At 51.6% G+C, this 115,343-nt stretch carries 99 protein-coding genes, 9 tRNA genes and 1 pseudogene (2 of these 109 only partly in view); 39 read left to right on the forward strand and 70 right to left on the reverse strand.

Features of this window, described 5'->3' with window-relative positions; translation table 11 throughout:
• The 11 genes from pgaB to sdhC all read right to left on the reverse strand — a co-directional run.
• Positions 1–570, reverse strand: the 5' end (the start) of a protein-coding gene (gene pgaB, locus BEN74_RS06780) for a poly-beta-1,6-N-acetyl-D-glucosamine N-deacetylase PgaB (RefSeq protein ID WP_068907439.1). Its footprint begins 1,290 nt before the window's first position; 570 of the gene's 1,860 nt are visible here — the first part of the coding sequence; it begins with the start codon at positions 568–570; its stop codon lies beyond the left edge, outside the window.
• On the reverse strand, positions 570–3,029 hold the full coding sequence (gene pgaA / locus BEN74_RS06785; protein WP_068907436.1) for a poly-beta-1,6 N-acetyl-D-glucosamine export porin PgaA: 2,460 nt from the start codon (positions 3,027–3,029) through the stop codon (positions 570–572). The genes pgaB and pgaA overlap by 1 nt, the downstream gene beginning before the upstream one ends.
• Before the next feature lie 209 nt (positions 3,030–3,238).
• On the reverse strand, positions 3,239–4,129 hold the full coding sequence (gene sucD, locus BEN74_RS06790) for a succinate--CoA ligase subunit alpha (RefSeq protein ID WP_068907434.1): 891 nt from the start codon (positions 4,127–4,129) through the stop codon (positions 3,239–3,241).
• A 13-nt stretch (positions 4,130–4,142) separates the two neighbouring features.
• Entirely contained in the window at positions 4,143–5,309 is a 1,167-nt protein-coding gene (gene sucC, locus BEN74_RS06795) for an ADP-forming succinate--CoA ligase subunit beta (RefSeq protein WP_068907432.1), read from the reverse strand.
• A gap of 170 nt (positions 5,310–5,479) precedes the next feature.
• On the reverse strand, positions 5,480–6,913 hold the full coding sequence (lpdA, locus tag BEN74_RS06800; RefSeq protein WP_068907430.1) for a dihydrolipoyl dehydrogenase: 1,434 nt from the start codon (positions 6,911–6,913) through the stop codon (positions 5,480–5,482).
• A gap of 59 nt (positions 6,914–6,972) precedes the next feature.
• Complete coding sequence (gene odhB / locus BEN74_RS06805; protein WP_068907428.1) at positions 6,973–8,169, reverse strand: 2-oxoglutarate dehydrogenase complex dihydrolipoyllysine-residue succinyltransferase; 1,197 nt, start codon at positions 8,167–8,169, stop codon at positions 6,973–6,975.
• A 16-nt stretch (positions 8,170–8,185) separates the two neighbouring features.
• Complete coding sequence (locus BEN74_RS06810) at positions 8,186–11,008, reverse strand: 2-oxoglutarate dehydrogenase E1 component (protein ID WP_068907426.1); 2,823 nt, start codon at positions 11,006–11,008, stop codon at positions 8,186–8,188.
• 794 nt (positions 11,009–11,802) lie between these two features.
• Positions 11,803–12,513 (reverse strand): succinate dehydrogenase iron-sulfur subunit, encoded by a 711-nt coding sequence (locus BEN74_RS06820; RefSeq protein WP_068907421.1) that lies wholly within the window; start codon positions 12,511–12,513, stop codon positions 11,803–11,805.
• Positions 12,514–12,527: 14 nt separating this feature from the next.
• On the reverse strand, positions 12,528–14,426 hold the full coding sequence (gene sdhA / locus BEN74_RS06825) for a succinate dehydrogenase flavoprotein subunit (RefSeq protein ID WP_068907419.1): 1,899 nt from the start codon (positions 14,424–14,426) through the stop codon (positions 12,528–12,530).
• 12 nt (positions 14,427–14,438) lie between these two features.
• On the reverse strand, positions 14,439–14,804 hold the full coding sequence (sdhD, locus tag BEN74_RS06830) for a succinate dehydrogenase, hydrophobic membrane anchor protein (protein ID WP_068907417.1): 366 nt from the start codon (positions 14,802–14,804) through the stop codon (positions 14,439–14,441).
• Positions 14,804–15,202 carry a succinate dehydrogenase, cytochrome b556 subunit gene (sdhC, locus tag BEN74_RS06835; protein ID WP_068907414.1) on the reverse strand — a complete coding sequence of 133 codons (399 nt, stop codon included), beginning with the start codon at positions 15,200–15,202 and terminating at the stop codon, positions 14,804–14,806. The genes sdhD and sdhC overlap by 1 nt, the downstream gene beginning before the upstream one ends.
• A 1,021-nt stretch (positions 15,203–16,223) precedes the next feature.
• Between sdhC and gltA the strand changes: the two genes are divergently transcribed.
• Positions 16,224–17,501 (forward strand): citrate synthase, encoded by a 1,278-nt coding sequence (gene gltA / locus BEN74_RS06840; RefSeq protein ID WP_068907412.1) that lies wholly within the window; start codon positions 16,224–16,226, stop codon positions 17,499–17,501.
• Between the two features lie 160 nt (positions 17,502–17,661).
• Here the strand turns inward: gltA and BEN74_RS06845 are convergent, their stop codons facing one another.
• Complete coding sequence (locus BEN74_RS06845) at positions 17,662–18,618, reverse strand: metal-dependent hydrolase (RefSeq protein ID WP_068907410.1); 957 nt, start codon at positions 18,616–18,618, stop codon at positions 17,662–17,664.
• 337 nt (positions 18,619–18,955) lie between these two features.
• On the opposite strand from BEN74_RS06845, the gene BEN74_RS06850 reads away from it, so the two are divergent.
• Positions 18,956–19,468, forward strand: a complete 513-nt coding sequence (locus BEN74_RS06850) for a hypothetical protein (RefSeq protein ID WP_068907407.1) — start codon at positions 18,956–18,958, stop codon at positions 19,466–19,468.
• A 335-nt stretch (positions 19,469–19,803) separates the two neighbouring features.
• Complete coding sequence (locus tag BEN74_RS06855) at positions 19,804–21,429, forward strand: NAD+ synthase (RefSeq protein ID WP_068907405.1); 1,626 nt, start codon at positions 19,804–19,806, stop codon at positions 21,427–21,429.
• A 230-nt stretch (positions 21,430–21,659) separates the two neighbouring features.
• On the opposite strand, the gene BEN74_RS06860 is transcribed toward BEN74_RS06855, so the two are convergent.
• Together BEN74_RS06860 and BEN74_RS06865 are read right to left on the reverse strand one after the other, a co-directional pair.
• Positions 21,660–21,736, reverse strand: a tRNA-Met gene (locus BEN74_RS06860).
• An 86-nt stretch (positions 21,737–21,822) separates the two neighbouring features.
• Complete coding sequence (locus BEN74_RS06865; RefSeq protein WP_162898154.1) at positions 21,823–22,110, reverse strand: hypothetical protein; 288 nt, start codon at positions 22,108–22,110, stop codon at positions 21,823–21,825.
• Between the two features lie 188 nt (positions 22,111–22,298).
• Between BEN74_RS06865 and BEN74_RS06870 the strand changes: the two genes are divergently transcribed.
• Positions 22,299–22,739 carry a universal stress protein gene (locus tag BEN74_RS06870; protein ID WP_068907400.1) on the forward strand — a complete coding sequence of 147 codons (441 nt, stop codon included), beginning with the start codon at positions 22,299–22,301 and terminating at the stop codon, positions 22,737–22,739.
• Positions 22,740–22,783: 44 nt separating this feature from the next.
• Here the strand turns inward: BEN74_RS06870 and BEN74_RS06875 are convergent, their stop codons facing one another.
• A complete protein-coding gene (locus tag BEN74_RS06875) occupies positions 22,784–23,101 on the reverse strand; it encodes an MGMT family protein (RefSeq protein WP_068907468.1) in 318 nt (105 codons plus the stop codon).
• A 115-nt stretch (positions 23,102–23,216) separates the two neighbouring features.
• On the reverse strand, positions 23,217–24,716 hold the full coding sequence (locus BEN74_RS06880) for a cation:proton antiporter (protein WP_068907397.1): 1,500 nt from the start codon (positions 24,714–24,716) through the stop codon (positions 23,217–23,219).
• 228 nt (positions 24,717–24,944) lie between these two features.
• On the opposite strand from BEN74_RS06880, the gene BEN74_RS06885 reads away from it, so the two are divergent.
• Positions 24,945–25,499 (forward strand): hypothetical protein, encoded by a 555-nt coding sequence (locus BEN74_RS06885; protein WP_068907395.1) that lies wholly within the window; start codon positions 24,945–24,947, stop codon positions 25,497–25,499.
• A gap of 67 nt (positions 25,500–25,566) precedes the next feature.
• Here BEN74_RS06885 and BEN74_RS06890 read toward each other — a convergent pair whose 3' ends face one another.
• Entirely contained in the window at positions 25,567–26,472 is a 906-nt protein-coding gene (locus BEN74_RS06890) for a neutral zinc metallopeptidase (RefSeq protein ID WP_068907392.1), read from the reverse strand.
• Positions 26,473–26,527: 55 nt separating this feature from the next.
• Positions 26,528–27,448: a DUF808 domain-containing protein gene (locus BEN74_RS06895; protein WP_068907390.1), complete on the reverse strand. Its 921-nt coding sequence runs from the start codon at positions 27,446–27,448 to the stop codon at positions 26,528–26,530.
• 190 nt (positions 27,449–27,638) lie between these two features.
• On the opposite strand from BEN74_RS06895, the gene trpS reads away from it, so the two are divergent.
• Entirely contained in the window at positions 27,639–28,652 is a 1,014-nt protein-coding gene (trpS, locus tag BEN74_RS06900) for a tryptophan--tRNA ligase (RefSeq protein WP_068907388.1), read from the forward strand.
• A gap of 187 nt (positions 28,653–28,839) precedes the next feature.
• Positions 28,840–29,265 (forward strand): VOC family protein, encoded by a 426-nt coding sequence (locus tag BEN74_RS06905; protein ID WP_068907386.1) that lies wholly within the window; start codon positions 28,840–28,842, stop codon positions 29,263–29,265.
• A gap of 573 nt (positions 29,266–29,838) precedes the next feature.
• On the opposite strand, the gene lysS is transcribed toward BEN74_RS06905, so the two are convergent.
• Together lysS and BEN74_RS19380 are read right to left on the reverse strand one after the other, a co-directional pair.
• On the reverse strand, positions 29,839–31,368 hold the full coding sequence (gene lysS, locus BEN74_RS06910) for a lysine--tRNA ligase (protein ID WP_068907466.1): 1,530 nt from the start codon (positions 31,366–31,368) through the stop codon (positions 29,839–29,841).
• A 17-nt stretch (positions 31,369–31,385) separates the two neighbouring features.
• Positions 31,386–31,604: a hypothetical protein gene (locus tag BEN74_RS19380; RefSeq protein ID WP_162898155.1), complete on the reverse strand. Its 219-nt coding sequence runs from the start codon at positions 31,602–31,604 to the stop codon at positions 31,386–31,388.
• Positions 31,605–31,825: 221 nt separating this feature from the next.
• On the opposite strand from BEN74_RS19380, the gene BEN74_RS06915 reads away from it, so the two are divergent.
• Positions 31,826–32,332: a YqiA/YcfP family alpha/beta fold hydrolase gene (locus BEN74_RS06915; RefSeq protein ID WP_068907384.1), complete on the forward strand. Its 507-nt coding sequence runs from the start codon at positions 31,826–31,828 to the stop codon at positions 32,330–32,332.
• Between the two features lie 70 nt (positions 32,333–32,402).
• On the opposite strand, the gene BEN74_RS06920 is transcribed toward BEN74_RS06915, so the two are convergent.
• Positions 32,403–32,945, reverse strand: coding sequence for an adenine phosphoribosyltransferase (locus BEN74_RS06920; RefSeq protein ID WP_068907382.1), 543 nt, complete (start codon positions 32,943–32,945; stop codon positions 32,403–32,405).
• A gap of 498 nt (positions 32,946–33,443) precedes the next feature.
• Between BEN74_RS06920 and rubA the strand changes: the two genes are divergently transcribed.
• The 6 genes from rubA to BEN74_RS06945 all read left to right on the forward strand — a co-directional run bounded on the left by rubA (position 33,444) and on the right by BEN74_RS06945 (position 37,949).
• Entirely contained in the window at positions 33,444–33,608 is a 165-nt protein-coding gene (rubA, locus tag BEN74_RS06925) for a rubredoxin RubA (RefSeq protein ID WP_005008208.1), read from the forward strand.
• Between the two features lie 76 nt (positions 33,609–33,684).
• Entirely contained in the window at positions 33,685–34,866 is a 1,182-nt protein-coding gene (locus tag BEN74_RS06930; RefSeq protein WP_068907380.1) for an NAD(P)/FAD-dependent oxidoreductase, read from the forward strand.
• Positions 34,867–34,922: 56 nt separating this feature from the next.
• Positions 34,923–35,861 carry an esterase EstB gene (gene estB, locus BEN74_RS06935; protein ID WP_068907378.1) on the forward strand — a complete coding sequence of 313 codons (939 nt, stop codon included), beginning with the start codon at positions 34,923–34,925 and terminating at the stop codon, positions 35,859–35,861.
• 13 nt (positions 35,862–35,874) lie between these two features.
• The gene (gene oxyR, locus BEN74_RS06940; protein ID WP_068907376.1) at positions 35,875–36,780 is read left to right on the forward strand and encodes a LysR family transcriptional regulator OxyR; all 906 of its coding nucleotides are present in this window, start codon (positions 35,875–35,877) and stop codon (positions 36,778–36,780) included.
• Between the two features lie 38 nt (positions 36,781–36,818).
• Positions 36,819–37,163 carry a hypothetical protein gene (locus tag BEN74_RS19385; protein WP_162898156.1) on the forward strand — a complete coding sequence of 115 codons (345 nt, stop codon included), beginning with the start codon at positions 36,819–36,821 and terminating at the stop codon, positions 37,161–37,163.
• A 165-nt stretch (positions 37,164–37,328) separates the two neighbouring features.
• Positions 37,329–37,949: a LuxR C-terminal-related transcriptional regulator gene (locus tag BEN74_RS06945; RefSeq protein ID WP_068907374.1), complete on the forward strand. Its 621-nt coding sequence runs from the start codon at positions 37,329–37,331 to the stop codon at positions 37,947–37,949.
• A 63-nt stretch (positions 37,950–38,012) separates the two neighbouring features.
• Here the strand turns inward: BEN74_RS06945 and ppk1 are convergent, their stop codons facing one another.
• On the reverse strand, positions 38,013–40,094 hold the full coding sequence (ppk1, locus tag BEN74_RS06950; RefSeq protein ID WP_068907372.1) for a polyphosphate kinase 1: 2,082 nt from the start codon (positions 40,092–40,094) through the stop codon (positions 38,013–38,015).
• A gap of 119 nt (positions 40,095–40,213) precedes the next feature.
• Positions 40,214–40,888 (reverse strand): monofunctional biosynthetic peptidoglycan transglycosylase, encoded by a 675-nt coding sequence (mtgA, locus tag BEN74_RS06955; protein WP_068907370.1) that lies wholly within the window; start codon positions 40,886–40,888, stop codon positions 40,214–40,216.
• 78 nt (positions 40,889–40,966) lie between these two features.
• Between mtgA and BEN74_RS06960 the strand changes: the two genes are divergently transcribed.
• Positions 40,967–41,782 (forward strand): rhomboid family intramembrane serine protease, encoded by an 816-nt coding sequence (locus BEN74_RS06960; RefSeq protein WP_068907367.1) that lies wholly within the window; start codon positions 40,967–40,969, stop codon positions 41,780–41,782.
• A gap of 25 nt (positions 41,783–41,807) precedes the next feature.
• On the opposite strand, the gene BEN74_RS06965 is transcribed toward BEN74_RS06960, so the two are convergent.
• Together BEN74_RS06965 and BEN74_RS06970 are read right to left on the reverse strand one after the other, a co-directional pair.
• A complete protein-coding gene (locus BEN74_RS06965; RefSeq protein ID WP_068907364.1) occupies positions 41,808–44,294 on the reverse strand; it encodes an ABC transporter permease in 2,487 nt (828 codons plus the stop codon).
• Position 44,295: 1 nt separating this feature from the next.
• Complete coding sequence (locus BEN74_RS06970; RefSeq protein WP_068907362.1) at positions 44,296–45,021, reverse strand: ABC transporter ATP-binding protein; 726 nt, start codon at positions 45,019–45,021, stop codon at positions 44,296–44,298.
• Between the two features lie 35 nt (positions 45,022–45,056).
• Here BEN74_RS06970 and BEN74_RS06975 point away from each other — a divergent pair, with 35 nt between their 5' ends.
• Positions 45,057–45,686 carry an arylesterase gene (locus BEN74_RS06975; RefSeq protein ID WP_068907464.1) on the forward strand — a complete coding sequence of 210 codons (630 nt, stop codon included), beginning with the start codon at positions 45,057–45,059 and terminating at the stop codon, positions 45,684–45,686.
• Between the two features lie 70 nt (positions 45,687–45,756).
• On the opposite strand, the gene BEN74_RS06980 is transcribed toward BEN74_RS06975, so the two are convergent.
• The gene (locus tag BEN74_RS06980) at positions 45,757–46,371 is read right to left on the reverse strand and encodes a carbonic anhydrase (protein ID WP_068907360.1); all 615 of its coding nucleotides are present in this window, start codon (positions 46,369–46,371) and stop codon (positions 45,757–45,759) included.
• Positions 46,372–46,776: 405 nt separating this feature from the next.
• On the opposite strand from BEN74_RS06980, the gene BEN74_RS06990 reads away from it, so the two are divergent.
• Together BEN74_RS06990 and BEN74_RS06995 are read left to right on the forward strand one after the other, a co-directional pair.
• Complete coding sequence (locus BEN74_RS06990) at positions 46,777–47,817, forward strand: alpha/beta fold hydrolase (protein WP_068907355.1); 1,041 nt, start codon at positions 46,777–46,779, stop codon at positions 47,815–47,817.
• A 39-nt stretch (positions 47,818–47,856) separates the two neighbouring features.
• Complete coding sequence (locus tag BEN74_RS06995; protein ID WP_068907352.1) at positions 47,857–48,858, forward strand: hypothetical protein; 1,002 nt, start codon at positions 47,857–47,859, stop codon at positions 48,856–48,858.
• 130 nt (positions 48,859–48,988) lie between these two features.
• Here BEN74_RS06995 and BEN74_RS07000 read toward each other — a convergent pair whose 3' ends face one another.
• On the reverse strand, positions 48,989–51,049 hold the full coding sequence (locus BEN74_RS07000; protein WP_068907350.1) for a TonB-dependent receptor domain-containing protein: 2,061 nt from the start codon (positions 51,047–51,049) through the stop codon (positions 48,989–48,991).
• A 168-nt stretch (positions 51,050–51,217) separates the two neighbouring features.
• Complete coding sequence (gene nfuA, locus BEN74_RS07005) at positions 51,218–51,856, reverse strand: Fe-S biogenesis protein NfuA (RefSeq protein WP_068907348.1); 639 nt, start codon at positions 51,854–51,856, stop codon at positions 51,218–51,220.
• Between the two features lie 158 nt (positions 51,857–52,014).
• Here nfuA and BEN74_RS07010 point away from each other — a divergent pair, with 158 nt between their 5' ends.
• On the forward strand, positions 52,015–52,632 hold the full coding sequence (locus tag BEN74_RS07010) for a rhomboid family intramembrane serine protease (protein ID WP_068907462.1): 618 nt from the start codon (positions 52,015–52,017) through the stop codon (positions 52,630–52,632).
• A gap of 78 nt (positions 52,633–52,710) precedes the next feature.
• On the opposite strand, the gene BEN74_RS07015 is transcribed toward BEN74_RS07010, so the two are convergent.
• Complete coding sequence (locus BEN74_RS07015) at positions 52,711–53,004, reverse strand: hypothetical protein (protein ID WP_068907346.1); 294 nt, start codon at positions 53,002–53,004, stop codon at positions 52,711–52,713.
• Between the two features lie 224 nt (positions 53,005–53,228).
• Here BEN74_RS07015 and BEN74_RS19390 point away from each other — a divergent pair, with 224 nt between their 5' ends.
• Together BEN74_RS19390 and BEN74_RS07020 are read left to right on the forward strand one after the other, a co-directional pair.
• Entirely contained in the window at positions 53,229–53,396 is a 168-nt protein-coding gene (locus tag BEN74_RS19390) for a hypothetical protein (RefSeq protein ID WP_086374317.1), read from the forward strand.
• A 184-nt stretch (positions 53,397–53,580) separates the two neighbouring features.
• On the forward strand, positions 53,581–55,131 hold the full coding sequence (locus BEN74_RS07020; protein WP_068907343.1) for a hypothetical protein: 1,551 nt from the start codon (positions 53,581–53,583) through the stop codon (positions 55,129–55,131).
• A 97-nt stretch (positions 55,132–55,228) separates the two neighbouring features.
• On the opposite strand, the gene BEN74_RS07025 is transcribed toward BEN74_RS07020, so the two are convergent.
• Positions 55,229–56,851, reverse strand: coding sequence for an inorganic phosphate transporter (locus BEN74_RS07025; protein ID WP_068907341.1), 1,623 nt, complete (start codon positions 56,849–56,851; stop codon positions 55,229–55,231).
• Between the two features lie 465 nt (positions 56,852–57,316).
• Between BEN74_RS07025 and metH the strand changes: the two genes are divergently transcribed.
• Positions 57,317–61,006: a methionine synthase gene (gene metH, locus BEN74_RS07030; RefSeq protein WP_068907339.1), complete on the forward strand. Its 3,690-nt coding sequence runs from the start codon at positions 57,317–57,319 to the stop codon at positions 61,004–61,006.
• A 200-nt stretch (positions 61,007–61,206) separates the two neighbouring features.
• On the forward strand, positions 61,207–62,211 hold the full coding sequence (locus tag BEN74_RS07035; protein WP_068907337.1) for a DUF2971 domain-containing protein: 1,005 nt from the start codon (positions 61,207–61,209) through the stop codon (positions 62,209–62,211).
• A gap of 101 nt (positions 62,212–62,312) precedes the next feature.
• Here the strand turns inward: BEN74_RS07035 and BEN74_RS07040 are convergent, their stop codons facing one another.
• Together BEN74_RS07040 and def are read right to left on the reverse strand one after the other, a co-directional pair.
• Complete coding sequence (locus tag BEN74_RS07040) at positions 62,313–62,681, reverse strand: endonuclease domain-containing protein (protein ID WP_068907460.1); 369 nt, start codon at positions 62,679–62,681, stop codon at positions 62,313–62,315.
• A gap of 13 nt (positions 62,682–62,694) precedes the next feature.
• A pseudogene (gene def, locus BEN74_RS07045) lies at positions 62,695–63,180 on the reverse strand (peptide deformylase).
• 130 nt (positions 63,181–63,310) lie between these two features.
• Here def and BEN74_RS07050 point away from each other — a divergent pair.
• Positions 63,311–63,514, forward strand: a complete 204-nt coding sequence (locus BEN74_RS07050; protein WP_068907335.1) for an amino acid transport protein — start codon at positions 63,311–63,313, stop codon at positions 63,512–63,514.
• Positions 63,515–63,693: 179 nt separating this feature from the next.
• On the opposite strand, the gene BEN74_RS07055 is transcribed toward BEN74_RS07050, so the two are convergent.
• Both BEN74_RS07055 and BEN74_RS07060 read right to left on the reverse strand, forming a co-directional pair.
• On the reverse strand, positions 63,694–64,191 hold the full coding sequence (locus BEN74_RS07055) for a DUF2505 family protein (protein WP_068907332.1): 498 nt from the start codon (positions 64,189–64,191) through the stop codon (positions 63,694–63,696).
• Between the two features lie 209 nt (positions 64,192–64,400).
• Positions 64,401–64,709, reverse strand: a complete 309-nt coding sequence (locus BEN74_RS07060; protein WP_068907330.1) for a hypothetical protein — start codon at positions 64,707–64,709, stop codon at positions 64,401–64,403.
• Between the two features lie 191 nt (positions 64,710–64,900).
• On the opposite strand from BEN74_RS07060, the gene BEN74_RS07065 reads away from it, so the two are divergent.
• From BEN74_RS07065 to BEN74_RS07075, 3 genes are read left to right on the forward strand one after another with little or no spacing between them, the layout of a single operon-like run.
• Positions 64,901–65,683: a crotonase/enoyl-CoA hydratase family protein gene (locus tag BEN74_RS07065; RefSeq protein ID WP_068907328.1), complete on the forward strand. Its 783-nt coding sequence runs from the start codon at positions 64,901–64,903 to the stop codon at positions 65,681–65,683.
• A gap of 38 nt (positions 65,684–65,721) precedes the next feature.
• A complete protein-coding gene (locus BEN74_RS07070) occupies positions 65,722–66,645 on the forward strand; it encodes an alpha/beta fold hydrolase (RefSeq protein ID WP_068907325.1) in 924 nt (307 codons plus the stop codon).
• Positions 66,632–67,210, forward strand: coding sequence for a TetR/AcrR family transcriptional regulator (locus tag BEN74_RS07075; protein WP_068907323.1), 579 nt, complete (start codon positions 66,632–66,634; stop codon positions 67,208–67,210). Before BEN74_RS07070 ends, BEN74_RS07075 begins: the two co-directional genes overlap by 14 nt.
• Here the strand turns inward: BEN74_RS07075 and BEN74_RS07080 are convergent.
• The 6 genes from BEN74_RS07080 to BEN74_RS07105 all read right to left on the reverse strand — a co-directional run bounded on the left by BEN74_RS07080 (position 67,192) and on the right by BEN74_RS07105 (position 72,565).
• Positions 67,192–67,662, reverse strand: a complete 471-nt coding sequence (locus BEN74_RS07080) for a hypothetical protein (protein WP_068907321.1) — start codon at positions 67,660–67,662, stop codon at positions 67,192–67,194. The genes BEN74_RS07075 and BEN74_RS07080 overlap by 19 nt on opposite strands.
• Before the next feature lie 131 nt (positions 67,663–67,793).
• Positions 67,794–69,653 (reverse strand): GGDEF domain-containing protein, encoded by a 1,860-nt coding sequence (locus BEN74_RS07085; RefSeq protein WP_068907318.1) that lies wholly within the window; start codon positions 69,651–69,653, stop codon positions 67,794–67,796.
• 129 nt (positions 69,654–69,782) lie between these two features.
• On the reverse strand, positions 69,783–70,121 hold the full coding sequence (locus tag BEN74_RS07090) for an FKBP-type peptidyl-prolyl cis-trans isomerase (RefSeq protein WP_068907315.1): 339 nt from the start codon (positions 70,119–70,121) through the stop codon (positions 69,783–69,785).
• A 95-nt stretch (positions 70,122–70,216) separates the two neighbouring features.
• Positions 70,217–70,840 carry an MgtC/SapB family protein gene (locus BEN74_RS07095; RefSeq protein ID WP_068907313.1) on the reverse strand — a complete coding sequence of 208 codons (624 nt, stop codon included), beginning with the start codon at positions 70,838–70,840 and terminating at the stop codon, positions 70,217–70,219.
• A gap of 120 nt (positions 70,841–70,960) precedes the next feature.
• Positions 70,961–71,491, reverse strand: a complete 531-nt coding sequence (locus BEN74_RS07100) for a YaeQ family protein (RefSeq protein WP_068907458.1) — start codon at positions 71,489–71,491, stop codon at positions 70,961–70,963.
• A 66-nt stretch (positions 71,492–71,557) separates the two neighbouring features.
• Positions 71,558–72,565 (reverse strand): CobW family GTP-binding protein, encoded by a 1,008-nt coding sequence (locus BEN74_RS07105; protein WP_068907456.1) that lies wholly within the window; start codon positions 72,563–72,565, stop codon positions 71,558–71,560.
• A gap of 395 nt (positions 72,566–72,960) precedes the next feature.
• Between BEN74_RS07105 and BEN74_RS07115 the strand changes: the two genes are divergently transcribed.
• Positions 72,961–73,302, forward strand: a complete 342-nt coding sequence (locus tag BEN74_RS07115; protein WP_068907309.1) for a hypothetical protein — start codon at positions 72,961–72,963, stop codon at positions 73,300–73,302.
• Positions 73,303–73,435: 133 nt separating this feature from the next.
• Here the strand turns inward: BEN74_RS07115 and BEN74_RS07120 are convergent, their stop codons facing one another.
• From BEN74_RS07120 to BEN74_RS07155, 7 genes are all read right to left on the reverse strand, one after another.
• On the reverse strand, positions 73,436–73,957 hold the full coding sequence (locus tag BEN74_RS07120) for an acyl-CoA thioesterase (protein WP_068907307.1): 522 nt from the start codon (positions 73,955–73,957) through the stop codon (positions 73,436–73,438).
• A 276-nt stretch (positions 73,958–74,233) separates the two neighbouring features.
• Entirely contained in the window at positions 74,234–74,428 is a 195-nt protein-coding gene (locus BEN74_RS07125; RefSeq protein WP_068907304.1) for a hypothetical protein, read from the reverse strand.
• A 191-nt stretch (positions 74,429–74,619) separates the two neighbouring features.
• The gene (locus BEN74_RS07130; RefSeq protein ID WP_086374318.1) at positions 74,620–75,615 is read right to left on the reverse strand and encodes a patatin-like phospholipase family protein; all 996 of its coding nucleotides are present in this window, start codon (positions 75,613–75,615) and stop codon (positions 74,620–74,622) included.
• Between the two features lie 280 nt (positions 75,616–75,895).
• Entirely contained in the window at positions 75,896–77,371 is a 1,476-nt protein-coding gene (locus BEN74_RS07135) for an alanine/glycine:cation symporter family protein (RefSeq protein ID WP_068907302.1), read from the reverse strand.
• A gap of 74 nt (positions 77,372–77,445) precedes the next feature.
• Positions 77,446–78,687: a sodium/glutamate symporter gene (gltS, locus tag BEN74_RS07140; RefSeq protein WP_068907299.1), complete on the reverse strand. Its 1,242-nt coding sequence runs from the start codon at positions 78,685–78,687 to the stop codon at positions 77,446–77,448.
• 485 nt (positions 78,688–79,172) lie between these two features.
• Complete coding sequence (locus BEN74_RS07145; protein ID WP_068907297.1) at positions 79,173–80,477, reverse strand: DcaP family trimeric outer membrane transporter; 1,305 nt, start codon at positions 80,475–80,477, stop codon at positions 79,173–79,175.
• Positions 80,478–81,175: 698 nt separating this feature from the next.
• A complete protein-coding gene (locus tag BEN74_RS07155) occupies positions 81,176–82,378 on the reverse strand; it encodes a multidrug effflux MFS transporter (RefSeq protein ID WP_068907293.1) in 1,203 nt (400 codons plus the stop codon).
• A gap of 140 nt (positions 82,379–82,518) precedes the next feature.
• On the opposite strand from BEN74_RS07155, the gene yccS reads away from it, so the two are divergent.
• From yccS to BEN74_RS07175, 4 genes are all read left to right on the forward strand, one after another.
• The gene (gene yccS / locus BEN74_RS07160) at positions 82,519–84,693 is read left to right on the forward strand and encodes a YccS family putative transporter (RefSeq protein WP_068907291.1); all 2,175 of its coding nucleotides are present in this window, start codon (positions 82,519–82,521) and stop codon (positions 84,691–84,693) included.
• Between the two features lie 85 nt (positions 84,694–84,778).
• Positions 84,779–85,339, forward strand: coding sequence for a YcxB family protein (locus BEN74_RS07165; protein WP_068907451.1), 561 nt, complete (start codon positions 84,779–84,781; stop codon positions 85,337–85,339).
• Between the two features lie 339 nt (positions 85,340–85,678).
• A complete protein-coding gene (locus tag BEN74_RS07170) occupies positions 85,679–88,297 on the forward strand; it encodes a PepSY domain-containing protein (RefSeq protein ID WP_068907289.1) in 2,619 nt (872 codons plus the stop codon).
• Positions 88,298–88,411: 114 nt separating this feature from the next.
• The gene (locus tag BEN74_RS07175; protein WP_068907286.1) at positions 88,412–89,182 is read left to right on the forward strand and encodes a YdcF family protein; all 771 of its coding nucleotides are present in this window, start codon (positions 88,412–88,414) and stop codon (positions 89,180–89,182) included.
• A gap of 24 nt (positions 89,183–89,206) precedes the next feature.
• On the opposite strand, the gene BEN74_RS07180 is transcribed toward BEN74_RS07175, so the two are convergent.
• The 11 genes from BEN74_RS07180 to BEN74_RS07235 all read right to left on the reverse strand — a co-directional run bounded on the left by BEN74_RS07180 (position 89,207) and on the right by BEN74_RS07235 (position 91,955).
• Entirely contained in the window at positions 89,207–89,668 is a 462-nt protein-coding gene (locus tag BEN74_RS07180; protein ID WP_068907284.1) for a DUF2750 domain-containing protein, read from the reverse strand.
• A gap of 89 nt (positions 89,669–89,757) precedes the next feature.
• Positions 89,758–89,833 (reverse strand) — tRNA-Val (locus tag BEN74_RS07185).
• Between the two features lie 109 nt (positions 89,834–89,942).
• A tRNA-Asp gene (locus BEN74_RS07190) sits at positions 89,943–90,019 on the reverse strand.
• A gap of 45 nt (positions 90,020–90,064) precedes the next feature.
• Positions 90,065–90,140 (reverse strand) — tRNA-Val (locus tag BEN74_RS07195).
• A 28-nt stretch (positions 90,141–90,168) separates the two neighbouring features.
• A tRNA-Asp gene (locus tag BEN74_RS07205) sits at positions 90,169–90,245 on the reverse strand.
• A gap of 13 nt (positions 90,246–90,258) precedes the next feature.
• Positions 90,259–90,334: transfer RNA gene (locus tag BEN74_RS07210), tRNA-Val, on the reverse strand.
• Positions 90,335–90,355: 21 nt separating this feature from the next.
• Positions 90,356–90,432, reverse strand: a tRNA-Asp gene (locus BEN74_RS07215).
• Positions 90,433–90,479: 47 nt separating this feature from the next.
• Positions 90,480–90,556, reverse strand: a tRNA-Asp gene (locus tag BEN74_RS07220).
• Between the two features lie 28 nt (positions 90,557–90,584).
• Positions 90,585–90,660 (reverse strand) — tRNA-Val (locus BEN74_RS07225).
• Positions 90,661–91,047: 387 nt separating this feature from the next.
• The gene (gene elsL, locus BEN74_RS07230; RefSeq protein WP_068907281.1) at positions 91,048–91,539 is read right to left on the reverse strand and encodes a cell wall-recycling L,D-carboxypeptidase ElsL; all 492 of its coding nucleotides are present in this window, start codon (positions 91,537–91,539) and stop codon (positions 91,048–91,050) included.
• A complete protein-coding gene (locus BEN74_RS07235) occupies positions 91,536–91,955 on the reverse strand; it encodes a YbaN family protein (RefSeq protein ID WP_068907279.1) in 420 nt (139 codons plus the stop codon). The genes elsL and BEN74_RS07235 overlap by 4 nt, the downstream gene beginning before the upstream one ends.
• A gap of 86 nt (positions 91,956–92,041) precedes the next feature.
• On the opposite strand from BEN74_RS07235, the gene BEN74_RS07240 reads away from it, so the two are divergent.
• From BEN74_RS07240 to dapE, 3 genes are all read left to right on the forward strand, one after another.
• Positions 92,042–92,908: a DUF1853 family protein gene (locus BEN74_RS07240; protein WP_068907276.1), complete on the forward strand. Its 867-nt coding sequence runs from the start codon at positions 92,042–92,044 to the stop codon at positions 92,906–92,908.
• A gap of 94 nt (positions 92,909–93,002) precedes the next feature.
• Positions 93,003–93,143, forward strand: coding sequence for an entericidin A/B family lipoprotein (locus tag BEN74_RS07245; protein ID WP_068907274.1), 141 nt, complete (start codon positions 93,003–93,005; stop codon positions 93,141–93,143).
• Positions 93,144–93,258: 115 nt separating this feature from the next.
• A complete protein-coding gene (dapE, locus tag BEN74_RS07250) occupies positions 93,259–94,395 on the forward strand; it encodes a succinyl-diaminopimelate desuccinylase (RefSeq protein ID WP_068907272.1) in 1,137 nt (378 codons plus the stop codon).
• A gap of 66 nt (positions 94,396–94,461) precedes the next feature.
• On the opposite strand, the gene BEN74_RS07255 is transcribed toward dapE, so the two are convergent.
• The 6 genes from BEN74_RS07255 to pilG form a co-directional block, all read right to left on the reverse strand.
• On the reverse strand, positions 94,462–94,908 hold the full coding sequence (locus BEN74_RS07255; protein WP_068907270.1) for a hypothetical protein: 447 nt from the start codon (positions 94,906–94,908) through the stop codon (positions 94,462–94,464).
• 3 nt (positions 94,909–94,911) lie between these two features.
• On the reverse strand, positions 94,912–99,267 hold the full coding sequence (locus BEN74_RS07260) for an Hpt domain-containing protein (RefSeq protein WP_068907268.1): 4,356 nt from the start codon (positions 99,265–99,267) through the stop codon (positions 94,912–94,914).
• Positions 99,268–99,439: 172 nt separating this feature from the next.
• The gene (locus tag BEN74_RS07265; RefSeq protein ID WP_068907266.1) at positions 99,440–101,512 is read right to left on the reverse strand and encodes a methyl-accepting chemotaxis protein; all 2,073 of its coding nucleotides are present in this window, start codon (positions 101,510–101,512) and stop codon (positions 99,440–99,442) included.
• A 42-nt stretch (positions 101,513–101,554) separates the two neighbouring features.
• Positions 101,555–102,091, reverse strand: coding sequence for a chemotaxis protein CheW (locus BEN74_RS07270; RefSeq protein ID WP_068907264.1), 537 nt, complete (start codon positions 102,089–102,091; stop codon positions 101,555–101,557).
• Positions 102,092–102,097: 6 nt separating this feature from the next.
• Entirely contained in the window at positions 102,098–102,466 is a 369-nt protein-coding gene (locus BEN74_RS07275) for a response regulator (RefSeq protein ID WP_068907262.1), read from the reverse strand.
• Positions 102,467–102,492: 26 nt separating this feature from the next.
• Positions 102,493–102,876, reverse strand: a complete 384-nt coding sequence (gene pilG / locus BEN74_RS07280; protein WP_068907259.1) for a twitching motility response regulator PilG — start codon at positions 102,874–102,876, stop codon at positions 102,493–102,495.
• 279 nt (positions 102,877–103,155) lie between these two features.
• On the opposite strand from pilG, the gene BEN74_RS07285 reads away from it, so the two are divergent.
• The 3 genes from BEN74_RS07285 (at position 103,156) to BEN74_RS07295 (ending at position 106,643) form a co-directional block, all read left to right on the forward strand.
• Positions 103,156–103,803: a hypothetical protein gene (locus BEN74_RS07285; protein ID WP_068907256.1), complete on the forward strand. Its 648-nt coding sequence runs from the start codon at positions 103,156–103,158 to the stop codon at positions 103,801–103,803.
• Positions 103,804–104,089: 286 nt separating this feature from the next.
• Positions 104,090–104,791 carry an IS1 family transposase gene (locus tag BEN74_RS07290; protein WP_005005861.1) on the forward strand — a complete coding sequence of 234 codons (702 nt, stop codon included), beginning with the start codon at positions 104,090–104,092 and terminating at the stop codon, positions 104,789–104,791.
• Positions 104,792–104,927: 136 nt separating this feature from the next.
• Positions 104,928–106,643 (forward strand): proline--tRNA ligase, encoded by a 1,716-nt coding sequence (locus BEN74_RS07295; RefSeq protein WP_068910942.1) that lies wholly within the window; start codon positions 104,928–104,930, stop codon positions 106,641–106,643.
• 56 nt (positions 106,644–106,699) lie between these two features.
• On the opposite strand, the gene BEN74_RS07300 is transcribed toward BEN74_RS07295, so the two are convergent.
• The 6 genes from BEN74_RS07300 to BEN74_RS07325 form a co-directional block, all read right to left on the reverse strand.
• On the reverse strand, positions 106,700–108,082 hold the full coding sequence (locus BEN74_RS07300) for a hypothetical protein (protein ID WP_068910941.1): 1,383 nt from the start codon (positions 108,080–108,082) through the stop codon (positions 106,700–106,702).
• A gap of 24 nt (positions 108,083–108,106) precedes the next feature.
• On the reverse strand, positions 108,107–110,377 hold the full coding sequence (locus BEN74_RS07305; RefSeq protein WP_068910940.1) for a DUF6160 family protein: 2,271 nt from the start codon (positions 110,375–110,377) through the stop codon (positions 108,107–108,109).
• A gap of 27 nt (positions 110,378–110,404) precedes the next feature.
• Positions 110,405–111,106 (reverse strand): hypothetical protein, encoded by a 702-nt coding sequence (locus BEN74_RS07310; protein WP_068910939.1) that lies wholly within the window; start codon positions 111,104–111,106, stop codon positions 110,405–110,407.
• A gap of 10 nt (positions 111,107–111,116) precedes the next feature.
• Positions 111,117–113,171 carry a hypothetical protein gene (locus BEN74_RS07315; RefSeq protein ID WP_068910938.1) on the reverse strand — a complete coding sequence of 685 codons (2,055 nt, stop codon included), beginning with the start codon at positions 113,169–113,171 and terminating at the stop codon, positions 111,117–111,119.
• Between the two features lie 243 nt (positions 113,172–113,414).
• The gene (gene dcd, locus BEN74_RS07320) at positions 113,415–113,984 is read right to left on the reverse strand and encodes a dCTP deaminase (RefSeq protein ID WP_068910937.1); all 570 of its coding nucleotides are present in this window, start codon (positions 113,982–113,984) and stop codon (positions 113,415–113,417) included.
• 125 nt (positions 113,985–114,109) lie between these two features.
• Positions 114,110–114,703: a LysE family translocator gene (locus BEN74_RS07325; protein ID WP_068910936.1), complete on the reverse strand. Its 594-nt coding sequence runs from the start codon at positions 114,701–114,703 to the stop codon at positions 114,110–114,112.
• Positions 114,704–115,054: 351 nt separating this feature from the next.
• On the opposite strand from BEN74_RS07325, the gene BEN74_RS07330 reads away from it, so the two are divergent.
• Positions 115,055–115,343, forward strand: partial view of a DUF2062 domain-containing protein gene (locus BEN74_RS07330; protein ID WP_228200426.1) — the 5' portion only. The gene runs 275 nt beyond the window's last position; the window shows 289 of its 564 coding nt (coding positions 1–289); it begins with the start codon at positions 115,055–115,057; its stop codon lies off the right edge, out of view.

Raw genomic sequence — 115,343 nt, forward strand, 5'->3', positions numbered from 1 at the left:
GCCGCGGTGCAGGTTGTCTGAATGCGAGACAAATTCAGCAAGGCCGGACTGCTGCATTTCGCGCATCTGGTCCCAGTTCATTAAATTTCCTGCACCATAGGCTTCATAGGCGTCTTTGGTATTGCCGTTGATCCAGCTGGTCGGAATGGCGAAAACCGCCGGATATCCGTACTGCTTCAGCAAAGGGAAGACACGGCGGTAACTGCTGACCGCGCCGTCATCAAAAGTCAGCAGCAGCGCCTTTTCAGGCAGCTTCTGCTGCTTCTCGCGCGCCTGCAGAACATCCTGCAGGCGGATAGGATGCCAGCCTTCACGCCGGATCCAGGCAAAAAACTGCGACAGATTCTGCGTGCTGATGGCGTATACATCACGGTCACCCTGTTTCGCCACATCATCGCGCACATCATGAAAGGTTAAAGGAATAAACTGATTTTCACGCAGCAGGCTTTCGGGCTTCGCGGCCTGGCTCTTGCCGGGCGGCGCCTGCACCGCTCCGGCATAGAGCGGAACCGGCGCCAGCAGGCTGAGCGCCAAAGCGCGCGGCAGCAATGTTTTGTTGATTTTTTTCATTAGAAGCGCCCCTCAAATCCAAATACGGCATAAGTTCTTCTTTCATCTTCTCCGTCATAAGGGTGCACTCCCCAGCCAACGCCATAGTTCAGCTTCCACGTGCGTGACAGCTGCCAGTCGTGCTGGTAGTACAGGTTGTAAATAGGCTTGCCTGAGAAGCCTGTCTGCTTGAAGGTTCCCGCAGCGGCTTCAAAATGCTGGCTGAAATGCCGGTCATAGCTGCGCCAGGTTATCCAGTCATGCTCCAGCACCGCTTCTGCGCTGTAGCTCTGTTTTGGGTTGAAATAAGGCGCGTAGTCTCCCAGATCATTTTTTTCATAGCCGCCGCGCAGCGTGGCGCTGGTGATATGATGCGGCGCCTGAAACAGCTGCTGCTTGAAAAATCCGGAAAGTTCCTGGCGGGCATTGCCGTCATTAATATCCATCAATTTATAGGCCGCGCCCGCTTTGCGCGCCTCATTGGCCTGCCAGTTCAGGCCCATGCTATAACCTTCGCCTTCATGGCCCTGCGCCAGCGCCTGCAAAGGAATATCCGCCTGGCTGTCAAAGCCCAGCGCATAGCTCCAATGGTCATTCAGCCAGTGAGACCAGTCCAGCTGCACGCCAAAACGGTCACCGTCTGTGCTTTGCGACAGCATGATGGAGGCAGCTTTGCGGTTTGAAGCCCATTCCAGCCCCAAGCCAACACGCTGATCCTTGATTTTCCCCTGTTCGTAGTCTGCCCAGCGGTTGCTGTGATCTGCAAAGAGGCGGTAATTGTCATTGAGCCAAGGGCTGTTCAGCCGCGTTCCGCTTTCCTGTTCTTTGGAGCCCTTCAGCCTGCCCAGCAAAGCGTCATTGTCCGATTCGCTTTTGGAAAATGTGCTCCGGTGCTGAATTGTGGCATGGCGCCGGTCATCCAGCGCCTTTTTGCTTTGCTGCACGCCGGTGTCATCGCCGGCGCTGCGCATTAAACGCTGAGTCTGCTGGCGCCATGACTGAATCTGGCCAAGCGCCTGCGCATTCTGCATGCTGGTAATTTGGCTGGACTGGTCTATAGGCTCAACGCTGTTCCACTGATCCAGCGTCTGCTGTGAAAGTTCGGGCTTTTCACGCCAGCGCTGCACAATCGCCAGATTATTCTGATAGCTGATGTTTGCCGGCGCCTTCGCCACAATTTCATTAAAATACCGCTCTGCCTTGCCGTGCTCCTTGCGGTAAACATAATTCAAGCCTTTGAGCCCAATAAACTCCGTGCGGTCATCATGCGTGACTTTGTCAACGCCTTTGGCATTGCTGTACCTGAAGGTCGGCAGCTGCTTATCCATCTCTACAAGCAGCTTATCGGCCTCTTTAAATTTTTCCTGCTCAATCAGGCTGAAGTACAGGCCTGCATAAACGTTGTAGTCCGCATAATTTTTTTCAGCAAACAGGCTCTTGTACAGCTTCTCAGCTTTCTTCGGCTGGCGCATCCGCAGATAGCTGTCCGCCAGGGCATGCCTGACATAAGTCGGCATTTCCATTGGGCCAACGCCGGTTTTGGCAATTTGCGCCACCGCCTGTTCCGGCAGGTTCCGCGCATTCAGCGCAAAGATGTATTCATAATAAAAGTGCCGCCTTAAAGCCGGGTCTGCAGGCAATTGCGCCTCGTAGGCCTTCATCTCTGCAAGCACTGCGTCCAGCGAAATAAAAGCCTCTTCCCCCCGGTTCATGGTGACGGCATTTTTAGCGGCCTGAATGCCCTGCTGAATGCGTTCTGAAAACTCGCTCATTTTCAGCACATGCCGCAGTGTAGGACGCGATGCATCCAGCTGCTTTAACTGGATATACTGCCGCGCCTTGGCATAGTCACTGTTCATAATCAGCGCCAAGACATACTGCTCCTGGGCATCTACGCTTTCCGTTCCCTCCACTGCGCGCTGCGCGGCGTTCAGGGAGTCTGCAGGCATATCCAGCAGGCGGTAGGCATAGGCCAGCTTTGACTGATAATCCGCATCCAGCGGCTGCAGATTCGCCTGTTCCAGTATTTCGCGCGCGCGGCTTTTCTGCCCGGCTTCGGCCTGCAGCACGCCTTGCCACAGCATCCACTGCGGCGACGGGTCAACACTGCTGAATTTCGCGGCCCATTGAATTGCTGCGTCGTACTGCTTGATATCCCGCAGCGCTTTCAGGACACTCACCTTGCCGTAATCAGGGAATGTGGCAGGGTCAATATTCATCAGATAAGCTTTATCTGAATCGGTAAATTTTGCATTGGCGTAACGCAGCACAACATAGTCTGCAATGAGTTTCTGATTCTGCGGGTCCTGCTCTAACAATGTTTTTAATTGATCTAAACCCTGATTCACCTTCCCGCCTTGAATGTCTGCAACGCTCTGTTCTCTTTGCTGATCAACTGACTCGGCTGCAAATACCACTGACGGAAGACTGGAAAGAATCGAATAAAAACATAATCGGCATAAGTAAGTTTTATAAGCCATTGATTATTCGCATTAGTTGAGTAATTTTTATAAAGTCACGGAATATGACTTAACTCTCAATATAGTCTTATTCTGGTTTAAATTTAACCAGTCTTTCGATGATTTATGTAAACAATCATTAAGCCGGTTTTGGGCCGCATTTCTCAGTTTCAGCACTGCAAAAAAAATGCTCCTTGTAACAGGAGCATTTTTTGACTGTGCCGGAAAAGTTAAGCCAGGCCTTTTTCCTGCAGCACCTGCAGCATGGTCGAACCCAGCTCCGCCGGACTGCGGGTATAAGCCATTCCAGCGCGCTCAAAGGCTGCGAATTTTTCTTCCGCAGTGCCCTTGCCGCCGGAAATAATCGCGCCAGCATGCCCCATGCGCTTGCCTTTCGGCGCAGTCACGCCGGCAATATAGCCGACGACCGGCTTGGTTACATGGGCCTGAATGTACTCGGCTGCTTCTTCTTCCGCTGTGCCGCCAATCTCGCCAATCATGATGATGGCTTCGGTTTGCGGATCTTCCTGAAACAGCTTCAGGCAGTCAATCTGATTCATGCCCGGAATCGGGTCGCCGCCGATGCCGATGCAAGTTGACTGGCCAAGGCCCAGCTTGGTGGTTTGCGCAACCGCTTCATAAGTCAGCGTGCCTGAACGCGAGATGATGCCGATTTTGCCCGGCTGATGAATGTGCCCCGGCATAATGCCGATTTTGCATTCGCCTGGCGTGATAATGCCCGGACAGTTCGGCCCAATCAGGCGGGTGCCATTGCCATTAGTTTCCAGATAGCGCTTGGCTTTCAGCATGTCTAAAGTCGGCACGCCCTCGGTAATCACCACAATCAGCTCAAGGCCGGCATCAATTGCTTCAATCACCGAATCCAGCACAAAAGGCGCCGGCACATAAATGGAGGTTGCGGTTGCGCCAGTTTCACGCACCGCTTCCTTCATGGTGTTGAACACAGGCAGGTTTAGATGGCGTTGCCCGCCTTTGCCCGGCGTTACCCCGCCCACCACTTTGGTGCCGTAGGCGATGGACTGCTCTGAATGGAATGTGCCGTTTTTGCCGGTAAAGCCCTGCACTAATACTTTTGTGTCTTTATTTACTAATACGCTCATGCTTGATGCTCCCTTAGCCTTTCACTGCAGCGACAATTTTTTCCGCAGCGTCGGCAAGGCCAGTGGCAGAAATTAAAGTCAGACCCGATTCATCTAATAACTTAGCACCCAATTCAGCGTTATTACCCTCTAAGCGAACAACAACAGGGACTGTTACATGAACTTCCTGAACCGCCGCAATAATGGCTTCGGCAATCATGTCGCAGCGCACAATGCCGCCAAAAATATTGATCAGCACGCTCTGCACGGAACTGTCCGCCAGAATAATTTTGAAGGCTTCAATCACGCGCTCCTTGGTCGCGCCACCGCCCACATCCAGAAAGTTTGCCGGCTGGCCGCCGTAGAGCTTGATGATGTCCATGGTCGCCATGGCCAAGCCTGCGCCATTCACCATGCAGCCGATATTGCCCTGCAGCGCCACATAGTTCAGGTCATGCTCAGAGGCTTTCAGCTCGCGCTCATTTTCCTGCGACTTGTCGCGCAGCGCAGCCACTTCCGGCAGGCGGTACAAAGCATTTGAGTCAATGCCGATTTTGGCGTCTACACAGAGGATTTCGCCGTTTTCGCGCACCGACAGCGGATTGATTTCAAACAGCGCAAAATCGTTTTCAATAAAGGCCTGATAGGCGGCCGTCATGATCTTCACAAACTGGGCGATCTGCTCATTTTTCAGCTTCAAGGCAAAGCCGACTTCGCGCGCCTGAAACGGCTGCAGCCCGACCAGAGGATCGACCTCGACCTTAATAATTTTTTCCGGGGTTTCTTCGGCGACTTTTTCAATTTCCACACCGCCTTCGGTCGATGCCATGAACGTCACGCGCCGGCTGGAGCGGTCAACGACTGCGCCTAAATACAGCTCGCGCTCTACGGGATAAACATCTTCGGCAACTAAAATGCTGCTGACCGGCTGGCCGCCGGCATCGGTCTGATAGGTCACCAGGCGCGTGCCGATAATACTGCCGGCATAGTCAGCAGCTTCCTGAGCGGTTTTGACGACCTTTACGCCGCCGGCTTTGCCCCGGCCGCCGGCATGCACTTGGGCCTTCATCACAGCAAACTTGCCGCCCAGCTGTTCAAAAGCCTGAACGGCTTCTTCCGCATTGGACGCAAGAATGCCTTCCTGAACAGGCATGCCATACTTTTTCAACAATGCTTTTGCTTGGTATTCATGTAGATTCATTGTTTACCTTTTACTGTTTTTTTCGCTTTGTTATTGCAGTTTATGTGCCAATGCTGATCATCAGCACCAATAATTCTTAAAACTTTCTTCTCTTTATTTTTAGATGATTATTCATGCAAAAACAACCACTAAATGCAAAAAGAGCGGCCTAAGCCGCTCTTTTCTTCATCTTATTTGCGTTTACGCTGAATGGCGTGAATCGCCCGGCCATCCACTGCCAGCGCAGCTTCATGCACCACTTCTGAGAATGTCGGGTGACCGAAGGTCATCAGCTGCAGATCTTCAACAGAAGATACAAACTCAAGCGCGATCATGCCTTGGTGCACAATGTCAGACGCCGCAGGGCCAATCACGTGCATGCCCAGTAAACGGTCAGTTTTTGCATCCGCAACAAACTTCACGAAACCAGCGCCTTCACCGGCAGCTAAAGCGCGGCCATTCACGGCAAAACCGAATTGACCGGTTTTAACTTCATGGCCTTTTTCTTTGGCTTGCTCTTCTGTTAAGCCAACCCACGCCGCTTCTGGATGCGTGTAGATCACAGAAATGATGGTGTCATAGTTGACTTGCGCTGCATGGCCGTGAATACGTTCAACAGCCATTACGCCTTCTTCCATCGCTTTATGCGCAAGCATAGGGCCGCGAACCAAGTCGCCAATTGCATATACGCCGTCAACAGACGTTGCACACCAATCGTTTACTTCAACCAAACCGCGTTCAGTCAATTTGATGCCGCAGTCATCAGCCAGCAAGCCTTCAGCATAGGCGCGGCGGCCTACACAAACGATCAGCTTATCAAATGCTTGAGTTTTTTCTTCGCCGCCTTGGGTGTATTTAACAGTTACTTCAGAGCCATTAACTTCTGTGCCGGCAACTTTAGCGCCAACACGGATATCAAGGCCTTGCTTAGTCAACAGCTTTTGGTAGTCTTTCGCCAAAGCTTTGTCAGCCATCGGCAGGAATGCATCCATTGCTTCAAATACAACAACTTCTGCACCCAGACGGCGCCATACTGAACCCAGCTCAAGGCCGATTACGCCCGCGCCGATTACGCCAAGGCGCTTAGGCACTTCCTGGAACTCAAGCGCGCCGGTAGAATCAACAATAATGTCTTGATCTACTGGAGCTACAGGAATGTTCACAGGAACAGAACCTGTCGCAAGAATCACGTATTTAGGCTCTAAAACCTGAGTTTCACCTTCGTGAGATACAAACTCAACTTTTTTGCCCGCAAGCAATTTGCCTGTGCCTTTCAGCCACTCGATGCCGTTGCCTTTCAGCAATTGGTCGATACCGCCAGTCAGCTGGTCAACGATTTTGTCTTTACGCGCAAGCAGCTTTGCAAGGTCAAACTTCACTTCGCCAGTTGTGATGCCGTGGTCATCCAAATGATGAACGGTATCTTCATAGCGGTGAGAAGAATCAAGCAGCGCTTTAGACGGGATGCAGCCCACGTTTAAGCACGTGCCGCCTAAAGACGGCTTGCCTTTGTGAATGCGTTTTTCGATACAGGCAACTTTAAAGCCCAGCTGCGCTGCGCGGATCGCCGCTTCGTAGCCGCCTGGGCCACCGCCAATTACAACAAGATCAAATTGTTGAGACATTTTTATCTCCAAAAATGGGCTTAGAGGATCGCTCTAAGCCCATGTTTTATTCTTTAAAATTAAAGGTCAAGGATCAGTTTAGCTGGCTCTTCTAACAATTCTTTAATTGTTACAAGGAAGCCTACCGCTTCTTTGCCATCGATTAAACGGTGGTCATAAGAAAGCGCTAAATACATCATCGGCAGGATTTCCACTTGACCGTTTACCGCCATTGGACGCTCTTGGATTTTATGCATGCCCAAGATTGCAGTTTGCGGCGTGTTCAGGATTGGAGTAGAAAGCAGTGAGCCGAAAGTACCGCCATTGGTGATGGTGAATGTACCGCCAGTCATGTCTTCAATGCCCAGCTTGCCGTCACGCGCTTTATAAGCGAAATCACGGATGCCGTTTTCAACTTCAGCATAGTTCATGCGGTCAGTATCGCGCAGCACAGGAACAACAAGGCCGCGGTCAGAAGATACCGCTACGCCGATGTCATAGTAGCCGTGGTAAACGATGTCATTGCCGTCAATAGAAGCATTAACTGCCGGGTAGCGCTTAAGCGCTTCAGTCGCCGCTTTAACGAAGAATGACATGAAGCCAAGGCGCGCGCCGTGGCGCTTTTCAAATGCGTCTTTGTATTGAGCGCGCATTTCCATGATTGGCTTCATGTTGACTTCGTTGAACGTTGTCAGCATTGCAGTTTCTTGCGTCGCCGCCAGCAGGCGCTCAGCAACACGCTTGCGCAGGCGGGTCATAGGAACGCGCTTTTCAATGCGCTCGCCTACCGCTACGCTTAATGGCGCAGCTGCAGGAGCCGCCGGCTTAGCCTGATGGTTGGCAACATCTTCTTTGGTGATGCGGCCGCCGCGGCCTGTGCCCGCAACGTCAGCAGCTGGAATGCCAGACTCAGTCAATGCTTTACGCACTGCAGGCGCCTGATCAGCAACAGCAGCGCCGGCAGCAGCTTGAACTGCAGCAGCCGGTTCAGCTTTCTGTTCAGCCTGAGGCGCGGCAGCTGGCGCTGCGCCGGAAACTGCGCCTTCTTCAAACTGCGCAATCACTTCAGCGGAAAGCACTGTGTCGCCTTCATTTTTAACAATAGCTGCAATCGTGCCGTCTGCAGGAGCTACAACTTCCAGCACAACTTTGTCAGTTTCAATATCACAAATCACTTCGTCGCGTGATACTGCTTCACCAGGCTGCTTGTGCCAAGTTGCAATTGTGCCGTCAGCAACTGATTCTGGGAACACCGGTGCTTTAATTTCGGTTGCCATTACTAAAAATCTCCTGTTATTCAGCCACGATCGCTAAAGCGTCATTCACGAGCTGAGCTTGTTGTTTTGCATGCAAATAAGGTGAACCGCAGGCAGGCGCCGCAGATGCCGGACGGCCTGCGTAGCTGATGCGTACCTGTTTACCCGCTTTCATTACGTCGTCATATAAGCGCGGCGCGATGAATAGCCAAGCGCCCTGGTTTTTCGGCTCTTCCTGCGCCCAAACGATTTCTTTTACGTTTGGATAAGAAGCAAGCACTTCTGCAAGGCGTTTTTCCGGGTACGGGTACAATTGTTCAATACGGACGATTGCTGTGTTTTCAAGGGCCTGCTCACGGCGTTTTTCCAGCAGGTCGTAATAAACTTTGCCGCCGCACAGTACAAGGCGGGTAACGTCCGCTTTGCTGATTTGATCAATTTCATCAATTACTGTCTGGAATGTGCCGGTTGCCAGCTCTTCCAGTGTCGAAACCGCCAGTTTGTGGCGCAGCAGCGATTTTGGAGAGGTGATAATCATCGGCTTGCGGATCGGGCGGACAGCCTGACGGCGCATGGCGTGGAAAATCTGCGCAGGCGTTGTCGGAGTAATCACCTGCATGTTGTCTTCAGCGCAAAGCTGCAGGAAACGCTCCAGGCGTGCAGATGAATGCTCAGGGCCCTGGCCTTCAAAACCGTGCGGAAGCAGCAAGGTCAAGCCGCATACGCGTTCCCATTTGGTTTCGCCGGAAGAAATGAACTGGTCAATCACCACTTGCGCGCAGTTTGCGAAGTCGCCGAATTGCGCTTCCCAAATGATCAAGCTTTTCGGCAAAGTGGTTGAATAGCCGTATTCAAATGCCAGCACAGCCATTTCAGATAACAGCGAATCATAAATCGCGGTGCGCGGCTGATTCTCTTTCAAATTGCACAGCGGAATGTAGGTTGAACCGTCAACCTGGTTATGCAGTTTGGCATGGCGGTGCGAGAATGTGCCGCGGCCCACGTCTTCACCGGTAATGCGGAACAGGTAGCCTTCATCCAGAACAGTTGCATAAGCCAGAGTTTCAGCTGCGCCCCAGTTCAATGGAATTTCGCCGGTCTGCATTTTCAGGCGGTCATCAATCACTTTTGCAACTTGGCGCTGCATCACGAAGCCTTCAGGAAGCTCGCGCATTTTCGCGCCCAGCTCTTTCAAGCGTTCGATTGGGAAAGTCGTGTCCCATTCATCAGTGTATTCATGGCCAAGGTATGGAGACCAGTCCACAAACATTTTCTTGTTCGGCTCAAGCACCAGCGCGTTGGCAACATGCTTGCCCGCTTCAAGGTCAGAACGGTACTGCTCAACCATCTGGTCAGCCGCAGCGCGGTCAAGCACGCCTTCCTGCACCAGCTGGTCCGCATACAGCGTACGCGTAGAAGCTTTCTTGTTGATGACTTGATACATCATCGGCTGCGTTGCTGCCGGCTCGTCCGCTTCGTTATGGCCGCGGCGGCGGTAGCAGAACATGTCAATCACCACATCCTTGCGGAAAGTGTGGCGGAAGTCATGCGCCAATTGCGCAACAAACAGCACCGCTTCAGGGTCATCGCCATTCACATGGAAAATCGGCGCCTGAATCATTTTCGCGATATCGGTACAGTATTCTGTAGAGCGCGCATCACGCGGATCAGAGGTTGTGAAGCCGACTTGGTTGTTTACCACGATGTGAACCGTACCGCCTACCGTATAGCCGCGAGTTTGCGACATCTGGAAGGTTTCCTGGTTAACGCCCTGGCCTGCAAATGCAGCATCGCCGTGAACAATGACCGGCAATACGTCATCGCCGCCAATGTCTTTGCGGCGCACTTGGCGCGCGCGCACCGAACCTTCAACTACAGGCCCGACAATTTCCAAGTGCGACGGGTTAAACGCCAATGCCAAGTGGACTTCGCCGCCCGGAGTCATAACGTTTGAAGAGAAGCCCTGATGGTACTTAACGTCGCCAGAACCTTTCTTATGCAGTGATTTGCCTTCAAATTCACCGAAAAGGTCTGCCGGGTTTTTACCCATGATGTTGACCAGCAAGTTCAGGCGGCCGCGGTGAGGCATGCCGATCACCACTTCTTTGCAGCCTACAGAGCCTGCGCGCTGAATCAGCTCATTCACCATTGGAATGAAAGACTCGCCGCCTTCCACGCCAAAGCGCTTCGCGCCGACAAATTTGCTGCCTAAATATTTTTCAAGGCCTTCAGCTGCGGTTAAGCGCTCCAATACGTGCTTTTTCTGATCTGCATTGAAGCCGAACTGATTGCGCGCGCCTTCAAGGCGCTGCTGAATCCAGCGTTTTTCTTTGGTGTCTACAATGTGCATGTATTCAGTGCCGATAGAAGCGCAGTAGGTCGCTTCCATAGCCTGAACAATTTCACCCAGCGTAGCTTCAGCTTTGCCAATCGCCAGGTTGCCGGTGTTGAACGGCGTATCTAAATCGGATTGAGTCAAGCCATGCGCTGCAAGATCCAGATCCGGCACAATTTCACGCTTAGCCAGGCCTAATGGATCGAGTTTCGCTTTTTGATGGCCGCGGTTGCGGTACGCCGCGATTAACTGCAATACGCCAATTTGACGGCGCTCATGCTCAGAACTTACTGCACTTTGAACCACAGGCTGAACACGGCTTGAATTGCGGCCTAATAACAGGAATTGCTCACGTACATTGCTGTGCGGCTGATCACCTTTAGGGAATTTATCGAAGTATTCGCGCCAGTCAGCTTCTACTGAGTCTGGAGCTGTCAGATACTGCTCATAAAGTTCTTCAATATACGCTGCACTGTCAGCGGAAAGTTCTGTGTCAAGACGCAGTGCGTCAGCAACTTCTTGCATTTGTGGACCCATTTCCTATTGCAAAAACATTTCAGGATGCTTTTTAAGCGAACCCATGATTAATAATGTCAAATTGGTAACATGACACTAGTCCCCATTAGGCATCAGCCATGAGGCGCGTTATCACTACATCAGGAATTCCTAATGTGATTAATGAACAACAACGCCCCTCAGCGGCATCATTACTCATTGTTATACCCAGCCGAACCGGGCAATTTTTTGCAAATCGTCTTAGAAAAAATAATTCCTGCGCCTTGTTTTTTCTAAACCGACTTCCCTGCCTTTTATATCCCGCCTCAGCACAGCTAAATGTTGAAAATATGTACATATTTCATGCTCAATTTTCACATACAGGGGTGCGTTAAATGCTAACACGTTCCGCTGTTTCAATTGATTTCTTTGACATATACCTTTCATAAATTGGCGAAATACATATGCCAAAATTTCATCTAATATATGGTGCTTTAAATAAAAACCAGTTTCAATGTAGACCAAAGTCTACTCCAGCAAATACATACGAAAAGAGAGCATCATCTTTCAATATGCCCTCTTTCAGCTCACATCTTAACATCTTAATAACCTTTTTGCAGACCCATACTTGCACTTATTTATGAGATTTGTTTTAAATCACGCCGCTTTTCATCAATCTGGCGCAATTCAAGCGCGCCTCCCACTTATAAACAAAAACAGTGCCAACTTAGCCGCTTTGCAGCCAGCTATTCCGCTTAAGCGGCTAAAAACAAAAAAGCACACCATTAGGTGTGCTTTTTCTAACTGATAAATCAGTCTACAGATTAACCCGCAGCATCTAAAAGCATGTTGCGGATGTGACCGATTGCTTTCGTCGGGTTCAGGCCTTTAGGACATACAGATACGCAGTTCATGATGCCTTTGCAGCGGAACAGCGAGAATGGATCGTCAAGACGGGCCAAGCGCTCTTGCGTTGCAGTATCGCGCGAGTCGATGATGAAACGGTATGCATTCAGCAATGCTGAAGGACCCAGGAACTTGTCCGGGTTCCACCAGAATGACGGGCATGATGTTGAACAGCATGCGCAAAGAATGCATTCATACAAGCCATCCAAGTGCTCACGGTCTTCAGGAGACTGCAAGCGCTCTTTTGGCGGCGCAGGCTGGTTGTTGATCAAGAATGGATGAATTTTGTTGTACTGATCGTAGAACTGATTCATATCCACAACTAAATCTTTAACCACCGGCAAGCCTGGCAAAGGACGGACTGTAATCACTTCCGGCAGGTCGTTCAGGTTCCAAAGGCACGCTAAACCGTTTTTGCCGTTGATGTTCACACCATCCGAACCGCAAATACCTTCACGGCATGAACGGCGGAATGTCAATGTTTCATCCTGTACTTTCAATGCAAGAAGCGCGTCAAGCAGCATGCGGTGCTTGTCAGTCAGCTCCAGCTTGAAAGTTTGCATGTACGGTGCTTTATCCTTATCAGGATCGTAGCGGTAGATATTAAATGTACGAGTACCTCTACTCATCTTACTTCTCCCAATTAGAATGTGCGCGGTTTAGGCGGAATTGCAGCAACCGATAATGGCTTGTAGCGTACTGGCTTGTACTCAAGACGGTTATCGCTAGAGAACCACAATGTGTGCTTCATCCACTCATCATCACGGCGGCCATACGGGTAAGCTGGGTGATCCGGTGACTCTTCAAAGTCTACAACCGTATGCGCGCCGCGGCACTCTTTACGGGCTGCAGCTGAAATCAATGTCGCTTTAGCCACTTCATACAGGTTTTCAACTTCTAAAGCTTCTACACGCGCAGTGTTGAATACTTTAGACTTGTCTTTTAAGTGAATGTTGCGTACGCGCGGCTCAATCGCAAGAATCTGCTTCACGCCTTCTTCAAGAAGCGCAGTTGTACGGAATACACCCGCATGATCTTGAACGATGTCACGGATTGCATCTGCAACTTCCTGAGCGTTTTCACCTGCTGTTGAGTCATCCAGTTTACGGATACGCGCAACAGTTTGCTCAAGCACAGTTGTAGGAAGCGGCTGGTATTCATCACCGCTGTGCTTAGTCACGTAGTCGATGATGTGTTCACCGGCAGCTTTACCAAATACAACCAAGTCAAGCAGTGAGTTGGTACCTAAACGGTTTGCACCGTGTACAGACACGCAAGAACATTCGCCAATTGCATAGAAGCCTTTAACAGGCTTGGTAAAGTTGCGGTCGCCAGCATTGGTCGAGTAGACATCGCTGTCTTTGTCGTAATGCGCTGTAAATGCTTCAGTTTCAGAACCTTCAGGCACAACCACTTGACCGTGGATATTCGTTGGAATACCGCCCATTTGGTAGTGAATCGTCGGCACAACTGGAATTGGCTCTTTAGTGATGTCAACGTTCGCGAATTTCTTGCCAATCTCGAATACAGATGGAAGACGTTTCATGATCGTTTCAGCACCCAAGTGCGTCATATCAAGCAAGATGTAGTCTTTCTTCGGACCGCAGCCGCGGCCTTCTTTAATTTCCTGGTCCATCGAACGTGATACGAAGTCACGCGGCGCCAAGTCTTTTAAAGTTGGTGCATAGCGTTCCATGAATGGCTCGCCTGCATCATTGCGAAGGATTGCGCCTTCACCGCGGCAGCCTTCAGTCAGCAATACGCCTGCGCCAGCAACACCCGTTGGGTGGAACTGCCAGAATTCCATATCTTGCAATGGAATGCCTGCACGCGCAGCCATACCAAGGCCGTCACCGGTGTTGATATAAGCATTGGTAGATGCACGGTAAACACGGCCTGCGCCGCCTGTAGCAAACAATGTCGCTTTTGCTTGGAATACTGCAATTTTACCCGTTTCTTGGTCAATTGCTGTTACACCAAGAACGTCACCCGCTTCGTTGCGGATCAGGTCAAGTGCAATCCATTCAACAAAGAATTGCGTGCCCATTTTCACGTTGCTTTGATAAAGCGTGTGAAGAAGCGCGTGGCCTGTACGGTCAGCCGCTGCGCACGCGCGCGGAACCGCTTTTTCACCGTAGTTTGCAGAGTGGCCGCCGAATGGACGCTGGTAAATCGTACCGTCTGCGTTACGGTCAAATGGCATGCCCAAGTGTTCTAATTCATAAACCACTTGCGGCGCTTCACGTGTCATAAACTCGATTGCGTCTTGGTCGCCTAACCAGTCAGAACCCTTCACAGTGTCGTAGAAGTGGTAGTGCCAGTTGTCTTCCTGCATGTTGCCCAGAGACGCGCCAATGCCGCCCTGCGCTGCAACAGTGTGCGAACGGGTTGGGAATACTTTAGTTAAAACAGCAACTTTCAAACCAGCTTGAGCAAGTTGGTAAGACGCGCGCATGCCTGAACCACCGCCACCGACGATGACTGCATCGAAGGTTTCGTGTGGAATATTTGTGTAATCTTCTTTAGGGGTTATAGCGCCCATGATCTCTTCCTATCAATTCGCCCAAAAAATCTGGATTGCCCAGATCGCATATGCAAATACAGCAATAATGACTGCTGAAGTCAGCACTAGGCGTAAACCTGAAGCTGAAGGACCCATCTGGCGGGTAGTCACATAGTCTGTGAACACCTGCCACATGCCGATCCAAGCATGCGCAACAAGAGATAAGACCGCCAATAAAGACAGAATCTTCATTGGAGCTGTCATCATAAAGCCATACCACTGCTCAAAGCTGAATCCGCCATTGCAAAGGATCCAGCCAAATACCACAACAGTGTAAACAGCCAGCACAACAGCGCTCACGCGCTGGATAAACCAATCGCGGGAACCTGAACCCGTTAAACCTGTAGCACTTTTCATTAGAGAACAATCCATACAAATGCTGCAATAATACCGATTGCAGACAAGATCAATGAAATAGTAGCTGCGATACGGCCGCTTTGCAGTTCTTCAGCAAAACCAAGGTCCGCAAGTAAGTGCTTAACACCCGCAATAAAGTGGAAGATTAAGCCGGCTACAAATACCCATACAATGAAGCGCACAATGAAGCCGCCAAAGATTGCTTGAACTTCAGCAAATCCTTCTGGCGAAGACAGTGATTTGTCTAAAAGCCACAAAAGTACCGGTACGAGTAAGAATACGATGACACCAGAAAGACGGTGTAGAATTGATGCAATAGCCACAGGGGATTTTAAGTTTACTTCTAAAACTTGACCCATGGACAAATTGACAGGTCTGTTGCTTTTCACAGCGGGCATCCTGTAGTAAAAACTCCATCCGGAGTTTGTTTGAATTAATTCGAAGGAAAGCTGGCATTGTCAGGCCAATATTTCTAATAAAATAGCAGCCTTAACTTTTAACGACACTGAATTATAAAACGTGAACTATCAAAATACAAACAATCACAATGGCTTAATATCCAAAAAAAGCCTTAAATAAGAATCATTAACATTAATTCAATACAGCAAGCCCGGCGGGCGCGCCGCAAAAAGGCCACTATGTTGTTGGTTTTGCAATATTAAATCAGAATCCATTTCAGCGCCTGCAGCCGCGGAATGTTTTTTTTAATTTAGACTAAAGATGAACAAAGACAAGACTTTAATAAATCCGCATTATTTTATGACCTTGCGGGTCAATATCCAATACTTCATTTATTAAAAAAATAATTAATATTTATTTTCAATAATAAAGTATTAATATCATGAGCCGAAATAATCACTTAGCTTGCGCGCAATCCCGCTGCTTTAAAGCATTTCCGGGCAGATAAACAGCAGATTCTGCGCCATCCTAACCAATATCGACGATTATTTAGCCAAATTTCACAGTAAAATCAGCTATTTTTTAACCAAATAGACCGGTAAAAGCTAGGCAGTTAGCGCTTTTAAATATGAGTAAGAAAACATCAGCCGCAAATGCGCAACAGCCCTAAGTTACGAGAATTATAATAATTTAAGCAGTAAATTATATTGAACTTGCATCAAACTTCAGAGTTTTTAAGAATTAAAAATCGCTTAGAATTAACGCAGCATCCGTATTTTTCTCTGCACCTTCCCTGCAATTTGACTTATTATACCGCTCCGGTGCTGTGATTTTATTCATCTTTACCGGAGTAAGTTTTGACTAAGCCACTGTGCGGACATCACTTTTATCCATAAGTATAATTGACAAAATTTCAGTTCCCTCTAATCTTAGAGCAAATTTTTGAACCGTCTGATTCGTGCATTACAAGATTAGCACTGCGAGTCAGATCTACATTCACCAGGACAGGAGATCTATTGAATGTCTGAAGCAACTGGCAAGAAAGCCGTATTACAGCTTGATGGCAAAGAAATTGAATTACCAATTTACAGCGGCACATTGGGCCCAGATGTAATCGACGTTAAAGATGTGTTGGCCGCTGGCCACTTCACTTTTGATCCTGGTTTTATGGCGACAGCTGCGTGCGAGTCTAAAATCACTTTCATCGACGGTAACAAAGGCGTGCTTCTGCACCGCGGTTACCCAATCGACCAGTTAGCGACTAAAGCTGATTATTTAGAAACTTGCTATTTACTGCTGAATGGCGAGCTTCCTACAGCTGAGCAGAAAGAAGTATTTGACGCGAAAGTCCGCAACCACACCATGGTTCACGACCAAGTCAGCCGCTTCTTCAATGGTTTCCGCCGCGATGCGCACCCGATGGCGATCATGGTTGGCGTAGTAGGCGCGCTTTCTGCGTTCTATCACAACAACTTAGACATCGAAAATGTTGATCACCGTGAAATTACAGCGATCCGCTTAATTGCTAAAGTGCCTACTTTAGCTGCGTGGAGCTACAAATACACTGTCGGCCAGCCATTCATGTATCCGCGTAACGACCTGAACTACGCTGAAAACTTCCTGTACATGATGTTTGCTACGCCTGCGGACAAAGACTACAAAGTCAACCCGATTCTTGCGAAAGCAATGGACCGCATCTTTACGCTTCATGCTGACCATGAGCAAAACGCGTCTACATCTACAGTGCGTTTAGCAGGTTCTACCGGCGCTAACCCTTATGCATGTATCGCTGCAGGCATCTCTGCGCTTTGGGGCCCTGCTCACGGCGGCGCGAACGAAGCCGTTCTGAAGATGCTTGATGAAATCGGCACGGTAGAAAACGTTGCTGACTTCATGGAAAAAGTGAAGACTAAAGAAGTTAAACTGATGGGCTTCGGCCACCGCGTTTACAAAAACTTCGACCCTCGCGCTAAAGTCATGAAAGAGACTTGCGACGAAGTTCTTAGCGCGCTTGGCATCAACGATCCTCAGCTTGCGCTGGCTATGGAACTTGAACGCATTGCGCTGTCTGATGAATACTTCATCAAACGCAACCTGTACCCGAACGTAGACTTCTACTCAGGCATCATCCTGAAAGCGATCGGCATCCCGACAGAAATGTTTACGGTAATTTTCGCGCTTGCGCGTACCGTTGGCTGGATCAGCCACTGGCTGGAAATGCACAGCGGCCCTTACAAAATCGGCCGTCCTCGTCAGCTTTACACTGGCGAAACGCAGCGCGATATCCAAGGCCGTTAATTCGCAAGAATGAGCCGTTGGAAAGAAACCGCCCTTTGTGGCGGTTTTTTTATGGCCGAAATTCAGCCAGCTGACTATCCAAAAATTTCAAAAAATCCATGCAGCGCCGGTGGGTGTTTTTTTCTTCTGAAAAGCCCCTACTATCCCCCTTCTTTACCTTTTATGCCTTAAATGCCGGAGTAAATTCCCTTACGAAATACGGCGCTAAAACTCCTGTTTCAGGGTTCAGCAGGCGCGCCTTGTAATAAGCTAAAAATTCCGAGGTGTCATAATCATTCGGATGAAAGCCTGGGCGCAGATAGTCAAAAATATGCCGCCAGCTGCTGCCGTAAACGCCGTCTTGCAGGCCGAAAAGCAGCCGGGTGCTGCGCGGCATGTCCTTCCAGTAGCGCCAGCTGATCAGGTTTTCCGGCCGCCGGCAGACCGGCACCAGCAGCGAAGCCGCTGAAATCAGCACTAAAATCGTGATCAGCGCCGGGAAGAAGCCGGCGATGCGCAGGGCGTAATTATTAGAAAGGCTCTGAAAAACATCATAGGCAATGTCTTTATGCTCAGACTCCTCCAGCATGTGCCACATCCAGATCGCGCGCTGCTTTTCATCCTGCGAAGTAAAGAATACCTGCTCATGCTTCATCATGTATTCCGCCAGCACCGCAGTGAAATGCTCAATGCCCGCCATCAAAGACAGCTTCATCGGCTGCGGCAGGCGGCTGAAGCCGTAATCAAACACCCAGCCCGCCCACCTGCGGAACAGCTTGACCGGCAGGCCTTGCTGCATATAGGCGTCATTCAGTTCTTCATGCAGCCTTGAGTGCTGCGCCTCCTGCCCAATCAGCGCCGTCACCCGCTGTTTCAGCAGCGGGTCCTGCAGCCGTTCACGGTGATAGCGCGCCGTGTCAATCACCAAGCCTTCGCCATAGGTCAGGAAAATTGACAGCGAGGCAAAGTAGGCGCTGGCCAGCTCCGCATTCATGCAAAATCTGTGATCCAGCCTGTGCGGCTCAAAATCAAATTTCATATGCCGGATTGGAATAGCCGCCGGCTGCCGGCCGGCATCAAAATGCGGCCCAGCCAGCATTTTGATGAGGATTTTCTTCATTGGACTGATGGTTTGCATAGTTCCTGCTCTTTTTCAGGCCCGCATCCGGACTGCGGAAATAAAAGTGGCCAAGCGCAGCTGCCCAAAGCAGCATGCTTAAAAAGTAAGCCAAGCCCGCCGCGATGCCATTTGCAGAAACCGCCTTTAAACTGGCAAATACTGCCGAAGATCAAAATTGTCTGACCAAATAACCGGAAATTCCGCACATCGCGCCAGATTGATATCCATTCAGGCCATGCGAGTTTTATAAGTCGGGCCGCGCCATCTGCAGCCTGCAGCGCTTTAAAGCCTCCGCGCCGGCAAAAATTTGCTATCTTAAAGCTACCGGCAGCCCCTGCCTTCAGCCTGACCGCTTATGCCCTATTTCATTCCGCTGCTGATTAAAATCCTGAAGCTGGAGCACTTTGAGTGCCGCGGCTTAACCGCAGGCGAAATCGCGCTGTGCAGGCCGGTTTTCGGCAGCCTGATTGACTACAGCCAAGTCAAAATCATGAATCACCCTTACCTGCCGTGGCAAGCCAGGCATGTCTTCATGGCGCCCTGCGGCGCGATCCATGCCAGAGCGCCGAATTACAGCCCCGACTATTCCGCGGAAAGCCGCGCCTTTCAGGGCCTGTTCATTCATGAAATGGCGCATATTTACCAGTATCAGCAGAATATTCATGTGCTGCTACGGGGCGCCATCCTGCAGAGCGCCTTTTTCCTCAGCTTCGGCAGATACAATCCCTATGCATACCGGCTGAAAGCCGGCAAGGCCTTTTTTGACTACAATATTGAACAGCAGGGCGATATTGCGCGGGATATCTTTTTCAAGCGCATTCAGAATATTATCCTTCAGCCGCAGGCCTCACAGCGCCGGACTGGCTGAACAGCCGGAATTAAATTGGATGCGTTTCTCCATTTTGCATCAAAATCAGGCGCAAGATGCCGCACGGCGCAGGCTGAATGAGGCATCCCGCCCCATTTCAATGCTAAAACCTATGAATTGGCTCTAGTATCTAAACCAAATTCAGATAAAATAGCATTGGCTTTAAACGCTTTAAGCCACGGAAGAAATTCTTTGCATCACAGCGTGATGATGTTTTATTTGCGCCCTCAAGGCCGCCTTTTTCAGTACCGAAAATGCACTCTGCTGAATAATTACAATGATAAATATCAGCTTCTTAAGTGTATTCACCCTATAGGAATAGGATTTAGTTGGAAATGAATAGTTTTAAAATTGCACTTGCTCAGTTCTCTCCGCATATCGGCAATTTAGAAGCAAATGCTGAGAAAATGCTGGAACAGGCAAATGAAGCCAAAAAACAAAATGCCGATATTATTGTTTTCCCGGAACTGTCTACAGTGGGCTATCCGGCTGAAGACCTGCTGCTGCGCCCGAGCCTGAGCAAGCGCACTAAGCAGGCTTTTGACAAGCTGGCTGAAATTAAAGGCATTGTTCTGGTTTTCGGCTTTGTGAACCAGACTGAAGACGGCCAGCGCTACAACTCGGCTGCCGTGATGAAGGACGGCCAGGTTTTAGGCGTCTACAATAAGCAGAATCTGCCGAATTACAGCGTTTTCGATGAAAAGCGCTATTTCAGCGAAGGCCATCAGCATCTGGTTTTTGAATACCTTGGCCATAAATTCGGCGTGCTGATCTGCGAAGATATCTGGGCGCTGCCGACGGTGCAGCAGCTGGCGCAGCTGAATGTGGAAACCGTACTGGTTCTGAACGCTTCGCCTTATGAAGTCGGCAAGCCGCAGCACCGCGTGGAAACCATGTCCGCCTTGGCCAAGCAGATGAATTTGAACTTGGTGTACTGCAATCAGGCCGGCGGACAGGATGACCTGATCTTTGACGGCACCAGCTTTGTCATCGGCAAGGAAGGCAAGGTTGCGCTGCAGGCGCCAAGCTTCCAGCAAGGCCTGTATCTGGCAGAATTTGACGCCGAACAGAAAGCTTTCAAAACCGGTACGGTCACGCCTGCGCTTGACACGATGGCTGAAATCTATCAAAGCCTAGTAATGGCAACCCGCGACTATGTACAGCGTTCAGGCTTCCCCGGCGTGATTCTCGGCTTATCCGGCGGCATCGACTCGGCGCTGACGCTGGCGATCGCCGCTGACGCCATTGGCCCTGAGAATGTTCAGGCGGTAATGATGCCGTACACCTATACATCGCAAATCAGCGTGGAAGACGCCGCGGCGCAGGCCAAAACCATGGGCGTGACCTTCGGCATTGCCGAAATCAACCCGATTGTTTCCAGCTTCATGCATGCGCTGTACCCGTTTTTCGGCAACTCTCCAGCGGATGCGACTGAAGAAAACCTGCAGGCGCGCTCGCGCGGCACGCTGCTGATGGCGCTTTCCAACAAGTTCGGCAATCTGGTGCTGTCAACCGGCAACAAGTCTGAACTGGCAGTCGGCTACTGCACGCTGTACGGCGACATGGCCGGCGGTTTTGCGGTACTGAAAGACGTGTATAAAACCATCGTCTTTGAGCTGGCGAAATACCGCAACAGCATCGCCGCCGCACCGGTGATTCCTGAACGCGTGATCAGCCGCCCGCCTTCCGCAGAGCTGCGCCCGGATCAGAAGGATCAGGATTCGCTGCCGGCTTATGATATGCTGGACGCCATTCTGTACGCCTACATTGAAGAAGACGCCAGCCAGGACGATATTATCGCCAAAGGTTTCGATGCGGAAACCGTGGCTAAAATCATCCGCCTGGTGGACCTAAATGAATACAAGCGCCGCCAAGGCGCAATTGGCCCGCGCATCAGCTCGCGCGCATTCAGCCGCGAACGCCGCTACCCGATTGTCAATGGCTGGAAGCCGGGCGTCTAATGCCGCACTGAAATCCATGCAGCAGAAAGCTCAAACTCCGGTTTGAGCTTTTTTTATGCGGAAACTGCGCGCAAAGGCCCGATTTGAATGCTGGCGCGCAGCCTGCATTGATGATTGATGAAGGGGAAAAAGATCAGCGCTGAAACAAGAAGCAGCCCAAAGCAAAAAAAGCCGGACCGCTTTTCCGCAGGCAAAAAAAGAGGCCAAGCTGAGAGCTTGGCCTTTTAAAATGGTGGCTATGACGGGACTCGAACCTGTGACCCCAGCATTATGAGTGCTGTGCTCTAACCAACTGAGCTACATAGCCGTAAACTGTGTGCGCATTATCTTAACTTAGCTAGCGAGCGTCAAGCTTTTTCAGCCGCGAATGCTCATACTTCACCCAACTTCGCATCAATAACTTAAAAAATAAGCAAAATTGCGGTTTATTCCGGAAGTTTTCATATTTTCATTTAAAAATTGAGCAGTTAGCCTAGAGAGGCTGAAGCTGGCAGCCCGCAAGAGCGCTGGCAGCCTCCCTTTGCCTGAACCGGGTAAAAGCGCCATTCGGCGGGAATACAGGCGCAGATTCACCGCAGCAAAATGCCCCGCACCGGCTGCCTGCGCATTCACAGCCGCCATTGATCTGAATTCCGCATCAAACTTTAGTGTTAGATAAATATCAACAAGACGTTTCAGCATGCACCATGCATAGAGTAAGTCATTCATATCTTTTGATATTGTTGAACTTTTTCAGAAATATCCGTATAAATCCGCTAGGTTTTCTTTATTTTTGTTTCGCGCTATGATCAAGCCAAGGCAGTTATTTTTCATACAATGCAAACTTAAGCAGCTGCTTATAAAATGTTTAGACAATAAGGAGAATTCACATGGCGTTTCAAAATATTTTAGTTCCCGTTGATGGCTCAGAAACTTCTTACGCTGCGGTGGCGAAAGCTGCAGAATTTGCAAAGGCATTCAACAGCAAAATTACTGTTGTTCAGGTTTTAGTGCTCGACCCCTACATCGCTGCTGAATACATTTCCGCATCGCAGACCAACGACCTGATTGAGCGCGCCCGCACTTCTATTATTGATACCCTGGCTGAAGTAAAAGCCAAATTCCATACAGACGGCGTTGAAGTTGAAACAAAATTGCTGGAAGGCCAAGTTGTGCATACTGAAATTGCCAACGCCGCGCGGGACACCAAGGCGGATCTGATTGTGATCGGTTCTCATGGGCGCACAGGCATTAAGAAATTTTTCTTAGGCAGCGTTGCGCAAAGTGTTTTGGGCGCTTCTGATATTCCTGTGCTTGTTGTACGCAAGTAATTCTGAATCTGAGTTCTTCCTGCATGCGCATGGAGAACTCAGGCTTAGGCCACCCATTGATGCTTTTTCAGGTCAATTTTAGCACCAATGACCGCAATACCTTCCTGCCGCAGCAAAAGCTGCTGAATATTTTCCCCGCGCTCATCCAGCCTGCTTAGGCTGATTTTCCCCTGACTGTTGATCACCCGGTGCCACGGCAGATCGGCCTGCGCATCCATATGCTTCAGCGCATAGCCGACGAGGCGCGCATGCTTCGGCAAGCCGGCCAATTTCGCCACCTGCCCGTAAGTTGCGACTTTTCCGTACGGAATCAGCGCAACGACAGCCAGAATCTGCTGTACAAGCTCTCGGCTCTGCATCATATCAATATCCTTTAAAATCCGGCCACCGGCCATAAAAAGAAATGCAAAGGCGCTCTGAGTTTAAAGCAAACTGCTCAAATTAGAATAACGGCGGATAGCGCTCCAGCCGGCCCGCCTAAAAATTGCTAGGATCTTCCAGGCGCTTAACCTCCTGAACCCGCTCTGGATTATGCACAGCAGCCACGCCGTCATCCGCCTTTTCATCAATCAGGCTTTCAGGCTTGTATACCGTGATGGTTTCATTGCCGTATGCATCTTCACCAACCGTATACTGAAAGCCCTTGCGGTTCATCTTATGACACATGCGCTGATACCAGCCCTTAAAGCCCTGCGTTTCTTCATTCGGATTATGATAGAAGGCGTTCATGACCGCCGGCAGGCCTAAGCCGCAGACCACGCCGGACAGCAGCACTGCAATAAAGGTATAGCCAATGAGAATGCTGCTGTATTCGCTCAGCTGCGGCACATTGGCCACGGCCAGAATCAGCGCCAGCGAGATGCCGCCGCGCACCCCGCCCCAGGATAAAATCGCCAGGCTGCCGTTATAGCTTTTCTGGCGGAAACTCGGGAAAAATGCAAAGGACAGGTAATTGGCGGCGAAGCGCGATGCATGCAGAATAAGGAACGCGACGATCCCGCCCAGAATCAAGCTGATGCTTAAATCCAGAATAAACAGCTCCAAGCCGATCAAGGTGAACAGGAAGGAATTGATGATGCCTTCGACGGTATGCCAGAAATGGTTGACCTCGCGGATTTCGCGCGCTTCCAGAATTTCTTTCCAGCGGTTGCCGACAATCAGGCCGCCAATCACGCAGGCAATCGGCGCAGAGGCATGCGCCAGCAGCGCCACCAGATAGGAGCCGCAGGCCAGCAAAGCCGTGGTTAAAATCAGCGATTCCATTTCATGCTTGCCGCGCAGCAGGCGCAGAATGCCCTGCCCAAAGCCCCAGCCGATAATCACCGCAACAGCGATTTCATACAGCAGCGTTTCCAGCACGCCCAGCACGGTAAAATGCTCGCCTTTCAGCACATTCAGCAGCGTCATAAACAGCGCAATACACATGGCGTCATTAAACAGAGATTCGCCTTCCAGCTTCACCATAAGGTGATGCGGGGCGCGCACGGAGCTGAGCACGCCCTTCACCCCAATCGGGTCGGTCGCCCCCAAAGCCGCGCCCAGCAGGAGCAGAACCAGCAGGTCAACATGCTGGCCCATCAGGAACTGGTAGCCGTACAGCGCAAGCCCGAAAAACGCCGCGCACAGCACTAGGGCGATGCTGGCCAGAATGCTGATGGGTTTCCAGTAGCTGTGCAGATCAGACACCTTAAATTTAAGCGCAGATGAAGTCAGAATGAAGCAGATCACGCCATTGATCAGGAAATCATAAAAGTCGATATGCCTGACCGCTTCTTCAATGTTGTGGATATTGATCGTGACAAACTGGTTGCCGTTCAGCAGGCTTGCGCCCCACTGCAGAATAAACACGAAAATTGCGGAAACAATCGGGACGCCAATGGCTTGAGGAAAGCCGAGGATCCGCTTATTGAAAATAGTGGTTGCAATAGACAGTGCAAAAATGACGGTAAAAACCTGTAAGAAAAAAAAGTTTCCCATGCTGTTTCCAATTCTCTGATCTGCGGCGCTATATAGGGAATTCTATACATTCAACGGATAAATGCTTTATCAAAAAGCATTTATATCTGAAATATTTTAGCGAATTTCCCAGCCCGCGCCTGTATCAGTTCAGTTTATTTCACAATTGCATCGGGTGATGCGGTAACATACCGGCTCTTGCATGCATTCCATGCATCCGCTTTGGCCTACTCAGCACCTCTTGCCCCTATGCATCACACTATCAAGCTTATTTTCCGCGCCTGTTTCGCTGCTGTGATTTTTACCGTCACTGCGGCCCTGTTGCTGACCTGCTTTTCCAAGGCTTATGAAATTGCTCAGGCGCAGCAGAATTTTGCGCAGGCAAAGAAAACTCATCTGCAGTCTACCGCGCAGGAGCAGCTGGTGCTGCTGTCCAATAATCAGAAGCCGGATCAGGCCGTGTATGTCGCAATTGCGCAAAACGGCTATATAGCCAAAGCTGCCTGCCAGCACTATCCGGAAATTTGCCTGGATGAATACAATCAGCAGCAGACTCGGCAGGTGCAAAACATTGATTTAATTAAAGCTGGGAATTTCCACTATATTCAGAATGTGCAATATACTGACAGCCGAACGCAGCGCAGCCAGCGCCTGAGCTATACACCTGAACAGATTCAGCAGTTTTATCTGCAGGATGTTGCTGACTTGAAATATGTGGTTTTTGGCATAGGCCTATTCGCCTTGGCTTCGCTGTTTGTCAGCTTCCGCATCCTGCGCAATTTCAAAAAATTCCTGAATAAATAAGGATGCAATTTTAAATGCAGAAACAGGAACAATGCTTTACTGTTCCCTGCTTCAGCAAAATTTACGGTTAAACAGGCTGATTAAAGGTATCGCAGCTGTCCATCTGGCCGGATTTCAGGCCTTTTTGAAACCACGCCATGCGCTGCGCGCTGCTGCCGTGGGTAAAGCTGTCCGGCACCACCTGCCCTGTGGCGCTTTTCTGCAGATAGTCATCGCCGATTTTATGCGCCGCATCCATCGCCTCCTCAATATCGCCCGGTTCAAGGAACTGCGTGCGCTGCTGATTATGATGCGCCCAAATGCCTGCAAGGCAGTCCGCCTGCAGCTCCTGGCGCACGGACAGCTGATTGCCCTGAACTTTGGACGCCTGCGCGCGCGCCTGCTGCACCTGCGCTGAAATGCCCAGCAAGGTTTGAATATGATGACCCACCTCATGCGCCACCACATAGGCCTGCGCGAAGTCGCCGGCCTGATCCTGCCTGGACAGCTCAGTCTGATTCTGCTCGCCGGAAATGCCCATCTGCGTGCGCATGTCTTTAAAGAACCCGGTATCAATATAGACTTTCCGGTCGGCCGGACAGTAGAACGGCCCCATGGCGGACTGCGCCGCGCCGCAGCCTGAACTGACTGCGCCGCTGAACATCACCAGCTTAGGGGGCGCATATTGCGCGCCCAGCTGGCTTTGAAAAACCTGCGCCCAGGTATCTTCAGTATCCGCCAGCACTGTGCCGACAAAGGCAATGGCTTCCTGCTGCTCCGGCGTGGGATTGTCCAAGCCTCTGGTTTCGGCAGCTGCGCCCTGTTCGGTCAGCTGCTTGGTGGCCTGATACGCCTGCTGCGGATCGGCGCCAAAAAACTTCCACGCCACAAACGCCGCGATCAGGCCTAAAATGCTGATGCCTCCGGCTTTGGCTCCGCCCCCGCCGCGGCGGTCTTCGACATTTTCACTGACACGGCGACCTTTCCAACGCATAACGATTATCCTTTATCTTAAGAGCCTCAGCCGGCCGAACGCGCCGCATGCGCAGTTATGCCGGCTTAGGCCAGAGCTTTTTCACCAAGCCGACCGCCAACAGTACCAGCAGTCCGGCAATCAAGCCGATCAGCAGATTCAGCGAGTTCTGGGCAACTGCACCGATAATGCTGCCGGCGCTCGGAATCTCCTGCACATATTTTACCGTACCTTCGGAAAAATGGTGCATCCACGGCACAGCATGATTGATGATGCCGCCGCCGACCAGAAACATCGCAACCGTTCCGACCACAGACAGCGTTTTCATCAGCACTGGAGCAAAGGCCAGCAGGCCGCGCCCAATGCGCTGTTTCGCGCTTGAAGCCTGCTCAGTCAAGTGCAGTCCAATATCATCAATTTTAACAATCAGCGCCACAAAGCCGTAAACGCCGACCGTCATCGCAATGGCAATCAAGCTGAGTACGCTGACTTTAGTCAGAAAGCCGGCTGCGGCCACTGTGCCCAGCGAAATCACCACAATTTCTGCAGAAAGGATAAAGTCGGTGCGGATAGCGCCTTTCACCTTATCCTTTTCATAGAGCGCAAGGTCAATTTCAGTATGCTCCAGTTCCCGCTGGGCTTCATCCGCCGTTTGGGGCTTTTTATGCTGCAGGCTGTGCAGCAGTTTTTCCACGCCTTCATAGCACAGAAACAGGCCGCCCAGCATCAGCAGGGGGTTAATCGCCCACGGCGCAACCACGCTGATTAGCAGCGCAAGCGGCACCAGAATCAGCTTATTCACAAAAGAGCCTTTCGCCACACTCCAGACAACCGGCAGTTCTCGGTCTGAGCGCACGCCGCTGACCTGCTGCGCATTCAAGGCCAAGTCATCGCCTAAAACGCCTGCGGTTTTTTTGGCGGCCATTTTGCTCATGACCGCAACATCATCAAGCACCGTGGCAATATCATCTAAAAGCAATAACAGGCTGCTGGCCATTGTTGTTTTTCCTATTCATTTTTCTGCAATTCTAAAGGGTTTTGCAGGTTTTTCCGCATTTGGCTTATTAAATCACAGATATTTTTCAGCTGGGTTTTTATTGTTACTGACATAAAAAAAAATAATGCCGTACAATGTTGCCATTCTTTGAAAACGTACTGCAGCGCTGGCTGCTATTATGGAACAAATAATGAGCAATCAAGATAACCGTCCAGTGATTTTGACTGGCGACCGCCCAACCGGACAGCTTCACCTCGGCCACTTTGTCGGCTCTTTACGTTCGCGCGTAGGCCTGCAGGACTCCCACCATCAGCATCTTTTGCTGGCGGATGCGCAGGCGCTGACAGACAATGCGGACAACTTTGAGAAAGTCCGCCGCAACATTATTGAAGTTGCGACAGACTATTTGGCTGTGGGCATCGACCCTGCAAAAACAACCATTTGCGTTCAGTCCTGCCTCCCGGCGCTGAATGAGCTGACCATGCTGTACTTGAACTTTGTCACTGTGGCGCGCCTGGAGCGCAACCCGACCATCAAGTCTGAAATTCAGATGCGCGGCTTTGAGCGTGACATTCCTGCCGGCTTCCTGTGCTACCCGGTTGCGCAGGCTGCCGACATTACCGCTTTCAAGGCCACCGTGGTTCCAGTCGGCGAAGATCAGATTCCGATGATTGAGCAGACCAACGAAATTGTGCGCCGCTTGAACCGCCAGATTGGCCGTGAGCTGCTGCCGGAATGCAAAGCGCTGCTGTCCAATATGGGCCGCCTGCCGGGCTTTGACGGCAAGGCGAAAATGTCTAAATCGCTGGGCAATACCATTGTTCTGGACGCTTCGGACAAGGACATCAAAAAAGCGGTCAACGCGATGTACACTGACCCGAATCACCTGCGCATTGAAGATCCGGGCCAAGTGGAAGGCAATATCGTCTTCACTTATCTGGACGCTTTTGACACCAATAAGGAAGAAGTTGAAGAGCTGAAAGCGCACTACCGCCGCGGCGGCTTAGGCGACGGCACCGTGAAGAAGCGCCTTGAAGGCGTGCTGAAAGAGCTGATCAGTCCAATCCGCGAGCGCCGCATGGAGCTTGCCAAAGACCCTGACTACATCATGGACATCTTAAAGGCCGGCACAGACAAATGCCGCGATATTACCCAGCAGACTTTAGATGAAGTGAAATCCGGCTTAGGCGTTTTTCATTTCTAAGCGCGTAAGTTTTAAATAAAGCTTTTAAAAAGTGCTGCTTTAAGCCGGCCAGTTAAGAAACTGGCCGGCTTTTTCTTTTTTAAGCGGAGCTATTAGCTGCGCCGAAAAATGCTGTTGCAAAGCGCTACTTTAACTTTATGATGAACTGGAATACGCGGCAATTCGGCCCTTAGATACGGAGAATGGCATGAAAACTCAGCTGCACCGCGGACGGCTCATTGACCACATTCAGCTTGTGGTACGCGACCTTAAGGCCAGCCAAGATTTCTATGCAGCCGTATTGGCTGTGCTGGAGATCCCCATCACCGCCACAGCTGAAGGCTATTTCTGGGCGGATGAACTCGTCGTATCTTCAGCGGAAAGCCCGGCTGCGCAGGGCATGCTGACGGGGCGCCATCACTTGGCATTTCAGGCCAAAGACCGCACAGCTGTGGATGCGTTCTATCGCGCGGCGCTGGCTCATGGCGGCCGCAGCAACGGCGAACCGGGTGAGCGCTCCTATCATCCCGGCTATTATGCTGCTTTTGTAATTGACCCCGACGGCAACAATATAGAGGCGGTATATCATGGTGAGGCGCAGCGCAGCGTTCCGTCGGTGGTGATCGAGTTTTAGGATTTAAGGAGGCCGCTTAAAGCGCTTTTCCGGCCCAATTGGCCGGATTTTAACGCTGCGGTTTGATTGATCATCAAAAGCAAAGCAGCAATTATGCAGCCGCCTGCATCCACTAATCGGCATTTTCCGCAACTTTTCCAGATGCAGCAACAAAGAGCAGGCAATTTCCTCAGCTGGCCGGCATTATTTCCCAGTGTTCATTTTTTGTGATGAAAAGCAGATTAAAAAATCAAACAATGTTGAATACATCACACAAATATCAAGTTTTTAACGTTAGTTAACATGCCGTAACGCGAATGCTGATGACGTGACTGGCCGTTCATCCTAAGATTACCCTATGCTTTTAGGGAAACCTGAAGCCATATATTTCTCCTTTACCGAAGCTGCGAAAGCGGATTCGTTGTTCTACGCAATGAAAACCCCAATCATTGCGTATTTTTTTGCCTAAAATTCAGCAAAGCCTTGCTCAAAACCAGCCATACTTTTAATCTTTTGATGCCAGATCCGATACGGGATGGCTGGCATCTGCGCGAAAAAAAACCCGCATGGCGCGGGTTTTTCAGCATTTGCAGCTTATGCGTTTTTATGGCGCATATGCGGGAATAAAATCACATCGCGGATGCTTGGCGCATTGGCGAACAGCATCACCAGGCGGTCAATGCCGATGCCTTCGCCGGCTGTCGGCGGCAAGCCGTATTCCAGCGCTTCAATAAAGTCCGCATCGAAATGCATCGCTTCATCGTCGCCTGCGTCTTTTTCAGCAACCTGCGCCTGAAAACGCTCAGCCTGATCGATTGGATCATTAAGCTCAGAGAAGCCATTCGCCAATTCACGGCCGCCGATGAAGAATTCAAAGCGGTCGGTGATGTGCGGGTTGTCATCATTGCGGCGCGCCAAAGGCGAAGTTTCCGCAGGATATTCCGTAATGAATGTCGGCTGGCGCAACTTGGTTTCAACCGTTTCTTCAAACACGATGGTCTGCAGGCGGCCCAAGCCAAAGCCCGGCTTAACCTGCTCTTTCAGCTCTTCCTGAATGAATTTGGCCAGGAAGTCGCGGTCAGCGACATTTTCCGCGGTGAACTGCGGATTGTGCTCAAGAATGGCGTCAGCCATTGAAATTTTCTTAAACGGGCCTTTGAAGCTGTACACTTCATCGCCGTAAGGCACATCGGTAGAACCCAGAATATCAAGCGCCAGCTTTTCCAGCATATTTTCAGTCAAAGCCATCAGGTCTTTATAGTCTGCATAGGCCTGGTAGAATTCAATCATGGTGAATTCAGGGTTGTGGCGCGTTGAAACGCCTTCGTTGCGGAAGTTGCGGTTAATTTCAAATACCCGCTCAAAACCGCCGACAACCAGGCGCTTTAAGTAAAGTTCAGGCGCAATGCGCAAAAACAGCGGCATGTCCAATGCATTATGATGCGTTTGGAATGGACGCGCAGACGCGCCGCCCGGAATCACATGCATCATTGGCGTTTCAACTTCCATGAAACGCTCATTGATTAAATAGCTGCGGATGCCGGCAACCACTTTGGCGCGGATTTCAAAAGTTTTGCGGGTTTCTTCATTGACGATCAAGTCTAAATAGCGCTGGCGGTATTTAACTTCAGTGTCGTTCAGGCCGTGGAATTTGTCCGGCAGCGGGCGCAGCGACTTGGTTAAAAGCTCAAAATGCTCGATGTGGACATACAGATCGCCCTTGCCGGAACGGCCGATATAGCCTTCAACAGCGATAATATCGCCCAGATCCAGGCTTTTAATGCTTTCCAGCACTTTAGGCTCAAGCTCTTTGCGCGCAACATACAGCTGGATGCGGCCAGTCATGTCCTGAATCACAATGAATGAACCGCGGTTCAGCATCACGCGGCCGGCAACACTGACCTGCACGCGCTCGCCTGCTTCAATTTCTTCTTTAGATTTGTCAGCGAATTCAACTTGCAAATCCTGCGCATAATGCTCGCGCTTGAATGTATTCGGCCAAGGGCTTACGCCGCTTTGCTTCGCATCTTCTTCAATTTGCTTTAACTTGGCATGACGCTGTGCAATTAAATCGTTTTCGGAAAGAAGCTGTTCAGAAGTCGATTGAGCGTTATGTTGCGTCATCTCTGCCTCGAATATGATTAGTAAAATGGAAGTCGCATAGCATAGCAGAAATACAGCAAAATTCGTAGATTCTCTGATAATTTCAGCTGGCCTGCGCCGCGGCCGGCCGCGCAAATTGCCTGCGCCGCAATGCCGCAGGCCAATTTCCGCCGGATATTTTCCAGCGCCGCGGCCGGATCCATGCATCGCCGCAATGCGCCAGACCCGCAAGCGCGTGGCGCCATGCGCATTTCCATTTGATTCTGCAGGGATTTCCGCGCAGCGCAACAGCGCACCGCAACGCGGTTTCATGCTTCTGCGCCTTCCCGCCGCTTCAGCCATTCGCCCTTAGTAGATTAGACCAAAATCTAAATTCCTTATTTGCTCAGGCGCACTACAATATTCAAATATATTGGTTGAAAAGTGAATTATTTTCAGTCCTCAGCAATTATTGAAAAAGCCAGTGCGAACAAAAACAATGAACTCCTGCGTATCTAAAATTTTATTTCTGCATGGTTTAGATTCTTCGCGTGAATCAACCAAATTTCATGCCATTGACGCCAAGCGGAAATATTGCATCAATGTCGACTACCGCAACCTGAATTTCCAGACCGTTGCCGACTTTTATGATGAAATTATTGAGAAAATTAAGCCTGATATCATTGTCGGCCACAGCCTGGGCGGCTATTGGGCGCTGAAAATGTCGCTGGCGCACCAGATACCCTGCGTTATCGCCAACCCCAGCCTGCAGCCGCATTTCCGTGAAGATTATCCCGCAATCTGCGATGAAGATCTGGATCATGATATTCCGCAGCTGGCCTATCTGGAACTGGGCGATGAAATTCTGGATATGCGCGCGGCGCAGGAGCAGCTGGAAGACTATATGCAGATTCAGGCGCTGGAAGGCGGCCACCACCGGCTGATCTGTCCGGAAAATTTAAATGGCCTGATCCGGCAGATTGAACAGAATTTCCTGCATAAATAAAAAAGCCCTGCATATCACAGGGCTTTTCCCGTTCAGGTTGATGGCCTGAACGCATTTCCGAATGGGCGCTTTAAGCTGCCTGAGATTCCGGCTTGGACTTTTCATCCAAAACCGGCCAAATCTCCATTCCTAAATCCTGATGCATGTCCGGCAAATCCAGAAAAATGCTGGCGCCCAACACCTGATGACGGCACTTTTCGGCCAGCTGCTTCACGGCGCGCAATGTTCCGCCGGTCGCCAGCACATCATCCACCAAAATCACTTTCTGGCTTTTAATTTCTGCAGACATTTCCAGACGGTCTAAGCCGTACTCCAGGCTGTAGCCCACGCCCACCACCGGCGGCGGCAATTTGCCCGCCTTGCGCACCAAAATCAGGCCTTTGCCTGTGCGCTGCGCCAGCAGGCTCGCCAGCACAAAGCCGCGCGCTTCCACCGCAACAAAACTCTCCGCTTCCGCCAGTTTTTCTGCCGGAATGCCGGCAATCAAAGCGTCGGTCAAAGGGCCGATGTTATTGATGAATAATGGCGTCAGGTCATAAAAACAAATACCCGGCTTAGGAAAATCCTGAACAGTACGAATGTGCGACCACAATACCGCAGACAAATTGCGCATAGGAGAACTATATAAATAAGAAAGGAATAGCTTAATTTTAGCGCTAAAACTGCGCAATGAACAGCCAACACTTAATACCGGAACAGCCTTGAAAATTATAAGTTATTGATTTTATTAAGTTCATTTTTTAAATAAATAACAGGTATGTATTAACCTTATCTTATTCTAATAAATCAGGCGCTTATATTCTTCTAGACTTTAGTCTAAATCAAGGCGGAAAGCCTGCAGGCAACGCCATTTATCCGCTCAGACGGCGCCAATCAGGGCTAAAATTCAGCCCATGGCGGGTTTTCTGACATTTTTTGTCCCCGCCTGATATTCTGCTTCTAATTTCACTGATTAAACTCTTATGCACTTTACTTTATAATAGGAACTGCGTAAAAATTTAATGCATGAGTTTGCTGTTAAAGCCGCATCCGTTAAAATCACATTATTAAAGTGTTGCAGTATATGAGTTTTTACTGATCCTTATATTTAGATCAGTTTTTGGAGAGTCAAATGAAAAAATATCAATGCATCGTTTGCGGATGGATCTATGATGAAGCAGAAGGCTGGCCGCAGGACGGCATTGTGGCGGGCACAAAATGGGATGACATCCCTGACGACTGGACCTGCCCGGACTGCGGCGTGTCTAAAGCCGACTTTGAAATGGTTGAGATTTAATACTTAAAGCAAAAGACCAGCTGCCTTCTGGTCTTTTTTTAGGCCTACATCATATCTATTGCGCTTGGAGCAGAGTATGCACCCTATAGTCATTATCGGTTCAGGCATGGCGGGCTACGCCGCAGCGCGCGAATTCCGCAAGCTGAATACTGAACAAGAACTCATCATGATCTGCGCCGATGACGCCGCAAACTACGCCAAACCGACATTGTCCAACGCCTTCACCGGCAAGAAGGCGCCTGAGCAGATTGCCCTGGGCGACGCCGCCAAAATGGCCGCGCAGCTGAACATGAAAATTGTCACTCATACTTGGGTCAAATCCATTGAGGCGCAGGCGCATCAGCTGCATCTGGAAAATGCCGCCGGCGCAGCCTCTGTGCAGGATTATTCCAAGCTGGTGTTGGCTGTCGGCGCGAATCCGATCCGCCTTGCGATTGCCGGCGACGGCAGCGATGACATTCATGTGGTCAACAGCCTGAATGACTACAAAGCCTTCCGCGCGCATATTGATGAATGCCATGAAAAGCGCGTCGTGATTTTAGGCGCGGGCCTGATCGGCTGCGAGTTTGCCAATGATTTGCAGAATACCGGCCACAGCGTCACGGTGATTGACCTGGCGCCGCAGCCGCTGGGGCGCCTGCTTCCCGCGCATGCGGCTGAAGTATTTAAAGAGAATCTGGAAAAAACCGGCATTCACTTTGTTCTTGGCACCACCGTTGAAAAAGTTTCCAAAGACCAGCACGGCAGCTATTTCGTGACTTTGGCCAGCGGCCAGAGCCTGAAAGCCGATGCGGTGCTTTCCGCCATTGGCCTGCAGCCGAATACCGCATTGGCCAAAGCCGCCAATATTCATACCCGCCGCGGCGTAGTGACCAATGCCGGGCTGGAAACCAGCCAGGCCAGCATTTATGCGATGGGTGACTGCGCGGAAGTCAACGGCACGCTGCTGCCTTATGTCATGCCGATTATGCAGCAGGCGCGCGCTCTGGCGAAAACCCTGAACGGCGAACAGACTGCGGTGCACTACCCGGCCATGCCGGTCGCGGTTAAAACCCCGGCTGCGCCGCTGACGGTATTGCCGGCGCCAGTTGACGCCGATGTCAGCTGGGAAACCGAAGAGCTGGAAGACGGCATGCTGGCGAAAGCTGTGGATGCCGACGGCACATTGCGCGGCTTTGTCCTGCTGGGCGCCACCGCAGGCAAGCAGCGCCTTGCGCTGACCAAGCTGGTTCCGGACTTGATTCCGGCCGCAATTTAAGCGTTTAATATAAGGACGTTTTTTAAACAAAAGCGTCCTTTTAAAGGAGAATGAACATGAATAGCGCCTTGCAGTTTAGCAATTCTCCATATACGGCATTTATGCATGAAACCAAAGTCGATCTAGGCAATGGCATAGAACTGCATGTCGAAGTCGGCGGCGATCCTGAGCATCCGCCCATCCTTCTGGTCATGGGTCTAGGCGCGCAAATGCTGTATTGGCCTGATTTTTTCTGCAAATCACTGATTGATCAGGGCTACCGCGTCATCCGCTTTGACAACCGCGACACCGGCCTGTCTTCAAAAATCAGAAGCCAGGGCCCGCGCCTGAATACCTTCAAGCTCATGAGCCGCTTCGCGGTGGGCCTGGAAAACCAGGGCGCGCCGTATGACCTGTATGATATGGCGGAAGACGCCTCCCTGCTGATTGACCGCATGGGGCTGGATCAGGTCGATGTCATCGGCGCCTCTATGGGCGGCATGATTGCGCAGATCCTTTCCGCGAAATATCCTGAAAAGATTAAAAATCTGGGCCTGCTGTTCACCAGCAACAATCAGCCCCTGCTGCCGCCGCCGTTTCCCAAGCAGCTGTTCAGCTTGATCGGCAAGCCGGATTCTCATGATGAAGACGGCATCATCAATCACAGCCTGAAGGTCTTCAGCATTATCGGCTCTCCGGGCTACTTCAATCAGCTTGAAGCGATTCAGACCGCCCGCCGCCTGTACCAGCGCAGTTATTATCCGGCAGGTATACTTCAGCAGTTTTTAGCCATATTATGTACAGGTTCGCTGCTGCAGCTGGACAAGCAGATTCAGAAGAACACTCTGGTGCTGCACGGGTCCCGTGACCGCCTGCTCCCGCCCAGCCACGGCAAAGCCGTTGCGAAAGCAATTTCCGGCGCTAAATTTGAATTAATTGATGGAATGGGGCATGATATCCCACCGCACTTTATTCCATATCTTAGCGGTTTATTTGCCGATCACTTTAAATCATAAACATTAGGACACTATGGCTGCATTACCATCTTTAAGACAGCTGTCATATCTCGTAACACTGTCTGAAACGCTGCATTTTACCGAAGCTGCGCGCCGTTCGTTTGTCACCCAGTCGACTTTGTCGGGCGGGATCATGGAACTTGAGCGCCTGCTGGGCGGCGTACTTGTAGAACGCGACCGTCAAAATGTCCGTTTAACGCCGCTCGGCGAGCAGGTTGTTGCCCGAGCACGTGTTCTCTTGGCCGATGCGCAGGACTTAATGCGCCTAAGCCGTGAAATGAGTGAGCCGCTCACTGGCGATTTGCATCTTGGCATTATTCCGACCATTGCGCCGTTTATCCTTTCCCAGCTTTTAGACGAAGTGCATAAGCAGCTGCCTAAAATCCAGCTGCATCTGCATGAAGCGCAAAGTGAAAAAATTGTTGAAAAGCTGGAGCACGGCAATTTAGACATGGTGGTTCTGGCCCTGCCTTTTGACACCCGTGGCTTAAAAGTTGCTGAAATTGCTAAAGAAAGCCTCTACCTTGTGCATCACCGCGCTGACCAGAACGCTGCCCATGCGGTGTCTCTGGATGATCTGGATCTGTCGCGCCTGATGCTGCTGGAAGAAGGCCACTGCCTGCGTGACCATGCCCTTAGCGCATGCCCGATTGGCGAACGCAAAAATGACCACCGCCTGAAAGCCAGCTCACTGCCGACTTTGGTGGAAATGGTTTCTGCAGATTTAGGCTTTACCCTGCTCCCTGAAATCGCGATTCATACCAATATGATTAAGGCGGATCAGAATCTAGCGGTTAAGCCGGTTGAAGCAGGCCCAAGCCGCACGCTGGCCCTGGTGACCCGCAAAAGCACGCCGCTGCAAAGCGAATTTGACGTGCTGCTGCAGATTCTGCAGAAAATCACGCAAGACCTGCATTAATTGATCCATGCAGTAAGTTCAAATACAGAAAAAGGAGCATGCAGTGCTCCTTTTTTACTGCTGAAGTTTTAAGATTAAGCGCAAAAGAAAAAGGGCAAGCCAATTACAGCTGCCCAGTTAAGGAAACCATACAGATGATTTCACACTCGAGTATTAAATCATCTATATCCTTTATAAATCTTCCGGCTAGCCAGATAAGCCAGAAGATGCGTTATATTAAGCGGCTGATAAAGCTGGGTATATCCCCAGTTTTGGGTATTTTTAACCATTATTCAAATCTGCCGGCTGGAAGATGCGGGCTGCGCCGCGGAAAATCCTCTGCAGGCGGCGTCTTAAGCCAGGCAGATCAGGCCCTCAGCCGGCAGGCAGCGCCAACACCTTAATACAGAATAAAAAACGTATAAATAACTTTTAATGACAGCCACTTAAATATAATTCACCCTATAAATACCTATTTTTTGGGATATTATTTTCCGGCTTTTTAATGCAAAGTTGATTGCGCTGAAGATAAAAAATTTAATGCAATTGATTCCAGAGTGCCTGAATTCATGCTCAATGATCTCATTCTGCCCGTACCGGTGCTGATGATTAACCGCCGCGCGGCCCTGCCCGAGCCGCTGCTGCGGCATATTTTGAAAAATTTGGGCTATCCTCAGGAACTGATTATGTCCGGGCAGACCCTTGACGGCGCAGAAAAGATGATGATTCAGCATCTGCCCAATCTCATTTTTTACAGCGCTTTTGAACGCGCCGACCTGGATTTCATCAAAACAATTAAACACTGCTGCCCTTCCAGCCATTTAGTGACTTTCCATCAGGCAGCGCAGGCTGAATTGATTTCCGCAGCCCTTCAGGCCGGCGCAGACGCTTACCTGCTGGACGGCGCATCCGCCGAAGCCGCGCAGCAGCAGATGAAAAGCATTTTGCGCGGCGGCGCAGCGCTGCACCCGCAGCTTGCGCGCCGCCTGCAGCAAGAAGCATTCAATAGCGCCGGCAGCTTCGCAGCCGCCGGACAGCTCAGCCCGGCTGAACAGCAGATTCTTCAGCTGATCAGCCAGTCCAGCACGGCTGAACAGGCAGCCGCGCAGTTAAAGCTTTCCGCCTATCAGGTTGACGGCTTGATCAGGAATATCTTCAGAAAGCTGGCTGCGCTCGGCCCTTCGGCTTAGCGCAGTAAACAGGGCGCTCAAGGCGCCCTGTCAATCACTTTGTTCCGGCGCTTTGCCGCCGGATCACTTAATCAGTTCCAGCAGCAGGCGCTGCGAGTTATGCGGCGCTTCGCCTTCCACAGCCTGCACGCGCACCCATGTGCCATCGCCCTGCAGCAGCCAGGACTGCTGATTGTCCTGCATATAGTTCAGCAGGCCCTGCTGGTAAATGCGCTTCTTCAGGGCCGGATCTTCAATCGGGAAGCAGGCTTCCACACGGTTGAACAGGTTGCGGTCCATCCAGTCCGCGCTTGAGCAGTAAATGCGCGCATCGCCGTTGTTGCCGAAGTAATACACACGGGTATGCTCAAGGAAGCGCCCGACAATTGAGCGCACGCGGATATTTTCCGACAGCCCCGGCAGGCCCGGGCGCAGGCAGCAGATGGAGCGGATGATCAGGTCAATCTGCACACCGGCTTGCGATGCCTCATACAGCTTATTGATCAGCTGCATTTCGGTCAGCGCATTGACTTTGACAATAATCTGCGCCGGCTTGCCGGCTTTGGCATTGGCAATTTCATCATCAATAAAATTGATCAGTTGCGCATGCAGGGTAAAAGGCGCATGCAGCAGCTTTTTCAGCTTGGCCATTTTACCCATGCCGGTCAGCTCCTGAAAAATGCGGTGCACATCTTCACACAGCTCTTTGTCGGTGGTGAGCAGGCCGTAGTCAGTATAAATCCGCGCATTGCCAGCATGATAGTTGCCTGTGCCCAAATGCACGTAGCGCACCAGCTTATTGTTCTCGCGGCGCACCACCAGAATCATTTTGGCATGGGTTTTATAGCCGACAATGCCGTAAACCACCACTGCGCCGGCTTCCTGCAGCACATTGGCCACCGCAATATTGGACTCTTCATCGAAGCGCGCACGCAGCTCAATCACCGCGGTCACTTCCTTGCCGTTGCGGGCCGCTTCGGCCAGCACCTGCACAATTTCAGAATCTGCGCCGCTGCGGTACAGGGTCTGCTTAATCGCCAGCACCTGCGGGTCGCGCGCCGCTTCGCGCAGCAGGTTGATCACCGGCGCAAAGGATTCATAAGGATGATGCAGCAGGATGTCCTGCTTCTGCATGGCGCTGAAAATGTTTTCAGATTTTTTCAGTACCTTGGGAATGACCGGCGTATGCGAGTCGTAGCGCAAATGCGGGCGCTTGAAATTGGACAGCAGGCGCGCCAGATTGACCGGGCCATCGACCTTGTACAGCTGCTCTTCGTCCAGATCGAACTCATCCAGCAGGTAGTCGTAAATATGCTTCGGGCAGTTGTGCGTCACTTCCAGGCGCACCGCGCGGCCAAAGCGGCGCGAGCTTAATTCGCCTTTCAGCGCCTTGGCCAAGTCTTCAACATCTTCATTTAAAGCCAAGTCGGCATTGCGCGTCACGCGGAACTGGTAGCAGCCGGTTGCGGTCATGCCCGGGAAAAGGTCAGACACATGCTCATGGATAATCGCGGACAGCATCACATGATGCTCTTTGCCGCCGGTCAGCTCATCCGGCAGTCGCACCACGCGCGGCAATGAGCGCGGCGCAGGCACGACCGCCAGGTCAATCTGCCGGCCAAAGGCGTCCTTGCCCTCCAGCGTCACAATAAAGTTCAGGCTTTTATTGACCAGGCGCGGGAACGGATGCGCGGGGTCCAGGCTGATGGGGGTAAGAACCGGCGCCACCTGCTCCTGAAAATATTTTTTCACCCATGCCGACTGCGCAGGCGTCAGTTCGCCGCGGCGCAGGAAGCAGATGTCTTCTTCGCGCAGCTTGTTTAAAATTTCCTGATTAAGGATGCGGTACTGGCGCTCAATGGCGGCATGCGCAGTTTCTGAAATCTGATCCAGCACCTGCTTTGGCGTCAGGCCGTCCGGGCTGCGGCTTTCATTGCCTAAGTCCAGCTGTTCCATGACGCCCGCCACACGGATTTCAAAGAACTCATCCAGATTGCGTGAGAAAATCAGCAGGAAGTTCATGCGCTCCAGCAAAGGATGCAGCGGATCGACCGCCTGCTCCAGTACGCGCAGGTGGAAATCTAAAATCGACAGTTCGCGATTGATATAGCGGTCATTATAAGTATATTCAGTTTGTGCAGGCGGAGTTTCAGCTGCCGTATTCATATCTAACCTATGCTTTTTAAAAGTGCGGTGCATGGCCACAAGTATGCTTCAAATTTGTGACAATTTCATAAAAAAAAGCCTGAATTTTGAGGCTTTTTTTACCCGCACAGCGGCATGTGTCAGGGAATGCGGCTGTAGCGCATATAGCGCTGGATCATGCGCTTGCGGTACTGCAGCTTGCGGTCAGCGCGGTGCTCCTGATAATACTTTGGATTAGGCAGAATCGCCGCCAGAAACGCCGCCTGCTCGCGGCTCAGGCTGCGCGAGCTTTTGCCGAAATAGTGCTGCGTCGCCGCTTCGACGCCGTAAATATTATCGCCGAATTCCACCGAGTTCAAATACACTTCCAGAATCCGCTCTTTCGACCACATGCGCTCCATCATCCAGGTCGCAACAGCTTCCTGGCCTTTGCGCAGAAATGAGCGCTTATTGTATAAAAACAGGTTCTTGGCCAGCTGCTGCGAAATCGTGGAGCCGCCCGCCACCACTTTGCCCTGATCTTTATTGCGCTCCAGCGCAAACTGCATGCCTTCCCAGTCAAAGCCATTGTGCTGCAGGAACTTGCCGTCCTCGGCCGCCACTACGGCATGCTTCATGTAATCGCTGATCTGGCTGTAATCGCGCCATTCATGCTTAATCGGCTCAGACGGATCTGACCAGTAGTCCAGGCGCATCATCATGGTGGTATCTACAGGATGAGTGCGCCACCAGGCCAGGCTGGCGAAAATCCACAATTGCACCAAAAGCGCCAGACTGACCAGAATTAATAAAGTGCGGGCAAGAAAGGCTTTCATGTCAGTCGGCTGCTCCGGAAAATCTGTTTTTTCATGTTAAGCTTGTTATTAAACGAATAATCACCGCAAAAGAATAGCATGCCAGAACTTTCACCTCCTCAAGTAAACACTAAACTTGAAATTCAGCTGTGGTGGTTCACTGCCCTGCTGATTGCCGTCAATATCGGGCTGTTTGCGTGGCAAGTCCTGCATGGCATGGACATCAGCAATCCAAGCACTGCCGATGCGATCCGCTGGGGTGCTGATTATGCACCTTTAAGCTTTTTAGCGGAACCCGTCCGCCTGTTCACCAGCATGTTTTTTCATTTCGGCCTGATCCACCTCATGCTGAATATGTGGGCGCTGTATATTTTCGGCAGCATTGCCGAACAGATGCTGGGACGCATGTATTTCATCGGCCTGTATTTTCTGGCCGGCATCAGCGGTTCCCTGCTCAGCGGCTATGTGTCGATTCAGGACACATATGAGCTGCTCCGCACCGGCGAAGCCAGCCGCGAGCTGCTGCCGAGCGTCGGCGCCGGCGCATCGGGCGCAGTGATGGGCCTGGGCGCTGCCCTTACGGTGCTGTCGCTGCTGCCGGTGCTGCCGCAGCAGCGCTTTCTGCTGGACAAAAAAACTTTGGTCAGCGTGATGGCCATCAACCTGGCGATGGGCTTTATGATCAGCGGCATCAACAACGCAGCCCATATCGGCGGCATGCTCATGGGGGCTTTTCTGGCTGCCGCCTGGTATTTCGGGCAGAAGATTCAGCGCGCGCCAATGGTCAACCTGGCCAGCCTGCTGCTGGGCCTGGCCGCCTGCTGGTTCATTTATCAATACTGCCTGTCGCTGGTGGCGCACATTGCCCCGCTTTGGCAGGAGCTGATTGAATGGATGAACCGCGCTGCCGGATAAGCCGGAACTCAGCGCTGCGGTGAAGCTACTGATTCATCTCGCGCAGGCTCTGCAGCGGCGGAATATCGCAGAGATAGCTCAGGCGGTAACGGCCTATCAGCGCGCACAGCAGCGCCATCAGCGGCGGCAGAATCAGCCAGATTCCGCCATGCAGCTGCACCGCCAGCTCCATTTTATAGCTGGCGACGGCGCTGATCACTTCCGCAAACAGACAAGACACCAAGCCTGCAATCAGGCCCATGAAGCCGATTTCCATGCTCAGCATGCGCTTCATTTTCTGCCTGGAGCTGCCGAATGCGCGCAGCAAAGCCACTTCGCGCTTGCGCTCATCCATCAGAAGATTCAGGCAGGCGGCCAGCACCAAAATGCCGGACAGCGCCACCAACGCCGCTAAAATGCTGACGATCTGCACCAGCAGGCTGACAATGCGCTTGATTTCATCCAGAATCAGGCTGACATCAATAAATACGGTATTGGAAAACTGCTGAATCAGCGCAATCAGCTGCGGCTTTTCTGCATCCGGCACATAAAAGCTGCCCAGATAGCTGCCGGCATTTTCATCCATGGTCTGCGGTGAAAAAATAAAGAAGAAATTCGGGCTGAAGCTTTCCCACTCCACGCTGCGCAGGTTAACCACCTGCGCCTGCAGCGGGCCTTCAGGCAGGCTGAAGGTCAGCCGGTCGCCGATTTGAATGCCCAGCTGCGCGGCGGTTTCCGCCTCGACCGAGACTTGGCCGCTCCGGCTGAATTCGGCCGCACCACTGAGGATTTTATTGTCTGCCGGATAGGATGCCGCCTGAGTCAAATTCAATTCACGACGCAGCGAATTATTGCCCTGCACCAGCGCTTCGGCAAAAGGCTGATCATTCTTCGCCACCAGGCGCCCGCGCACGTTGGGATACAGCGGCGTGCCTGTCCAGCCGTGCGCGTCCAGCTGCTGCCTGAATGCGGGCATGTCCAAGGGCGGCAGGCTGTAAACAAACTGATTCGGCGTGCCTGCCGGCAGCTGCTGCTGCCAGCGCTCCAGCAAGTCGGTGCGCAGCACCGCCAGCACCGTAATCAGGCTCAGGCCCAAAGCCAGCGCGGTAATCTGAAATGCAGTCTGATACGGCGTGCGCACATAGGCGGAAAGCCCGGTCTTCAGGCTGCGGATAAACTTCAGCACAGTCCAGACCAGCAGGTAAAGCGCCGCGCACAGCGCAATAATTGCGCCCATCACTGCTGCGGTCAGCGCCAGGTTTTCAGTCAGCACCGCGCTGAACAGCGCCAGGCTGGCGGTGCCGGCCAGCAGCATCCACAGCATGGACTGCAGCGGCTTTTCCTGCTGGCGGATGACCCGGATCGGCGGGGTATTCAGCAGCTGCCAAAGGCTCGGCAAGACAAAGCCCAGCAGCACCGCGGCGCTGGTCAGCATGGCCACCGGCAATGGCCCCAGCAGCATCGCGCTGGCGGAAAAAGCCACATTCAAATGCGGAATCAGCTGCAGCATCAGCTGAAGCAGGCCATAGCCCAGCCCAATGCCGAACAGGCTGCCGATCAGCATGGCAATTGCAAAGACCGCCGCCAGCAGCGCCAGATAAGCCCGGAGAATCTGCTGCCTGGACGCGCCCATGCAGCGCATCAGCGCGATATGATCCTGATTCTGCTGCACATAGCGCTGGCTGCTTAAGGCAATCGCAATGCCGCAAAGCAGAATGGTCAAAATATTCGCCAGCTGCAGGAAGGTATCCAAATTGGCTATCGGCTTCATCAGGCGGGTATTGCCTTCACTGGCGTTTCTTAAGCGCAGGCTGCTCTGCTCATCCGCCGCCGGTTCATCCGCCAGCTTTGTTTTGGCGCCCGCTTCGGGATGGCGCAGCTGCTTAAACCGCTGTTCAAACTGCCGGGTATTTTCAGCCTCTCCCGCCAGCAGCAGGCGGTATTCAATGCGGCTGCCGGCCTGCACCGCATGGGTCTTAGCGACATCCTGCCGGGAAATGATCACCGTCGGGGAAAAGCCGCTGAAGCCCAGTTCCTGATTGGAGTCATGCGCAATCTTGGCTGTGACCTTGAAGGCGCCATCGGCAATATGCAGCGCATCGCCGATTTTCACCTGCAGCAGATCCATCGCGCGCTGGCTCAGCCAGACTTCGCCGGATTGAATCCGCTGCGCCGCCGGCTGCAGGCGCAGATCGCCGCGCAATGGAAAAGACCCGTCAATGGCTTTGACATTGACCATGACAAACTGATCTGAGGTATGCGCCATCGAGCCGAACATCGTCACTTCGCTCTGCTTCAGCTGCAGCTGCGACGCCTGATCTTTCCATGACTGGGCAAGCGGCGCGCTGTCGCTCAGCACCAAGTCTCCCGCCAGCATTTCAGCCGCCTGCAGAGCTACCGCGTTCTGAATCTGCGCATTGCTGAACTTCAGCGCAGTGGTCGCGCTGATGGCCAGGGTCAGGGCGATAATCAGCAGATAAACCCCGGTGCTTTTAAAGCTTTGCGTTAATAACGGACGGAACAGCGCGTTCATCTCATGCCCTCTGCAGATGCTCAGTCAGCTGGCCATCGGCCAGTTCATAATGGCGCTGGCACTGGGCCGCCAGCTGCGGATCATGGGTGACTAAAATCAGCGTGGTGCCCAATTCGCGGTTCAGCTGAAACAGCAGCTGTTCAATTTCCCTGGCGGTTGCGCCATCCAGATTGCCGGTCGGCTCATCGGCAAAAATAATCTGCGGCTGGCTGATCAGCGCGCGGGCAATCGCCACCCGCTGCTGCTCGCCGCCGGACAGCACTTTCGGCGTTTGCGCAGCCTGGCGCTCCAGCCCGACTTTGGCCAGCAGCGCCAGGGCTTTGCGCTCCGCTTCCGCATAATTGAAATGCGCCTGCAGGCGCAAAGGCAGCATGACATTTTCCAGCGCGCTGAGATGCGGCAGCAGCTGAAAGGACTGAAACACAAAGCCGATATGCTTTAAGCGCACAGCAGCGCGCTGCTCTTCATTCAGCTGCTCAATGGCTTCTCCGCAGACCTGCAAATGCCCCGAACTGGCCTGATCCAGCGTGGCTAGAATCCCCAGCAGGGTGGATTTTCCGGAACCGGAGCGCCCGGTAATCGCGACCTGCTCGCCTGCATGAATCTGCAGGTTCAAATTTTCAAAAATGCGCAGCTCTTTATCCGCAAGCTGGATCTTTTGCGTCAACTGCTGTGCAGAAATAATCGCCTGTGGCATGATGGATGGCTCAGTCATCAATTGGGTCATAGCTTCCCTCTATGCAGAATCGTATGCAAAATCATATGCAGCGCCGCGGTCAAAAACTCCGCGCCCTTCTCCGCCTGGCGGCGCTGGGCCTGTGCCTTGCGCCCATGCTGGCCTGCGCCAAAACCATTATGATTGTCGGCGACAGCTTAAGCGCAGGCTATGGGCTGCAGCCGCAGCAGGGCTGGGCGCATCTGCTGCAGAAACGCTTAGAGCAACAGTATCCGAAACAGCATAAAGTGGTCAATGCAAGCGTCAGCGGCGAAACCACCAGCGGCGCTCTGGCGCGCCTGCCGAAACTGCTGCAGGCCCATCGGCCGCATGTGGTGGTGATTGAGCTGGGAGGCAATGACGGCCTGCGCGGCCAGCCGCCGCAGATGATTCAGAAAAATCTGGCGCAGCTGATTGAAAAAAGCCAGCAGGCCAAAGCCAAAGTGGTGGTCTTCGGCATGAAGATTCCGCCCAATTACGGCACGGCCTACAGCAGCGCTTTTGAAAGCAGTTACCGGACCGTTAGCCTGCAGTACCGCGTGAAGCTGCTGCCGTTCTTTATGGAAGGCGTCGCAGGCAACAGAAGCCTGATGCAGAATGATCTGATTCATCCGAATGCCAAGGCGCAGCCGATTTTATTGAACAATGCCTATCCCTACATCAAAAGCAGCTTATAAAAAAGCGAAGGGCGCTTTATAAAAAGCGCCCTGCACAACTCTGATAGGAAGGATCTGCCGGAAAATCAGCTTAGAAATCGTAGAAAGTTACTTCGCCGGTTTCCAGTGAATATTCTGCGCCAACCACTTTCAGCTTGCCTTTGGCAATCAGGTTTTCCAGCACCGCTGAACCGTGGCGCAGCTGGTTGACGGAAGCGAAGACATTGGAGCGCACCGCATGAACAGATAATTTTTCCAGATCATCTTTCAGTTCGGTCTGCAGTAAAATTTCAACGGATGGGCGCACGCGGTTCACAATCGACATCAGATTTGCCGAAGGCGGCGAAGCAGGATTCATCAGCGCTTCGATGGTTGAATGAATCGCGCCGCAGTGGGTATGTCCCAGAACAATCACCAGAGGGCAGCCGAAGCTGTCAGCGGCGAATTCCACGCTGCCGACCTGTGACGGCGCAACAATATTGCCCGCAACGCGGATCACAAACAGGTCGCCCAAGCCCTGGTCAAAAACCATTTCCGCCGGCACGCGCGAGTCTGAACAGCCCAGCACAATCGCAAACGGCTCTTGGCTTTCCGCCATTTCCGCCCGCTGCTGATGCGTCAAAAGCGTAAGATGCTTGGTTTGACCATTAACAAAACGTTCGTTGCCTTTTTTTAAACGATCTAAAGCTTCTTCTGCTGTTAGCATGTTCTTCCATCCTTATTTGAAGTTTTCACATTTTAATGCGCCGTCTGGGGAATGTCACTTGCAAAACATTCGCTGGCAAGTTTTTCTCAGAGCGTTTTTTCCTGGCTTTTGTTTTCAAGCGGCGCGCCGCCGGGCTGCGCTTTGCGCCACGGCTGGCGCGCTCAGAACGGCGTAAAATGCCAATGCATAAATCTTTTTCTATGAAAATTGCCTCAGTTTTCAAGGCGCAGTTCACATTTCATGCAATCTGAACTAACTGGGTCAAAAAAGCTTAACGTGACAAGCCTGCCATTTGGACTACAATATCTTCCAAAGCGCCTGCCCTAAGCCAGATGTTCCCGCGCAGGCCATTGCTCAATAAACGCCATAACACATTCAAGCTGTATTTAGGGATCAAGCCAGTCAATGAAAGGATTGCATTCGACACTCAGCCGCGCGCTGAAACTGGGCTGCCTCAGCTGCCTGCTGCTCTTAGGCAAGCCCAGCTTTGCAGATGCGGACAGCGCGCTACCGCCCGCCGTGATTCCGCCGCAGATTCTGCTCAACCACCTGCTTCAGGAGCGCAAGGCGGCCGGGCTGACGGCTAAGACCGTGCAGGTCGGCAATGTGGCCTGGAGCTACAGCGAAGGCGGCTCCCGCGCCAACCCTTCCATTTTGCTGATTCACGGCCTTGCGGGAAGCCGCGACAACTGGAACCGCGTGGCGCACTACCTGACGCCGTATTACCACGTCATCATTCCGGACTTGCCGACCAATGGCGATACCCGGGTGCCGGCCAATTTCGATGTTTCCGTACCGAATGTCACCGAGCAGCTGCGCCAGTTCGCCGAAAAAATTGAGATTGAAGACCGGCTGAATATTGCCGGGCATTCGCTGGGCGGCTCGATTGCCACGGTTTACGCCGCGCAGTACCCTTTTGACACGCAAAGCCTGTTTCTGCTGAACAGCGCCGGCATTTACAGGCAGGCCACGACTACTTATTCCAAAAACCCCTATGCCTTAAAGCATCTGATTGTTTCCAAGCCGGGCGATTTAGACGAAGTGATGCATCAGCTGATGCAGCGCCCGCCGGCGATGCCTTTTAAGCTGAAGCAGGCGCAGGAAAAGCTGCTGATCGCGCAGTCAGATCAAACCAGCAAAATGATTGATCAGGTGGTGGCGATGAACCGGATTTATACTCCGGACAGCTTTGCCCGCCTGACCCAAGCGGTTGAAGCGCCTACCCTGATTCTCTGGGGCAGGCAGGACAAAATCATTAATGTTGAAGCCGCAAATGAGCTGAAATCCTTATTGAAACGCGCAGAGGCTCCTGTCATCCTTAACAATGTCGGCCATATGCCGATTTTAGAGGCTGAGCGGGAGGTCGCGGATCATTACCTGCCTTTCCTTGCAAAAAGCCAAAAGTTTAAAAACCCGCTTGCGGATAAACTTATCCCTTTAAACTGATCAGCTAAGTTTTAAATCAGCTTAGCTTTCAAGGACAGCATGCAGAAGAACCCGATGATAGAGCGCCTGATTGACGCTCAGCTTAATTTTTTAGACCGGAACTTTGCTCAGGCGGATACGCTTCAGAGCGAGTTTTTAAGCTTTTATCACTGGTTCAGAAAGCAGCCCCTGCAGCAGCTGTGGAGCTTTGAACAGATTAATGCGCTGATTCAGAAGCAGATTCTGCAAACTCCTGCCAGCAGTTTTCTGACCGGGCAAATTGCCGAGCATATTAAATTCTCGCTGATCCACCCGGCAAATGACAGCACGGCAATTGCCGATATTATTCCGGTTCTGACCGTGGATAAAATTGCGCAGTACGTGGCCAGCAAAAGCGGCCACCGCCAGCGCCTGATTAAGGCCGTGGTCAATAACCCGGCTTTTTCCGCCATGATCACCCAGCTGATTCAGCACGCCATTCAGGATTATGCGGATAATTCGGTGATTGCCAAAAGCGTGCCCGGCGTTTCGCGCTTTATGAAAATGGGCAAATCGGTGCTGGAAAATGTCACCGACACCAATCTGGACAGCGCAGTCAGCAGGTATCTGCAGAAGAATATCCTGAAGTTCAGCCAAATGAGCGAACACGTGCTGAATCAGCACTTTGATGACCATAAGCTGTATCATTTTCAGGCCAATCTCTGGCATAAAATCAAAAGCATGCCGGTTGCCGTGCTGAAAAATTACATTGAAGTGCAGGATTTGCCTGAAACCGTGGGCTTAGGCCATGAAATCTGGGATCACATCCGCCAATCAGATTATTTGAAGCAGCAGGTGCATGACGGCGTGTATGCCTGGTATATCCGCAATCAGGAGCGCCCTTTTGACCTGCTGCTGCGCGACCTGAATATTGATGAAGCTTTAATTCAGCAGGAACTGCAGGATTTGCTCAATCCGCTGATGCAGCAGCTGATCAGCTCGCAGTATTTGCGGGAACGCGCGCGCGCGCATTTGGAGCTGTTTTATTATTCGGAAGAGGCGCAGCGGATTTTAACGCAATAGGCTTGCGCAAAAGATTTGACCTTAGATTAGAATCAGATTTTCCGCCGGCTGTCAGGGCTTCAACAGAAACGCTGACAGCTGGCGGCGTAGACGCAGTCAGGGTGGAAAACGCGCTTCCGCCCTGATTCTTTTAGTATTTAAACGTTGCGCCAACGAAGACTTTCTGGCGCTCCACCATATACTCATTGCTGCCGTTGGACAGCTTCTTATCCAGCAGGTTAGTAAAGCCGCCGCGGACCGTCAGCTGATCATTTACAACATAATTGCTGGATAAATTCATAACGGTATGGCGTTTTTGCATGCTTGAATCCGCTGTATTTTTGGTCAAATACTGCTTGCCTAAATGCTGTGCAGACAATTCCACGCTTAATGGCTCAATCGGCTGCCAGCTTAATGCGGAATTCACTGTTAATTTTGGCGTTGCAATTAATGCCTCTCCTGTATCTTTATTTTCCGCTTTCAAGAAATACGTTGCATTATTGCTCCATTTCAAGCGCTCTGAAAGCGGAAAATCCGCCACCATTTCCACGCCGCGGGTTACTGCCTTTCCGGTATTTTCATTGCGGGTAAACCAGTTGCCGTAGTAGTAGCCTAAAGGCACATAGTCAATCCGGTTTTTGAAATCCGTATGGAAGAAGGTCACGCCTAAGTCTGCGCCAAAACCGGTATAATTTACCCCAATTTCATAGTTGACGCTTTCTTCCGGCGCCAGATTCGGATTGCCCGTCATATAGCAGCCGCCGCTTGTATATGTATGCGGATCGCCCTTTTCGTCATACCAGGTTTTCCCCTTCAGCCCAATGCAGCCCCTGCCGCCGGATCTTGTCGCTCCGCCGGGAGACGCTTCCTTGACTGTCGGCGCGCGGAAGCCTTTCGCCGCCCCGCCTTTAATCACCAGATCATCGCTAGGGCTATAAACTAAATAGCCGCGGGGGCTATGATGCGAGCCATAATTATCATCATGATCCAAGCGGTTGCCTAAAGTCAGGCTAAGGTTATCTAGAAGTGAAATATTGTCCTCAATAAATAACGCCCAAGTTTTATTGTCTACCTTAGGATTGCCGTAGTTTTGCCCATCCCAGCTTCCGCCAGGCAAAGTTCCAATAATGCGGGTATTGGTCAATTCCTGTTTTTTCCACTGGCCGCCAACTGTTAAGACCTGATCAAAGGCCGCCTTAAACGGCATGGTCAGGCTGCCTTCAACAATCATTTCATTTGACTTGGTCGCATAACTGCTGGCGCTTGAATCATAATCATTGTAGTAAGCATTCAGCTTGGACTTGCCAATTGCCCATTCGCCGTCATGTGATAAGCCGTAGCTATTATGTTCCAGTTCATTTGCTCCCCAGCTGGTTTCCTGTTCCGCGCCGGTCGCTGCATTAATGCTGGAGCCTTTTTTATTTTTCTGCAGGCTATGGCCAACTTCCAAACTGAAAGTCTGCTTATCTGTGGGCTGATAATGCAGCATTGCATTGTAGTTTTGATCCTGAGCGCCTGTCGTCCCTTTGCCCGCCTGGCGCTTCTTATCCGCTTCACGTTCAGTCATGCCTGCTGTCAGGCGCAGGCCCAGCGTGTCAGTTAAAGGGCCGGCCGCCATCACCCCGGTCTGCAAAGAAGAGCCCAAATTTGAAGACGCTGTAGGCTGAGTATAGTTCAGAGTGACATTGTCGCCCCACACACTTGGAATTTTTCTGGTAATAATATTAATGACGCCGCCCATTGCATCAGAACCATACAGTGAGGACATTGGGCCGCGGACAACTTCAATCCGCTCAATCATATCCGGCGTAATCCAGTTTAAATCCTGGCGGCCCAAGTCCGGACGGTAGTTGGTATCGCGGGAAGAGCCGATACGCTTTCCATCCACCAAAATAAGCGTGTAGTTGTCGGGCAAGCCGCGCAGCTTGATTTTTGAACCCTCGCCCGTTGGGCTGATTCCGCCTGTTACACCGGGAACTTTGCTGAGCAGCTCGCCCAGACTGCCTACGGGCTGTTTTTCAATCTCTTCACGCGTAATTACACTGATGCTTGCCGGCGCTTCTTTAGCATCTACAGCCTGACTGCTCGCAGTCACAACAATGGTTTCCAGTTTAGCTGCATGCTGCTGCGCATCATCTTTTGCCTGCGCCGCAGCGCTCATAACCGCTGCAACAGAAAGCGCCAAAGCAGATTGCAATAACTGTTTATTCATACCCACACCCAGTCAAATAATGGAGAAATAAAGTAAATTTATGCGCGGATTTTAACAAACGATAAACATATTGCAATTACTATTGATAATTATTCTCATTATTTTTACAGATAATGCATATAAAAATAGCCTCTATTGAGAGGCTATTTTCATTTCATTCAGGCCGGCTTACTTGAAATAAGCGCCTTCCGCCTGGCTGTGGTCAGTTTCGTCCACCACCTGCATCAGTTCAGGCACATGCTGCTTTAAAGTGGTTTCAACGCCCTGCTTTAAAGTCACATCAATGGCAGAACAGCCTTGACAGCCGCCGCCAAATTTAAGCACGGCGGTCAGGCCATGTTCAGCGTCATCAACCACTTTCACCAGTGCGCAGTTGCCACCATGCCCCGCCAAGCCCGGGTTGATTTCTGACTGCAGCACATAGGTAATGCGCTCTTCTACAGAGGCATCCGGGCCAACGCGCGGCACTTTCGAGTTCGGCGCGCGGAACGTCAGCTGGCCGCCAAAGCGGTCTTTATTGTAATCAATGACTGCATCCAGCAGATAAGGAATAGATGGCGCATCAACAAAGGCAGGAAAATCAGGATATTCCTGCTTGTAATCTGTAGGCACGACTTCTTCAGGCGCACTGTAAGCCATGCAGCATTCAGCGCGCGGTGTACCAGGATGTTCTACAAAAATACGTACACCAATGCCCGGCGTGTTTTGTTTTTCCAGCAAGTCTTTTAAGTACTCTTGCGCATTGGGTGTAATCAATAAATTTGGAATCTCTTCTGCAACTGCAGTGCTGGTATTCTCAGTCGACATAACAATATTTCCTCATGCTGAAGCCGCTATTTTAACTGAAGATGCGGTGCATTACGAAAAAATCAACCAAAATTGTCGGAATTATCCTGAAAGTTCCCGCTGACGCTTAAATTAATGGCATTATGGGCGACAAATACTGCTCATTTGAACGCCAATTTATGCTTGATTCAGCTTTGAACCACACCGTTATCCTCATCCTGATTACGGTCATTGTTTCCTTCATTGCCTTTCAAAACCAGAACATTATGAACCGCCTGATTTTCTGGCCTCCGGCAATGCAGCGCGGCCAGTTTGACCGCTTCATCACGCATGGCTTTGTGCATGCGGACGGCACGCACCTGCTGTTCAATATGATTACCCTGTTCTTTTTCGGCAGCATTATTGAAGCGTTTTACCGCCAGTATTTTTATGACCTGGGCTTTGTGCTGTTCTATCTGGGCGGCTTGATCGCTGCCATTATTCCCAGCTACCTGCAGCATAAAAATGATGCGCGCTGGGCCAGCTTAGGCGCTTCCGGCGCGGTTTCCGCGGTGCTGTTTGCCTATATCCTGTTTGAGCCGTGGAAGCTGATTTTTGTATTTTTCATTCCGGTTCCAGCCATTATTTTTGCGGTGCTGTATGTTGCCTACAGCATCTGGTCAGGCAAGCGCGGCAATTCCAATGTCAATCACAGCGCGCATCTGTGGGGCGCAGCTTACGGGGTGATCATGACCATTATTATTGAGCCGCGCCTGCTTCCGCATTTCTTCAATAAGCTGCTGCAGATGCCATTTTAAGCGCCATCTGACAGACAAAAACGCGCTAAAAAAAGATGCCGCCGGCATCTTTTTTATTGGCCAATACGCCGCGCTGCATCAGCCATCTATGCTTTCCATCAGCTGGCCATGCGAAAAATGCCAGTTTTTTTGATAAGCCGAAACAAATTTGGCAATGAAAATCGGCGCGCGGTCAATTGCAGAGCGCTCCTTAAAATGGCCATGCGCCTTAGCCCAGTCATAGCAGCTTTGATTCAGCGGATACTCCGTCAAAATTCCGCTTAAGTAATTCCGCTTGATCCATCCCTCGGCCTGCCGGTAGCTGGAAAAAACCGCGGAGGCGAAGCCTGATTTATGCGCATTGAAGATATATACCTGATTGGATCTGTTCATAAGTAAGCCTGCCCGTTCTTTTTGTTTTTCTTAGCCATTATAATAAGTGTGATGCAAATCACATTTCAATCCATTTTCAGCAGTTTATTTTGCAACAGTTCGTAAATGCAGTGCTTTATGGGGCAGTCTTTGCGCCGCAGCAGCAAATTTCACTGCGCCTTCCTACGCAAATTGCTTAAAATAAAAGCGCAGCCGCAAATATAAATATAAAGAGGGATACCGCAATGAAAAGAATCATCATGGCGCTCAGCATGCTGTGCTTCAGCGCCCTGTCCGCATGCGCCGTGCATACCCGGGAAGGCAGCATTACCGTTGACCCGGACTGGGGCCATTACCCGCATGATCATGGCGGCTTCTGCCCGCCTGGACAGGCCAAAAAGGGCCGCTGCTGAGCCTAATGCATGCGCAAGCCTTCAGATATGAAGGCTTTTCTTTGGATGCCGCCCAGACAGCTGCCTAGCTATTTTCTTCAGCAGTTCATGCAATTTTGTAAGTTATTGCCACTCCGGAAAACGATCTGGCATAGATAATGTATACATCTGTATATTAATAATTAGATCACGTGAGATATTTTGCATGTCCAGCTCCATAGACGGTCTTCAGTTTCCAAACCCAGCGCAAAAGCACAAGCCCAGCACCTCTAAAACCGGCCGGGAAATTATTGCGGAAGCCTTAGCCAGCGTTGACCACAGCGCTTCGCTGCAGGCCACTGCAGAAAAAAACTGGCGCAAGCAGTACCCGCGCTATTTTAAGGCGCTGGTTGAGCAAGGCATTCAGAACGCCGGCAAGCCGATTCAGATTGCCGAAGCCGGCCTGAATAAAGCGCACCATACCTTCGAGTTTTTCCGCAACGGCGAAAAGCATCTGCTGAAAAATGTCATGCAGCTGGACGCGCAGCCGCTGCATACCATCAAGCTGAAAGGCGAAAGTACTGAAGCGCCGGAATGGCATGTGCCCTATCATGGCCAGAAGCTGCGGGGCGACGCCTTGCTGGCGCAGATTCAGAAATGGCAGGATGCCGGCATTGTAGAGCCGAGCCATGCCGATGCCCTGAGGGAAGCGGCCGCCCATCCGGAATGGTTCGACCTGTCTGACCGCACCATGGTGTTATTCGGCGCGGCTTCTGAAGCCGGCCCGCTGACCTGGCTGTCCAAATGGAAGGCCAATATTGTTGCGGTAGATTTGCCGAACAGCCGCGTTTGGGGCCGGATTTTAGACACGGTCCGCAAAGGCAATGCCACGCTGTATGCGCCAAGCGCGGAAGCGCTTGCTGCAGATACGCCTGCGGCTGTATTGAAGGAAAAGTTAGGCGCCAACCTGCTGACGCAGATTCCGGAAATTGCGCAGTGGCTGCTGCAGAACCCTGATCAGCTGGATTTGGCCGCTATCGCCTATTTGGACGGCGAAAAGCATGTGCGTGTTTCCATGGCGATGGATGCGATTATGCAGCATGTCAGCGCGCACAAGGCCGGCACCAGCCTGATGTATATGTGCACCCCGACCGATGTCTATGCCGTGCCCGCAGAAGTGATTGAGGCCTCCACCGATAAGTTTGCGCAGCGCTCTAAAGCGCAGCAGCTGATCAGCACCGGCATTTCCGCCCTTTCGCGCCAAAATTTGTTCAGAAAAAACCTGCACGGCCTGATTGCTTCAGACAATGGCCAAAACTACGGCATTGCCGACTGCCTGGTGGTGGAGCAAGGCCCGAACTACGCTTTGGCCAAGCGCATTCAGCAGTGGCGCGCAACACTGGCGCGCCATCAGGGCCAGCGGGTCAGCATTAATATTGCGCCATCCACCACAACGCATTCCGTGACGAAAAACCCGCTGCTGAAAGCGGCCTTTAACGGCGCCAGCCTGTTTGATGTGGAAGCCTTCAAGCCGGAAACTACCAATGCGATTATGGCGGCGCTGTGGGTGCATGATTTGCGCAGTCCAAAGTCGGCGGCCAATCCGGAAGTGGAACTCGCGCATCCGCTGGAGCTGATGATGAAAGGCGCCAATCACGGCGGCTTATGGCGTGTCGCCTATTTAGCCCGCACAGCGCTGCCTTTCGCCGCGGTATATGGTTTCGCCGCGGAAAAGCTGCCGCTTGACAAAGTGCTGGGCAAGCTGAAAAAGCGGTAAACCCGCAAGATGATTTCAGCCTCAAGCTGTTCTCCAATCCATAAAAAAACGCTGCCAAGGCAGCGTTTTTTGATCTCTGTGCAATCTAGGCAAATGCTTAGAAGACTTTCAGCAGCAGCCAGTACAGTGCGCCTGACAGGCAGATGGTTGCCGGCAAAGTGAACACCCATGCCGACAGAATGGTGCGCACCATTTGCGCATTCAGGCCGGATTTGTTCGCCACCATGGTGCCCGCAACCGCGCTGTTCAGGACATGCGTGGTGGATACCGGCATGCCGAGGCCATCAGCCGCTGCAATTGTTGACATCGCCACCAGCTCAGCCGACATGCCTTGGCCATAAGTCATGTGGTTTTTGCCAATGCGCTCGCCCACAGTCACCACAATGCGCTTCCAGCCGACCATCGTGCCTAAGCCCAATGCCAAAGCAACCGCAACTTTCACCCATGTTGGAATGTACTGCAGGAATGAATCCAGATTGCTGCGGTACGCCTTCACAGTTTTCTTCTGCTCAGCCGTCATCGCCGGCAGCTGATCCGCTTTATCCAGGCGCTTGAATGCCGTCGTGCTGAGGTACATGTCGTTGCGGATCACCGAAACTTGCGCTTCAGGAATTTCATCCACGCCGCCGTATTGCGCAACGCGCTCGCCCAAATGGCCCGTCAGGCTTGCCAAAGCGGGAACAACTTCAGCATTCACTTCTTTGGTCTGAATGTATTTGGTCAGGACTTCACGGGCTTGTTCATCGGCAATCTGCGCATGCTGCGGATAAACCGCCGCTGCAGTTTGCACGGACAGCTGCTCGAAAGACTGAATATGCTTGTCATCTAAGTTTTTATTCAATGAATAAGCCAGCGGCACACAGCCGATCAGAATCAGCATGATCAGGCCCATGCCTTTCTGGCCGTCATTTGAACCGTGCGCAAAGCTTACGCCTGTGCAGGTGAAAATCAGAATAGCGCGGATCAGCGGCGGCGGCGGCTTGTTGCCTTCCGGCGGCTGGAACAGTTCCAGCTGCTTTCTGAAGACTTTTTTCACCAGCAGGAACAGCAGCGCAGCGAATGCAAAGCCGATCAGCGGCGAGAACAGCAGCGCTTTGCCGACTTTCAGCACCTGCTCCATATCAATGCCGCTGGCGCCGCTGCCTGCGTTCAGCAGGTAGTTCATAATGCCGACGCCAAGGATCGAGCCAATCAGCGTATGCGAGCTTGAAGCTGGAATCCCCAAAAACCACGTGCCCAAGTTCCATAAAATGGCAGCGATCAGCATGGCGAAAACCATGGCAAAGCCTGCGCCGGAACCGACATTCATGATCAGTTCCACCGGCAGCAGGGCGATAATGCCGTAGGCAACCGCGCCGCTGGCGACCATTACGCCCAGGAAGTTGCAGAAGCCTGCCCACATCACCGCAACCGGCGCAGACAGCGCATTGGTGTAAATCACCGTAGCGACCGCATTGGCGGTATCATGGAAGCCGTTGACGAACTCAAAGCCGAGCGCAATGAACAAAGCTGTGCCCAGCAGAATCATGGAATACAGGCTTAACGCGGGAACATGCGCCAAATCAGCAGTTAATTGAAATCCAATATAAATAAGCGTTGAAATAATAACGGTTAAAAACACCGGCATAAAAAATTTCGGTGTAGGCACATGAACATTCGTCGACTTCTTAGCGGCAGTCGATGGTTGTGCTGAATCTACGGGAGTTTGATTAGAATTCATGCAAGCAGGAATGGAGGATTTAAGAATCCCCATATTGTTCAATTAAATTGTGACAATTATATGACAAAGCGCTGTCATATAAAGCAGTTTTTCATACTTTATTGCATTTAATTCTTGCCGGCGCGCCCGCGCCATCCTTCAACTTAAATTATAAAAATCAAATATTTGTTTTCAAATATTGCGCACTTAAAAGGATAAACCTGAAATATTTCAAGGCTTAAATATTTTTGAAATATTTCATGGCGGATTATTACAAAAGATTGCCCGAGCACCATAATGACGCATTAATGCTGCAGCTTCATTAAGCAGACCGCCGCTTTGGCTGGCTATTCTGCGCAGGGCGCTACGGCTAAATATTCAGCAAAGCTGGTTCAGCGCAGCCCATAACTGGCGAGTATCCGTAAAAAGCGCCTGAATTCTGTTAATATATCGCCGATTTTATATTCCATCGGATTGGGGTTATTTATGTCCACGCTTGCCACGCTGAGAGCGCTTCTCGCCAAACGCATCCTGATTATTGACGGTGCGATGGGAACCATGATTCAGCGCCATAAATTAGAAGAAGCCGACTACCGCGGCGAGCGTTTTGCAGACTGGGCCTCTGACCTCAAAGGCAATAATGACCTGCTGGTACTGACCCAACCGCAGATTATTCAGGGCATTCACGAAGCCTATCTGGATGCAGGCGCAGACATCATTGAAACCAACAGCTTCAACGGCACCCGCGTTTCCATGTCAGATTACCATATGGAAGATCTGGTGCATGAAATCAACTTCGAAGCCGCCCGCCTGGCCAAAGCCGCCTGCGAAAAATACTCCACGCCGGACAAGCCGCGCTTTGTCGCGGGCGTGCTGGGGCCGACATCGCGCACCTGCTCCATTTCACCGAATGTCAACGACCCGGCTTTCCGCAACATTACCTTTGATGAACTGAAAGAAAACTACATTGAAGCCGCGCACGCGCTGATTGAAGGCGGTGCAGACATTCTGCTGATCGAAACCGTATTTGATACGCTGAACTGCAAAGCGGCCATTTTTGCGGTGAAGGAAGTCTTCCAGCAGATTGGCCGCGAACTGCCGCTGATGATTTCCGGCACCATTACCGATGCTTCAGGCCGCACCCTGACTGGCCAGACCGCCGAAGCCTTCTGGAACTCGGTGCGCCACGGCGACCTGCTGTCCATCGGCTTCAACTGCGCGCTGGGCGCAGACGCCATGCGCCCGCACATCAAAACCGTGTCTGACGTTGCCGACACTTTTGTCTCCGCGCATCCGAACGCAGGCCTGCCGAACGCTTTCGGAGGCTATGATGAAACCCCTGAAGAAACGGCGGCATTTATTAAAGAATTTGCGGAAAGCGGCCTGATCAACATCACAGGCGGCTGCTGCGGTACAACCCCTGATCATATCCGCGCCATTTACAATGCTGTAAAAGACATCAAGCCACGCCAAGTGCCTGAAACCAAACCTGCTTGCCGTTTAAGCGGTTTAGAGCCGTTCAACATTACCGATGATTCTCTGTTTGTGAACGTTGGTGAACGCACTAACGTGACGGGTTCGAAAAAATTCCTGCGCCTGATCCGTGAAGAAAACTTTGCCGAAGCGCTGGATGTTGCCTTGCAGCAAGTGGTTGCCGGCGCGCAGATCATCGATATCAACATGGATGAAGGCATGCTGGATTCGCAGAATGCGATGGTGCATTTCCTGAATCTGGTGGCGTCTGAGCCTGAAATTTCCAAAGTGCCGGTCATGATTGACTCATCGAAATGGGAAATCATTGAGGCCGGCCTGAAATGCGTGCAGGGCAAGCCGGTGGTGAACTCCATTTCGCTGAAAGAAGGCTATAACGAGTTTGTCGAAAAAGCCCGCCTGTGCCGCCAGTACGGCGCGGCCATTATTGTCATGGCCTTTGATGAAACCGGCCAGGCCGATACAGCTGCCCGCAAGCGCGAAATCTGCAAGCGCTCTTATGATGTTTTAGTCAATGATGTAGGCTTCCCTGCTGAAGACATCATTTTTGACCCGAACGTATTTGCCGTGGCAACCGGCATTGAAGAGCACAACAACTATGCGGTGGACTTCATTGAAGCGACCGGCTGGATCAAGCAGAACCTGCCGCATGCAATGATTTCCGGCGGCGTGTCCAACGTGTCGTTCTCGTTCCGCGGCAACGAGCCGGTGCGTGAAGCAATTCACTCAGTGTTCCTTTATCATGCCATCAAGCAAGGCATGACCATGGGCATTGTCAATGCCGGCCAGATGGCGATTTACGATGACATTCCTAAAGCGCTGAAAGACGCGGTTGAAGACGTTGTCCTGAACCTGAATCAGGGCGAAAGCGGCCAGGAAGCCACTGAAAAGCTGCTTGAAGTGGCTGAACAGTACCGCGGCCAAAGCGCTGCGCAAAAGCAGGTTGAAAACCTTGAATGGCGCAATGACACGGTTGAAAAGCGCCTTGAATACGCCTTAGTCAAAGGCATCACCGCATTTATTGATGAAGATACCGAAGAAGCGCGCCTGCAGGCCAAGCGCCCGCTGGACGTGATTGAAGGCCCGCTGATGGACGGCATGAACGTGGTCGGCGACCTGTTCGGTTCAGGCAAAATGTTCCTGCCGCAGGTGGTGAAATCCGCCCGCGTAATGAAGCAGGCGGTGGCTTGGCTGAACCCGTACATTGAAGCGGAAAAATCCGGCAGCCAGTCCAAAGGCAAAGTGCTGATGGCTACCGTGAAAGGCGACGTGCATGATATCGGCAAAAACATTGTCGGCGTGGTGCTGGGCTGCAACGGCTATGACATTGTGGACTTGGGCGTGATGGTGCCTGCGGAAAAAATCCTGCAGACCGCAATTGATGAAAAAGTCGATATTATCGGCCTGTCCGGCCTGATTACGCCGTCGCTGGATGAAATGGTGTTTGTCGCCAAGGAAATGCAGCGCAAGGGCTTTAACATTCCGCTATTGATTGGCGGCGCAACCACATCCAAAGCGCATACCGCCGTTAAAATTGACCCGCAATATTCAAATGATGCGGTGATTTACGTGGCCGATGCTTCGCGCGCGGTGGGTGTGGCAACGACATTGCTGTCCAAAGAAATGAAGCCGAAGTTTGTTGAAGAAACGCGTGCTGAATATGAAAAAGTGCGTGAGCGTATTGCCAATAAGCAGCCGAAAGCAGCCAAGCTGACTTATGCTGAATCTGTTGAAAATGGCCTGAAAATTGACTTTGCAGCCCATAAGCCTGCCAAGCCAAACTTTATCGGCACGCAGACCATCACCAATTATCCGCTTGAAACGTTGGTGGAATATTTTGACTGGACACCATTCTTTATTTCATGGAGTTTGGCGGGTAAATTCCCAGCAATCTTAACAGATGAAGTGGTCGGTGAAGCGGCAACTGACTTGTACAATCAAGCGCAAGAGATGCTGAAAGACATCATTGAGAATAAACGCTTCGATGCACGTGCAGTGTTTGGCATCTACCCGGCCAACCGTTCTGCTGCAGATTCTGTAGAAGTGTACGATGAAAATGGCGCTGCGGTGACTCACACCTTCCATCATATCCGTCAGCAGTCTGACAAAGTCACCGGCAAGCCGAACCTGTCGCTGGCGGACTTTGTGGCGAAGAAAGATCAGGCGCAGGATTATTTGGGCGGCTTTACCGTGTCAATTTTTGGCGCGGAAGAAATGGCCAATGAGTACAAGGCCAAAGGGGATGATTATTCTGCAATTTTGGCGCAATCTTTAGGTGACCGTTTTGCCGAAGCTTTTGCGGAGCATTTGCATGAACGCATCCGCAAGGAGTTCTGGGGCTATCAGGCCGATGAGCAGCTGTCTAATGAAGAGCTGATTAAAGAAAAGTATGTCGGCATCCGCCCTGCGCCGGGCTACCCTGCCTGCCCTGAACACTCTGAGAAAGCCTCTTTGTTTAACTGGCTGGGTTCGACCGATAAGATTGGCACCTACCTGACCAGCAGCTTTGCGATGTGGCCGCCGTCATCTGTCAGCGGTTTTTACTATGCCAACCCGCAAAGTGAATACTTTAATGTGGGCAAAATCTCCGGCGACCAGCTGGAAGATTATGCGCAGCGTAAAGGCTGGACGCTGGATGAGGCGAAGCGCTGGTTAGCGCCGAATTTGGATGATTCGGTTTCTTGATTTGTTAATCTTAGAATCCCCCTAAATCCCCCTTTTGCAAAGGGGGACTTTATCATGTGATTAAATGAATTACGTGACAGCTCCTCCCTTTTTTAAAGGGAGGTTGGGAGGGATTAATATAAGCAAAAATGATTACAATTGAATTTCAGAAAAATAACAATATAGACTTATAATTTTAATAAACCCAGAAGAGTTTACATATGTTTGTATATAAATATCGTGGCGGTGCATTTGAAAGAGATTTAAAGTCCTTAAAAAATAATGAGTTTTGGGCATCAAATACAAAGCAACTCAACGACCCTTGCGAAGGACTAATAACTAGCAATAGTTATCAACAACAAATTAACATTCTCAAGAATGTTTTTTATCAACACAAAAACAATATAGCTTTAATTGAGCAAAGCCTTACAAATATTATAGATATGAAAGATACCAAGCTTGGTATTTTCTCATTAAGTAAGTGTTATAATGATGAACTTCTTTGGGCACATTATGCTGATAGTCATAAAGGTTTTTGTATAGAATATAATCTGGAAAAACTTTTATCAAAGCAGGACCCTAAACATCGCTTTTTCGATATCCAATATTCAAATAAAATTCCTAATTTTGATCTTTCAACTGTTATAAATCAAAATGATCCTGATAAATTAATTAAAATAATGCTTGGATTTAAATCTCAACGTTGGAATTACGAAAATGAATTACGGGTCATTACAGAAAATCAGGGCTCAAATATATACGATTTCAGAGCCGTAACAGCTATATATTTTGGATTAAAAGCCCCAAAAGATGATATAGAGCAGATAATGCAGACTTTACAAGGGCGCAACGTAAAATATTTTCAAATGAAATTAAAACAGAATTCTTTTGAACTAGAAGCTACACAAATAAAAGATAAATTTCAAACTAATGTAAAATATAAATATTCTATAGCACCTATCACTGAATTAGCAGTTGATCCTTCTACTTTAAAACTAGAATATCAAAAGTTCTCACCATATTTGCAAAAACTAGCCGAAATTGTTAGGCGAGAACCAGATTGTTACGAGGTTACTTATATAGATCTAAGTCTTTCTAAAAGCACACCAAATAATCCTGTATTTTTTGCACAATATAAAACTCAAGCAGATGATTTTCATACTCAGACTATACATTACACCACGAATCAAATTGACACAGAATACGATCAAATTGATGATCTCTAAAATAGCTAATCCTCCCCAACCCTCCTTTAAAAAGGAGGGAGTTCCGCGAATTGAATACCGACATTAAATTCGCGTGAAGTCCCCCTTTGCAAAAGGGGGATTTAGGGGGATTCCAGCCTAAACTCCGCAACACAATAAATCTGCTCTACAACAGCATCCGTTTCAGTCAAAATCTGACTATTTGAAAATCTTAGAACCATAAGCCCTAATTCACTCAAAGCCTTATCCCGATTTTGATCTGCATCTAAACCCTCTTCTGTGTAATGCTGCCCTCCATCACACTCAATTACCAAATTCGCTGCTGGGCAATAAAAATCCACAATAAAATTTAGCATCGGCTTCTGCCTATAAAACTGCAGATCTAAAATTTGCTTACGCCTTAATCTCTGCCACAGCAGCTGTTCTGCATCCGTCATACTGCTGCGCAAATCACGAGACGGCTGCTTTAAGTTTTTATTATAGGGTTTCATCATTTGATAATTTTTAAGCAGTCAATCGGTCTACAAACAGCACCCCATCCAAATGATCAACTTCATGCTGAATAATACGGGCAGGAAAACCTGAAAATTCCGCCTCAACTTTCTTGCCATTTAGTGTGAAATAACGCACCCGTATGCTTTGCGCACGCTCAACTTGCCCGCGCTCATTCGGCACGCTTAAACAGCCCTCTTACCCCAAACACACAGCTTGAGAAAACGCTAAAATTTCGGGATTAACCATCACCACCGCCTCCATTTCAGGCGCATCTGGATAACGCAGATTCGGACGCGATGCCACAATAATCACCCGCTTGGAAATATACACTTGCGGTGCGGCGACGCCTACGCCATTACGCTCAAGCATGGTGGCATGCATAGCAGAAGACAGCTGCCGCAGCCATTCACTGTTAAATTCCGCGTCTGCGACGGACGCCGCTTTAAGCTTTAAAATCTCTTCGCCACGCTGCGCTACAGGTAAAATCACGCTCATCGGAACCTATAATTTTTTTGCAAGAATAATGAATAGCATCGTATTGGATATTTAATTCAGCTTCTATCATTTTCATTTAAGAATCTTGGCATAATATTTACCTGATAAAAATAACCTTCGGCACATCACAATGAATGCGACCCAGCTTTTTCTCGGCGTTATCTTCAGCTCGATTGGCTTAGGCTACTTTCTGTATGGCAAAAAGCAGAAAATGACGGTGCCCTTTGCTGCAGGCTTAGCGCTAATGATTTTCCCCTATTTTATCGAAAGCAGCATTTTTCTCAGCATGATTGGCATTGCATTATCCATGCTGCCGTATTTTCTGCGTTTTTAAGTGAGCATTAGCAGGAAAAATAGGCCGATCATTCTGCCGAGTATCTGCAGCCGCTTTTATGGTTTTCAAATAGCCCGCATGGCCGGCCGCGCCGCCGCATAAAATGCAAAATGCCCGATGAGGCGCACCGGGCATTCTGCAAATCAGCCTCAGTCCGCTTCGGAGCAAGGCAGATCTTCTTAAGCTGACAAATTCTTGCGCAGCTCATCTTCCACAATTTCCAGCTCCAGCTGGCTGAAACGGCGGATTTCAGCTTCTGCATGCTTTTCCAGCAGGCCGCCAATCAGCGGAACTTTCACTTTCACCGTCCATTCCAGCTGGAACTGAATCTGTGATGCATCGCCGGTCACTTGGCGCTGGCAGCGCGCTTCCAGCGGCAGGTTCGGGTCTAAAATCACTTCCGAAGTCATCTTGGCCAAGTCGCTGACATCGGTGCGGTGCAGGCGGAAGGCATCCTTCAGCAGTTTTTTTGCGATGTCCGGAATATTGACATCCAAATTATAAGCGCGCTTTAAGGTATACATATCCCCAGTTTTCTGCGATTCCAGAATTTCCAGATTTTCGCCGGGAATGCGCCTGCATACCGCTTCATGCAAGGAGGTATCGGCGGCCAGGCGCTTGAAGTCTTCCAGTGAAACGCCCTGAATTGCCACGTTGACAGTAAATTGATGTGCCATTTTTGAGTTCCTGTTGAGTATCCGTCTTAGTTGTTCTTATTTCGCGTCAAATGCGCAGTGAAAATCTTGCGCGCCCATTTAATCCTGCTGTTCTGGCGCTGTCATTGACTGTATGGCAATGAAATGCCGCCATGATGTCCAAAACCGGACAATCCCTCTGCAGGCAACGCTGGAAGTGCATCTTTGGCTTGCGCGCCTATTTTAAAGAATCACGGCCGCTTTTTAAATAGGCAGTGATGCCTGACGCCCTGCCGGTCCAGCAACGCAGCGGCCAGCTGCGGCCCATAGTCTATCCGCAAATGCTGCGCCTGATACTGAATCAGGATGCAGTATTCTTCCGCGCCGTCGTCCAGGCCGGCTGCCGTCCACACCGTGCCGCGCGGAAACCGCTGCAGCCACGGGGCTGCATAAAAATCTGCAATTGAATCAAAGCTTAAATAAGCCTGCGGATTGTCCAGAATGCGGCGCGCCAGCGCATCAAATTTTTTCTGCTGTTCCAGCTGAAAGTCTATCAGCATGCTATCCCCCAAATGGCTGCAGCCCTGCTGCGCCAGTATAGCGCCGCGGCCAAAGCCGGATCATCTTTTCTGGTGTTTTTAAGCCTTTCCCGCTGCTGAATTGCGCAGTCACACTTTATGAATTGACAGTATTCTAACTGCCGTTTAAAAAGTATCAGTACATAAAAAAATCACAGCAGAAGGACAAGAATATGCAGCATCAAGGAAACGTCAGCCATGAAATCCGCGGGCAGGTTATGCTGATTGGCCTCGACCGGGCAGAAAAGCGCAACGCCTTTGACAGCCAGATGATTCATGAGCTGTCTTTGGCGCTTACCGAATATGAAAATCATCCCGGCTTGCGCTGCGCGGTGATCTTTGCGCACGGCGAACATTTTACCGCAGGCCTTGATCTTGCGGAACTGCAGCCCAAGCTTGCCTCGGGCGTATTCGATTTTGCGGAAAATCAGATCAACCCCTGGGGCACCGGCGCAAGAAAGCGCGCCAAGCCGGTGATCGCCGCCGTGCAGGGCTACTGCTTTACTGCAGGCATTGAACTGATGCTGAACGCCGATCTGGTGATTGCGCAGGACAACTGCCAGTTTGCCCAGATGGAAGTGCAGCGCGGCATTTTGCCCTTCGGCGGCGCCACGGTGCGCTTTGTGCAGGCGGCCGGCTGGGCCAAAGCCATGCGCTTCCTGCTGACCGGCGAGCGCTTTTCCGCACAGGCCGCGCTGGAGATGAATCTGATTAATGAAATTACCGAAGCCCCGCCGCTGTCCCGCGCCATTGAGCTGGCGGAGCAGATTTGCCGCGCCGCCCCGCTGGCGGTGCAGGCCACACTGGCTTCCGCGCAGGAGGGCGTAATGCAGGGCCCTGAAGCCGCCTTTGCCCGGCTGCAGCAGCATCTGCAGCCGCTGCTCCGTTCCGAAGACGCTCAGGAAGGCGTTATGGCCATGCTGCAGCGCCGCGACCCGAAGTTTCAAGGCAAGTAAATTTAAAACTCACAGCAATCATCCGGACCCAAGCCGCCATGAAAAACTCACATCCTCAGACTCAGTCCAGCCCGGACATTCCTGTGCGCAGCACTGAAATCCAATTCAGCGCAGCCGACGGCTATGCGCTGACCGGCACGCTGTATGCAGCGCCGCAGGCCGCAGCCAGCATTGTGGTGTCCTGCGCGACCGGCGTGCCGCAGGGCTTTTACCGCCGCTTTGCCGAATACGCCGCGCGGCGGGGCTTTCAGGTGCTGACCTTTGACTACCGCGGCATTGGCAAGTCTGCGCCGGACAGCCTGAAAGGCTTCCGCATGTCCTATCTGGACTGGGGGCGCTATGACCTCAGCAGCGCGATTGACGTTTTGGCCAAAGACGGCCTGCCGGTTTACATGATTGGGCATTCATACGGCGGGCAGGCGCTGGGGCTTGCGCGCAATCATCATCTGGTGCAGGCCATGCAGTGCTACGGCACCGGCGCCGGCTGGCACGGCTATATGCCGCTGAAGGAAAAAGTTAAAGTTCAGGTCATCTGGAATATCATTTTCCCGCCGATGGTGGCGGCTGCCGGCTATCTGCCGTGGAGCCGGCTGAACATGGGCGCAGACCTGCCGGCCGATGTCTATCATCAGTGGCGCAGATGGTGCAGGAACCCGACGTATTTCTTTGCCGACCCGGAACAGCAGGCGCTGCACAGCCAGTATGCGCAGGTGAAGACTCCGATTTTCGCCGTTTCCGCGCTGGATGATGACTGGGCGCTGCCGGCATCGCGCCATGCCTTCATGCAGCATTACCGCAATGCGCCCCTGCAGTTTATCGACATGGCGGCGCAGGACTACGGCCTGAGGGAAATCGGCCATATGGGCTATTTCCGCAAAGGCGCGGAAAAAATCTGGGATCAGGCGCTGCAGCAGTTTGCGCAAATGCAGCCTTCAGGACAGCCTGCCCATGCGCCCGCGTAAGCTCAGCCGCGAACAGCTGCTGCTGCGGTCCGCGCTGTGCTTCAAGCAGCATGGCTATACCGCCGCCAGCGTCAGCCGGCTGGCGCAGGCCTGCGGCTTGAGCAAGGCCGCTTTTTACTATGATTTCAGCAGCAAGGACGCCCTGCTGCATGAGATTTTAGAAGCCACGCACCAGCAGCTGCGCAAGAGCCTGTTTCAGCAGCTGCGCCGCCCGCATGAGGATCTGGCCGCCGCCTATCTGCAGGCGCATGCCGGCGCGGCGCATTTTTTCAGTTCCGGCGGCACCGGCTGCCTGGCCGGCATGCTCAGCGCGGAACGGCCGAACCTGCCGGAGCAGATTGCGGAAAAAGTCAGGGCCATTTTTCAGGACTGGGAACAGGCCTTTTATGAATTTTTCCGGCAAGGCATGGATGAGCAGCGCGCTGCGCAGTGGGCTGCGCTTTCGGTTGCCGATTATGAAGGCGCGATTTTAATGAGCCGCATCCGCCCCGAGCAGAATTATCTGGCCCTGCTGCAGGCGCGCATCCTGCATCAGCTGAATCTGCATCAGCTGGCGGAATCCTGAACGCGGATTTCCTGCCGGCGCTCTGCGCCAAAGCGGTCAACATGCGCATAGAATACGCCATACTTTCCGGCATAGTATTCCAAAGACTGCCCGCCCAAGGCCCAGTAAATGGACCATTCGCCTAAATCCATTTTGCGGATCTGGCTTGTGGAATTGGCCGGCATTTTGCGCAGCAGGCTGGCCTGCAGCTGTTCCGCTTCAGCAAGGCCATGCAGCTGAGGCCGCTGCATGAACAGTTCGGCAATGTCATCAAACAGGCGCTGCTCTTCGGCATCCGCCTGCTGTTCCGCGCGGGCGCGCGGCGGCGCATCCGTCACCCCGGCGCGCTCCGGCGGCGCCGCATATTTTGAGCGCTTCCGGATAAACTGCTGTGTTTTATATATTTTTACCGCAATGACCCAAGCCGCGGCGGCTGCGGTCAAAATGCAGAGCAGCAGTAACAGTTTGACCATAGCCGAATCCCGCAGATGCTTTCCTACTCATTCAGCCTGATCATAACACGGCGCAGGCGGATATTTTTTAAACAGATTATGACCTTTTAGATCAAAATAAAAAACGCTGCGCCAAGTCTGCGCTGCACCGCTTAAACAGCCTGCAGCCGGTCGCGCCCCGCCTGCTTGGCGGCGTACAGCTGCGCGTCGGCAGACTTCATCAGGGCATGAATATCGGCATAGCGCTGCTGGCGGTGCATGCAAGCCACCCCCATGCTGATGGTGACATAAGCCTTGGCGTCCTGCCTGCGGCAATGCTCAAAGCGCTGCCGGCGGACAGCATCCAAAACCGCGTCCAGCAGTTCCGCAGCGGCCGGAAACGGTACATTCTGCATCACAATTGCAAATTCTTCACCGCCATAGCGCGCCAGGAAAGCCGACGGCGGCAAGCGCGCGGAAATCACCTGCACCAGCTGCTGCAGGATTTCATCGCCTTTCAGATGGCCGTAGTAATCATTGTAGTTTTTGAAATAATCCACATCCAGCATGGCAAAAATCAAGGTGCCGTGATGCTGGCGCAGGGTTTCTGCAAAACGCTGCTGAATTTCATCATTCAAGGCGCGGCGGTTGTATGCTCCGGTCAGGGCGTCAATTTTAACCTGATGCTCCAGTTTGGCATTCAGCTCATGCAGCTGCTCGGTGCGCGCCTTGACTTTCTGATCCAGCAGGCTGTTCAGCTCCATCAAAGTATTGTTCAGCTGCTCGGTATAGTAAGTGTGATAGGCGTAATTTCTGGACTGCTGGAACATGATCAGCAGCGCGTACAGGCTGGTGGAAATAAACGACAGATTGACCGAATCAATCCAGTTCATCATCAGCAGGAAATCATTTAAAAAGGTCACGCAGAGGAAAATCACCGCGCACAGGTTCAGCACCGAATAAGCTTCGCCATGCTTCAGGGTCTGGTAAAAGCCATAGGCGAAATTCGCCAATACAGACAGACTGAACGCCGAACTGTACAGCGCCAGCGGCTCAAAAATTTCCGGCACGGAAACCAGGGTCACGGCAATATTCAGCGCCAGCAGCAGCATGGCGGTCTGATAGTTCAACGGATGCAGGTATCTTCGGTTCAGCAGGTGAATATAGCTGATGAAAAACAGAATGGCACAGTAGGTAAACAGGTATTCCAGCCGCGTGCCCCACAGCCAGCTGATATTGGTAAAGGCCGTGTAGGCATAGGGCGCGGAAAACATGTTATGCAGCGCCAGAAACACAATAAAGATGCCGAAGACAAAGATGCTCTTGCTGTTGCGCTGCTTTGAGCCGCGGAAAACCGCAAACAGAATGGTGAACAGGCCAATGCCCAGCACCGCGCCGCAAACCATGGCGATGCTCATCATCAGCTGCTGGAACTGGCGGTTGATTACTTGGGCTACGCCGATGCGCATCGGATTTTCAATGCCGCCATGCAGCGTGGAAAAATTCGAGGCCTGAATGCTTAAGGTGAAATATTCATTTTCCGCCACAAAATAAGCGATCCGCGGCGCATTTTCAGTGACCTGCGCTGCCGGCGTTTTGCCGACATCACCCAGGCGCACAAGCAGGTCGCCGTTTAAATACACCCGGTAAGCGCCGTACTGATTCGGAATTTTGATTGCAATGCGCCGCCCGATAAAGGCTTTGGGCATTTTAAAGTAGCCGACAAAGGTGCCGTAATTCTGATTGCTTCCGGTCAGCTCTTTGAATGAGGCCGGCAGGCTGACCACCCGCGGCGCCAGCACGGCGCTGGATTCTGTCAGGAACTGCTGCGGATAGAACAGCCACTGCCCCTGCAGCGGCACGCTGCTGTCTTCGGTAAAATCGACGCTGTTGATGTATTCGCTGTGCTGCTGGTAAAAAGACGGCGGCGCAGGCTCATACTGGGCATGCGCGGAAGAATGCCCGAAAATGATGGCGCAGCTGAGAAGTAAAAAAATCCAGAAAAAACGGATTGCATCATGCAAGTAAAGCAACGTGCTTGAGTTCCTGAATATTGTTATTTATACGCTTAATGTACGGTTAAAATTGGCGATTTCCAAATATTTTTTTTCATTTGCTGATCAGCAGCATCCTTGCCGCTGCGCGCCGCGCCGGATTAAAAATCAGTCGCGGGTTTTGACATCAAACAGCTCAATTTCAAAAATCAGATTGGAGTTCGCCGGAATGATATTGCCCATTTTGCGTGAGCCGTAAGCCAGATGCGCAGGCACAATCAGTTTGCGCTTGCCACCGACTTTCATGCCCATAATGCCCTGATCCCAGCCTTTAATCACGCGGCCGGTGCCAATCACAGTTTCAAAATAGCTGCCGCGGTCAACCGATGAATCAAACTTAGTGCCGTCTTCCAGCCAGCCGGTATAGTGCGTGGTGATGAGCGCGCCTTTAACCGCTTCTTTGCCCTCGCCGATTTTTAAATCAATAATTTCCAATTCATTTGACATCGCTGTGTACCTGCATGCATCTAAAAAATAAAATCCTGAACCGCTGCATTATAAGCAGCTGCCGGAAAATTACTTAGCCTTTATTGCCCGATTGGCTAAAAGCTCAGTTCCGTAATGCTCTGATCATCCAATAAATACTCAGTCAGCCTGCGGTGATTGGCTGCCGGGCCGATCAGCACCCAGCGCCCGGTGATTTTATGCTCGGTTTTATGCTGCGTATTACGGATCACCTGCATGCCGTATTCCTTAAACAGCTCTTCATACTTGTCCAGCGTTTCCTGCTGATAGGCGCAGACAATGCGGTAAGTGCGCGCCTGATGCAGGTCTTCAATGCGCTCCTGCACATAAATCAGCAGGATCAGCACAATCAGCACAATAAAGGCTGCGAACAGGCTGAGCACAATATAGCCTGCGCCCACCGCCATGCCGATGGCCGCGGTCATCCAGATGGTGGTTGCGGTGGTAATGCCGGAAATGCGGTTTTCATCCTTGAAAATCACCCCTGCGCCCAAAAAGCCGAGGCCGGTCAGGATATTGGCCGCCAGCCGGTCCGGGTTGGCAACGCCGATTTTCAAAGACAGAATGGTAAACAGGCAGGAGCTCATGCTCACCATAATCATGGTGCGCAGCCCCGCAGACTTGCTGCGGTATTCGCGCTCTGCGCCAATAACCGCGCCAATCCCCAATGCAATCAGCAGATGATACAAGTCAGCAGGCATGCTCGGCCTTTAGTGTAATTTTCCTGCTTCAGATATACCCAGCTTTGCCTGAAAGATGCAAGCCCCGCAGGCGCCTTTCAGTAAAATTTACTTGCATGCCGGCCAGCTGAGGCTGCCGGGCTACTGCAGCTGTTCCCACTCAATTACGGCTTGCGCGCTATCGCCGATTAACGTCCATTCGCCGTCCATCACGTTCAGCTGCAGCTGCATTGTACGCTCACACAAGGCCTGAACCGCTTCGGTAGTCGCAGTGGAAAGCTTCCAGACTTCAAGATTCTTTAAAGTTTTCAGCTTGCTGTTGCGCTTGTACCATTCATCCACCGCAGTGCCGTAAGTCACAATCGCCACCCGGCTGCAGCGCGCGCAGGCTTTTTTGACTTTGTCTTCGTCCGGGCTGCCGACTTCAATCCATTTCACCAGCTGGCCGGTAAGGTCTTTTTCCCACAAGGCCGGCTCGTCTGTTTCAAACAGGTCTTTGGTAAATTCCAGCGCTTCGCCGGCATAGCGGGCAAAGGCCAGAATGCGCACCATCAGGCGCTCAATGGTTTCTGACGGATGCAGCGCCATAGTCAGCTGGAAATCCGCATACTGATGCACATCCATATTGGCAATGTTCAAGTCCGCTTTATAAATTGTTGCTTTCAGCGCCATAAAAAAGTCCTCAAATTTGGCGCCTAGCATATAAGATTTAGCCGGCTTTTGCAGGGGAAGATTGTGCTATTTTCCCTCATTCGCGTGGCAGTTCATCAGCTGCGTTTCAAATTCCAGCCATTCGCGCGGCTGCCGGTAGATAATTTCCAGCCGGTTATCAATATTTTCTTCGGCCGTTTGGTAATTGAACTGCTCCGGATTGAAATTAAAGCTTTTCCAGCCGGCATTCGTATGGAAAATGCCTTTAATGCGCAGCCAGTCGCGCTGTTCGCAGAGCAGATCCAGCAGCGCGTAAAAATCAAAAATCCAGCGCTTTGGCATTTTCCAGCCCGCCACACTGCAGCCCTGCGCGGTTTCGACATAATGGTACGGCAGCTGCTTGATTTCCGGCAGCGCTTCGGCAGCCTGGAGCTTTTTCTGAAGCTGCAGCAGGGGCTGAATTTTGCGCACCGCGCCTGCATAAGCAATATCAACCGCAGCCAAATCCAGCTGGCCCATTGGCGCCGGCAGCCAAGCCTGCTGATAGGGCTGGTATTCGGCCTGAAGCGCAGCCAACGCCTGCTGATCGGCTGCGCTCATGCAGTCCGCATGCGATACGGCAATAATCTGCGCCGCTTTCAGCTGGTCGGCATATAGATTCTGCTGGCTCCACGCGCTGTCATGCAGCCGCGAGCCGTCCACCACCGTCACCAAGGCGCGCATGCTGAGGTGCGCCTGCCAATGCGGTTCGGTCAGCTGCTCCAGCAGCTGCGCAGGGTGCCCCAGCCCGGTCGGCTCAATAAACAGGCGGTCTGGCTTGGCCTCCGACAGCAGGCGCGACAGCGCAAGCTGCATCGGCATTTGGCTGCTGCAGCACAGGCAGCCGCCGAGCAGCTCCTTTACCGCAAAGCCCTGATCCTGCGGCAGCAGCTGCTGATCGACGCCAATCTGGCCAAACTCATTCATCAGCACCGCCCAGACTTCGCCTTCAGGCTTCTGGCTCAGCAGATGCTTCAGCAGCGTGGTTTTCCCCGCGCCTAAAAAGCCGGAAATAATATGCACGGGAATCGCCCTGGGGGCGGAAATGAGCTTCACAAGATCACCTGCTGCAGACTGTTCAATTTGCACCTCTTATAGCGCTAAGCGCCGGCGCTTGCAAGCTCTGCGCGCGGGCAGCGGTGCATGCCGGCTTGCCATGCGGGGCGGACTGCCCTTCTGCGCTTGATTGTTTTTCATTTGCTGGCCGCGCAAGCTGCAGACGGCCTAGGCAGCAAGGCGATGCCCTGCTTATCCAGCCTGATGCATGGCCGGCGCAGGCGGAACCGCGCCTGCCGCTTTCAGCCTAAGACGCTGAAGGGCTTATGAAAATTCAGCATTCAGGCATCAAATTTCAATTGAATCCGCTGCCTGCGGACTGCTAAAATCGGCACTGCCCCTGCGGCGAATACAATCAGAAAATCAGTAGAAGAAGAAACGCTTAGGACAATACTATGCTCAAAACCGCTTTTACGGCAGCCGCTGTAACTCTGCTGCTCAGCGCATGCGCAGAACCCCTGCCGCAAGACAAGCGCAATTATGCCGGAACTTGGCAAAATGACGACAGCAGCGTGCAGCTGACCATCAGCGCCGATGGGCGCCTGGACTACAGCAGGCAGCAGGTTAATTCCAGCACCGCAATTTCAGGCCCGATCAAAGCCTTTGAAGGCAACCGGATTCAGGTTGGCTTTGGCCCATTCAGTTCAGACTTTACCGTGTCTGAAGCGCCGCATCTGAACAGCAGCGGCATGTGGAGCATGACGGTAGACGGGCTGTATCTAAACCGGGTTCAATAATGCCTTTGGCCTGCCCTGCTTTGCGCCAAGATGCGGATGAGCGCTGCGGCCGCAGATGGCCGCGCAGTTCCCGGTGAGGCATGCAGCCAATAAAAATGACCGCCATGCAGCGGTCTTAATTTTCAGCAGCAAATCAGCTGTGTGCTGACTTCTTGTAAATGCTGCAGGATGGATGATGATTTTCCTGCAGGCGCGCGATTTTGCGCTGTTCCGCCGCTTCAAAGCGGCAGCGCTTCCAGTCATTGTCCAAATTCAGCGCCGGAATCGGCTTCGGCTTGCCGCTTTCATCGACCGCCACCATAGTGAAATAGCAGCTGTTGGTATGGCGCACGGTGCGCTTTTGAATATTCTGCGCTTCCACGCGGATGCCGATTTCCATTGAAGTGCGGCCGACATGGTTCACGCTGGCAAGGAAAGTCACCAATTCACCCACATGAATCGGCTCTTTAAAATTCACTTTATCTACCGACAGCGTAACCACATAGCTGCCTGAATAGCGGCTGGCGCATGCATAAGCGACTTGATCCAGCAGTTTCAGAATAGTTCCGCCATGCACATTGCCTGAAAAGTTGGCCATGTCCGGGGTCATCAGGACGGACATAGTTAACTCAGACTGGTCATCTAATACTGGAGCAATTTGATCTAATGGGGACATCGCGTTTCTCTAGACTCGGTCGAATAGCATTGATAAGTGTGATTATTATATCGTTTTTAATCTAAATAAAATGTTCTTGCCGGCAAAAAAATCATCACTATTATTTATAGTGATTGCGCAGCCATTCAGGAAAACATATATATTTTCATTAAATGGCTGAGTATTAAGCGGATTTAGCGCATTTAACAGCAAATCCCTCACAGCGCCTTGCATCGGATATTACAAAAAGATACAGGCAGAAATCAGCTATGCCCTTAAAAGCTGCAGGCTGGGCAATTATAAGACTGGCGCTAAGACCTTCAGCATTTCCAGAGGGACATTGTCATAGCTTAATTTCTGCGGGCCGCCCTGCAGATGGTCCAGCTGGGTTTCAATGCTGTAGGAGCCGTCAATGTTCACTGCAGTCACCCTGAAAACCCGCGGCTCCATAAAGGCTAAAGTGACTTGCTGGCCAATCTTCAATGTCTGCATTTCAACCCCGCCTTAATTCCAGCAACCGGTTTAAGCGCTCAGCAGCTCTGCTTCAGCACGCATAGCCAATCAAAAAACTGGACAGCCGCCCCTAAAGCTCAAAAACCGGTCAAATATAATTTTAAATATCAAAATATTATAATACAAACCGCCGGAGATTGATGCACGGCTTTTGAAATGCAGGCTGTGTCTTACTGCTGGGCGCTGAACTGCATGATTTTATGCCCCTGCGCATATTTATGCGCAGCATAGGCGCGGGAAAGCTCATTCAGCTTCAGTTCAGCCGCCTCAATGCCCGCCTGCATGGTGGCTTCCCGGCCTTTCACGTCAAAAATATGCGCCTTCTCGCGGATATCCGGCTGAATCACCACATCCGCGCGCTTCAGCTCTTCTTTGGCTAGATAGTACTGCATGATATTGATGTTCTGGTTAAACAGGCCCCAGACATTGCTGGTTTCCGTATGCATCGGCTGGGCCAGAATATCCACGGCAATAATGATATCGGCGCCTAAATCGCGGGCGACATCCACCGGAACCGGGCTGACCAGCCCGCCGTCGACATATTCCTCATGATTGATCACCGCGGGAATGAACATGCTGGGAATGGAAACTGAAGCGCGCACCGCCTGCCCGGTATTGCCGGCATTAAAAACCGTTTTTCTGCCCTGCTGCAGCTCGGTCGCCACCACATACATTGGAATTTTCAGCAGTTCCAGCGGAGTGTCATTGACCTGCTCATTGACATAGTCTTCGACTTTTTTGCCGTCCAGCACGCCTTTTTTGTCCAGGCGGATATCGCGGACATCATTCGGCTTCATGCTGAGCGCCACTTCGCGCAATTCCGCTGCTGATTTGCCTGAAGCGTACAGCGAGCCGACGATGCTGCCCGCACTTGTGCCGACGATAAAGTCCGGCTTAATGCCGTTGGCTTCAAGCACCTGAATTGCGCCAATATGCGCATAGCCGCGCGCGCCGCCGCTGCCCAGCACCAGGGCAATAATCGGGCGCTTTTCCTGCTGCTTCAGCTTTTTAAAGTCAATGCGGTCTTTGCCGGCATAGGCTTCCGCTACCGCCAAGGCCGGCGCTTTTTCCGCCAGCACAGGCGCCGCGGCATCTGCAGGCTGAGACGCGATTGTTTGGCAGCCGGCAAGGCTGGCGCAGGCCAAAGCAGCAAAAGCAAATTTCATATTCACTATGGATTTTCCAACGGCATTGATTGATTGTCTTGCAAGAAGCACAGTCTAAAGCGGTCAAAACCCAATCACTGTTATGATTCGTTACACGGCCATGCAGTCAAATTATAATCGAAAAACCGTCCATTCAAAACCTGCCGGGAGGAACGCTCTATGCTGCGGGGCTTTGATTAAATCTTGCCTGATGCCGCCGCCGGCTAAGCGGACTGACGGGACACGCCCATAAAAAAAGCCTCATGACTGAGGCTTTTTAGCGGTTATTTCCGGCTTTGCATTACCAGATGTCGGAATCAACCTTGTCTTTATATTTAGGATGATTGTCCAGCTTAAATACCGGCTCTTTCACCCCCTGCTTCAGCTGCGAAGTATAGTCCTTCAGTAGCATCAGCAGGAATGGAGTCAGCAGCAAAATAGAGAACAAGTTAATGCTGGCCATAACGCCCATGAACAAATCCGCCATATTCCAGATCAGCGGCACGCTCATGACTGAACCGAAATACACCATAAGCAGCACAAACACGCGGAATGTGAACATGACTTTGGCATTGTTATTCAGGAACTGTACATTGCCTTCGGCATAGGCATAGTTGCCAATCACCGATGAATAGGCGAACAGGAACAGAATAACCGCCAGGAAGTCATCGCCCCAGCTGCCGATTTGGCTTTCCAGCGCCATCTGCGTCAAGGCTACGCCTTCAAAGCCGGCATTTTCATACAGGCCGGAAGCCAGAATAATGATGGCTGTGCATGAACACACCACGAAGGTATCAACAAATACCCCCAGCATTTGCACCAGGCCCTGATTAACAGGGTGCTTCACATCTGAAGCCGCAGCCGCATTCGGCGCAGAACCCATGCCCGCTTCATTTGAGAATAGGCCGCGCTTAATGCCCATCATCATGGCCATAGACACCATGGCGCCAAAGAAGCCGCCGGCAGCCGCATCAAACTCAAAGGCCTTGCTGAAAATCAGCTTGAAAATATCAGGCAGAATCTGGAAATTGATGACGGCAATATACAAAGCCACAGCCAGATACAGCGCTGCCATCAGCGGTACAAAGCTTTCAGCGACTTTGGCAATGCGCTTGATCCCGCCAAAAATAATCAGGGCAGTCATCAGCACCAGAAACAGGCCGACCCATGAAACTACCAGATGCAGGCCGCCAAGCTCCAAGGTCAGATTGGCCCGGTCCCAGCCCCAGGCATGCGAGGTTGCGCCGGTAATGGCATTGGCCTGCACGGCATTGAACACAAAGCCGTAAGTAAAAATCAGCGTCACTGCAAACAGCGCGCCCAGCCATTTCTGCTTCAGGCCTTTGGTAATGTAATACGCCGGCCCGCCGCGGAACTGCTGATTTTCAGTGTCCCGCACTTTAAACAGCTGCGCCAGCGAGGATTCTACAAATGCTGAACTCATGCCTAAAAATGCGGTAATCCACATCCAGAACACGGCGCCCGGGCCGCCAATCGCAATAGCGATGGCAACACCGGCAACGTTGCCCACCCCGACACGGCTGGCTAAGCCGGTAACAAAGGCCTGAAACGGCGTAATGCCGTGGTCATCATCGCCTGCCTTGCGGCTGTTTTTCATCACCTTGAGGCTGTGCGCGAATAAGCGCAGCTGCACGGCGCCCGTAATCACGGTATAGAAAATGCCTACCGCAACCAGAAAAATAACCAGAAAGTCCCATAAGGGGCCATTCAGCTTATTCACCAAGGCAAGCAAGGCTTCATTTAATTGTTCATTCACTGTGAATCCCTCTACAGCCTAAATATTGACAAGCTTAAAAAAAGCCCTGTACAAGGCTTTTTTTAAGACCACTGTTACGCGAAGAACTTAAGAATAAGCTGAATCACGGTCGCGTTAATAAGGTCGACAAAGAATGCGCCGCATAATGGCACAATCAGAAAGGCTTTATGCGATGGGCCATACATATTGGTAATCGCCTGCATATTTGCAACCGCTGTCGGCGTTGCGCCCATGCCGAAACCGCAATGCCCCGCCGCCAATACCGCAGCATCATAGTTTTTGCCCATAACGCGGAAGGTAATGAACGCCGCATACAGCGCCATCGTCAGCGTCTGCGCGCCAAGGATCACAACCAGCGGGCCAGCCAAATCGGCCAGCTGCCACAGTTTCAGTGAAAGCAATGCCATGGCCAGATACAGCGACAGTGAAGCGTTGCCGAATACATCAATGGCGCGGTCAAAAATTTGAACCTTGAAAATGCCTTCGAGGATATTGCGCAGCAGCACACCGCCCGCCAATGCCCAGACAAAAGTCGGCAGCTCAAACATGGTGCCTTTGCTGTAGCCGGTCATGAATTCGGCGAAAGCCAAACAGCCGGCAAACAGGCCCAATGTCGTGATGGCGTTGTCTGCGGTGATCAAGCGCACGCGGTGTGGATATTCAAACGGCACATATTCCGTTGAATTGATATCCGCCAGCGGCGTGTCGTCGCTCTTCTTAATCTGCTCATTGGTGCGCGGCGTAGCCAGTTCATAGCGGTTGATCAGCAATTTCGCCAACGGGCCGCCAATAATGCCGCCAATGATCAAGCCGAATGTCGCGCTTGCCATGCCCAGCGCCAGCGCGCCTTGGATGCCGTGCTGGGTTTCCAGAATTTCGCCCCAGGCGCCCGCAGTGCCGTGGCCGCCAGTCAGGGTAATAGAACCCGCAATCAGGCCAATCAGCGGATCAATGCCCAGCAAAGTCGCCAGGCTGATGCCGACAAAATTCTGCACCACAATAAATGAAGCGACTGCAACCAGGAAAACAACCAGTCCAAGGCCGCCTTCCCGCAGCTTGGCAAAGTTGGCGCTTAAGCCGATCGACGCAAAGAAAATCAGCATGAAGCTGGTTTGCAGCTGGCTGCTGGTGGTAATGCTGTAACCCCATAAGCTGTGCACAATCAGGGAGACGACTGCAGCAACCAGACCGCCCGCAACCGGTTCTGGAATGTTATAGCGCTTTAAAAAATCAATTTTATTAACCAGAAACCGTCCAAGCAGCAAAACAATGACTGCGGCGATTAAGGTATAAAATGCATTAAAAGTAAATTCCATAATAAATAGTCCATACAGATTATGGTTCATTCTTGCTTTAAAACAGCAAGCGCGGATTTTATGCGGAAATCAATAACAATTGATCTGCATTGTCCTTGCCCGCAGACACAAGTCAGGCCCGTCTGATGCTTCACTCAGCAAATAGCAGCGGCGTGCATTCCGCTAAAATGCGGCGTCCAAAAAATGACTGAACACGGCCTGTCCCTTCATTTTATGCATTAAAGGCAGGCATGCAACGCTTCATATTTCAGCTAAAAGCTTCTGAGCAACCATCAATATGAATAAAAGTGCGACATTATGCAGTTTTTTTATAGAAAATCTTTATTTTTTTACAATTATTTCCATCAAACGCTGTCCGCGCCTGTATAAATTGCTCCCGGAAAAAGGCCTATAGATGATTTTACAGCAATCCAGATTGAAAAATAAAATAAATAAAAACAGGAGCATAACGCTCCTGTTTTTTCTTTAAAAGCTTACAGCTGCAATTAGAAGCTGTACTTCGCCATCAGGCCAACGCGGTCATCATTAAATGAATTGCCGGCAAAGTTTTTACGCTTGCCATTCACATATTCAACACCTAAATCAATCGGCTTCGCTGGCGAATAAATCACATTCAGCCACGCCTGCTGCACTTCTTCGTTGGCATTCGCACTCAATGCAGATTTAGCATATTTAGTGCCGTCATCAGCAAATAATGCGCCATAAGCTAAAGTCGAACGCAATTTATCATTAAACTTGTAAGTCGCGCCTACTTGAACAGCTGCAAATTCATTTTGCTCGATATTCTTGCCATCAAGCACATAAGCGGAATTGGCGCCGTATAAATAGTTGCTGTTGCCCTGAGAATAAGAAACATCGCCAGTCAATTTCAGCTGCTTGCTTACTTCAAAACTCGTACCCGCAGCCAAGCCCCAAGCTACCGCACTGTCATCAGCAGATTTATAATTTTCCACTAAAGCGCGCGCAGATGCTGCGCCTTTGCCGCCGGCAAAGCCTTGCGTTACTTTAGCTGTCAAGCTAGGCACGCTATATTTAGTTGCCGAATCTGCAGGTTTAGCATCTTTATCAAGCTGGGTAAACTTGCTGTCCCCTTCTTCTACAGCAACAAACAGTTGAGTTTGCGGCGCAAGCTTGAAGTTATAGCGCACTTGCGGAACGCGCGCGGTGCCGCCGCCAGCGTTAGTCGCAAAGTCAATCATTTCCGGCGCATGATTAGACAGGAAGTTAGACGTGGTTTGACCAAACAGCCAGTTATTGTAAGTTAAGTATGCATGGCGGATGCGAAGCGCTTCATTTGTTCCAGCAAAGTCAACTTCCAGCTTGCCGCCGACTTTATTGTCACCGCCGACAGGCGATGTAAAGTCTAAGCCTAAGCGCGTTGTTTTCGCAGTAGCGCGCAATTTATCCTTAGTTTTTCCATCTGTAGATGATACTTTGTTGAAGTCATCATCCGCGCCTTCAATAATGTAGTTCGCATCACCGCGGACAAAACCGTACAGATTCACATCTGCGCCAGCTTTAGATTTCAATGATGCCAGCGGCGAAGCTGCAGGCGCCATTACCGGCGCTGGAGCCGGGCGCGCTTTAACTTGCTGAATGTCAGCCTGCTGCTGTACTTGAACCTGCTGCTGCTGCTTGATCAGCGCTTTCAGTTCCGCAACTTCAGCGCGCAGCTGCGCAACTTCCTTTTGCTCAGCTGTGGCTGCATGCGCAGAATTCAGCATAATGGCTGAAACAGCAATGGCTAAACTGTATTGAACTGCAGGTTTTTTAAGTTGAGCGAAATTCATATATTCTCCAGATGAAAATGCGTTTTTTTTTGCTTCAATGCAAACTTTTCCATGATTGCATATATTTACAGGAAAAATCCCATACTGCTTTGCTGTTTTTACGCTTTTGTAATTTATATAAATAATAAGCGCGGTGGCTTATTATTCATCCTACAAACCGTTCAAGCGCAAAAAACAGCTCCTTTTTTTGCCATGCCGATCATGGCGGTTTTTCCTTGCAATATTTGGTCCAGTTGGAACCGCCCGGTTTTATTCAGTCCATCCGCTGCGCTGTATTCTTAAAATTGAGCTGTCCATCCTGACGCCCCATATTTAATATTTGAACGGACAATCCTGCTGCTGGCTATCTGTGCTTTAGTAGCATGCAAAAGCCTGACGCGCACCGGCTGTGGCGCAAAAACATCATGAAGGCCTGATTTAACCGGCTATTTCCATTTAAGATATTGACGCGCAAAATAGATTTGCACCCTGCGGCGGGTTTTTCACTAGCCGAAACTTCCAACTTGATACCTTTTAGATATTTTTTAATACCTTAAAGGTATTTTAATTCTATCAGTTTTTTCATGATCCAGCAGCAAAGCTGGCGCTGCCGCGGGAAAAATAAGCCAGCCTGCCGGCATTGCGCAGCGCCATCCAGCCTGAAAAAGCTCAATTGCCGGGCGGCAGCGCGCTGAAGCAGCATTGCCTCATGCGCCCGTTCAGGCGTTTTGCCCGCGCTGAAGCCGGCTGAACGCCAGCAGCGCAAGCGCGATAAACAGCAGCATGACTCCCGCCATGTTCAGCAATGCGCTCCACAGCATGAAGTTCAGCATCACCCCGCCCGCCAGCCCGCAGGCGAACTGCATGCTGCCCATGACTGCGCTGGCGGTTCCTGCGCGCGCGCCCTGCTGCGACATCGCCAGCGCCATGGCATTCGGGCCGGTAAAGCCTATGCCTGAAATTGCCAGAAACATGCCCAGCATTACCCAGAGCAGTGGCGCATGCGGCGCCAGGCCGGCGGCCAGCAGCGCTGCCGTGCCCGCCAGCTGCAGATAAAGGCCAATTTTCAGGCGCTGAATGACGCCGGTTTTAGGCGCCAGGCGCCTATTCAGGGCGGAAAACAGCATAATGCCAAATGCATTGGCGCCAAAGGCATAGGCGAACTGCTGCTGGTTCAGACCGTAGCCGTCCATCAGCACGGCCGCAGAGGAACTGATATAGCAGAACAGCACGCCGCCGGAAAAGCAGCCGGCCAGCATCGGCAGCCTGAAGCTTGGATCCTTGAAAATCGCCATGTACAGCAGCAGCACCTGATTGAAGTTCAAGTGCAGGCGACGGCTGGCGGGCAAAGTTTCCTTAAAGAAGAAATGCACGCACAGCAGGCATACTGCGCCGATCAGGCCCAGGAAAGCAAAAACCGCATGCCAGCTGAAAAATTTCAGCACCAATGAGCCCAGCGCCGGCGCAATAATCGGCGCAATTCCCATCACAATCATCATGCTGGAAAACGCCTGCGCGGAGGCCTGCAGGTCCAAGCGGTCGCGGATGGCGGCCCGCGCAATCACCACGCCGACACAGCCGCCCAAAGCCTGCAGAATGCGGGCGGCGATCAGGCTCCATTCGCTTTGCGCAAACAGGCAAATCAGGCTGGCTGCAATGTACAGGCACAGGCCAAAATACAGTGGCGCCTTGCGCCCAATCCGGTCACTGACCGGGCCGTAAATCAGCTGGCCGGCCGCTAGGCCTAAGAAGTAAGCCGGCAGCGTGTTGGCGATCCTCTGCGTGCTGACGCCGAAATCCTGCGCCATCTGAGGCAGAGCCGGCAGATACATGTCTATGGACAGCGGGCCAAGCGAGGTCAAAAGCGCCAGCAGCATGATCCATGCGCTGGAATACCGGGTTGTGCGCTGTGCGTCCTGCATAGGGTTATTTCATGATTAAATGCTGAGAATGCAGACAAGTTTACACAGGTCATAGTATTATTTCCGCATATTCAAAGTGAAAAATCACACAATTCAGAGATGCCCCCGGCCGCGCCGAATCTGACAGCAAAGGATGAACATTGAACTCTTGGCTCGCGCGCCTGAAGCAGGCGACTTACAACACGACATTCATGTACAACGTCCGCATGATTATTGCGTTTGCGGGGACGGCTTTCGCGCCGTACTTTCTGGGCCAGCAGATGTACACCATTCCCTTGACGCTGGGCGTTGTGGCGGCCGGCTTAAGCGATATTGACGACCGCTTTTCCGTGCGCATCATGAACCTGATTTACACCTACATCGGTTTTTTCGCCACGGCGGTTTCCATTTACCTGCTGTTTCCTTACCCGATGCTGTTCGCGATTGGCCTGATTGTGTCCTGCATCGGCTGGATTCTGCTCGGCTCACTGGGGCGGCGCTACGCTACAATTTCCTACGGCTGCCTGGTGATTTCCGTGTATTCGATGCTGGGCGTGCACTTATTTGACAACTGGTACATGCAGGCCAGCCTGCTGGTGATTGGCGCGGCGTGGTACGGCCTGCTGTCCACCGTCAGCTTCCTGCTGTTTCCTGTGCGCCAAGTGCAGGACAAGCTGGCGCAGTGCTATTCCTCCCTGGGCGATTTCCTGTTTGCCAAATCCAACCTGTTTGATGTCGATATGACCGCAAAAAGCTATCAGCAGAGCATGATTGAGCTGTCTTTGGAAAACGGCAAGCTGATCGCCATCTTCAACGACATGAAGACTGCCCTGCTGACCCGCTTAAAGGGCGACCGCGGCCAGCGCGACACGCGGCGCAGCCTGCAGTACTACTTTGTCGCGCAGGATATCCACGAGCGCGCGGATTCCTCACATATTGACTATCAGAAGCTGGCGAAAATCTTTGAGCACAGCGACATCCTGTTCCGCTTTCAGCGCATTCTGTCCATTCAGGGCAAGGCCTGCAAGGATCTCAGCAGCAGCATCATGCAGCGCAAGCCGTATCATCACAGCAAGCGCTTCAAGCATGCCTTTGAAAACCTGCGGCTGTCTTTGGAAAAACTGCGCGCTGAACAGCAGTACGATCAGGTCTGGGTCAATTCATTATTTTCGCTGTATCAGAATTTGAAAGCCATTGATTCGCAGCTGCGCAACGTTGAAACCGAGCGCCACATGAATTTCGACAAAGCCAAGCATATAGAGCATCAGCTGAAAGATGACGACCTGAAAGGCTGGGACGATATCGTGATCCGCGTCAAGCAGCATTTAACGCCGGAGTCTGTGCTGTTCCGGCATGCCGTGCGCGTCTCGCTGGTGCTGTTTATCGGCTATATTTTTGTGCAGGTGACCAATATCCAGTACGGCTACTGGATTCTGCTGACCGCGCTGTTTGTCAGCCAGCCGAATTTCAACGCCACCAAGCGGCGCCTGTATCTGCGCATTGTCGGCACCTTAATCGGCATTATTTTGGGCTATGCGGTTCTGTATTTCATTCCGTCCATCGAGGGCCAGCTGCTGCTGCTGATCCTCAGCGGCGTGCTGTTTTTTGAACTGCGCAGCAAGCAGTATGCGCAGGCCACCGCTTTCATCACGATTTTAGCGCTGATCAACTTCAATCTGGACGGCATGGGCTTTGCCGCCGCCATGCCGCGCATGATTGACACCTTAATCGGCTGCGCGCTGGCATGGTTCGGCGTCAGCTTTATTTTTCCGGACTGGAAATTCCGCCGCCTGCCGCGCACCATCAAGCGCTCGCTGCAGGCGCAGTGCAGCTATCTGAGCGAAGTGGTGGAGCAGTATAAGAACGGCCGCAACAACGGCCTGAATTACCGCGTGGTGCGGCGCGCCGCCCATAATACCGATGCCGATGTCGCCTCGCTGATTTCAACTTTAGCCACCGAGCCGGATTTTGACCCCGCGCAGAAAGCCCAGGCGTTTGAGTTCCTGTGCCTCAACCACACCTTCATCAGCTATATCGCAGCCTTGGGCGCGCACCGCGGAAAAATTCAGGATCAGGAAGTCCTCACCCTGCTGGACAAAGCGCTGGATGACATTCAAGGCGCGCTGCTCAGGGATGAAGTTCCGGATCTGACTGCGCAGAATATGCTGCAGACCATCCGCCAGCGCTTATCGCAGAATAATGATGAAGATCAGAAGGCATTGATTATCCTGCAGCAGCTGTCGCTGATGTTCAGCATTTTGCAGCAGCTGAGCCGCTTAAAGCAGAATTTAAGCCATGACCATGACCAGCATGCGACAGAATTGGCTTCATTATAATTCGGATGATTTTGGAACAATATACTCACTGAATCGGCTTAAATAATGCTAAACTTTTTAAAGTTTGAAATTTGTTAGTTTGACCATGACCGCAAAAAATTTATACGCCTATACCCTGCAGCCAGTAGCTTATGAAGTTTCTGAAGAAGAACAGCGCCATGCCCAGCTTGTGCTGTCGCGCAGCAACTATAAAATCGGCAAAAAAGCCTGGCTGATTATGGGCGCAATTATTGCCCTGGCCCTGCTGGGAATTATCCTGATTAAGAACTATTCCACTATTTTCTGCTGGGTAGCGATTGCCTGCGTGGTCATCTATTTCCTTGCCCGCAAGTTCGGCATTGAGTGGTATGTAAAGCGCAAATTAAAAGAAACCCCTGTGCAGGAAATCAAAGGCATCCGCCTGGGCGTGCAGCCGCACGGCATTTCCATGCAGCAGCAGATGGGCATGCAAATGGGCAATATGACCGTGGGCTGGAAAGACATCTACGAATGGTACAACACGCCGGAATTCATTCTGGTCAACTTCAAGATTAAGGGCCAGCAAGGCGCCTACATTCTGCCTAAGCGCCTGGACAGCAAGAATTTCCCTTTCAGCACCATCCGCAAGCATTTGACTGAAACTGTCGGCGAGCCGAAATCGGTTTAAGCGCTGCGCCGACGCGGACAGCCTTGGCATGTGAATGATGCCGGCCGGTTAAGCATTTTTAACGCCGCCTTGCCCAGCACTGCGGCGAAGAGAGGATGAACAGCAATGCTTTCATCCTCTCTTTTATCTTGCGCCCTTCACAATTCAGGGTTAGGGAAAATTCATCAGCAGGCCATAATAAAGTGGATTTGCGCTGCCCGGCATGGCTGCATCTGAATTTCTTATACTGCTAATCAGTAATGATAATGAGAATAAATATTATCCTTAAAATCCATACAGTCTTCTTAATCTGAGGTTATAATCCGCCTCACCCAGTCAGCCCGCCAAACATTGACCGCCATGTTTAAAAAAATCCTTTTTCAAATTCATTGGTTTCTCGGGATTACTGCCGGACTCATCCTTTCGCTTATGGGTGTAACTGGCGCAATCTATTCCTATGAACAGCCGATTCAGAAATGGCTGAACCCTGAAAGCTATACGGTTCAGGCAGAACAGAAAGAAAAATTAACCCCTGCCCAAATCTTTCAGCATTTCCAGCAGGCCGATCCTGCAGTAAAAATCAACAGCATCACCATCGCCCAAGACCCGGCCGCCTCTTCCACAGTAAATATCGTCAAGGAAGGCGCGCGCAAGGGCTACAACATGATGATCAACCCCTATTCCGCTGCCGTGCTGCCGGAAATTAAGGGCCGTGAATTTTTCCAGTTCATTCAGCAGCTGCACCGCAACTTAACGGTCGGCGAAACCGGCAAGCAGATTACCGGGGCTGCCACGCTCATGCTGATTTACTTTGTGCTGAGCGGCCTGTACCTGCGCTGGCCGAAAAAACATTCGGCTAAGCAATGGCTGCTTGTCAAGCCGAAATTGAAAGGCCGCAATTTCCTGTGGGACCTGCACGCTGTCGTCGGCACCTGGGTCATCATTTTTTACCTGCTGCTGGCATTTACCGGCCTGTACTGGTCATATGACTGGTGGCGCGACGGCATGTTCAAAGTAATGGGCGTAGAGCGCGCGCAGCCTGAAATGCAGGCCAAGGCGCAGGGCAAAGGCGGCCCAGCCGCTGAAGGCAATAAGCCAAGCCCGGCAGGCGCGGCTCCTGCTGAACAGGGGCAGAATAAAGCTGAAGGCCGCGGTTCCAAAGGCTTGAGCCCGGAGCAGGTCAGCGCGGCATTAACCCAGACCTGGACCGGCTTCAATGCGCAGGTCGGCCGTGAATATTCCAGCATCACCCTGAACATTCCGAAAAAAGCCAATGGCGAAATGGAAGTGTCTTTTGTCGATGCCGAGCCGCAGCATGAACGCGCGCGCAATAAGGCCGCCTATGACTATCAGGCTGGCGCCATTACCAAGCTTGAACTGTACGAAGACCAGAAACTGAACGAGAAAATCATGAGCAGCATGCTGCCCGTGCACCGCGGCAGCTTCTTTGGCCCGGTCTATCAGTTCTTCGCCATGCTGGCCTCGCTGATCATGCCGCTGTTCTTTATCACCGGCTGGATGCTGTATCTGAAGCGCCGCAAGCAAAAGCGCCTGACGCAGCTGGCGCGCAGCCACCTGACTGACGCAGCGCCGGACCTCAATGCCAAGCCTTGGCTGATTGCCTACGCATCGCAAACCGGCGTTTCTGAACAGCTGGCCTGGCGCACTGCTGCCAGCCTGCAGGAAGCGCGCCAGCCGGCAGCCGTGAAAGCCGTGCAGCAGCTGACTGCGGAGGACTTGAAAAATGCGCCGCAAATCCTCTTTGTCGCCAGCACATACGGCACCGGTGAAGCGCCTGACTTAGCCTCGGCTTTTGAAAAGAAACTGATGGCGCAGGCGCTGGATTTAAGCCATCTGCGCTATGCCGTGCTGGCGCTCGGCTCTCAGGAATATCCTGAAACTTACTGCAGCTTCGGCCGCCGCATTGACGCATGGCTCAGCAGCAATGGCGCCGTGCAGCTCTTCCAGACCATTGAAGTGGATAACGGCGATGCAGCCGCCATTCAGGCATGGAACGCGGCCCTGGCCAAAGCGACGAAGCTCGAACTGCAGGCCATGACCCTTGAGAAAACCTTTGACGCATGGACGCTGACCGCGCGCAGGCTGCTGAATCCGGACAGCCTGGGCGCGCCGGCATTCAATCTGGAGCTTAAGCCTAATCATGAGGCGCTTTGGCAGGCCGGCGATATTGCCGAGATTCAGCCCGGCAACAGCGCCGAGCGCATTCAAGCCTTCCTGCAGCAGCATGCTGTTGCAGCCAATACGCCGGTTGACGCAGCAGCCCAAAGCATTGCGGAAATGCTCTGGGACCGCGATTTAACGGTGGAGGTCGAGCCTTTTGCCAATATGCGCCATTTGCTGGAGCAGCTCCCTGCGCTGCCGGCGCGCGAATATTCAATCGCCAGCATCCCGCAGCAGCAGCTCCTGCGCTTAGTGGTGCGCCAGCAGGCCGATGCGCAAGGCCAGCTCGGCCTCGGCTCAGGCTGGCTGGGGCAGCATGCAGCGCTGAACAGCGCCATCGCCCTGCGCATCCGCACTAACCCGTCTTTCCACCTGATTGACGATAACCGGCCGATTATCTGCATCGGCAACGGCACCGGCATTGCAGGCCTAATGAGCCTGCTGAGCGCGCGCATCCGTGCTGACTATACCGACAACTGGCTGATTTTCGGCGAGCGCCAGCGCGAGCATGACTTCTTCTTCCAGAGCACTATTGAGGCATGGCAGACCACCGGCATGCTGAAGCGCCTGGATTTAGCCTTCTCGCGCGATCAGGCGGAAAAAATCTATGTCCATCACAAGCTGCGCGAACAGGCTGCGGAACTGAAGGCATGGATTGAAAAGGGCGCGGTCATCTATGTCTGCGGCAGCATCCGCGGCATGGCCAGCGATGTTGACCTTGCCTTGACCGATATTTTAGGCGCTGAAAGCGTTGAACAGCTGAAGCAGGACGGCCGTTACCGCCGCGATGTCTACTGAGGTTCAGCCTGCCTGAACAGAAAAACCGGGCTCCTATACCCGGTTTTTTCTTGTCCGGAAATTGTTTAAACTGCATTCCACAATTCAATAATACAGATTTAAGACTTTAAACCGATGAAAAGACTGCTGCTTTTGATTCCGGGCGCGCTGCTGCTGGCGGATGGCCTATGGCTGGTTTCACTGAATAAAATCCATTTAGGCATTATCCTGCCGATGCTGATCGGGGCTGTGTTTATCGGCATCGCGCTGTTTCATGCGCCAATCCAGCGCTTTTTAGCGCAGCATCGCGCGCTGCGGAAAGCCTGGACTCTGTCATGGGCCGGATTTGGAATTTGGCTGATCAGCCTGGCCGGATTTTTCGCCTATCTGCAGCACTCCATCAGCCAGTCAGAACAGATTCCGCCTGTCAAAGCCATCATTGTGCTGGGCAGCGGCCTTGAACACGGCCAGCCCTCGCCTACGCTGAAAGCGCGCCTTGATGCAGGCGCAGCCCTTGCCTTAAAAAATCCGGACGCGGCCTTAATTATGGCCGGCGGCTTAGGCTTTAACGAAAAGATTTCTGAAGCGGCGGTAATGCAGAACTACCTTGTGCAGGCGCATCATCTGGCAGCGGAACGGATTCATCTGGAAGACCACAGCACCAGCACGGAGCTGAACCTCATCAACAGCAAAGCGGTTCTAGAGCGGCTGCAGATTGGCTTAGACCAGCCGATCGCCATCGCCACCAGCGATTTCCATGTGCTCAGGGCCGCAGCCATTGCCGGGCATCAGGGCTACAGCAATATCTATGCCGTCAGCGCGCCGACTCCGCTGTATATCCGCTACAACTCATGGCTGCGGGAATATTTCGCCTTCCTCAGCGGCTGGCTGCTGAATGAATATTGAGGCAGCAGCCTCTAGCCGCGCAGATTAATTAATGCGGATGCTGCGCGGCTGCGGAATATCGCGGTTTTGGAAAATTTCCGGCTTTTGCGCATACACCTGATATAAATATTTTTTGAGATCCAGCAGCAGCTTTTCCGGGGCAACAAGTATGTTTTGCCCTTCCGGCGTCAAATCCAGCGACAGCGCAGTATGCTGCTCACGCAAAAACGGGATGACCTTTTCAATAAAATCCTTCAGGCTGATTTCTTCAGGCTGGTAATTTTCCCAATTATCTTTAATCAGCAGCTTGGCCAGGCTTCTATTTTTCCAGACCGCAAAGGCTTTCTGGCCGGTCGGCGTCGCGCACAGCGCCCAGCCGTCCTGATACAAAGCGGTTAAGCCGCCCTGCGCAACCAGCGCTTCAAGGAACTGTTTATAGGCATCTTGGGGATTGAAATTTGTTATTTGAGTTTTAGCCGCGGCCCTGCGCTGATATGGATTTCTCATAGATCACATGCGTATATTAATTATTATAGACTGCGGATTCTATGAAATAATCATGCGCTAAGCAAGTTTTAAGCAAAGGAACAGATATATGGTGGGCGCTGACGGGATCGAACCGCCGACATTCTGCTTGTAAGGCAGACGCTCTACCAACTGAGCTAAGCGCCCTGAGGAATAAAAACAACGTTGTTGTTTTTATGACGCAAGACAAGCGAAGCGCGTAGTCTTGGTGTTTGAATATCTTAAATCTCAGGAATTTAAGACACCTTAAGATAAATGGCGCAGCGGACGGGACTCGAACCCGCGACCCCCGGCGTGACAGGCCGGTATTCTAACCAACTGAACTACCGCTGCATCACGTCGCTTCTTAACGAAGCACACTTTATATCTTAAAAGATATGGTGGGCGCTGACGGGATCGAACCGCCGACATTCTGCTTGTAAGGCAGACGCTCTACCAACTGAGCTAAGCGCCCTTAAAGGGGTTGTTGCATTCTTTGCAAATGGCGCAGCGGACGGGACTCGAACCCGCGACCCCCGGCGTGACAGGCCGGTATTCTAACCAACTGAACTACCGCTGCATCGCAAAGATTATGGTGGGCGCTGACGGGATCGAACCGCCGACATTCTGCTTGTAAGGCAGACGCTCTACCAACTGAGCTAAGCGCCCTCAAAAGACCGATTGTGTAAATGGCGCAGCGGACGGGACTCGAACCCGCGACCCCCGGCGTGACAGGCCGGTATTCTAACCAACTGAACTACCGCTGCATTTGCACAATGTCGCTATTGCGGCAAACGAATATTAAGACTTAAAGTGGCGCAGCGGACGGGACTCGAACCCGCGACCCCCGGCGTGACAGGCCGGTATTCTAACCAACTGAACTACCGCTGCACTTTAAAGTCTTAACGCTGAAAAAGCTTGGTGGGCGCTGACGGGATCGAACCGCCGACATTCTGCTTGTAAGGCAGACGCTCTACCAACTGAGCTAAGCGCCCTTTCAAAACGTCTTCATCGTTTGATGAGGTGCATTATAGAGAATCCTCACCGGGTGTCAAACGCTTTTCTGCGAGTTTTCCACTTTTTGCGCCCGAGTGATTAAAAAATAGGTGATCTGCGCTAAAAACCGGCATTTTTGTTTAATTTTTAAGTGCATAACTTATTTCAGCGCGGTTTTTCAGGCGCATTTGCAACGCTGCCTGATCCCTTTTCAGCAGCGATTGCCGCAGCTGCAGCTGAATTTCAAAGCCTGCATTGCGCATAACCTCCTAAATCTCTTTCCTATACAGCAGGATTTCATCAGGCTTCAGTATGCCAGCTATTCAGATAAGGGACTGAGCGGACTAAAAAACCGGGCGCATTTGCAGCGCCCGCCTGCAGGCGGCCTACGCTGCAATATAAACCAATGCATTTTCAGGCACCAATTCAAACAGCTCCGCCACGTCCGCATTGCGCATGCGGATGCAGCCGTGCGACATCGGAACCCCCATCGGCTCTGTATCCGGCGTGCCGTGAATATAGATGTAGCGCTGATAGGTGTCGCAGCCTTCGCCCTGATTAAAGCCGCATTCCAGGCCGCTGAGCCATAAAATCCGCGATAGAATCCAGTCGCGTTCAGGATACTGGGCCGCCAGCTGGGCGCTGTAAACCTCGCCGGTCGGCTGGCGCGCAATGAAAACCGCATTCAATGGCGCGTTCTGGCCAAATTTTTCTGCAACCTTGTGCCAGCCTCGCGGGGTTTTGCCGCTGTTTTCAGTTTCGCCAATGCCGTTTTTTCCGCTAGAAATCACGTAAATCTTATCCAGCTTGTTCAGGCTGAGGGTCTGGCGCTTTAAATCAATAATGATATCTGCCTGATCCAGCGCATATTGGGTCATGATTCTTTCCCTATTTTCTGTTTCTCTGCATGTTCGCTATCTGGACTGAGCGCTTGGCCCTGCGGTTCCGGGCGCATCCACAGCCATGCCGCCACAATCAGCATCGCGGCATCGGTAAAAATTTTCACCGCTAAAGGCGCGGCGGTAAACAGCATAATCACCGCGCTGATCAGCATCATCACGCTGGCGACCCATTTGGCTTTGCGGGGCACGGTGCCGTTTTCGCGCCAGGCGCGCAAGGTCGGGCCATATTTAGGATGGTTTAGCAGCCAGTTATCCATTTGCGGCCAGCCTTTTGAAGCCGCCCAAGCCGCTAAAATCAGAAAAACAGTTGTCGGCATGCCGGGCAGCAGCGCACCAATAAAGCCCAGTATGATAAAAATCACCACCAGGCTGCGCCAAAACAGCGTTCTCATACCACAGCCCTAAGTCCAGAATTGAGGTAGTATAAAGCGTTTTTGCATTTTATCCGCTGTTATTCTGCACTTTCCTCAGGCCACGCATGCATCTGAATTTTTTAAACCTTGAACACGATGAACCCTGGCTGGCCTTGCGGCAGCCGCTGGTGCGCCAGCTGGCCTTCTGCATCGGCAGCCCGAATATTCTGCGCAGCCTGCCTGCGGACCTGGCCATAACGCATCCATTCCAGCTGCATGACGATGCCACTTGGAATAAGCATTTAAAAAATTACTGGCCCCGCCTGCAGCAGCTGGACCGGCATCCTGAAGCGCTGGCCGATTTTTTGCAGCAACTGAAAAGCACCCGGCTGGGCCTGCGCTTCGAAATGTTCCTCTGGTTCTGGCTTTTGGACAGCGGGCACCACCCTTACCGGCTGCTGGGCCACAGCATTCAGAAGATAGACGGGCCGAAAACGCTGGGCGAGCTGGACTTTGTCCTGCTCAACACCGAAACCGGTGAAGTTGAGCACTGGGAAGCTGCCTTGAAATATTATCTGGCGGAGCGCGATTTCTCCCTGCCCCATTGGCATGGCCTGAACCGCAGCGATACCCTCAGCCGCAAGCTGCATCATTTCACCGAAAAGCAGTTTCAATTTGCAGATGCCCTGAACCATCAGATTCAGCGCCGCTTCTGCATCCTGAAAGGCCAGCTGTATCTGCCTGAGCGCTCCAGCTGCGCCGCGCTGCCGGACTGGATCAATCCCGCGCGCCGAATCGGGCTGTGGGGACAGCGCCTGCCGGACGCCGCCCTGCAATTTTACCGGCTGCAGCGCCATGAATGGATTTGCCCGCAGGCGCAGCCCAGCAGCCATGCGGCGCAATGGTGGACGGACGGCCTGTATAAAGCAGCCTGTCAGGAGCATTACTATATGTTCCGCCGGCCGGGCCTTTTATTACATTCGCTTACTTAAGCGCAATAAAAACTGCATACAGTTTAAGCAGCACATTTTTTAATCTAAAGCTCACATCAGAATAATTTGACTATTCCTTAATCTGGAGATGACGATGAAAAAAATTCTTGCCGTTTCACTACTTGCGGTTTTCGCCTTAACCGCCTGCAACACCGTTAAAGGCCTGGGCAAAGATGTCTCCAAAGCAGGCGATGCCGTCACCAATACCGCTGAAAAAACCCAAGAGAAAATGTAATTCAATTCCGGCATGAGAAACCTTACCGCGCGCTAAGGTTTTTTTATGTTTAAGTTTTCCTTTATTTTGCCGATTCGCCTATTATATTGCGACTTTTTAGACTTTCAGATTCAGCATGACTTCATCCTCAGCGACACTCGATCTCAGCCTAGAGCTTTTACGGCAGCCTTCCGTTACCCCTGTCGACCACACCTGCCAAAATATCATGGCTGACCGCTTGGCTAAAGCGGGCTTCAATATTGAACATATGCGTTTTGAAGACGTTGACAATTTATGGGCGCGCCGGGGCACGGAGTCTCCAGTGTTCTGCTTTGCAGGCCATACCGATGTTGTGCCGACCGGCAATCTGGATGCATGGAATTCAGCGCCTTTTGCCCCGGAAATCCGCGACGGCAAGCTGTACGGGCGCGGCAGCGCCGACATGAAAACCGCTTTGGCGGCCATGGTGATTGCCTCTGAGCGCTTCACTGCAAAGCATCCGGACCACAAGGGCTCAATTGCCTTCCTGATCACTTCAGATGAAGAAGGCCCGGCAATCAACGGCACGGTGAAGGTTATTCAAGCGCTGGAAGCGCGCAATGAGAAAATGACCTGGTGCCTGGTCGGCGAACCGTCCAGCACCCATCAGCTGGGTGACATCATTAAAAACGGCCGCCGCGGCTCGCTCAACGCCAGGCTTACGGTAAAAGGCAAGCAGGGCCATGTGGCCTACCCGCACCTTGCCGTAAACCCGATTCATACGGCATCCAAAGCCTTGGCCGAGCTGTGCGAAACGGTTTGGGACAGCGGCAATGAATACTTCCCTGCCACCTCTTTCCAGATTTCCAATCTTAATGCCGGCACCGGGGCAACCAATGTCGTGCCGGGCGTGATGACCTCGCTGTTCAACTTCCGCTATTCAACAGAAGTCACCGCGGAAGAGCTGAAAGCGCGCACGCTGGAAATTCTGGACCGCAATAATGTTGAATACGATATCGTATGGACGCATTCAGGCCTGCCTTTCCTGACTCCGGTTGGCGAACTGGTGAATGCCGCCCAAAACGCCATCCGCAATGTCACCGGCGTAGAAGCCGAGCTTTCAACCAGCGGCGGCACTTCTGACGGGCGCTTTATCGCTCCGACTGGCGCACAGGTTCTGGAATTAGGCGTTTTAAACGCCAGCATCCACCAAATTGATGAGCATGTGAATGTTGCCGACCTGGAGCCGCTGGCTGAAATTTATGAACAGATTCTAACCGGCCTGCTGGCTTGATCCGGCTTCAGCGGCCGCAATAAAAAAGGAACTCCGCGGAGTTCCTTTTTTATTCATCAAGCTGTTTTACAGGCCAATCGACGACTGGATATAGGCCAGATTCGGCACATGATAGAGCTGATCATTCATCCGCACATACTGGAAAACCGCAGGATCACTCAGCGCATGCTCTTCATCAACAATTTCGGAAATGCGCAGGCGGATAGAGCGCGGCATTTCATTGCACATCAGCGCAAAACGCTGATGCACATCATCGCCTTCAATCACCAAAGCAACGCCGCTTTTCCGCGCCGGCTCATTCACCGCATACACCGGCAGCTTCAATTCATGCCACTGCACATGCGAAACCTGCGTTTCACTGTCCAGCGCAGATAAAACAATGTTCTGCGGCAGCAGCATGGCTTCCTTGCCGCAGCAGTCGATGATATAGGCGTCAATAAACCCGGTCGAAACCGTAATCAGATGCTGCAATTCCTGCTGGCTAATCTCATTCGGTACAGCTGTCTGGCTCATAGATTACCCCTGTTTTTCTGCAATTAAACTTTCAATATTGGCCAGCAGTTCCGCTTCCTGGAACGGCTTGCCCATATAGTGCGTTGCGCCCAGGCTGAAGGCGCGCTCGCGGTGCTTCTCGCCGGTACGCGAGGTAATCATGATGATCGGCAAGTCCTGATGAATGTCATGATGGCGGACCAGGTTGGTCACTTCAAAACCGTCCATGCGCGGCATTTCAATATCCAGCAGCATCAGATCCGGCCTTACGTTTTCCAGCTGCTCCATGGCATCCACGCCGTCTTTGGCGGTGACGACATCATAGCCTTGGCGCTCCAGCAGGCGCGAAGTCACTTTACGCACCGTAACCGAGTCATCCACGATCATCACTAAGCGGCGGGCATTGCCGCGGCGTGAATGATCGCGCTGATCCGAACCGCGCTTAACGCGCTGCGTGGCTTGAATCTGGCGGGCAATGCTTTGCCCGTCCAAAATCAGGCAGACTTGGCCGTCGCCCAGAATCGTCGCGCCTGCAATAGCGCCGACATTCGAGAACTGCTGGCCAATCGGCTTCACTACAATCTGCGCGCGGGAACCGATCAGCTGGTCAACCAGCAAAGCGATAGTTTGCCCGCTGTTGCCCTTAATCAGCAGCACCGGCAATGAATGCGCAACGCTGCCTAAGCGCGGAATCGGCTGATTCGAAACAAATTCCGACAGGTAGCGCAGCTTGTAGCTGGCATTGTCAATTTTGAACACATCCGCCTTGCTGGAGAAATACTCTTCCAGCGCAGACGGCGAGATGCGGACAATACGGTCAATCTGCGCCAAAGAAATCGCAAATTGCTGATCGCCGGCTTTCACCATCAGGGCGTCGCTGACCGCTACAGTGGTCGGCACGCGGATGGTAAAGGTCGTGCCCTGGCCCAGTTCCGAATCAACCGAAACATGGCCGCCTAGGGCTTTGATTTCGCTTTGCACTACATCCAGGCCAACGCCGCGTCCGGAAATCTGCGTCACCTGCTTGGCGGTACTGAGGCCCGGATGGAAAATCAGCTGCAGGATTTCCTGCTTGTCGAGGAACTGATCGGCTTTGATCAGGCCCTGGCTCAGCGCCTTGGCCTTAATCACCTCTTCATTGATGCCTTTGCCGTCATCACTGAAGGATACCAGTACATCGGTGCCCTGGCGGCTGATATTCAGCACAATGCTGCCGACTTCCGGCTTATGCAGCGCCAAGCGCTCTGCTGTATCTTCCAAGCCATGGTCAATCGCGTTGCGCAGCATATGCTCGAATGGCGTCACCAGCCGCTCCAGAATGGTTCGGTCCAGCTCGCCTTCGGTATTCTGCACAATCAGTTCCGCCGGGCGGTTCAGTGTTGATGAGGTCTGGCGCACAATGCGCTGCAGGCGCGGCAGCATGCGCGAGAACGGCACCAGACGCGTGCGCATCAAGCTTTCCTGAATTTCAGCCTGAATACGCGACTGCTGCAGCAGCAGGCCTTCCGCATCACGGATTTTCTCCGCCAGCGTGCTCTTGAAGTCAACCAAATCCGAAGCCGACTCGGCGAGCGACTTAGACAGCTGATTCAAGGATGAATACTGGTCCATTTCCAGAGGGTCGAAGTCCTCATAGCGCGAATTGTCCGTGCCATGCTTGGCGAGAATCTGAGATTCCAGCTCGCCGTCCATCCGGCGCAGCTGATCCGCCAGACGCTTAATCGCCAGCTCCATTTCATTCAGGGTATTGCCCAGCTGGCCAAGATCCATTTCAATGCGCGAACGGTTGATTGAATTCTCGCCGGAAAGGTCAATCATTTTCTCAACCAGATCAGCGGAGATCCGGATCATTTCATTGCTGCTGCCGGCATTTAAGGCATCTTTCCACTCGCCCTGCATCGACGGCGGTTCGGCGCCATCGCCCTGAATAAATTCAAAGCCCAGCGCGGCCGCCGGCTGAGCGGACTTGCCGGTGCGGTTCGGCAGCTGCGCAGTCAGGTCAACCAGCTCAATTGACTCCAGGCTCAGCCTGATGCTGTCAAAATTGCTGTAGTCTTTCTCAAAAATCGCCTGCTTCAGCCAGCTGACGGTGGTCTGCAGCAGCACATCATAGGCGTTTGAGCTGAAATGATGCACCGCAAACTGTTCAAAGGTAGTTTCCAGCTGATAGGAAATGGCCGCCACCGGCTCATTTTCCACCATGCGCGCACCGCCCTTAATACTGTGGGCCGCACGCTGCAGCTGCAGCAAAATGCTTCGGTCGGTGCGCTGCTCAAACCATTGCGCCAGCAGCTGCTCCGCAGCCGCCAGCACTTCCTCAGCTTCCTCAAGGAAGGTTTCCTCAACCACTGCGCGCAGCGTGTCATCTTCAGAGAAAGCAGCCTCTGACGGTGCCGGCGCTTCCGCAGCAACAGCCGGCTCAGCTGGCGCAGAAACTTCTTCAGCCGCAGGAAGCGTAATATCTTCCGCAGCCGGCTCTTCCGCCGCTGGCGCAGCTTCAGGCGCTGCATGCGCATCCGAGGCGTGTCCGGCAGCTAATGCTTGAATATTCTGAATAATATCAATCGTAGCAGGCGCCGGATAGTCGATTTGCTTATCGCGGATAATTTGAATGCGGTCAGCCACATCATCCTGCACTAGGCGGATAATCTGGATCAGCGCCGGGCTGATGCTGATTTGCTGGCGGATAATGCGCTCATACACGAACTCCAGCTCATGCGCAATCAGGCCGATATGCGATGCTGAAATCATATTTGCGCCGCCTTTCAAGGTGTGCAAATAGCGCATCAGATTGTTCAAAGCGCCGATATTGCTTTGGTCTTTCGACCATGTGCTGAGGTCCTGATCAATCCCGGCCAGCAGCTCATCCGCTTCTTCAAGGAAAATTTCCAGCAGCTCTGAATCAAAGTCGGTATTGGCTTCAGCAGAGCGCTGCTGCCCGCGGTCAGATGCAATGCGCTGGCTGAGCTGCGCAAAATCAACTGCGGCTTCCGGCGCCTGATCAGGCGCCGCGGCCTGTTCAATATCCTGCTGCACAAAGGCGGACAGTTCGCCCAGCAATTTCTGCGCTTCCGCGCTTAACACCACGCGCTGTCCGGCAGCCAAGGTGTCGAATAGATGAATGAATTCCTGATGCGCCTGGGCAAATAATTCATAGCCGTAATCAAGGTTCAGCAGCTGCAGCTTTTCCGCAAGAGCATCGTAGCCCTGCTTCAGTTCCGAGGTGAAGTCATGAATACCGGTTGAAGCGCGGTTATCCGTATGTTCCAGCAGCTGCTGCGCCTGAGCGCTGAGCGCGCGCAGGTATTGCGGGAATTCAGCCTTGGCGCGGCTGTCAAATTCAAACTCGGCATCCAGCAGCTGGTCAATATTCAGCTCAATCAGCTTCGACACCAAGCCTTGCGGATTGGCATCCTGATCCACATCTTCAGCAGCAAAGCCGTAATCATGCCATGCGGTATTGAATGTTTCGTAAATGGCATCCAGCTGGCTGGCTGGGCCTCCGCGCAAGGTGTGCAGATAGTCGCGGACAAATTCCGCATACTGGATCAGCAGCGCAGTTTCCTGCGAGGTCGAAACAATTTCTTCCTGCAGCAGGGTCTTAAACAGGTTTTCAACCCTGGTGCTCGCTTCAAATACCTGATCAATCTGCGCCATCGACGAGCTGCCGCGCAAGGTATGCAGTGCGCGGATTAAACCGTTGTAATCCTGAACTTTTTCATCTTCTGTTTTAAGGAACTGGTCAATCGCATGCAAATGCTCTTCCGCTTCTTCAATAAAGATCGAAACCGTTTCTTCAATATAGCTGTCTTCGCCAGCGCTGGCAGCCTGCCCGGCCGGAGCCGCCGCTTCGGCCAGTTCAAGGCCGGTTATGCCGTCCGCTGCAGTCAGCGTATCGGCAAGACTCAGCAACTCTTCCAGAGCCGGCTCAGGGCTCAGGCCCTGCTGCAGCTGCTGCCCCAGCAGCACCAGCGGACGCAAATCAACATCCAGCTCTTCCACGGCTTTAAAGCGCGGATACAGCTTGTACTGATAGACATTCAGCACGGCTTGAGCATATTTCTGAATGACCGGCGTCAGCGCAAGCGCGCCTGAAATCACCCGGTTCAGGGCATCTTCCACCATCCATGCAGTTTCACCGGCAGATTTTGCCCCCACCATGCGGCCCGAGCCTTTTAAGGTATGGAAATGACGGCGAATCGTAGTCAGCATGTCTTGGTTATGCGGCGCTTGCAGCCAACCCGTAAATAAAGAATTTAATTCAGCAAAGATTTCCTCTATTTCTTCAACAAAAATCTCTAGAATTTCTGCATCTTGATCTAGATAGCTATCTTCCGGAAGCGTAGTCGTTTCTACTAAATTTTTTAATATTTCTTTCATAGCTAAGGCTTCTTACGTTTTTGCCACCAAGCAGGGTGCTCAAACTTAATTGTAACCATCACGCGTGACCTAACTGTGCTGCGTTAAGTTCATCTTGACGATGCTTTATCTGTGTTGCGCAATGCGCCTTGCCCTCAGGCAAGGCGCACCGCTCCCCCCAAGCTTTCTGACTTTATTCAGGAAGTTTAAAGTCAGATACAGATTCACGTAATGATTCGGCCATGTTTGCCAATTCAGATACCGAACGCGCAGTATCAAAAGTTGCGCTTGTGGTTTGAGAAGTAATTTCCTGTACAACGTTCATCGTCGTTGCAATATGGCCTGCAGAAGCAGACTGCAGTTTTGCAGCGTCAGAAATGTTGGCAATCAGTTTCGCCAGGTTGCCGGATACGCTTTGAATCTCATCCAGCGCCACGCCCGCATCCTTAGACAAGTTTGCGCCGCGCACAACTTCCGAAGTAGTCTGCTCCATCGAAATAACCGCTTCGTTGGTATCCGTCTGAATAGTTTTTACCAAGCCTTCAATCTGCTTGGTTGCAGATGCGGAACGTTCCGCAAGGCGCTGTACTTCGTCGGCTACCACCGCGAAACCGCGGCCCGCTTCACCGGCCATCGATGCCTGAATGGCGGCGTTCAATGCCAGAATGTTCGTCTGGTCGGCAATATCGTTAATCAGGGCAACGATGTTTCCGATTTCCTGCGAAGATTCACCCAGACGCTTAATACGCTTGGAGGTTTCCTGAATCTGCTCGCGGATTGTATCCATACCCTCAATTGAACGGTTTACAACCTGCGCGCCGTTGGCGGCAATCTGCACCGAACGCTCCGCTACCACTGCAGATTCTTCGGCGTTGGCGGATACCTGGTCAATTGACATCGCCATTTCGTTAATCGCGGCGGATGCGCCGGCAATTTCCTGCGCCTGATGCTCAGACGCTTCAGCCAGCTGGTTGGTAATGCCCTGCGTGTTCGCCGTATACTGCGCGACTTCCTGCGATGTTTCAGTAATTCGCGATACAAGGTCACGCAGCTGGTCAATCGCGAAGTTGATGGAGTCGGCAATGGCGCCGGTAAAGTCTTCAGATACCGTTGCGTAAGAACGCAAGTCACCGTCCGCCAAGTCAGCGATCTCATCCAGCAGACGCAGAATCGCGTTCTGGTTACGGTCATATTCTTCCTGCAGGCGGGTTACGCGCTGCTTATCTGACTGGCCGCGCAGGGTCAGCAGGCGGAATACGCAGATCAGGAAGCCGACCAGGCAGAGGATCAGGAACAGCGCCGGAATTGCAATCTCCCAGTTTGAACCGCTGGACAGCTTATTCAAGTTGCCTAAAAGCTCATCTGACTGCGCAAAAATTGAAGCCGAAGCCTGGCGCACTTTTACAATTTGATTCGAGTTTTTAAGAATGGTTGCAGCCGCTGATTTCAGTACGTCATCATATTCAGCCTTAATGCCGGTCAATGATTCACGCAAAGCCGGGTCAGCAATGCGCTCTACACCCAGTTCCGCGCTACCGTTCAGCTGCGCATTCAGGTAGGAGCCGAATGTTTCGGTATCGGCGCTGAAGTCATCCGCAGATTCGCGCGAGCTTTCGCTGCCGGTCAGCACCGAACTGATTGAGCGCAGAATACGCTCCGCAATAAACACCTGGTTTTTCGCAATAACCACCTGGTTTGACGGCATGTTTTGACGCGCCATCTGGTCAACCATCAGGTTGTATTCAGCCTGAATGCCCGGAATGGTTTCGCCGATCGCAATGTTGGTGTCATACAGCTTGTTGATGATTTTCTGCTGCGATGAAATCAGGCTAATGTTTTCAGATACCTGCTTCCACTGGCTTTCCACATTCTTCATGGCTTCAGTTGACGGATGCGAATCCTGCACGATAACTAAATTTTCAGCGAAGGATTTCTGCGACTCAGTCAGCTTCTTAATTGATTCCGGCGTGCCTGAAGCGGTCGCTTCCGTGGCTTGGCGGGAAATCGTTTGCGACAATAAGCGCAGCTCACCTAGGCTCCGCGTCAGCTCATTGTTGCGTGGCACGCTGTAGAACAGATAGAGTAGCAGGAAAATTGCCACAAATAGACAGAAGCCTGCACCCAAAATTAATGGCTTGGACTTTTCACTGTCACCAAATACACGCGATAGCTGATCTGTCTGTGAGTGAATCTTAGCAAGTAAAGCATTGCCACCTTTGCGGCCCATGCTTTCGCCTGTATTTTTCTTCTTAAGTTTAAAGCCCATGCAGCTTCTCCCCGATTTTCGCCTTGATGCTTAGCGCGGCAATTAATTTATAAATTTTATAGATGCGTTCATATATTTCGGATTTTGCATCAAGCTGCTGAATAAGAAGACATGCCACTGCTGATTATGCTGGTGAAAATATCCCTGACAATATTCTTTTAAATTGCTGTCTAATTCAGTGCCCGCAGAAAAGTAACTTTTCTTGTTAAAATGCTGTATCCCCAAAACCTGATCAACAACTAAACCGACATAGTGGTCATTATGACTGATGCACAGCACTTTCTGAGTCGGTGAGTAGCTGCTCCGGTGCCCCGTCATGTAGTGCGCTAAATCAGACACAGACAGTAGGCGCCCCCGGATATTCGCCAAGCCCAGCACCCAGGACTGCGTATTCGGCACTGGGGTGCATTTCGGCGGGTAAATCACTTCAGATACTTCACCTAAAGGGGCAACGAAGTACTGCCCCATCATCTCAAAAGCAATGCCTGACCATCGGTTTACTTCATTTTCTGTAGAAACATAGTTTTTGTTTCCACGCTTTGCGAGTCGAAGTAATTCGATAAATCCGTTTGCTGCCATAGAGCTTTATCCTGCATTGAGGTGTTGCTTAATCACATCAATCAACTGTTTCTCATCTACTGGCTTGGTCAGGTAATCGCATGCGCCTTGGCGCTTGCCCCAAACCCGGTCAGTAGCCTGATCCTTGGTGCTGACAATCACAATTGGAATATGCTTTGTTGTTGCGCCGCGCGCAATTTGGCGGGTCGCCTGAAAGCCGTTTACACCCGGCATCACCACATCCATAAGCACCAGATCCGGCAGCTCTGCCTGCGCCATGGTTACCCCGTCAGCGCCATTTGAAGCTTCAATAACGTCGAAGCCATGCTTGCCCAGAATCTCTTTGAAACGGAAAGTTTCAGTAGGCGAATCATCCACGATCAGAATACGTGCCATGCCATTCCCCAATATATAAATCTAAATTAAGCGGTTACGTGATTACGGATAGCGTTCAGCAATTCATCTTTGCTGAACGGTTTAGTTAAATATTCGTCCGAACCGACAACCCGCCCTTTAGCCTGGTCAAACAAGCCGTCTTTGCTTGAAAGCATAACGACAGGAATATTCTGATAATTTTGCGAATTCTTGATTAAGGCGCAGGTTTGATAGCCGTCCAGACGGGGCATCATGATATCTACAAATACAATATCCGGATTCGCTTCGGCAATTTTAGCCAAAGCTTCAAAGCCGTCGACTGCAGTCACAACTTCGCATCCTTCACGCTGGAGAAGCGTTTCCGCTGTGCGGCGGATGGTTTTTGAATCATCAATCACCATGACTTTTAGATTTTGGAATTTATCGTCCATTTAATGACCCTACAATTTTGGATGTACAAACAAATTTTGTCAGCAGCTGTGTTTTTACAAGTTATTAACATTTTTAACATATATTTACTTGTATTTTCAATGGACAATTTCTGCTCACCAGCACAGTATTCCGCAATTTCAACAACAGCTTCACACTTTCCGATGACCAACGATTTTTTTTTAACTTAGAATAGTTTTTAATTCTCTATTTTAAGACTAATATAACATTTTTATTACTTAAAAATAAGTAATTTAGTCAACTTTCAACTGGGGAGTCCAATGTTGAGTCAGTTTAAGCGCAAACTTGCCTGCATTGATTACAAAAGCATTCCGAGAAAATCCATTTTTCTGGCCTGCCTGCTGTCGCATGCTGCGCTGGCAGCCGCTCCCGCTTCCCAGCAGCCTAAAACCGCATGGTACCGCTATTATGACAGCAAAGGCGTAGCGAACATCAGCACCAGCGTGACGCCGAACCATATCCGCTACGGCTATGAAGCGCTTGACCAGAACATGCAGGTGATTAAGCGCAATAAACCTTATAATGCAGAAGCCGATATTAGGCAAGCGCCAAAACGGGCGGCGCAAGCCAGGCAGATTGAATCGGACGCCAAGCTGAAGCGCGCCTACAATAACAGCCGCACCGCTGCGCTGAAAAAAAATGACGCTTTAACCCAGATCAATAAGCAGCTGGCGTTTCAGCAGGATCAGCTGAAGCAACTGCAGAATGACCGCATTCTGTTTGTGCGCCAGGAACGCGAGCACTTCCGCAAGGGCGAGCCTGTGCCCGCGCCATTAAAGGCCATGCTGGCCAATAACCAGAAAAATATTGTGGCGAAAAAAGACTACATTCAGTCTTTGCAGAACAATTACCGCACTACGGCAGCGCAATACAACAGCATTATTTCCCGCTTGAAAGCCATGGAATAACTGTTTTTATTCAAAATCTTATATTTGAAATTGCAGAAAATGGCAGGCATGCCATCCGCCCTGCATAGCGCCTATTTCCTCCGCGCCAGCCCTGCGCTGGCGCATGCCGCAACAAGCGGAGGATCTCCATCCTGCTGGCCTTGATGGCTGTGCCGGTGATTTTCACTGATCTGGGGGCTTTAAGCATTTCCTGATGCGCTGCGCGGCAAAATCATGCCTTGATTTTTGGTGGTGTATCAAAAAGTATGCTAAAAAAAAGCAGGTTGAATTTTGATAAAATAGAGAAATGCAAATAACTCTAGAAATCAAATGTCCAACCTGCCTCAGTGACAGTATAAAGAAAAATGGCATCAAAGTAGATGGGAAACAAAACTACCAATGCAAAGACTGCAAACGTCAGTTTATTGGTGACCATGCTCTGAGCTATCTAGGATGTAATTCTGGCATTACTCGTAAAATATTACAGTTAATGGTCAGAGGCAGCGGTATACGAGATATCGCTGAAGTTGAGCGCATTAGTATCGGTAAAGTCTTACGGACTTTAACTGAATCGGCCTATCAAATTCAGCCTAAACAAAGTCATTATGAATCTCTCGAAGTAGATGAATTCTGGACTTTTGTTGGAAATAAAAATAATAAACAATGGCTTATTTACGCCTACCATCGAGAAACAGGTGAGATTGTTGCTTATGTTTGGGGTAAGAGAGATTTAGCTACAGTCCAAAGGTTGAAGACAAAGCTTAAACAATTAGGTATTCACTACACCCGAATTGCAAGTGATCATTGGGACAGTTTCATCACTGCTTTTAAAAACTGCAAGCAAAGTATTGGTAAGTTGTTTACTGTAGGAATTGAAGGTAATAATTGCAAAATAAGGCATCGAATAAGGCGTGGTTTTAGAAGAAGTTGCAATTTCTCCAAAAAGCTTGAAAACCATTTTAAAGCCTTCGACTTAACCTTCTTTTACATCAATAATGGCTTCATTTAATGTCAGCATACTTTTTAAAACACCACCTGATTTTTTAACGCCTTTAAATGCCAATAAGGCTGCATTCAGAAATGCCCGCTTCATTTTTTATTGTATAATCCCTGCTTTAACGCTTAATTTTTCAGGACAGTTTTCCATGCGCGCGAGCCGCTTTTTATTTGCAACGTTGAGAGAAACCCCGAACGATGCTGAAGTTATTTCACATCAGCTGATGCTGCGTGCCGGGATGATTCGTAAATTGGCATCCGGGCTGTACACTTGGCTGCCGATGGGCGTGCGCGTATTGAATAAAGTTGCAGCGATTGTGCGTGAGGAAATGAACCGCGCCGGCTCGCTGGAAGTGCTGATGCCGGTGACGCAGCCGGCGTCGCTGTGGCAGGAATCCGGCCGTTTTGTGCAGTACGGCCCTGAATTATTGCGCTTTAAAGACCGCCACAGCAATGACTTTGTGCTTGGGCCTACGCACGAAGAAGTGATTACCGACCTTGCGCGCAGCGAACTGAAAAGCTACAAGCAGCTGCCGGCAAACTTCTATCAGGTGCAGACCAAATTCCGCGACGAAATCCGCCCGCGTTTCGGCGTGATGCGTTCACGCGAATTCATCATGAAAGACGCTTATTCCTTCCATGCCGATCAGGCCTCGCTGCAGGAAACTTATGACAATATGTATGAAGCATATTGCAGAATTTTCAGCCGCCTTGGCCTGAATTTCCGCCCAGTGCAGGCAGACACCGGCTCGATTGGCGGTTCAGGCTCGCATGAATTCCATGTGCTGGCGTCCAGCGGCGAAGACGATATCGCATTCTCGACTGAATCTGATTACGCAGCCAATGTTGAAATGGCGGAAGCGCTATTGACCGGCGAACGCGCAGCGCCTGCGGAGGCATTGCAGATTGTTGATACGCCAAACCAGAAAACCATTGCTGATGTGTCGGCATTCCTGGGCACCGACCCTGCGCATTCCGTCAAAGCCCTGCTGGTTCAAGGCGCTGCTGAAGAAGGCAAGGCTGCGCCTGTCGTTGCGCTGTTCCTGCGCGGCGACCATGAGCTGAATGAAATCAAAGCTGAAAAGCATCCGCTGATTGCCGCGCCGCTGGCCTTTGCTTCTGAAGCGCAGATTGCCGAACTGGGCTTAACCGCCGGCTTTATCGGCCCGCAAGGCTTAGCGGAAAAAGGCATTGCCGTAATTGCCGACCGTGCAGCCTCTGTGCTGTCTGACTTTGTCGCCGGCGCAAATGAGGCGGACAAGCATGCAACCGGCGTCAACTGGGAGCGTGATGCCCAGTTCACCGAAGTCTACGACTTGCGCAATGTGGTGGAAGGCGATCCGTCTCCGGACGGCAAAGGCACGCTGCAAATCAAGCGCGGCATTGAAGTCGGCCATATTTTCCAGCTGGGTCAGAAATACTCTGAAGCGCTGAACTGCAAAGTCCTCGGCGAAGATGGCAAGCCGCTGACCGTGACCATGGGCTGCTACGGCATTGGCGTAACCCGCGTGGTGGCTTCCGCCATTGAGCAGAATTTCGATGACAAAGGCATTATCTGGCCTGCGGCCATTGCGCCGTTTGAAGTGGCGATTGTGCCGATGAATGCGCATAAATCGCCGCGCACTCTGGAAGCGGCTGAAGCGCTGTATGCGGAACTGGCTACCGCCGGCTATGACGTGCTGCTGGATGACCGCAATGAGCGTCCGGGCGTGAAATTCTCTGACCTTGAATTGACCGGCATTCCGCACCGCATTGTGATTGGCGAAAAAGGCTTGGATGCCGGCACTTTTGAATACAAAGGCCGCCGCGATGCTGAGTCGGTGAATATTTCCAAAGAAGAATTATTGGCTAAAATTGCAAAATAACGCTTAGCCGATGCATAAAAAATCCCGCGGAAGCGGGATTTTTTATGCAGGCCGCATCAGCAGAATTTCAGGCCGCCGAAACAGTTGGACACCACTTGCTGATTTTTGAGGATCTGGCTGTTCAAGGAAATGCTCGCCGGATTTGCCGTCGTGGCGGTGGCCAGGTCAATATTCAGCGTTCTGACCACCGGCACATTGAATAGGCTGCCGAGCGCTTCCCATGTGCCGACATTCACTTCCTGTTCCGGCGTCTTCATGAATGCGGTCACCAAGTCGGCAACCTGCGGCAGCACAGCAGAGATATCCACTTCTTCCTGCGCCTGCAGATAGCCCAGCTGCACCGGATCCTTCAGAGACATCCACCAGCCGGTTTGCGCGATATCTTCCCGGTCAGTTCCAGACCATTTGACCGCTTCACTCTGCAGCGAAAGGTAGCCGCCAGTGCCTGTTAAGGGCAGGTTATGAATCATGCTCAGCGCCTGAGTAAAGCTGATGTCCATATTCAGCTGTGAAATTTTCGAACCGGTGCCCATTTTAAATAATGAAGATTTTGCAATGCCCAGAATCGGATCAAAGCCAACATACAGCTGATCATTCTTAAAGCGGTCTACTTCCGCCTGCGAGGCATTTTCGCCGGCTGCCAGCGGAATAGCCGGAATATTCGCGGAAATGCCAGCCACCTTCGCTTGAGTCATACGCTTTCCGGTCACCACGGTTTCCGGCATATTGAATTTGACATTGATGCTTGGAACGGTAATTCCGGTATTGCTCGCATTGGTATGATCGCTTCTGAAAACCCGGTCTTGGCCCAGCGCATGCAGGTTGCCCTCAATTTCCTGCGACTCCGTTACGCCGAATTTGGATGCTTTGGTATTCACATCCCCCTGTGTCGCCGCCATTTTCATATAGCCGCTGAAAGACTGGATGCCGTCTGACGGATCCCGTGAATTTTCCGTGCCTGCAGTCAGCATGCCGAGTATTTCAGCTGCCCCCAGCCGGAAGCCGACAATTTCCCGCGTTGAAGCCTGGCCGCCATTCTTTACCGCAAATTCAATGAAAGGATTGGTGATTTTCGCGCTGGTGCTGGCGCGGCCATTGTCATATACCGGCACGCCGTTGCTGTCGTAGCGGCTGGGCAGGCCGCTCAGCGCTAAATTCGCGATATCAATATCGCATTTTCCAGCCCCGTTCACCCCGCCGCAGCCCAGCTGCAGCGACTTGATATTGGTGTTCAGCTCCATTTCAGCATCCAGGCTTAATTTGAAAAAACTGACAGATTCACTGTTGGATGTGGTATAGCTGTAGGCGTCCCTGGAAAAATTCAGCAGGGCCTGCCCATCCACTTTCGCCAGTTCGGCATCGGACAGGCTGCGGAACGCCGCGGCGTTTCCGCTCACCCACATGCTGCCAATGACAGCGGCAACCAGTATTTTTTTCATTGCAATTCCCTTTAAATTCTTCTTTTATCTTGGTGTTATGCCTAAGCTGCTGCGCATAGCGCCGCCGGTAATTGCGATATCCGCAATTTTCTGCATATTTCCTGCCGGCGCAATCGCCAATTCCGCAGTGAAGGCCTGGCCCGCAGCCGATGCCGTGCCCAGCCGGTTAAACTTCACCTGGCTGTCCATCACCACAGCATCTTTCTGCACATGCAGCCGGGTTTCCAGCCCAATATTCCCCTGCAGCCTATTCAGGTTAACGCTGGATTCCGCGGTTCCCGCGGCTTTGACATCCTCATTGATGATGCTGATGAAGCTGCCCCGGTCGGCAGCGCCGCTGAGCGGATTGAATTCAAAATTGGCTTTGAGCGATAAATAGTTGGTGTCCGGCGTGCCATTGGCGCTTTCCAGACCCGGAATGATAAACAGCTCGCCTTTGCCGTCCAGCTTGAAGGCGATGCTGGCCAGCACATCATCCTTGCGCGCAAAGCTGTCAATCGGCACAACTTTCTTCTCGCATGAAGCCTGTCCGGCTGCGCAGTTATACAGCGAGCCGGGCAATTGGCCGATGGCCATTTCAGCCCGCGCAGCCACCAGCAGGCTGTCGGCGCGGATATAGATTTCCTGATCTTCAAAGCCAATCACCCCATTGGCCTTGATATAGGAATCAATATTCCTTAAGCCGGCATAGTAATTCACTTCTTCGCCGTGGCTGCCGGCAGCACCGTCAATCACGATAATTGAAGTGGTATTCGGTGTGCCGGTTTTGGCATCTATGCCGTAGCCGTCTGTAGACATGGCGAAGTCATAGCCCAGCCCGGATTTCAGCGCGCCTTTGGCATTGGTATAGTCTTTCGCAAAAAGGGCGGTATTCGCGTTCAGATTATAGATCGGGATGCCTAGGCCCCAGGTGGCGGCCTGTTTAGGCTCGGCATTGATGTCCGCAATAGAGTTGTCCGAAATAAAGCGCGCTTTGCGGGAAATCGCCTGAAAGTCCATGCCGCGGACAGCCACCAGCACCATATTCTGCGCATTGGCGGACGGCGCAGGGTTATACACCAACTCATAAGCCGGCGCGCCTAAGATATTCTTAATCTGCTCATTAATCACAAAGCCTAAAGCGTTGCTCCGGATGCTGTTGATATAAATATCGCCGAAATCAATATAGGCGTTTTGCTGATTGCGCGCAGCATTCGGGTCATTTGAATTGCGCACGTTCAGGCGGGTCAGGTTTGAAAACTCAATGGCGTAGCTGCCTGTGCCGGTATGGCCCAGTTCAAATACGGTCGGATTGGCGCCGCTATGCAGGAAATCGGCGGAAACGCCGAAATGCAGGCCGCCGCCGTCCTTAAAGCCGTAGCCCGCCGCGGCTGCTGTTACCGTTTCGGCGGCATTGCCTGCACCGCGGTTGACATGGGTAAATGAAGCAATGCCCGCCTGATTGGCATTGAACAGTATTTTCGCGTTGCTCAGGCCGCCTGAGGCGCCCAGACGGATCAGATTGCCTTGGCTGGATGCATCCCCGTAGCGCAGATCCAGGCTGACGCCGGGATTGCTGGCTTTGCCTGCGCGGCTGGCATGCACATCGGTTTGATCTTCGACCCGGCCCAGATTGACGATATGGTCTGTATTTCCATCCTGAGATTTGGTGGTCAGCACAATGCCTTCGTCACGGTCAATATACAGATAGCCGTCGGCAGAAAAATTGAAGTTGAAATCCTTCAGTGTCAGATTCTGGCCGTTCTGGCCATAGCTGATGCTGGCATTCTGCAGCTGAAATTCCAAATACGCCTTGTCATTGCGGTTAAACAGGCCGTTGCTTGTGGCCAGATAAATCTGCAGAGGCGAAATGGTCGAAAAGCTCAGGCTGCCGAGGTTCTGGCCGCTTTCTCCGGCTGCGCAATTCGGCTCGCACAGCAGCATGATTTTAGCCGCCGCCGCGGAAAACGGCGAAACGCTGGCCCGCAGCGCAATGCCTGCGCCTTCCCTCGCCGTATTGTCCGGATGCGTCACCCCGACATCGAAGTCCAGTTTTGTCTGTATATTTTGATGATTCTGCGCGGACTGGATTTTCACATCATGCAGGCCCAGCTTGATTGGAGGGGCATTGGCGCCTGAATAATCGGCCCAGTTGAGCTGCTCAATGTCTGCGCGCGCGACTTCATGAGTAATGGAAATGCCGTCCTGCCCTGTGACATTTCCCAGGCTGCGGTCATTCAGGGCTTCCAGCGCATAGGCGTGATTTGCAAGGCATATGCCCGCCGCCAGCAAGTTCAGTTTTATTATTTTGTGCATTCCAACATCCTTTTGAAACCTTTAAGGTCAGCAGCGGCTGGTTCCTGTGCCGGCGCAGTTGTAGCTGAAGATTTTCAAATCGCCAGATATATGCATATTTCCATGCATGTTCAGCCCCATAAAGCCTTTTTCAGCCCCCTGGTCAAAGGCCGGAACATCCGCCCTGCTGTATACCTTGTCGCCGTTCGCATTAAGCGTATAGGCGTCATACTGGCTGTATTTTCCTTCTTTCAAATAGCCTTTCAGGCTGGCGTCATCGGTTTCAACCGACAGATTTGCAAAACCCAGATTCCTGACCTTCAGCGGCTTGTCATCTAAAAATGAAAGCTTCATGGCGGTTTGCGGATTGCCGTCCTTGTTTAAAATGGTGGTTCCCGCCAATGAAAACTGCTCAATCTGGATCGTGCCCTGAATCTGCTTAAACACCAGCCATTTCTGATTATCGCCGTCTTTATGATTATTCGGGGAAAATGCAAAGCGGCACTGCACATCCCGCACGCAGTCATAGCTGTAAAATGCCTGGCTGACCTTGCCCTGCGCATCGCGCACTGAGATATCCTTGAGGCTCATGTCATTTGCATAGCGGTGGTTTAAAGACAGCGTCCAGCTTAAATCCGCGCCGCCCTGGCCCCGCGCATCCTGCATTTCCTGCGCATTCAGGCCGGACAGCTCTGCATGGCAGACGCCGGCAGCCAGCAGCAGCGCAGCGCTCAGTGATTTATTCAGCATGCTCTGCTCCTTAGAGGCCGGTTGTTTTTATTTTAAAATGCTGGATCAGGACGCCGTCAATCGCTGCTGAGCCCAGATTGACCGGCGCGCTGCCGGCTGCAGGCCCTCTGAAGACCACCCCGGTAGAATCCGCAGCTCTATTCGCCTTCAGCGTATTGCTCAGCGGATCACGGGTGACGCTGCCGATTGCGATGCTGCTGTGCGTGGCATTGCTTCCCTGATATTTAAGCGTTGCGCTTCCGGCTTTAATTTCAGAGGTATTTGAGCCGCAGGCGCTGACATTGCAGGTTGACCCTTCCAGCACCCGGTAGATTCCGTCGGAATCCTTCAATTGCGGCTGAACAGCCGACGCACCCTCCCTGGTTTTCACCAGCGGATTGGCGCCATCGGTATCTGCATAATAGCTGTAAATTTTAGTATAAATTTCAGGCACATTTGGAATGCGGGTCAGCTCAAGGATAATATTGCCGCCCTCAGAACCCAGCACAAAAGGCTGATATATATTGCCCAGCACCAAGTTGATATTGGCGCTGTATAAGTACAGGCCATCGGACTCATTGAAGATTGGCGCAAAACTGCCGTCCATGGCTGGAGTAGGCGCAGCGCCGTCATCATTATCGGTTCTGGCTGCGGTGCTGAGGCGGATCCCTCTGGCGTTTAGATCCGCATCATTCATGCTTAATTTTGAAGGATCATTATGGGTGTTCAGGCGCAGAACGCTGGCCATGCCCAAGGTTTGATTATGCTGCGCAGTGCTGGATGGCTGGGTCTGGAATAAGCGCACTTGCGAGCCGTCAATGCTCAGGCCATTGGCGACAAACTGCGCCCTGAGCCGGTAGTCCTTGTCCAGGCCGCTCACAGGCGCGCCGGTAACCGGGTCAACCTGGCTGCTGGAGTCCAGCGATCTGGAAAAAATGTCTGTCCAGAAGCCCAGCTTAATGCGGTCTGATGCGCTGTTTCCGCCCTCTCTGGCTAAAGGGGCTTCCAGCGCAAGATAGGCGATATCGGCCTTATTTTCTTTTTTAAACTGCTGAATGTCTTTGGCTGTGCCTGACCTGAACAGCCACGGGTTTTCCGCACTGCCCCAGTTTAAGCCCTGATTGCTGTAGCGCTGGCTCAGGTCGCCATTGCTTTTAGACAGCGCCAGTCCATAAATAAACACGTCCGCCTTGGTTCTGGAGGCTTTTAAGGATTCTGCAAGATTAGTTGAGCTGACCAAGGATTGAGCCGAGTCGCGGGCGCCATTATACAGCTGCTGCCGGTATGTTTCATAATAGGCATCCGCTTCATTTTTAGCCTTCAGGGCAGCGCTTTCTTCCAGCCGGTTATTCGTGCGCTGATCTATGCTGGCATTGACGGCTGTACTGATAATATAGTTTTTAATTTCTCCTGCAACTGCATTTTCCGCCCATGCTCTGGATTCCGCCTCTGTTTCCGAGTACCAGCTCCCCAATATCTGCTTATCTGCCCTGCGCTGATTGTACAGTTCAGTATAGCGGCTTGTCCAAGGAGCTGTGGGCCTCAGCTGCGTGGTCTGAGTGCTGATCTGCGCAGCGTTGTCCGCTGAATATTTAGCATAGTCCGCATCAAAATCCTTCGCATACAGCGCCCGGATTTGCGCGCGGTAATCCGCATTGTTTTTTACCGAGGAATAGACCTGATTGTATTTCGGCAGGTAATGCTGGTTGTAGTTGTCCTGCAGCTTGTAGGTATAGTCTGCGTTGAACTTATCATTGTAGATTTTCTGCCTGTTCTGCTCATACAGCTTTTCATAATTGCCGCCGGCAGGAATAATCCGGATAAAGCCGGTGTCTTTTTTAGAGGCTTCCAGCAGGCTGGCTTTGTCAGTCAGCGTTCCATAGCTTGAGGCTGCGGAAATGTCATTCGGCCCCTGAAAGACTATCTTGAAATTTTCCGGCAGCAGGGCGACGCCTTCCCCGGTTGTTTCAGCAAGGCGCTCATCTGATAAATTCTGAAGTGCAAAAGCTGAAGGCGCCAGCAGCATGCTGACCGCCGCCGCCACACAGTTCTGGCGGAATCTGTAAGCTTTTTTTGAATGAGTCATCTCGACCGTCCTGTTATCAGATGCGCTGCATCTTTCTTATATTTATTCCTTTTCCCGGCACTGTAATTTGTTTTGTCCCATCTATTCCATGATGGAGTTATGCCAAGCTGCTTTTAACTTTTAATTATGCTGAAGAATTGCGCAATTGCAAAATAATCCGGCTGAAATGCCGCGCTTTCCGATGAATGAAGCTGGTAAAAAATAAGCAGGCTAAAAAGCCTGCTTATTCAAAATTCTACAGTTTTACGCTTTAGGCAGCGTTACGCCGGTTTGACCCTGATACTTGCCGCCGCGGTCTTTGTAGGAAGTTTCACAGACTTCGTCTGACTCAAAGAACAGCATTTGCGCCACGCCTTCGCCCGCGTAAATGCGCGCCGGCAAATTAGTGGTATTGGAAAATTCCAGCGTTACATGGCCTTCCCACTCCGGCTCCAGCGGCGTGACATTGACAATAATGCCGCAGCGCGCATAAGTCGATTTGCCCAGGCAAACTGTCAGAACATTGCGCGGAATGCGGAAATATTCCACTGTGCGCGCCAAGGCAAATGAGTTGGGCGGAATAATGCAGACATCCGACTCAATATCGATAAAGCTTTTATCGTCAAAGTTTTTTGGATCCACAATGGCGGAATGCACATTGGTGAAAACTTTAAATTCACGCGCACAGCGCACATCATAACCATAGCTGGACACGCCATAGGAAATCAGCTTGTCGCCATTTTCATCATAACGGACCTGGTTCTCTGCATACGGTTCAATCATGCCGTGTTTTTCGCTCATTTCGCGAATCCAGCGATCAGACTTAATGGCCATGTTTCTATCCAAAAATGCTTTTATTCAAATATAGCGTGGTACTTTAACTGAAATCGGGCGCAATGAAAATAAGCCGGCCGCCGCCGCGGCATAATTGCGCGCAGCCGCCGCACCGCGCCAGCGCATTAAAGCTTAAGCAGCGCAGAATAGCTCAGCGGAATGGAAAAGCTCATCAGCACCAGTGAAGCCATTTTCTGCAGATTGCACTGATTCAGCCAGCTGATTTTATTGGAAGTCAGAATTGAGCCGATAAAAGTCCATAAAAATGCAATGGGAATGATCAGCAGCAGGAAAACCGTCATATGGGCTGCATAGTAGCGCGGATCTGCCCAGGCAATGGCTGGAAAAATAGCCGAAGCGAACAGCAGGGCTTTAGGATTCAGCAGGGTCGCGGCAAAAAGCTGCGCCGGGCCAATAGTCGCCTGATTGTAGTCTTGCGAAACATTTGCGGTTTTCCACAGGCGGACGGCTAAAAAGAGGATGTAAGCCGCGCTGAATAATTTCAGAATGGTCGGCAGCAAGGGGAAATGCACAGCGACTTTTCCAATTAACACCCCCCATAGGGTAATTGAAATTAAGTAGCCGAATGCTTCTGCAGGAATTAAACGGAAAGATTTCCGCACGCCCACCTGTATGCCCGATGACGCCAGCAAGGTATTAGTAGGCCCCGGTGTCAGCAAAATAGTGACAACTAAGCCAATGAAAAACCATGAAATCATACGCAAAACTCACTTTTGAGTGAACGCAGATTAAATCAGTTCAAATCAGGACGCAAAAAAATATTTGTAAGGCGATATATAAAAACCTGAACAATCCTATTTAATCAATAATTTTCATATACTTAGAATTTAAATATCAAAATTACCATTTGGTCACAATTGATTACTTTTCAAACACCTTGCTTAATTTAAAGGCGGATGCGGCTTAAAACCGGCCAATTGCGCATCCGCTTTGGCCGGTTTTAAGCTGAATTTCAGGTTGAGCGGTTTTAATCGGCGCATATTTTTCCTGCAGCTTCAGGCAGGCGGCTGCGCCCAGCCATGCACCATGCCCATTCCTTTAAAGCGCCCTTGCTTATGGCAAAACATTTTTTTCAATCCTGGCTTCCCTCGCCGGAAAAAGTCAGTCAGCTGAAATTTATCAAGGTTTTTGGCCAGCGCGCCTTCAACCCTGTGCTCTGGTACGTGAACCGCAGGTCTATTTCCCTCGCCGTATTGATCGGCGCCTTCTGGGGGATTCTGCCCGTGCCTTTTCACAGTGTTTTTATTGTGCTGACCGTGCTGCTGATCGAGGCCAATCTGCCTCTGAGCCTGACGCTGGCTTGGCTGTCCAATCCGCTGACTGTCGTGCCGATTTTAT

Origin of the sequence: Acinetobacter sp. WCHAc010034 (genome assembly GCF_001696615.3) — a bacterium.
Classification (GTDB): Bacteria; Pseudomonadota; Gammaproteobacteria; order Pseudomonadales; family Moraxellaceae; genus Acinetobacter.

What these genes read in the sequence shown, in the direction of transcription:
- ppk1 (WP_068907372.1), bottom strand. Translation starts at nt 40,094, where the DNA reads ATGAATACGGCAGCTGAAACTCCGCCTGCACAAACTGAATATACTTAT.
- BEN74_RS06845 (WP_068907410.1), bottom strand. Translation starts at nt 18,618, where the DNA reads ATGCAAACCATCAGTCCAATGAAGAAAATCCTCATCAAAATGCTGGCT.
- BEN74_RS07300 (WP_068910941.1), bottom strand. Translation starts at nt 108,082, where the DNA reads ATGAAAAAAATACTGGTTGCCGCTGTCATTGGCAGCATGTGGGTGAGC.
- nfuA (WP_068907348.1), bottom strand. Translation starts at nt 51,856, where the DNA reads ATGTCGACTGAGAATACCAGCACTGCAGTTGCAGAAGAGATTCCAAAT.
- BEN74_RS06880 (WP_068907397.1), bottom strand. Translation starts at nt 24,716, where the DNA reads ATGGGAAACTTTTTTTTCTTACAGGTTTTTACCGTCATTTTTGCACTG.
- BEN74_RS07315 (WP_068910938.1), bottom strand. Translation starts at nt 113,171, where the DNA reads ATGACTCATTCAAAAAAAGCTTACAGATTCCGCCAGAACTGTGTGGCG.
- BEN74_RS07055 (WP_068907332.1), bottom strand. Translation starts at nt 64,191, where the DNA reads ATGGCACATCAATTTACTGTCAACGTGGCAATTCAGGGCGTTTCACTG.
- BEN74_RS07130 (WP_086374318.1), bottom strand. Translation starts at nt 75,615, where the DNA reads ATGAAATTTGCTTTTGCTGCTTTGGCCTGCGCCAGCCTTGCCGGCTGC.
- BEN74_RS07155 (WP_068907293.1), bottom strand. Translation starts at nt 82,378, where the DNA reads ATGCAGGACGCACAGCGCACAACCCGGTATTCCAGCGCATGGATCATG.
- BEN74_RS07290 (WP_005005861.1), top strand. Translation starts at nt 104,090, where the DNA reads ATGCAAATAACTCTAGAAATCAAATGTCCAACCTGCCTCAGTGACAGT.
- BEN74_RS06975 (WP_068907464.1), top strand. Translation starts at nt 45,057, where the DNA reads ATGCAGCGCCGCGGTCAAAAACTCCGCGCCCTTCTCCGCCTGGCGGCG.
- BEN74_RS07235 (WP_068907279.1), bottom strand. Translation starts at nt 91,955, where the DNA reads ATGAGAACGCTGTTTTGGCGCAGCCTGGTGGTGATTTTTATCATACTG.
- BEN74_RS07060 (WP_068907330.1), bottom strand. Translation starts at nt 64,709, where the DNA reads ATGCTGATAGACTTTCAGCTGGAACAGCAGAAAAAATTTGATGCGCTG.
- lysS (WP_068907466.1), bottom strand. Translation starts at nt 31,368, where the DNA reads ATGACGCAACATAACGCTCAATCGACTTCTGAACAGCTTCTTTCCGAA.
- sucD (WP_068907434.1), bottom strand. Translation starts at nt 4,129, where the DNA reads ATGAGCGTATTAGTAAATAAAGACACAAAAGTATTAGTGCAGGGCTTT.
- pgaA (WP_068907436.1), bottom strand. Translation starts at nt 3,029, where the DNA reads ATGGCTTATAAAACTTACTTATGCCGATTATGTTTTTATTCGATTCTT.
- sucC (WP_068907432.1), bottom strand. Translation starts at nt 5,309, where the DNA reads ATGAATCTACATGAATACCAAGCAAAAGCATTGTTGAAAAAGTATGGC.
- lpdA (WP_068907430.1), bottom strand. Translation starts at nt 6,913, where the DNA reads ATGTCTCAACAATTTGATCTTGTTGTAATTGGCGGTGGCCCAGGCGGC.
- BEN74_RS06895 (WP_068907390.1), bottom strand. Translation starts at nt 27,448, where the DNA reads ATGGCCAGCAGCCTGTTATTGCTTTTAGATGATATTGCCACGGTGCTT.
- BEN74_RS07015 (WP_068907346.1), bottom strand. Translation starts at nt 53,004, where the DNA reads ATGAACAGATCCAATCAGGTATATATCTTCAATGCGCATAAATCAGGC.
- sdhC (WP_068907414.1), bottom strand. Translation starts at nt 15,202, where the DNA reads ATGCCCGCTGTGAAAAGCAACAGACCTGTCAATTTGTCCATGGGTCAA.
- BEN74_RS07305 (WP_068910940.1), bottom strand. Translation starts at nt 110,377, where the DNA reads ATGCACAAAATAATAAAACTGAACTTGCTGGCGGCGGGCATATGCCTT.
- BEN74_RS07100 (WP_068907458.1), bottom strand. Translation starts at nt 71,491, where the DNA reads ATGGCGCTGAAAGCAACAATTTATAAAGCGGACTTGAACATTGCCAAT.
- BEN74_RS07180 (WP_068907284.1), bottom strand. Translation starts at nt 89,668, where the DNA reads ATGAGAAATCCATATCAGCGCAGGGCCGCGGCTAAAACTCAAATAACA.
- BEN74_RS07165 (WP_068907451.1), top strand. Translation starts at nt 84,779, where the DNA reads ATGACCGCAAAAAATTTATACGCCTATACCCTGCAGCCAGTAGCTTAT.
- BEN74_RS07295 (WP_068910942.1), top strand. Translation starts at nt 104,928, where the DNA reads ATGCGCGCGAGCCGCTTTTTATTTGCAACGTTGAGAGAAACCCCGAAC.
- BEN74_RS07265 (WP_068907266.1), bottom strand. Translation starts at nt 101,512, where the DNA reads ATGGGCTTTAAACTTAAGAAGAAAAATACAGGCGAAAGCATGGGCCGC.
- gltA (WP_068907412.1), top strand. Translation starts at nt 16,224, where the DNA reads ATGTCTGAAGCAACTGGCAAGAAAGCCGTATTACAGCTTGATGGCAAA.
- BEN74_RS07310 (WP_068910939.1), bottom strand. Translation starts at nt 111,106, where the DNA reads ATGCTGAATAAATCACTGAGCGCTGCGCTGCTGCTGGCTGCCGGCGTC.
- BEN74_RS07175 (WP_068907286.1), top strand. Translation starts at nt 88,412, where the DNA reads ATGAAAAGACTGCTGCTTTTGATTCCGGGCGCGCTGCTGCTGGCGGAT.
- BEN74_RS07040 (WP_068907460.1), bottom strand. Translation starts at nt 62,681, where the DNA reads ATGAAACCCTATAATAAAAACTTAAAGCAGCCGTCTCGTGATTTGCGC.
- BEN74_RS06980 (WP_068907360.1), bottom strand. Translation starts at nt 46,371, where the DNA reads ATGCTAACAGCAGAAGAAGCTTTAGATCGTTTAAAAAAAGGCAACGAA.
- BEN74_RS06810 (WP_068907426.1), bottom strand. Translation starts at nt 11,008, where the DNA reads ATGCAAGAAGTTGCTGACGCACTGCGTCTTGACACAGAACTTTCCGCT.
- BEN74_RS07065 (WP_068907328.1), top strand. Translation starts at nt 64,901, where the DNA reads ATGCAGCATCAAGGAAACGTCAGCCATGAAATCCGCGGGCAGGTTATG.
- BEN74_RS06865 (WP_162898154.1), bottom strand. Translation starts at nt 22,110, where the DNA reads ATGCTGAAACGTCTTGTTGATATTTATCTAACACTAAAGTTTGATGCG.
- metH (WP_068907339.1), top strand. Translation starts at nt 57,317, where the DNA reads ATGTCCACGCTTGCCACGCTGAGAGCGCTTCTCGCCAAACGCATCCTG.
- BEN74_RS06855 (WP_068907405.1), top strand. Translation starts at nt 19,804, where the DNA reads ATGAATAGTTTTAAAATTGCACTTGCTCAGTTCTCTCCGCATATCGGC.
- dapE (WP_068907272.1), top strand. Translation starts at nt 93,259, where the DNA reads ATGACTTCATCCTCAGCGACACTCGATCTCAGCCTAGAGCTTTTACGG.
- BEN74_RS07325 (WP_068910936.1), bottom strand. Translation starts at nt 114,703, where the DNA reads ATGATTTCATGGTTTTTCATTGGCTTAGTTGTCACTATTTTGCTGACA.
- gltS (WP_068907299.1), bottom strand. Translation starts at nt 78,687, where the DNA reads ATGGAATTTACTTTTAATGCATTTTATACCTTAATCGCCGCAGTCATT.
- BEN74_RS07170 (WP_068907289.1), top strand. Translation starts at nt 85,679, where the DNA reads ATGTTTAAAAAAATCCTTTTTCAAATTCATTGGTTTCTCGGGATTACT.
- BEN74_RS07050 (WP_068907335.1), top strand. Translation starts at nt 63,311, where the DNA reads ATGAATGCGACCCAGCTTTTTCTCGGCGTTATCTTCAGCTCGATTGGC.
- pilG (WP_068907259.1), bottom strand. Translation starts at nt 102,876, where the DNA reads ATGGACGATAAATTCCAAAATCTAAAAGTCATGGTGATTGATGATTCA.
- BEN74_RS06945 (WP_068907374.1), top strand. Translation starts at nt 37,329, where the DNA reads ATGCTCAATGATCTCATTCTGCCCGTACCGGTGCTGATGATTAACCGC.
- BEN74_RS07240 (WP_068907276.1), top strand. Translation starts at nt 92,042, where the DNA reads ATGCATCTGAATTTTTTAAACCTTGAACACGATGAACCCTGGCTGGCC.
- BEN74_RS06960 (WP_068907367.1), top strand. Translation starts at nt 40,967, where the DNA reads ATGCCAGAACTTTCACCTCCTCAAGTAAACACTAAACTTGAAATTCAG.
- BEN74_RS07035 (WP_068907337.1), top strand. Translation starts at nt 61,207, where the DNA reads ATGTTTGTATATAAATATCGTGGCGGTGCATTTGAAAGAGATTTAAAG.
- BEN74_RS06990 (WP_068907355.1), top strand. Translation starts at nt 46,777, where the DNA reads ATGAAAGGATTGCATTCGACACTCAGCCGCGCGCTGAAACTGGGCTGC.
- BEN74_RS07260 (WP_068907268.1), bottom strand. Translation starts at nt 99,267, where the DNA reads ATGAAAGAAATATTAAAAAATTTAGTAGAAACGACTACGCTTCCGGAA.
- BEN74_RS06915 (WP_068907384.1), top strand. Translation starts at nt 31,826, where the DNA reads ATGAACTCCTGCGTATCTAAAATTTTATTTCTGCATGGTTTAGATTCT.
- BEN74_RS06870 (WP_068907400.1), top strand. Translation starts at nt 22,299, where the DNA reads ATGGCGTTTCAAAATATTTTAGTTCCCGTTGATGGCTCAGAAACTTCT.
- mtgA (WP_068907370.1), bottom strand. Translation starts at nt 40,888, where the DNA reads ATGAAAGCCTTTCTTGCCCGCACTTTATTAATTCTGGTCAGTCTGGCG.
- BEN74_RS07095 (WP_068907313.1), bottom strand. Translation starts at nt 70,840, where the DNA reads ATGCCTGCTGACTTGTATCATCTGCTGATTGCATTGGGGATTGGCGCG.
- BEN74_RS06920 (WP_068907382.1), bottom strand. Translation starts at nt 32,945, where the DNA reads ATGCGCAATTTGTCTGCGGTATTGTGGTCGCACATTCGTACTGTTCAG.
- rubA (WP_005008208.1), top strand. Translation starts at nt 33,444, where the DNA reads ATGAAAAAATATCAATGCATCGTTTGCGGATGGATCTATGATGAAGCA.
- BEN74_RS07080 (WP_068907321.1), bottom strand. Translation starts at nt 67,662, where the DNA reads ATGGTCAAACTGTTACTGCTGCTCTGCATTTTGACCGCAGCCGCCGCG.
- BEN74_RS07285 (WP_068907256.1), top strand. Translation starts at nt 103,156, where the DNA reads ATGTTGAGTCAGTTTAAGCGCAAACTTGCCTGCATTGATTACAAAAGC.
- BEN74_RS07125 (WP_068907304.1), bottom strand. Translation starts at nt 74,428, where the DNA reads ATGCAGACATTGAAGATTGGCCAGCAAGTCACTTTAGCCTTTATGGAG.
- estB (WP_068907378.1), top strand. Translation starts at nt 34,923, where the DNA reads ATGAATAGCGCCTTGCAGTTTAGCAATTCTCCATATACGGCATTTATG.
- BEN74_RS07070 (WP_068907325.1), top strand. Translation starts at nt 65,722, where the DNA reads ATGAAAAACTCACATCCTCAGACTCAGTCCAGCCCGGACATTCCTGTG.
- dcd (WP_068910937.1), bottom strand. Translation starts at nt 113,984, where the DNA reads ATGGCCATTAAGTCTGATCGCTGGATTCGCGAAATGAGCGAAAAACAC.
- BEN74_RS19385 (WP_162898156.1), top strand. Translation starts at nt 36,819, where the DNA reads ATGCAGTGCTCCTTTTTTACTGCTGAAGTTTTAAGATTAAGCGCAAAA.
- BEN74_RS07270 (WP_068907264.1), bottom strand. Translation starts at nt 102,091, where the DNA reads ATGGCAGCAAACGGATTTATCGAATTACTTCGACTCGCAAAGCGTGGA.
- BEN74_RS07245 (WP_068907274.1), top strand. Translation starts at nt 93,003, where the DNA reads ATGAAAAAAATTCTTGCCGTTTCACTACTTGCGGTTTTCGCCTTAACC.
- BEN74_RS06995 (WP_068907352.1), top strand. Translation starts at nt 47,857, where the DNA reads ATGCAGAAGAACCCGATGATAGAGCGCCTGATTGACGCTCAGCTTAAT.
- BEN74_RS06850 (WP_068907407.1), top strand. Translation starts at nt 18,956, where the DNA reads ATGCCCTATTTCATTCCGCTGCTGATTAAAATCCTGAAGCTGGAGCAC.
- BEN74_RS07020 (WP_068907343.1), top strand. Translation starts at nt 53,581, where the DNA reads ATGTCCAGCTCCATAGACGGTCTTCAGTTTCCAAACCCAGCGCAAAAG.
- trpS (WP_068907388.1), top strand. Translation starts at nt 27,639, where the DNA reads ATGAGCAATCAAGATAACCGTCCAGTGATTTTGACTGGCGACCGCCCA.
- BEN74_RS06930 (WP_068907380.1), top strand. Translation starts at nt 33,685, where the DNA reads ATGCACCCTATAGTCATTATCGGTTCAGGCATGGCGGGCTACGCCGCA.
- BEN74_RS07075 (WP_068907323.1), top strand. Translation starts at nt 66,632, where the DNA reads ATGCGCCCGCGTAAGCTCAGCCGCGAACAGCTGCTGCTGCGGTCCGCG.
- sdhA (WP_068907419.1), bottom strand. Translation starts at nt 14,426, where the DNA reads ATGGGCGCTATAACCCCTAAAGAAGATTACACAAATATTCCACACGAA.
- sdhD (WP_068907417.1), bottom strand. Translation starts at nt 14,804, where the DNA reads ATGAAAAGTGCTACAGGTTTAACGGGTTCAGGTTCCCGCGATTGGTTT.
- BEN74_RS06970 (WP_068907362.1), bottom strand. Translation starts at nt 45,021, where the DNA reads ATGACCCAATTGATGACTGAGCCATCCATCATGCCACAGGCGATTATT.
- BEN74_RS07120 (WP_068907307.1), bottom strand. Translation starts at nt 73,957, where the DNA reads ATGTCCCCATTAGATCAAATTGCTCCAGTATTAGATGACCAGTCTGAG.
- BEN74_RS07115 (WP_068907309.1), top strand. Translation starts at nt 72,961, where the DNA reads ATGCTCAAAACCGCTTTTACGGCAGCCGCTGTAACTCTGCTGCTCAGC.
- BEN74_RS06820 (WP_068907421.1), bottom strand. Translation starts at nt 12,513, where the DNA reads ATGAGTAGAGGTACTCGTACATTTAATATCTACCGCTACGATCCTGAT.
- BEN74_RS07145 (WP_068907297.1), bottom strand. Translation starts at nt 80,477, where the DNA reads ATGAATTTCGCTCAACTTAAAAAACCTGCAGTTCAATACAGTTTAGCC.
- oxyR (WP_068907376.1), top strand. Translation starts at nt 35,875, where the DNA reads ATGGCTGCATTACCATCTTTAAGACAGCTGTCATATCTCGTAACACTG.
- BEN74_RS19380 (WP_162898155.1), bottom strand. Translation starts at nt 31,604, where the DNA reads ATGGAAATGCGCATGGCGCCACGCGCTTGCGGGTCTGGCGCATTGCGG.
- BEN74_RS07255 (WP_068907270.1), bottom strand. Translation starts at nt 94,908, where the DNA reads ATGAGCCAGACAGCTGTACCGAATGAGATTAGCCAGCAGGAATTGCAG.
- BEN74_RS07000 (WP_068907350.1), bottom strand. Translation starts at nt 51,049, where the DNA reads ATGAATAAACAGTTATTGCAATCTGCTTTGGCGCTTTCTGTTGCAGCG.
- BEN74_RS07275 (WP_068907262.1), bottom strand. Translation starts at nt 102,466, where the DNA reads ATGGCACGTATTCTGATCGTGGATGATTCGCCTACTGAAACTTTCCGT.
- elsL (WP_068907281.1), bottom strand. Translation starts at nt 91,539, where the DNA reads ATGACCCAATATGCGCTGGATCAGGCAGATATCATTATTGATTTAAAG.
- BEN74_RS06885 (WP_068907395.1), top strand. Translation starts at nt 24,945, where the DNA reads ATGCATCACACTATCAAGCTTATTTTCCGCGCCTGTTTCGCTGCTGTG.
- BEN74_RS19390 (WP_086374317.1), top strand. Translation starts at nt 53,229, where the DNA reads ATGAAAAGAATCATCATGGCGCTCAGCATGCTGTGCTTCAGCGCCCTG.
- BEN74_RS07025 (WP_068907341.1), bottom strand. Translation starts at nt 56,851, where the DNA reads ATGAATTCTAATCAAACTCCCGTAGATTCAGCACAACCATCGACTGCC.
- BEN74_RS06965 (WP_068907364.1), bottom strand. Translation starts at nt 44,294, where the DNA reads ATGAACGCGCTGTTCCGTCCGTTATTAACGCAAAGCTTTAAAAGCACC.
- BEN74_RS06875 (WP_068907468.1), bottom strand. Translation starts at nt 23,101, where the DNA reads ATGATGCAGAGCCGAGAGCTTGTACAGCAGATTCTGGCTGTCGTTGCG.
- BEN74_RS07090 (WP_068907315.1), bottom strand. Translation starts at nt 70,121, where the DNA reads ATGTCAAATGAATTGGAAATTATTGATTTAAAAATCGGCGAGGGCAAA.
- BEN74_RS07010 (WP_068907462.1), top strand. Translation starts at nt 52,015, where the DNA reads ATGCTTGATTCAGCTTTGAACCACACCGTTATCCTCATCCTGATTACG.
- odhB (WP_068907428.1), bottom strand. Translation starts at nt 8,169, where the DNA reads ATGGCAACCGAAATTAAAGCACCGGTGTTCCCAGAATCAGTTGCTGAC.
- BEN74_RS06890 (WP_068907392.1), bottom strand. Translation starts at nt 26,472, where the DNA reads ATGCGTTGGAAAGGTCGCCGTGTCAGTGAAAATGTCGAAGACCGCCGC.
- BEN74_RS06905 (WP_068907386.1), top strand. Translation starts at nt 28,840, where the DNA reads ATGAAAACTCAGCTGCACCGCGGACGGCTCATTGACCACATTCAGCTT.